Genomic DNA, 98,190 nt, shown 5'->3' on the forward strand with positions numbered 1-98,190 from the left:
GGGTAGGGTGGGCGATCTGGATCTCCAGGATCCATAGGCCGACTTGCGGGCAGTCGGCAAAGTCTCCCAGGTCCCCGGCACGGTAGATTGCATGGGGGAAATCGCTGACCCGATGTCCCTTGATCTCCAGGTTGAGCACCCAGCCCATGGTGCGGGCCTGTTCTGCGGCGTAGCGATACAGCTCGGGGCCGGCCACCTGATGGGTTTTCCAATGATCGTGGACCTGGTCGAACAGGCTTTTGGCGGCGGCAGCGCAGGCATGCATTTCGACATCCTCGCCGATGACGAAGGTCGCGCCGCAATCGCCTTCATGGCGGTCCCAGACAATTCCCAGGTCGATGAAGAACAGATCGTGTTCCGCCAGTTGCGGGTCGCCGTCGGAGCGTTGCTTGAAGGTTTTCAAGGTGTTGGCACCAAAACGAATCAGCAGTGGGTGCCAGATTCGCTCCATGCCCAGGTCTTGCAATACCTCAAGTGCCATTTCCCGGGCGGCTGATTCGTGCATGCCCGGTCTGATCCGCTTGGCCATTTGCGCGATGGCTTCCCAGGTCATGCGTTTGGCGTGAAGCATGCCTTCCAGGCTGTAGGACAGGCCCACGGCTTCTTTGTTGGTGGCGAACATTGATGGGCTCTCGATCAGGTGTCTCGTTATTTATCGTTATATAAAATCCTATATAGCGTTGCTGCGGGTGCTGATGCAATCTCTCCATCGATTCGCTCTCTGGGGAGTGATCTTCAACTAATCCCGGGTAGCGCATGGCGTCTGCTCTCGACGGCCTTATAATGAGCGCCTTTGCGCATATCAGCAGGCTGTAAGTTCTTGGCAAATATAGATAACGCGGCCGCCGAAATGGCGGCCGCAGGCTTTTCCCGAATCGCTCTGGGTGTCGAATACAAGGGTTCCCGCTATCGCGGCTGGCAGCGTCAGTCGTCCGGCGTACCCAGTGTCCAGGAAACCCTGGAAAAGGCCCTGTCCAAGGTGGCGGACTCCCCGGTGATCGTTTCCTGCGCGGGGCGCACTGATGCTGGCGTGCATGCCTGCGGACAGGTGGTGCATTTCGATAGCCAGGCTGTGCGCTCGATGAAGGCCTGGGTCATGGGGGCCAATATCAACTTGCCCCACGACATCAGTGTCAGTTGGGCTCAGGAGATGCCGGCGCACTTTCATGCACGGTTCAAGGCGATCGCCCGGCGCTACCGCTATGTGATCTACAACGATCAGATCCGTCCGGCTCATCTCAATGAAGAGGTCACCTGGAACCATCGGCCGCTGGATATCGAGCGGATGGCTCAAGCCGCCGCGTTCCTGCTGGGTACCCATGATTTCAGTGCGTTCCGGGCAGGGCAGTGCCAGGCCAAGTCGCCAATCAAGGAAATTCACCACCTGCGTGTTACCCGGCACGGCAAGATGATCGTCCTGGATATTCGCGCCAGCGCTTTCCTCCATCACATGGTGCGCAATATCGCCGGGGTGCTGATGACCATCGGTGCCGGTGAGCGCCCTGTGGAGTGGGCGCGGGAAGTGCTGGAAAGCCGCACTCGTCGCACCGGCGGGGTTACGGCTCACCCGTTTGGCCTGTATCTGGTGCAAGTCGAGTACCAGGATGAGTTCCAGTTGCCCGAGCGATACATCGGGCCACATTTCCTCAGCGGATTCTCGGAACTTGGCGGCTGACGCCCGGAAAAGCATTTGCTACCATCCGGGACTTTCCGGATTTGCCCCTGAGGTTCAAACGACATGCCAGCCGTTCGCAGCAAGATTTGTGGGATTACCCGCATAGAGGATGCGTTGGCGGCGGTGGCGGCGGGGGCTGACGCCATAGGGCTGGTGTTCTATGCGAAAAGTCCGCGGGCAGTGAGTGTGCAGCAGGCGCGGGCGATCATTGCCGCTTTGCCGCCGTTCGTGACCACTGTCGGGTTGTTCGTCAATGCCAGTCGTTGCGAGTTGGGCGAGATCCTCGATGCCGTGCCGCTGGATCTCCTGCAGTTTCATGGCGATGAGTCGGCGGCCGACTGCGAGGGGTATCACCGTCCCTATATCAAGGCGCTGCGGGTCAAGGCCGGGGATGACATTGCCGCAGCTTGCCTGGCGTATCCGCTGGCCAGCGGGATTCTGCTGGATACTTATGTCGAAGGCGTGCCGGGGGGAACCGGCGAGGCCTTCGATTGGTCATTGGTTCCTCGGGAATTGAGCAAGCCGATTATCCTGGCTGGTGGCCTGTCAGCAGAGAATGTCGCTCAAGCCATCGCTCAGGTTCGCCCTTATGCGGTGGACGTCAGTGGCGGCGTGGAGCAGAGCAAGGGCATCAAGGATCAAGCAAAGATTCGTGCATTCATGCAAGCGGTGCATCGCAGCAGTGAGTCGATGTGACGGCTGGCAGTCTGCCGCCGTCCATAACACCACTGTACAAAACAGGCAGGCACCGCCTTGAGGCGGGGTCGGAAACGAGTGGCAACCGCTCTATCGCGGGCTGCCGGGATGGCTGAGGAAAGGTTCGTTGCAGGCAGGTCGAGCCAGGTGCTGACCGCGGTAGCGAATTGATCATCGCCGCACACATGAATTTAGCTCAAGGGCATACGCGGGGTTGCGAACCAGAGCGTTCGGGCCGCCGGTACTGGAGAAAGAAAGCATGAGCAACTGGTTAGTAGACAAACTGATCCCTTCGATCATGCGTTCCGAGGTGAAGAAAAGCTCGGTGCCTGAAGGCCTTTGGCACAAGTGCCCGTCCTGCGAGGCGGTGCTCTATCGGCCAGAGCTGGAAAAGACCCTGGATGTTTGTCCAAAGTGCAATCACCACATGCGCATCGGTGCGCGTGCCCGTATTGACATCTTCCTCGACGCCGAAGGCCGTGCCGAACTGGGTGCTGAGCTGGAGCCGGTGGACCGTCTGAAATTCCGCGACGGCAAGAAGTACAAGGATCGCCTGGTCGCAGCGCAGAAACAGACCGGTGAGAAAGATGCACTGATCTCCATGAGCGGTAGCCTGCTGGGCATGCCAGTAGTGGTATCGGCCTTCGAGTTCTCCTTCATGGGCGGCTCGATGGGCGCCATCGTCGGTGAGCGTTTCGTGCGTGCGGCCAATTATGCCCTGGAAAATCGCTGCCCGATGATCTGCTTCTCCGCCTCCGGTGGTGCGCGGATGCAGGAAGCGCTGATTTCCCTGATGCAGATGGCCAAGACCTCGGCGGTACTGGCGCGCTTGCGCGAAGAAGGTATTCCTTTCATCTCTGTGCTGACCGATCCGGTCTACGGTGGTGTTTCCGCCAGTCTGGCGATGCTGGGTGACGTGATTGTTGCCGAGCCGAAGGCTTTGGTGGGGTTCGCCGGTCCGCGGGTGATCGAGCAGACCGTACGGGAAAAGCTGCCTGAAGGTTTCCAGCGCAGCGAATTCCTCCTGGAGCACGGTGCGATCGACATGATCATTTCCCGCCAGGAACTGCGTCCGCGCCTGGGTAGCCTGCTGGCCCAGATGATGGGGCTGCCGACGCCTGAGTTCGTGGATGCGCCCATCGAGCCAATCGTGGTTCCGCCGGCTCCAGCCAACCTATGAGCCAACGTACCTTGGGTGATTGGCTCGCCTACCTTGAGCAGTTGCACCCTGCAGCCATTGATATGGGGTTGGAGCGCTCGCAACAGGTAGCGTCCCAAATGGGGCTGGGCAAGCTGGCACCTCGGGTGATCACGGTCACCGGCACCAACGGCAAGGGCTCGACTTGTGCCTTTGTCGCTTCCTTGCTGCGAGCCCAGGGGCTGCAGGTTGGTGTCTACAGCTCGCCGCACCTGTTGCGTTACAACGAGCGGGTGCAGCTCAACGGCGTTGAAGCTACGGATCAGCAGCTGTGCGAAGCCTTCACTGCGGTGGAGGCGGGGCGTGGTGATGTTTCCCTGACCTATTTCGAGATGGGCACTCTGGCGGCGTTCTGGTTGTTCCAGCGCGCAGCCCTCGATGCGGTGGTCCTGGAAGTCGGTTTAGGCGGGCGTTTGGATGCGGTCAATCTGGTGGATGCCGACTTGGCGTTGGTCACCAGTATTGGCGTCGATCATGTTGAATATCTTGGTGATTCCCGTGAGTCCGTGGCCTTTGAGAAGGCTGGGATATTCCGTTCGGGTGCGCCAGCGCTGTGTGGTGATTTGAACCCGCCGCAACCGCTGCTGGACAAGGCGCGAGAGCTGGGTTGCGGGCTTTTCCTGCGCGGCAGGGATTTCGATCTGGGGTTCACTGAAGAGCACTGGCAGTGGCGTGGTCTGGATGCTCAGGGCAATCAGGTCGAACTGCGGGACCTGCCGTTGCTCGATCTGCCCATGGAGAATGCGGCGCTGGCCTTGCAGGCTTACCTGTTGATGGGGTTGCCTTGGCAGCCAGGACAGCTCGGTGCGGCCTTGCAGCAGACTCGGGTCACCGGGCGTCTGGATCGGCGTCAACTCGATTGGCAGGGCAAGCGTCTCAATCTGTTGTTGGATGTTGGGCACAACCCTCATGCGGCGCAGTATCTGGCTGAGCGCCTGGCGCGTCGGCCGATTGCCGGTAGGCGCCTGGCGGTGTTTGGGTTGTTGGCGGACAAGGATCTGCCGGGGGTGGTTGCCAGCTTGCGGGCTTCCGTCCAGCAGTGGGCGGTGGCGCCTTTGGATTCGCCGCGGGCGCGTCCTGTGGAAGATCTGCAGGCTGCGCTGGAGAGTCTTGGAGCCCCGGTAGCGTCCTACTCCAGTGTGGCTGCAGCCTTGGAAGCGCAGTGCGTGCAAGCGACTGCAGATGACGAAATTCTGCTGTTCGGATCTTTTTATTGTGTTGCCGAGGCGCTCGAGTGGCTCGCCCGGCGCTCCACGGAGGAAGCTGCACATGGCAATGCTGGATAACGTCTACAAGCAGCGAATGGTTGGAGCACTGGTGTTGATCGCGTTGGCAGTGATCTTTCTGCCGATGCTGTTCTCGCGAGAGGACGAGCAACGTCATGTGGCAGTTGAAGTGCCGGCTGCGCCGCAGGCGTCCGCCATGCCTCAGGTTCAGGTTGAGCCGGTGGTGGTGCCTGAGCCGCAGGCCTTGCCTGAGGGGTCGGTGCCCGCTGATGAACCGGTGGTTCAGCAGGCTGCACCTTCGATGCCGATTGCCCCGAGCGTGCCGGTGGTTGCGCCGGCTCCGGTGGTGGCGAGCAAGCCTGTGCCTGCGCCGAAACCTGCTCCTGCGCCGGTGCCCGCGCAACAGGTGGCCACGGCCAAGCCCGACACCAGCCAAAGCCGGGTCGATGCCAATGGCTTGTCCATCAGTTGGTCGGTGCAGTTGGCCAGCCTGTCGAGTCGTGAAGGCGCGGAAAAACTGCAGAAAACCCTGCGCAGCCAGGGCTACAACGCTTATATCCGCTCGGCCGAAGGCAAGAATCGGGTATTTGTCGGGCCGCTGATCGAGCGCGCCGAAGCGGATCGCCTGCGTGACTTGTTGGGGCGTCAGCAGAACCTCAAGGGTTTCGTGGTGCGCTTCCAGCCAGAGCGTGGCTGAGACTATCTGCCTGATTTTAAAAGCACAGTGAATCGCAGCTTACCGACAGCCAAGCGCTCTGTTAAAATGCGCCGCCTTATCCGTCTGTAGGCTGCACTGTGCCATTTACCTGGGTTGACTGGGCGATCGTTGCAATAATCGCCATCTCCGCTTTGATCAGTTTGAGCCGCGGTTTCGTCAAAGAAGCCTTGTCGTTGCTTACCTGGATCATCGCAGGGGTCGTTGCCTGGATGTTTGGTGGCTCACTGTCCGAGTACCTCGGCGGTTATATCGAAACTCCCTCGGCTCGCGTGATTGCGGGCTGCGCAATCATGTTTGTCGCCACCTTGCTGGTGGGGGCAATGGTCAACTATCTCATCGGCGAATTGATTCGCGTCACCGGCCTCTCCGGTACCGATCGATTCCTCGGCATGGCCTTCGGCGCGGCGCGTGGCGCGTTGCTGGTGGTCGTGGCGGTCGGGCTCTTGAGCCTGGGGCCGGTACAGCAGGATTCCTGGTGGCAACAGTCGCGACTGGTGCCACAATTTCTATTGGTTGCAGACTGGTCCAAGAACCTCATTCTGGGGTGGAGCAGTCAGTGGCTGGCCAGCGGTATCAGCGTACCCGCTGATTTACCGTTCAAGGAGCACCTCTTACCGGCCAAAACGCCTCAGTAAGACGGGTTCAGTTCAGTTTCATTAAGTAGGGGTTGCGTCGCATGTGTGGCATCGTCGGTATCGTCGGTAAGTCGAACGTCAATCAGGCGCTGTATGACGCGCTAACCGTCCTCCAGCACCGCGGCCAGGACGCTGCCGGTATCGTGACCAGCCATGACGGCCGGTTATTCCTGCGCAAGGACAACGGCCTGGTCCGTGACGTGTTCCAGCAACGGCACATGCAGCGCCTGGTTGGGCACATGGGTATTGGCCATGTGCGTTATCCGACCGCAGGCAGCTCGACTTCGGCCGAGGCCCAGCCGTTCTACGTCAATTCGCCGTACGGCATCACACTGGCGCATAACGGCAACCTGACCAATGTTGAGCAGTTGGCCAAGGAGATCTACGAGTCCGACCTGCGTCATGTCAACACCAATTCCGATTCTGAAGTGCTGCTCAACGTGTTCGCTCACGAGCTGGCCCAGCGCGGCAAGCTGCAGCCTACCGAGGAAGACGTGTTTGCTGCGGTGACCGACGTGCATAACCGCTGTGTTGGTGGTTATGCAGTAGTGGCCATGATCACCGGTTACGGCATCGTCGGTTTCCGTGATCCTCACGGTATTCGTCCGATCGTTTTCGGTCAGCGTCATACCGACGAAGGCGTGGAGTACATGATCGCTTCGGAAAGTGTTTCCCTGGATGTACTGGGCTTCACTCTGATTCGCGACCTGGCACCGGGCGAGGCGGTCTACATCACTGAAGAGGGCAAGCTCTACACCCGTCAGTGCGCGACCAATCCACAGCTCACTCCGTGCATCTTCGAGCATGTCTATCTGGCGCGTCCTGATTCGATCATCGACGGTGTTTCGGTGTACAAGGCGCGCCTGCGCATGGGCGAAAAGCTGGCGGAGAAGATCCTTCGCGAGCGGCCAGAGCATGATATCGACGTGGTGATCCCGATCCCGGATACCAGTCGCACTGCGGCCCTCGAGCTGGCCAACCATCTGGGTGTGAAGTTCCGCGAAGGTTTCGTGAAGAACCGCTACATCGGTCGCACCTTCATCATGCCGGGCCAGGCTGCGCGGAAAAAATCCGTACGTCAGAAACTCAATGCCATCGAGCTGGAGTTTCGCGGCAAGAACGTGATGCTGGTGGATGACTCCATCGTGCGTGGCACCACCTGTAAGCAGATCATCCAGATGGCCCGCGAAGCTGGCGCTAAAAACGTCTATTTCTGCTCGGCGGCTCCGGCAGTGCGCTACCCGAACGTGTACGGCATCGACATGCCAAGCGCCCACGAGTTGATCGCCCATAATCGTTCGACCCAGGACGTGGCCGACCTGATCGGTGCTGATTGGCTGATCTACCAGGACCTGCCGGACCTGATCGAAGCAGTCGGTGGTGGCAAGATCAAGATCGAGAACTTCGATTGCGCCGTGTTCGACGGCAAGTACGTCACCGGTGACGTCGACGAGGCTTATCTGACCAAGATCGAGAACGCTCGTAACGATGCCTCGAAGGTCAAGACTCAGGCGGTCAGCGCCATCATCGATCTGTACAACAACTGATCCAGAGCATTCAAGAAGACATTAGGAGTAGGCGGCATGAGTCAGGATTGGGATGCCGGTCGGCTGGACAGCGACCTTGAAGGCGTAGCGTTCGATACCCTGGCGGTGCGCGCCGGCCAACACCGCTCGCCGGAAGGCGAGCATGGTGATCCGATGTTCTTCACCTCCAGCTATGTATTCCGTACGGCCGCCGACGCGGCCGCACGCTTTGCCGGTGAAGTGCCAGGCAATGTCTATTCCCGCTACACCAACCCTACGGTGCGCTCTTTCGAAGAGCGGATTGCGGCGCTTGAGGGCGCGGAGCAGGCTGTGGCCACGGCTACGGGCATGGCAGCGATTCTCTCGGTGGTCATGAGCCTGTGCAGTGCTGGTGATCATGTGCTGGTGTCGCGCAGCGTGTTCGGTTCGACCATCAGTTTGTTCGAGAAGTACTTCAAGCGTTTTGGTGTGGCAGTCGATTACGTGCCCCTGGCGGACTTGTCCGGTTGGGATGCGGCGATCAAGAGCAACACCAAGCTGCTGTTCGTTGAGTCGCCATCCAATCCTCTGGCTGAGCTGGTGGATATCGCCGCATTGGCCGAAGTGGCTCATGCCAAGGGTGCGATGCTGGTGGTAGACAACTGTTTCTGTACCCCGGCGTTGCAGCAGCCGCTGAAGCTGGGTGCGGACGTGGTGGTGCATTCGGCAACCAAGTTCATCGACGGCCAGGGTCGCTGCATGGGCGGAGTGGTAGCCGGACGCAGTGAGCAGATGAAAGAAGTGGTGGGATTCCTGCGTACCGCGGGGCCGACCCTGAGTCCGTTCAATGCCTGGATTTTCCTCAAGGGCTTGGAAACCCTGAGCCTGCGGATGCGTGCGCATTGTTCCAATGCCTTGGCCCTGGCCGAATGGCTGGAGCGGCAGGATGGCGTCGAGAAGGTGCATTACGCAGGTCTTGCCAGCCATCCTCAGCATGAGCTGGCCAAGCGTCAGCAGCGTGGTTTCGGTGCGGTGGTGAGCTTTGAGGTCAAGGGTGGCAAAGAGGGTGCGTGGCGCTTTATCGATGCGACTCGCCTGATTTCAATTACCGCCAACCTGGGTGACAGCAAGACCACCATCACTCATCCGAGCACCACCTCCCACGGACGTTTGGCGCCGCAGGAGCGTGAGGCCGCCGGCATTCGTGACAGCCTGATCCGTGTTGCGGTCGGCCTGGAAGATGTGGCTGACCTGCAGGTCGATCTGGCTCGTGGGTTGGCGGCCTTGTGATTGAGTTGTCCACGCCCCTGGACGGCAGCAATGGTCGTGTCGCGCTGGTCACCGGTGCGGCACGAGGCATTGGCCTGGGTATTGCTGCCTGGTTGATCAGCGAAGGCTGGCAAGTGGTGCTGACCGACCTGGACCGGGAGCGCGGCTCCAAGGTGGCCAAGGTGTTGGGGGAGAGTGCCTGGTTCATTACCATGGATGTGGCGGACGAAGGTCAGGTGGCCCAGGGTGTCGCCGAGGTGCTGGGGCAGTTCGGGCGACTGGATGCTCTGGTCTGCAACGCTGCGGTGGCTGACCCCCACAACATCACCCTCGAAAGCCTGGACCTGTCTTATTGGAATCGCGTGCTGGCGGTGAATCTCGGTGGGCCAATGCTCTTGGCCAAACACTGTGCGCCTTATCTGCGTGCCCATGGTGGCGCTATTGTCAACCTGGCTTCTACTCGGGCCCGCCAGTCCGAGCCTGATAGTGAGGCTTATGCGGCGAGCAAGGGTGGTCTGTTGGCCTTGACCCACGCGTTGGCGATCAGCCTGGGGCCGGAGGTTCGGGTCAATGCGGTGAGCCCTGGCTGGATCGATGCGCGTGATCCGGCATTGAGGCGTGCTGAACCGTTGTCCGATGCCGATCATGCCCAGCATCCGGCGGGCAGGGTCGGGACGGTGGAGGATGTGGCATCGATGGTGGCTTGGCTGTTGTCGCGCAATTCAGGTTTCGTCACCGGCCAGGAGTTCGTGGTGGACGGCGGCATGAGCAAGAAAATGATTTATCAGGGGTAGGGCACTGACGAGCCTCAAGCTTCAGGCGGCGAGATGAGTGTCTCCGGGGCTGTTGTTTTTAAGTGTTGTCTGAAGCATGCCATTTGCCGCTGTTTTGAAAAAAACTTCAATACTGCTATTGACTTAGCTTCGATACCTGCGTAAATTTCGCGGCCTCAACGAAGTAAAGGGTGATTAGCTCAGCTGGGAGAGCGTCTGCCTTACAAGCAGAATGTCGGCGGTTCGATCCCGTCATCACCCACCACTTCTTGAGTGTCTTTCGCAAGAAAGATGGAAGCTTCCACGGAAGCATCCAACCGACGCGCAGCGGTAGTTCAGTCGGTTAGAATACCGGCCTGTCACGCCGGGGGTCGCGGGTTCGAGTCCCGTCCGCTGCGCCATATTTTCCAGGTCAGGCTTGCCTGATTTGAGATTGAAAAGCCTCGAAGCTTGTCAGTCAGACGATTTAAACGGTTCACATGGACGCAAGTCCAAGCGATACGCAGCGGTAGTTCAGTCGGTTAGAATACCGGCCTGTCACGCCGGGGGTCGCGGGTTCGAGTCCCGTCCGCTGCGCCATATCAGCTTCAAGGCCCACTGAACGCCTTGAAGCAACGAAGCAAGTCGAAGGCTTGATTCGGATCGATAGCAAAGACCCTGGTCGTAAGACCGGGGTTTTTTGTTTCTGCGATTTGTACTGGTTGTCGCGGTTCTTGGCGGTAACGATGGATCACAAAAAAACCGCCTGTAAGGCGGTTTTTTTGTGGGTGCGGAACAGCTTCTTATCAGAAGCCGAATTTGTCCCGCAGGCTGTAGTACCAGGCCCCCAGCGCGGTGAATGGCGTGCGCAACAACTGGCCGCCAGGGAATGGGTAGTGGGGCAGGTCGGCGAAGGCGTCAAAGCGCTCTGCTTGGCCGCGCAGGGCCTCTGCCAGGACTTTGCCTGCCAGGTGGGTGTAAGTCACCCCGTGGCCGCTGCAGCCCTGGGAGTAATAGATGTTGTCGCCCAGGCGACCAACTTGCGGCAGGCGCGACAGGGTCAGCAGGAAGTTGCCGGTCCAGGCGTAGTCGATCTTCACATCTTTCAGTTGGGGGAAGGCCTTGAGCATCTTCGGTCGGATGATTGCTTCGATATTGGCCGGGTCGCGAGCGCCATACACCACGCCGCCGCCGAAGATCAGGCGCTTGTCGCTGGTGAGGCGGTAATAGTCCAGCAGGTAGTTGCAGTCCTCGACACAGTAGTCCTGTGGCAGGAGGCTGGCGGCCAGCTCATCGCCCAAGGGTTCGGTGGTGATCACCTGGGTGCCGCAGGGCATGGATTTGGCTGCTAGCTCGGGGATCAGATTGCCCAGGTAGGCGTTGCCCGCGACGATGATGAACTTGGCGCGGACCTTGCCCTGTGGGGTGTGCACTACGGGATTGGCGCCGCGCTCAATGCGTATTGCCGGGGATTGTTCGTAGAGCGTGCCGCCCAGTGATTCCACGGCCGCTGCTTCGCCCAGCGCCAGGTTGAGTGGATGGATATGACCGCCGCTCATGTCGAGCATGCCGCCCTTGTATTGATCGCAGGCTACGACTTCGCGAATCCGTCGCTCATCCAGCAGCTCCAGCTGAGTATGGCCATAACGCTCCCAGAGGCGCTTCTGCGACTCCAGGTGGCCCATCTGCTTGCTGGTCAGCGCGGCGAAGACTCCGCCGTCTTTCAGGTCGCATTGAATCTGATGCTTGGCCACGCGTTCGCGAATGATCCTGCCGCCCTCGAACGCCATCTGTCCCAGCAATTGCGCTTGCTTGGGGCCGACGCTGCGTTCGATTACGTCGATGTCTCGGCTGTAGCTGTTGACGATCTGCCCGCCATTGCGCCCGGATGCGCCGAAGCCGACCTTGGCGGCCTCCAGGACGGTGACACGAAAGCCGTTTTCCAGGAGGAACAGTGCGCTGGACAGGCCGGTATAGCCTGCACCGATCACGCAAACATCGGTTTCAACTTCGCCTAGCAGTGGCGGGCGTTCTGGGGCCGCATTGGCGGAAGCGGCGTAATAGGACTGTGGGTAGGGAATGTTCGCCATCCTGCGACCTCATGTGTTTAATATATTTTACGAGTGCGCCGATGCTACCTGAGTTGCAAATGGGCTGCCAGACGGGCTGGGAAACTTCTTCGCAGTCAAAAAATTAAAAAATTCGCATATTCATAGGCTTAGCTGCAAAAAAGATGTTGACACCCCTTCGGAATTCCGTAAAATGCCGCCTCACAGCAGGCACGTAGCTCAGTTGGTTAGAGCACCACCTTGACATGGTGGGGGTCGTTGGTTCGAGTCCAATCGCGCCTACCAAACAAAATCCGCTCTGCTGGGCGGTCTAGAAGGGCGATCCGAAAGGGTCGCCCTTTTTTGTGCTTGTTTTTTAAGGGCTAGCTGTTTCTCTCCTTTTCTTTTGGCATCACGGCTCACTGGCTGTTTTATTTCTCTTCTCTATAGATGTCTTGATGTTGATGCGTCGAGGGTGGATGACGCTCCCCGAAAGTCCCGGACTCGACAGGCACTACTGCTAGATTTCTTGGTTATTGGCTGTACCGGCTTCGCTTGCTGGAGTGTAGGGGCAGGCATCTTGTGCCGTGTCTGGCTGTTGAAGAATCTTTACCTCTGTGGGAGTTGCGCTGACGGCCAACTCCCAGTCGAGTTAGGGAAGGGCTCAGCCTTTGGGGGTAAAGGCGTTGCCGCTGAAGGTGCGCACAGGGTTGCCGCGTTCAACTTGATGATGGGCATCGCGGCGTTGCAGGCGCAGTTCCTGAGCAGATTGCTCTTGCTGTGCAGCAAGTCGTTGCTGGATCAGCAGGCGTGCCAGGCGTTTGTTGTCATGCTGGCTACGTTCGGACTGCACTTTCACACTGATGCCTGTTGCCACGTGTGTAGCGCGTATTGCTGAGTCGGTTTTGTTCACGTGCTGTCCGCCCGGGCCTGATGCGCGCATGGCTTCGAAACGAATCTCGTCCTCCATGTTCTCCACCGGGGGGCTGAACAGTTGGCCGGCGAAGAACCAGTTCTTGCGCTTGTGTTCGGGTCGATAGGGGCTCTTACAGGTCCAGAGCAAGGTGCCTGCCCATTGTGTTGCCAGTTCCGGGGCATGTTCGCCGTCGAGGCTGACTAGCACTGATTTGTGAGTGTCCCGGATATCGCCGGCAACCTGTTCGACGATGCCGAGGCGCACGCCCTGCGCCTCGGCTTCGCTGTGCAACCGACGCAAGGCTTGTGTCACTGCCAGTTCACATTCGGCAGGTCCTTGGGCGGAGGATAGTTGTAACAGCAGCATCAGCAGCACCCCCGGCGTTTGTAGGTCAGTACCGGCTTGAGCCGGGCGATGATCTTCACCAGGCCGGCATCCCGTAGGCTGCCAACCACGCTATCGATGCTCTTGTAGGCTTCGGGGGCCTCTTCGTACATCAATCCGCGATCCTCGCAGATCACCCGGCTGCCCAGTTGGGTGCGTTTGAGCTGATCGAAGCTGAAGCGATTTGCCAGTCGATCCTTGCAGTCGCTGCGCAGCCATTTGCGGCCGGCACCGTGGGCCAGTGAGTAGAGGCTGATGGCCGCTGGAATGGGTTGTACCAGGTAGCTGTAGTCGCCGCGAGAGCCAGGGATGACCACTGGGCCCTGGTCCGAAGGCGTGGCGCCCTTGCGATGCAGCCAGCCGGGAATGCCGTCAATATTCGCTGCGGATACCAGGTTGTGATTGATATCCAGCACTGAACTTCCCTTGGCTCGCAGGTTGTGCAACAGGCGTTCGGCAATCAGGCGTCGGTTGGCTTCGGCGAAGCGCAAGGCGTCGTCGTGCTGCTGCAGGTACTGCGCGCCGGCGGCACTGCTCATCAGCAGGCCGTTGTGGCCATGTTGCTCCACGTGGTGTCGCAGAATGGCTTCTCCCAGGCCCCGGGAGCCACTGTGTACTAGCAACAGCAAGGCTTTTGGGTCCAAGGCGAGGGCTTGCAAGGCCACGGTGTCGTGCACTTGATCGAGCTGTTGCAGTTCCGCGAAGTGATTACCGCCACCGATGGTACCCAGCGAGTGTTCGTGACCGCTGAGGGGCAGCTCCAGCTTTGCTCGTTCTTCGTCCCACTGTTCATCCAGGGGAAGGTCGATATTGCCGATTTTCTTTTCCAGCTTGTCGAGGTTCAGGCGGCTGCAGGAAAGGTTGGTTTGCCACAGCGTCATGCCGCAGCCGATGTCGTTGCCTACCAGTGCCGGATAAATCACCTCGGTGGAGAAAAAGGCCGCACCCACTGGGTAGCCGCGACCTGGGTGCAGGTCCGGCATGCCGACGACCTGGCGCATGCCGGGCAGTTGGGCGGTGGTGTTTAGTTGCTGGAGCGCTTTGTCTTCGATCCAGGTGGTGTCGGAGGCGATCAGAGAGACGCCGTTCGACAAATGACGGATGCAATTGTCCATGTCCAATTCCTGATTGGGAAAAATAAAGTCAGGTAATGGCAGGACGAAGCAGGATTTAAGCGAAGGCGCTAGCGGGTAGCGGGTACAGCGTTTAAACCAGGCACGTCCTGCAAAGGGTGATCAGCTGTTGCATGGTGGATCTCCTTGGCAAAAGTGTGGGAAGGGGCGCGAAGACTAATCCTTTGCCTGGAGGATGACAATGGGGGCGTAAATAAAGAGTGCGTTTTTAGGCCGTAATGCTCATGAACCATCGCTTTGTTGAATGGGGATGGTTGTGCAGGCCTTTGATAGGTTCTCCAGGTTGCCCAGGTGCGGACTGCTTGCCGATGAGCGCGCGATGATCGATAACTACCAACATTTGGTTGCTGGCGATCAGCAGGCCATCGCGCAGTTGGCATCTTCCTTGGCGGAGCGCTGAGGCCGAACAGGGATGGCTTTTTCTTTGGCCTGAACGCCTTTTTTCTGCTGCCTGAGCGATACTCTCGCGTTTTAAGGACGAGGTGGTGGCATGCGGTTTTTGATGGCAGGAATGATTGCGGTTTTGCTGGCCGGTTGTGCGAGCTCCACCATGGATGACGCTCGGGCAAGAACACCGAACAAGACTCTGACCTCGGCCAAGGCCGAGCAGCTGGTGGCACAGTGCGTGCAATTTGCCTGGCAGGATGAAGCGGTCTTCGGTGTGGATGCTGCTGCGTACCTGCAATCAGGCAAGGCCGGCGGCTATACGGTGTATACCCGCTCCGCTGAGTCCTTTGTGGATATCAAGGCTGAGGCATCGGCGACCACTGTCCGCTTCTACGCCATCGAAGACAGCTCTGTCTCGAAGCGCCGCCTGGCGGCGCTGGCGACCTGTCTATAGCGCACTGGACTTGTACAAGCACAAACCCGGCATTGGCCGGGTTTTGTTGTTTCTGAAAGGCGCTTTTTGCAGCTAGTTGTGCTTTTTACTGTTTGCCGCTGGAAGAAGAGTGAGTCTGGGCGTAGCAAGGCGTGTAATACATTGACGATTGAAACTGTCAGTTTAAATAAGGAAGTCCGCGGATTGTTTGGTCTTGCGCTGGATTCTGTAAATTGTCCCGAATGGTTAGTTTGTTGGGCGGTGAAAAAAGTCGGTAGAAGTGCGCTAGGTTTAGGGGGCTCAACAAGGAGCGAAATTAATTAATCAATGGAGTGAAAGATATGAATAAGCCACAAGCTCAACTTAAACATGGTCGCGTTGTATCGCCTTCCAGCCGTGGTGCGGTGGCGGTGGAGCTGGGACTGCTGGGTACCTGGCAGGTGAACGAAATGGAAGGAGGTAAAAACTTCCCTGCACTCACTGGCGGCCCCTTTCCGAAACCCTATGACGGCGACGTAGCAAGCGTTGCACCACCTGCAGACGGCCATATTCTTAGCGGTGGCAAGGTTGATGAGCGTGACTGCATCAACTTCACCAACGAAGAAATGTCGAAAAAAATCAATCGTCCCTTTAGTTGGCCGCTGCTGAATGTTGACCCGGGCCAAGTGTTTCAGGTGCAGTGGGAGTACACCGCGCCGCACGTCACCCGAGGTTACAGCTGGTTCATCACTAAAGACGGTTGGGATCCGAAGCAGCGGATCAGTCGCGCACAATTGGAACCTCAGGCCTTTTACCAGGACTTTTATACCGAAGTTCCATACGACAAGTTTGGCTCGGTGCTGAAGGCCAAGACTCATCATGAAGTTGTGCTGCCTAAAAACAAGAAAGGCCACCATGTTGTAGTCCTGGTGTGGATTGTTGCCAATACTGGCAACGGGTTCTATCAGGCGTTCGATCTGGACTTCAAGTAAGTTTCTGCCGAATAAAATTCTTTAACGGTTCTGAAGGATTAGAGCGTGAATAAAATCGACTTTGCATTGATCAAGAGTCAAGCCGCGGATGCCGCTTCCCTGATGCCGAGTATTGCCGGCAAGAAGATCCTCATGGGCTTCTGGCATAACTGGGCTGCTGGTCCCAGTGATGGATATCAGCAGGGGCAGTTCGCCAACCTGAGCCTGTTGGATGTACCCAAGGAGTACAACGTGGTGGCGGTGGCCTTCATGAAGGGCAATGGTATCCCCACCTTCAAGCCCTACAACCTCTCGGATGCCGAGTTTCGGCGTCAGGTCGGCGTGCTTAACAGTCAGGGGCGGGCGGTGCTGATTTCCCTGGGTGGCGCCGATGCGCATATCGAGCTGCACAAGGGCAACGAGCAGCCTTTGGCCAACGAAATCATCCGCCTGGTGGAAACCTACGGATTCGATGGCCTGGATATCGACCTGGAGCAGAGTGCCATCGACTTTGCCGACAACAAGAGCGTGCTGCCTGCAGCGTTGAAGCTGGTGAAGGACCACTACGCAGGCCAGGGCAAGCATTTCATCATCAGCATGGCGCCGGAGTTTCCGTACCTGACTAGCAATGGCAAGTACGTGCCTTACTTACAGGCGCTGGAGGGTTATTACGACTTTGTCGCGCCACAATATTACAACCAGGGTGGCGATGGGCTCTGGGTGCAGGAGGCCAACGGCGGGCAGGGGGCCTGGATCGCCCAGAACAATGACCAGATGAAGGAGGATTTCCTGTTCTACCTGACCGATAGCCTGGCCTCGGGTACTCGTGGCTACAGCCGGATTGCAGCAGACAAGCTAGTGATTGGTTTGCCGAGCAATGTCGATGCCGCGGCCACTGGCTATGTCATCGATCCGGCAGCGCTGAGTGGTGCGTTCAAGCGTTTGCAGGGCGCCGGACATACCATCAAGGGATTGATGACCTGGTCGGTGAATTGGGATGCCGGTGTCAATCGGCAAGGGGTGCACTACAACTGGGAGTTTCGTAACCGCTATGCGCCGCTGATCCATGGTGATGGTGGTGAGCCGGAGCGTCCCGGGGCTCCTGGCAACCTGCAGGTGTTGGGGGTTGGCCGCAACAGTGTCAAGCTGAGCTGGAGCGTTTCCAGCGGCGTACGCCCGGTCGAGTTCTACACCCTGTATCGCGACGGCAGTGCAGTGGGTAAGGCTGCGTCCCCAGGTTTCGAGGACCAGGGACTGAGTGCCGACACTCAGTACAGCTATTTCGTCACGGCCACTGATACTCAAGGGCGCGAGTCGTTGCCCAGTCGCAGTGTGAGTGCCAGGACCGCCGGAGGTGTTGTCGATCCGAGTTTCCCTGAATGGCGCACCGACCAGCACTATCTCAGGGAGGATGGGGTGAGCTATGAAGGTCATCGTTACCTCTGTCTTCAGGAGCACACCTCGAACCCGGCCTGGACGCCTTCGGCGGCCTTTACGCTCTGGAGCAAGGTGTTGCTGGAGCGTCATGGCTGAAGCGTACAGGTCATTCTTGAGTGAATGACCCGGCGGCCCTCGCGGATTCTTGATCCGGGTACGGGCCGCCATTTTTGTTTGGGTGCCACCGGTTTTTATCCGTCACGGGTTCGCAGCGGATTGTTCGGTTGTGAGCTATTGCTGAGCTGCCCGGGTGTTTCGATCAGTCGCTCAGTTGTAAACATTGGTAAGCGGCACTGCACGGGATAGGGGCTTGAGCGTAGTCTCACCGCTCGATCAATGTGCAATGGAAGCCTTCGATGTTTCAAATGAATAGCCTGGTTCCGGAAATGCTGGTCACGGATCTGGAGCGCAGTCTGTCTTTCTATCGCGATACTTTGGGTTTCAAGGTGGAGTATCAGCGTCCGGAACAGCTCTTTGCCTTTCTCTCCTTCAATGGCAGCCAACTGATGTTGGAGCAGGATGACCAGCAGGAGTCTGCCTGGCGTGTCGGGCCCTTGCAGGCGCCTTTCGGGCGTGGAATGAACTTGTCGATCGAGTGTTTGGATATTCGCCAGTTGGCTGTCGATTTGGCGCAAGCCGGCGTCACTTTGCGCAGAGAGATCGAAGAGTGCTGGTATCGGCAGGAGGGGATGTTGTGCGGTCAGTTGAACCTGTTGGTGCTCGATCCTGACGGCTACCTACTGCGGTTCATTGAAAATATCGGCTTCAAGGCTGTGGAGGCTGCGGCAGGTGCCTGACCGCTGCCCCCGGGTGCGACGCCGGCATTGCTGTGGCGCCGCGCGCCGGGATTCGGCAGTCGGGGCTGTCGCCGGGAAGGGGCGATAGTCAGTGGTTGACGATAATCCGGTGTGCGGGAATATGCGCTGAGGAGAAGCTCAAGGCAAACAAGAAACGCGCTGCGCCAGCCATTGTGCATAGGCAAAGGGCTGGTGCTCAGGGTGCTCAAGGAGTTTCGCGTTTGTCCGGGGCCGTAAGTCCCGCCTGTATACGTTGATAGATCTCTTCGCGGTGTACCGCGACATCTTTGGGTGCATTGATGCCGATGCGGACTTGTTGGCCGCTGACGCCGAGGATGGTGATCGTAATGTCGTCACCGATGTTTATGCTTTCACCGACTTTGCGGGTGAGTATCAGCATGATCTTCTCCTTGATAGCTTTGTAGGGCACCAGATTCAAACAGTGCAGAGGTCGGTCTTAGGTATAGATTAGTGCGAAGTTCCACTGAGTGGGTGCCTCTTTCTGACGCGCAGACGATCTATTAATTCCCAAGGCGCAACTATACAGAGGCAATAAATATCATTCTTCCTGTTTCGTCCTGATTTTGTTGCGCGGTCTCTCGGATCTAGAGTGTTAAAATCGCCGCCTCAGACTTTCGAGGGGTAGGTTGTGCGCACAGTAGCGATGATGATGGCGGTGTTGGCATTGGCCGGTTGTGGCGAAGGCAAGCGTGTCGAAGCGAGCAAGAACGCTTCAGCGGCAGCACAGGTTCAACCGGCCGAGGTCTCGACAGCGCCGCAGTGGGACGTGCTGGTGGGCAGCGAACTACCCTTGGCAGTGAGTGACCTGACTGGGTGGCTGATCGAGCACGGGATCATTTCCAGTGTCGACACGGTGGATGGCAAGCGGCGGGTCCTGGTTGGCCCATTCTCCTCCCAGGCCGAAGCTGAGGCGAAGAGGGCCGAGGTGGCCGAGAAACTCGTCAAGGCTAAAAAACGCGATATCAACGCGACGGTCATCGAGCATCGAGTCGCGCAGTAAGGCTGTTTTAGCAATGCCGAGTCTTGCCCGTGCCCGGCGGGCGATTCCGGGTCAGCCGCAGGCCTTGAGGTTGACCGTGCCGACGAATGGATTACCGCGGCCCATTACACAGGCCACGCTCTGATTGCGCTGGCGTTCCCAATCCTGCACCGGGTAGGTCTTGTTCCAGGCTTCGAATAGTTGTCGATCCTGCTTCGACAGGTTCAGGCCGTATTGCTTGCTCATGTAGAAGTAGGTGCGCGCGATCATCCCGCGAATCGAAGGGCGGGGCATGACCTTCTTGGCCTTGAAGTCCACCTGAGTCAGGCATGAGCCATATTGGCCCGATTGCTCCGGTAGCCAGCCGAAACTGAAATTGCTGCGATCGCCATTCACTTCGCCGATGCTCGGCACCAGGTTGTGCAGATCGGCCTCGGCGCGCTGATAGACCGAATCGGTGCGTGTGCAATTCTTGCGGCCGCCTTGTTGCCAGCACTGGCGCTGATGGCCGATCTGCCAGGCCGGCACTATGTGTTCCCACTCGATGCGCTCTGCGCGCTTGGCGTTCTTGCGTGGAACATAGCCGCAGGCTGCGAGGTTCACCCGGTTGCCGTTGTACTTGCAGCCGCAATAGAACTCGGTGGATTGAGGGGCATAGAGCTTCCAGGCGACCTTTTTGGCTTCACTGAAGGTGCGGGGGGCGTCGGCTTGGGCGGTGCAGGCAAGCAAAAGCAATAAGATGGCAAAACAACGAACACTCATCAGTTCAATCTTCCTTCGGCACAACCCAGAAAATCTGCACGCCGCCGTCATCGCGATAGGCGAGGGTGACGTTGTCGTTTTCGGCGATCTCCTCCAGCAGGCGCTCCCACTCATCCTGCGGCTCGTCGGCGAGGCGGAAGATCAAGGCCGCCTTGGCTTTCTGGGCGGTGGGGGAGTTGATGATTTTCTGGATGCGTACACCCAGGCGTTCGTAGGAGCTGAGGGGCGTTTGGGGGGTGGCCACGGAACAATCCTTAATAAGCTGTACGTGCATACAGTATTTAACTGTAGGGCATTTCGCAACTGCTTAAAATTCAAGAAGTTCCTCTGACAACGCTTTATGCATTTTTCTCGAGGGGGAAGTAATTTTTTATCGCGGGAGGGTGCAGCGAAACCATCGGCGGTGACGCTGGAACCACCCGCCCGAGGGGCGAGTGGTTTGAAGCGTGCTCGACCGGGGCCGGTCGAGCAGGAGCAATCAATATTCCCAGAACATGCGCTGCAGTTCTTTGCTGTCCTGTGTCTTGGTCAGGGCGACCATGGCCAGGATGCGGGCTTTCTGCGGGTTCAGGTCGTGAGCCACGACCCAGTCGTACTTGTCGTCAGGCTGTTCGGCGTTGCGCAGGACAAAACCGCCGGCATTGACGTGGGAGGAGCGAATGATCTGCACGCCGTTCTTGCGCAGTTCCTGCAGGGCCGGCACTACGCGGGAAGACACCGAACCGTTGCCGGTACCGGCGTGGATGATGGCTTTGGCACCGGCTTGAGCCAGGGCTTTGTAAGCAGTGTCATTGACGTTGCCATAACCGTAGGCAATTTCTACGTCGGGCAGGCTCTTGATGTTCTTGATGTCGAATTCCGAGTCCATGGTGTGACGCTTGGCAGGCAGGCGGAACCAGTAGGATTTGCCTTCTACCACCATGCCCAGCGGGCCCCATGGGCTCTTGAACGCTTCTGTCTTGATGTTGATCATCTTGCTGACATCGCGACCGGACTGGATTTCGTCGTTCATGGTTACCAGCACACCCTTGCCGCGTGCGCTCTTGCTGCCGGCCACGGCGACGGCGTTGTACAGGTTGAGCATGCCGTCAGCCGACATCGCAGTGCCTGGACGCATGGAGCCGACAACCACGATTGGCTTGTCAGTTTTTTCCACCAGGTTGAGGAAGTAGGCGGTTTCTTCCAGGGTGTCGGTGCCGTGGGTGATGACAATGCCATCGACGTCTTTGCTGTCGGCCAGTTCGGCGACACGACGGCCCAGTTGCAGCAGGTTTTCGTTGGTGATGCTTTCCGAAGCGATCTGCATGACCTGCTCGCCACGCACGTTGGCCAGTTGGCTCAACTCGGGGATGCCAGCGATCAGTTGTTCGATGCCGACCTTGGCGGCTTGATAAGTGGCGCTGTTGGCAGCGCTGGCACCGGCACCGGCGATGGTGCCGCCAGTCGCGAGAACCACGACGTTGGCGAGTTTCTGTTGGGTTTCAGCTTCTTTGGCTTGCAGCGCTGCTGGCAGAAGCAGGAGGAGGGCCAAAGCGCCCGGAGCGAAGGTTTTGAAGGCAGATTTCATTATTTTCTCTCTAGTAGTGAGACAGTGCTGATGCAGGTTCATCTAGAAACACCCTGGCTGCAGATCTGTATGCGGCGGGGCGGTGAGGGTTGAGCAGGATTTGTACCAGCGCTACCTTGGTCTGATAAGTATTTTAAGTTACTGATTTATATCAATTTTATTTCTGTTTTTGGCTTTAAATAACAAATGTTCGTCCGGATTTCCGAACGTTTTCATCTGTAGGCGTTCGGCAATCCGAAAATGCTTGTCGGCGGTGCAACGGAAGGCTTCACGGTCATCGATTAAAGAATGTCTTGAAGCGGTCGATGACACGACAGGATCTTTTTTTCGGGAGTTCACATGTCTCTGTCAGTCGGATTTCCTGGCGCAGGAGCGATTCTGATCAATGGCAAGTCGCCGGCGATCATTGATGCATTGAGTAACGCCGCTGCTGAGGAGGCGTCCACGGCGCTGGGCACCGATGAGTCGGGCGCCCTCCGGGCTGGTTCCGGCAAGCAGGCCGAAACGTCCGAAGCCGCAGGCTCGGGTGGAGATAATCAGAGTATCGTCGTCAAGATGCTGCTCAAGCGCATGCAAGAGTTGCAGGAGCTGCTCAAGCAGCAGCAAGAGCAACTGGCTGCCGCCCAGGCCGCCGACTATCCGACCCCTGAAGCCAAGCAGACCGTGGTCATGGGGCTTCAAGGGCAGATCTCAGGAACCACCGGGGCCCTGGCAGAGGTATCGGGCAATCTGGTTCGTGAGCTGGCCAAGGAATCCTCCTCCTCGGGTGGCCTGGTAAACACCACCGCATGACCCTCAGAGCCTGTTCGACGCTACGGTGCGGACAGGTTCCTTCTCTCCTGCGGCGGGGTTTTTCCCCCTGTCTGTCTTCTTTTTCCAGACTCTGATCGGCGTTGACAAACTCTGGCGAGGTTCGCATAGTTCGTTTTACGCAAACGTTTGCGCGGCCTTCGGATAACGACAATCGTCTATCTTCCCAAGGTGCGGCACCGGCCTCTCATCCATGCTGATGACGACCTGCTCACCCTGCCGTGTGAACGCTGCTCACAATAATCATAAGATCGGAGTGAATTCATGAAGCTGCCCTTCGCTGGACGTTTACTCGCTGTCGCCGTTCTGGCCGCAGCATCCGCTGCGCTTCCTCTCTCTTCGGCATTGGCCGACACCCCGCAGAAACCCAAGGTTGCTCTGGTCATGAAATCCCTGGCCAACGAGTTCTTCCTGACCATGGAAGATGGCGCCAAGGCTTATCAGAAAGACCATTCCGCTGATTTCGACCTGGTGTCCAATGGCATCAAGGATGAAACCGATACTGCCAACCAGATCCGTATTGTCGAGCAGATGATCGTTTCCAAGGTCAATGCCCTGGTGATTGCGCCTGCCGACTCCAAGGCCATGGTGCCAGTGATCAAGAAGGCGGTGGATGCCGGGATCACGGTGATCAATATCGATAACCAACTCGATCCCGGTGTGCTGAAAAGCAAGAACATCAGCGTGCCTTTCGTGGGGCCGGACAACCGCAAGGGCGCGCGCCTGGTGGGTGAGTACCTGGCCAAGCAACTGAAGGCCGGCGACGAAGTGGGGATCATCGAAGGGGTCTCCACCACCACTAACGCACAGCAGCGCACCGCGGGCTTCAAGGACGCAATGGACGCCGCGCAGATCAAGGTGGTTTCGCTGCAATCCGGTGACTGGGAAATCGACGCTGGCAACCGGGTGGCCTCGGCCATGCTCAGCGAGTACCCGAACCTCAAGGCGCTGCTGGCGGGTAACGACAGCATGGCGGTAGGCGCGGTCTCTGCAGTACGTGCGGCCGGCAAGGCCGGCAAGGTCCAGGTAGTGGGCTACGACAACATCAATGCCATCAAGCCGATGCTCAAGGATGGCCGGGTCCTGGCCACCGCCGATCAGTTTGCCGCCAAGCAGGCGGTATTCGGTATCGAGACTGCGCTGAAGATCCTCAAGGGCGAGAAGGTCGACAGTGGCGTCAATGGCGTGATCGAAACTCCGGTTGAGCTGGTCACCCAGTAGTCATTCCGGCAGCACAACGGCGCTCGCCCGGCCGGGCGAGCGTATGGAGAGTTTCTTATGTCAGTTTCCGCTGCGAACGCTGTCCTCTCGGTCAGCGGTATCGGCAAGACCTATGTGCAGCCGGTATTGACCGGCATCGACCTGACGCTGATGCGCGGTGAGGTGCTGGCGTTGACCGGGGAGAACGGCGCAGGCAAGAGCACCTTGTCGAAGATCATCGGCGGCCTGGTCAGTCCCACTACTGGCCACATGCAGTTCAACGGCCAGGATTATCGCCCCGGTAGTCGGACCCAGGCCGAGGAGACGGGCATTCGCATGGTCATGCAGGAGTTGAACCTGCTGCCAACCCTGTCGGTGGCCGAGAACCTGTTCCTCGATAACCTGCCCAGCAACGGTGGCTGGATCAGTCGCAAGCAGCTGCGCAAAGCGGCAATCGAGGCCATGGCCCAGGTCGGTCTGGAAGCCATCGACCCCGACACCCTGGTAGGCGAGCTGGGCATTGGTCACCAGCAGATGGTGGAGATCGCCCGCAACCTGATTGGTGATTGTCATGTGCTGATTCTTGATGAGCCGACCGCCATGCTCACGTCCCGTGAGGTGGAGATGCTCTTCGAACAGATCACTCGCCTGCAGGCCCGAGGCGTGTCGATCATCTATATCTCCCATCGCCTGGAAGAGCTGGCCCGGGTGGCTCAGCGTATTGCCGTGTTGCGTGATGGTTGCCTGGTCTGTGTCGAGCCAATGGCCAACTACAACAGTGAACAACTGGTGAACCTGATGGTCGGCCGCGAGCTGGGCGAACACATCGACCTGGGCGAACGCAAGATTGGTGTGCCGGCGTTGACGGTGAGCAATCTCAGTCGTTCGGACAAGGTCCGCGATGTGTCCTTCCAGGTGCGCAGTGGCGAGATCTTCGGTATTTCCGGTTTGATCGGGGCAGGGCGCACCGAGCTGTTGCGCCTGATCTTTGGTGCCGATGCCGCCGACAGCGGCAGCATTGCCCTGGGCACACCGCCCCGTCCGGTGAGCATTCGCTCTCCCGTCGACGCGGTGGCCAATGGCATTGCCTTGATCACCGAAGATCGCAAGGGCGAGGGGCTACTGTTGACCCAGTCCATCAGCGCCAATATCGCCCTGGGCAACATGCCGGCGATCTCCAGCAGTGGCTTGGTCAAGCCTCAGGAGGAGGTACAGCTGGCCCAGCGACAGATCGATGCCATGCGCATCCGCAGTTCCAGCCCGGCGCAACTGGTGTCGGAGTTGTCTGGCGGCAACCAGCAGAAAGTAGTGATTGGTCGCTGGCTGGAGCGCGAGTGTTCGGTACTGCTGTTCGACGAACCTACTCGTGGTATCGATGTCGGCGCCAAGTTCGATATCTATGGCCTGTTGGGCGAGTTGACCCGTCAGGGCAAGGCTCTGGTGGTGGTGTCCAGCGACCTGCGGGAGTTGATGCTGATCTGTGATCGCATCGGTGTGCTTTCGGCCGGGCGCTTGATCGATACTTTCGAGCGCGACAGCTGGAGCCAGGACGAATTGCTTGCCGCCGCGTTTGCCGGCTATCAAAAACCAGATGCGTTGCTCAATGAAGCGGCGCCTAGGAATGCATCATGAAAACTGCATCTGCACAGGGTAAGCGCGGCGGCCAGTACTACGGCCTTGGCACCTATCTGGGGCTGGCCGGAGCGCTGTTGGGGATGATCATTCTGTTCTCCCTGCTCAGCAGCCACTTTCTGTCATATGACACCTTCAGCACCCTGGCCAACCAGATTCCCGACCTGATGGTGCTGGCGGTGGGCATGACCTTCGTCTTGATTATCGGCGGCATCGATCTGTCCGTGGGTTCGGTGCTGGCCCTGGCCGCCTCGACCGTCAGCGTGGCGATCCTTGGCTGGGGCTGGAGCGTGGTGCCTGCGGCGTTGTTGGGCATGGCCTGTGCGGCGCTGGCCGGAACCGTGACCGGCTCGATCACCGTGGCCTGGCGCATTCCGTCATTCATTGTGTCCCTGGGTGTGCTGGAGATGGCCAGGGGCGTCGCCTACCAGATGACTGGCTCGCGCACGGCTTATATCGGCGATGCTTTCGCTTGGTTGTCGAATCCAATTGCCTTTGGCATTTCGCCGTCGTTTATCATTGCCCTGCTGATTATCTTTCTGGCCCAGGCGGTGCTGACTCGCACTGTGTTCGGCCGCTATCTGATCGGCATTGGTACCAACGAAGAGGCGGTGCGTCTGGCGGGGATCAACCCCAGGCCCTACAAGATCCTGGTGTTCAGTCTGATGGGATTGTTGGCGGGCATTGCTGCACTGTTTCAAATTTCTCGCCTGGAAGCGGCAGACCCGAATGCGGGCTCCGGTCTGGAGTTGCAGGTCATCGCCGCGGTGGTGATTGGCGGCACCAGCCTGATGGGCGGACGTGGCTCGGTGATCAGTACCTTCTTCGGCGTCTTGATTATTTCCGTGCTGGCTGCAGGTCTGGCGCAAATCGGTGCATCAGAGCCGACCAAGCGCATCATCACCGGTGCAGTCATCGTGATTGCCGTGGTGCTGGACACCTATCGCAGCCAGCGCGCCAATCGGCGGGTTTGATTCATGGCAACAATCAAGGATGTGGCGGCGCTGGCAGGGATTTCCTATACCACCGTGTCCCATGTGCTGAATAAGACGCGCCCCGTCAGCGAAGAGGTTCGGGTCAAGGTTGAGGCCGCGATCAAGCACCTGGACTATGTGCCCAGTGCGGTGGCGCGTTCGCTGAAGGCCAAGACCACGGCGACCATCGGCCTGCTGGTGCCAAACAGCCTCAACCCTTACTTTGCCGAGTTGGCTCGGGGAATCGAGGATTACTGCGAACGCAACGGTTACTGCGTGATTCTCTGCAACTCCGATGACAACCCGCAGAAGCAGCGCAACTATCTGCGAGTGCTGCTGGAGAAGCGTATCGATGGGTTGATCGTCACCTCGGCCGGTGGCGACAGTAGCTTGGCCCAGGGTCTGGCCGGCGTGCGCACGCCGATGGTGATTGTCGACCGCGGGCTGGAAGGGGTGGATGCCGATCTGGTGCGTATCGATCACCAGTACGGCGCTTATCTGGCGACTCGGCACTTGCTGGAACTGGGGCATCGGGACATCGCCTGCATCGGTGGGCCGGCCAATACCAGCGTGGCGCAGATGCGTCTGGCAGGGTTTCGCCAGGCCTTGCAAGAGGCCGGTGTTGAAGTGTCTGGAGGGCGCATCCTGGAAAGTGATTTCAGCAGCACGGGTGGTTATCGCGCGGCGGCGCAGTTGCTCGACAGCCATCCGCCGAGTGCGATTTTTGCGGCTAACGACATGATGGGCATCGGCGTGTTGCGAGCGGCTGCGGAGCGCAATATCCGCGTGCCCAGCGAGCTTTCAGTGATCGGTTTCGACGACATCCTCATGAGCCGTTATGTCTACCCGGCGCTGACCACGGTCGGCCAGTCGATCCTGCAGTTGGGGGAGACCGCGGCAGAGTTGTTGTTGCGGCGCATTGCCAGCCGGGATCTGCCGATCGATCAGCGCATCGTTACGCCGAATATTGTCTTGCGTGAATCAACTGCGCCGTTCAGTGGCGCATTTGCCGAATACCGTTGAACCCAATTGATCGAGTGTCGATGTATGCCAGCAAAAGTAGCGGTAGTGGGCAGTCTCAACATGGACCTGGTGACCCGGGCCGAGCGCCTGCCCCGAGAGGGTGAGACGCTGATTGGCAAGTCCTTTGCCACGGTGTCCGGTGGCAAGGGTGCCAACCAGGCGGTGGCTGCGGCCCGACTGGGGGCACAGGTGTCGATGGTTGGTTGTGTCGGTGATGACGCCTATGGCGAGCAATTGCGCCATGCGTTGCTCGCCGAGCGAATCGATTGCCAGGCTGTGAGTAGGGTCGAGGGTTCCAGTGGTGTGGCCCTGATTGTGGTGGACGACAGCAGTCAGAATGCGATTGTCATCGTCGCCGGCGGCAATGGTCTGCTCAGTCCTGAGAAAGTCGCTGGTTTCGATACGGTGTTGCAGGAGGCCAAGGTGATCATCTGTCAGCTCGAAGTGCCTCTGGCGACGGTGGGCTACACCCTCAAGCGCGGGCGTGAGCTGGGCAAGACGGTGATTCTCAACCCCGCTCCGGCCAGCGGTCCACTGCCGAGCGAGTGGTATGGAGCGATCGATTACCTGATTCCCAATGAGAGCGAGGCATCTGCCCTTAGTGGTGTGACGGTGGACTCCCTGGAAACTGCCGAGGCCGCGGCCACTCGCTTGATCGCCGCCGGTGCTGGCAAGGTCATTGTTACCTTGGGCGCCCAGGGTTCACTGTTTGCCAATGGTCACAGTTTCGAGCATTTTCCGGCGCCCAAGGTCAAGGCGATCGACACCACGGCGGCGGGGGACACCTTCGTTGGTGGTTTTGCTGCGGCCCTGGCTGTCGGCAAGAGCGAGGCCGAGGCAATCCGTTTTGGACAGATTGCCGCAGCGCTGTCGGTGACTCGCGCCGGAGCCCAGCCTTCCATTCCCACGCTGTCCGACGTTCAGGCGTTTGTCCCCTCATGAAAAAAACACCGTTGCTCAATATTGCCTTGTCCCGCTTGGTTGCATCCCTGGGTCATGGCGACATCGTGGTGATCGGCGATGCCGGCCTGCCGGTGCCGCCAGGTGTCGAGTTGATCGACCTGGCGCTGACTCATGGTGTTCCTGATTTTCTCGGTACGCTCAAGGTGCTGCTCAGCGAAATGCAGGTGGAGCGTCATGTGCTGGCCGAGGAAATTCTGCTCAAGCGACCAACGCCGCTGCCGGCGCTCGAGGCATTGACCGTCGGCGGTCAGCTGGGGCAGCGGCAGCTCTTGAAGCATGAGGATTTCAAGGTGCTCAGTCGACAGGCTCGTGCAGTGATTCGCACGGGGGAGTGCCAACCGTATTGCAATATCGCCCTGATTGCCGGGGTGACCTTCTAGGCCGCTATCCGGCTTTTTCCTACTTTGCACAAGGAGTGCGCCATGCGCCGCTATGCTCAGCTATTTCAACACTGGACCCGGAGTCTGCTGCTCTTGTCTCTTCTCACTGCTACTGGCGCTCATGGGGCGGAAAAAATTGATCTGATCATCGATACCGATCCAGGGGCTGATGATGTCGTGGCCCTGCTGTTTGCCTTGGCGTCTCCCGAGGAGTTGCACGTTCGGGCGCTGACCACTGTGGCGGGTAATGTGCGTCTGGACAAAACTTCGCGCAACGCTCGTCTGGCGCGTGAATGGGCTGGACGCGAGGAGGTGCCGGTCTACGCTGGGGCGCCCAAACCGTTGCTGCGTACGCCGATTTACGCGGAGAATATCCACGGTAAGGAGGGTATCTCCGGTGTCACCGTGCATGAACCCAAGGCGCCCCTGGCCAAGGGCAATGCAGTCAATTACCTGATCGATACGCTGCGTGCGGCCAAGCCCCACAGCATTACCATCGCCATGCTCGGTCCGCAGACCAACCTCGCGTTGGCGCTGGTCCAGGCGCCGGACATCACTCAAGGCATCAAGGAAGTGGTGGTCATGGGCGGGGCGCATTTCAATGGCGGCAACATTACGCCGGTGGCGGAATTCAACTTGTTCGCCGACCCTCAGGCCGCGGAAGTGGTGCTCAATAGTGGTGTCAAGCTGACTTACCTGCCGTTGGACGTCACTCATAAAGTACTGACCAGTGATGCGCGCCTGCAGAAAATTGCCGCGTTGAACAACAACGCCAGTAAGGTTGTAGGCGATATTCTCAATGAGTACGTAAAAGGCGACATGGAGCACTACGGCATTCCCGGTGGCCCGGTGCATGACGCTACCGTTATTGCTTACCTGCTCAAGCCTGAGCTGTTCAGCGGGCGTCAGGCCAACATGGTCATCGATAGTCGTGAAGGTCCGACCTTTGGTCAGACTATCGTGGATTGGTATGACGGCCTGAAACAGAAGAAGAATGTGTTTTGGGTCGAGAGCGGTGACGCTCAGGGCTTCTTCGATTTGCTCACCGAGCGCCTGGCTCGCCTCAAGTAAGCATCGCCCCCGCAGGTACCGGCCTGCGGGGTTCTACTCCCGTTCCAGATCCTGTACACCCTGGTGGTCGACAGGATACTTCTCGAATACCTGTTCAATGAATGCTCGGGCGGACTGGGTTCCCAGCTCCTTGACCAGCAGGTCTATGCCAATGATCGCCAACTCCTCCGGGCTCCCCGGACTATAGGAGCATTGGCCCTGGGGCCATTTGGCTTTGATGTCGGCGTCGATACTCACGGTGGCCATGAAAGTCTCACGAATTCGGATGGGGCGGTCGCCGGGACGGGCCCGGGCGGATACTTGTAGCGTCGCAGAGTTAACCATGTTGCTGGGCATTTGGCACTCCGACTTAGGCATCAGGCAGGGGGCTATGCGACACTGCTGTTTTTCCTGTGCTCAAGGAAGCTCGTGTGCAAATCGATTTGAACCAGCCTGACGCCCTGACCTTGGACGCGGTGCGCCAGCTTCTGGCATCAGCCAGCGACAATGTGCACACCCAGTTGCGTGTGACCAGAACCGGGATTGCCTATATCTCTTCGGGAGTAGTCGGCGGTGTCGAGATTGAAGGGTTGTTGTTTCGCCTGGAGACCTGGGCTGCGGGATCCGGTTATGTTGGACTGGTGGCGGCCAGCGATGAGGTCTGGGTCATGCAGATTTTCAATGCGCTTAAGCAGAACTGGCCAAAGCCGGCGTTCGACTACATCGATATCTATTGAGTGCTGTTCATATTCAGTGACGATTGTCCTGTGAAAGTGTTGCGATGGCTGAGGCAGACTTGTCCGCTGCCCGATCAATAGGGCAAATGGCCATTTTGTTTTGAAACCAAAAACCAAATCAGCTGTCGCACGATCTCTGCTTATTTTTGAAAAGGAGGCTTCATGCCTTGGAAGCTCGCTTCATTCGGAACGTTGTTGGCCGCCATTGTACTCAGTGGATGCAGCACTGCCGGGTCGACAAAGGAGCCTGTGGCTGCTGAGCCCTTGCACACTCGCTGTGAAGCAACAGGCGCTGAATTTGCCGTCGGCAAGAAGGCCTCTCCCGAGTTGCTTGAACAGGCCCGTACTCGTGCTGGAGCGCAGTATGCAAGGTTCCTCAAGCCTAATGACATGATCACCCTGGAATACCGCTCCGATCGCCTGAACCTCAATACTGACGCCGGCCTGGTGGTGACTCGGGTCAACTGTGGCTGAGGGTTGAAGCTTTTTGTTGCCCACAAAAAACCCCGTCACATGGACGGGGTTTTTTAAGCTCGCTGAGATTTACTCAGGGCGAACTTGTGCAGCTTGCATACCCTTTTGGCCTTTCTCAGCCACGAAGGAAACGGTTTGGCCTTCTTTCAGGCTTTTGAAACCGTCGCTTTCAATAGCTTTGAAGTGTACGAACAGGTCGTCACCGCCACCTTGAGGAGTGATGAAGCCGAAGCCTTTTTCATCGTTGAACCATTTTACGGTGCCGGTTTGGCGATTAGACATGGTGTATCTCCAAGAAACATATATTTTCAGTAGTGCTGTGCTGCTCAGGCCAACTGGGCACACCGAGCTATCATAGTCGAAATGTTCGGCTTGGGAGCCCCCTGTGGGCACTGTTTGCCCGATGTATCCATGTTTTTTACTGCCTTGAACGGCTGAAGGCCCCGGTTTAAAGGGCTTTCACGGAAAATATACGGTGATAAAAAAACCCGTAAAAGCTGCGTAAATTGTGAAAAAAACCGCATTTTAAGCTCGCTTATCACGCGTTGGCGCAGTCTGTTTCGAGTATGGGTGGGTTATTTGACCACTCGGCAAGCAGCGATGGCGTCCAGCGCTCTGGTTCTCAGGTCGGCGCTAGGCTGCTTGGTTTTGCTCATCAGCTCCTTGATTTCCTCAGTGGTGAATTTTTCATTCAGCTTGTCGGCACCACAGGCGCAATGTTTTTCGGCGCTTTTAACGTCGACGCTCTGGCTCGCCGCTGCGGTGCAGTCTTTCATGTAGTCGGCGCGTGCACCGGCGGGCCAGGCAGCTTGTGCGCTCAAGGGCAGCAACAAGGCAAGCGGAGCGCTAAGGGCAAGCAATTTGATAAGGCGCATGAGTCGAATTCTCCTGAGGTCGATAACAAGGGCGACGATTCTCGGGGTATTTGAGGCCAGACGTACATCCCAAGTTCATTTTCTTAAATAAAAGACCAGAAAGCGCATATGGGGAAACGCGTCGCGCGGTGATTACGATTTTTCTGTGCTAGCATGCCCGGCTTGGGTGTTTTCAAGCTTTGGGTCTTTTTATTTCCCTTGCCGTTTATGCCTCATTAATTTTTTTGATTTGAACCCCAGTCACTCTGGTTCGGTTTCCTGGTTGGCCGCAAGGCTCTTGCCACTGTGAGGCAGGCGTTCGATGTTGAACGGCTGGACTGAATCGCGTACTGGCTCATCCCAACCCACGTGACCTTTGGTAGGGGTCACCACTAGGAGAGGAGGCGCCATGCCAACTATTACTCTTCCCGACGGCAGTCAACGTTCATTTGATCATCCGGTTTCCGTAGCCGAGGTCGCCGCGTCCATTGGCGCAGGTCTGGCCAAGGCCACTCTGGCCGGTAAGGTCAACGGCAAGCTGGTCGACGCTTGCGATGTGATCGACAGCGACGCGACCCTGCAAATCATCACGCCAAAGGACGAAGAGGGGCTGGAGATCATTCGCCACTCTTGTGCTCACTTGGTGGGGCATGCAGTCAAGCAGTTGTATCCAACCGCCAAGATGGTCATTGGTCCGGTTATCGATGACGGCTTCTATTACGACATCGCCTACGAGCGTCCTTTCACTCCCGAGGACATGGCGGCTATCGAGCAGCGCATGCAGCAGCTGATCGAGAAAGATTACGACGTGGTCAAGAAAGTCACTCCGCGTGCAGACGTGATCGAAGTGTTCAAGGCGCGTGGCGAAGACTACAAATTGCGCCTGGTTGAGGACATGCCGAACGAGCAGGCAATGGGTCTCTACTATCACGAAGAATATGTCGACATGTGTCGCGGTCCGCACGTGCCGAACACGCGTTTCCTGAAATCGTTCAAGTTGACCAAGCTGTCTGGTGCCTACTGGCGCGGTGACGCAAAGAACGAGCAGTTGCAGCGGGTTTACGGTACTGCCTGGGCGGATAAGAAGCAGTTGGCGGCTTATATCCAGCGTATCGAAGAAGCTGAAAAGCGCGACCATCGCAAGATCGGCAAGCGTCTGGGCCTGTTTCATACCCAGGAAGAAGCGCCTGGCATGGTCTTCTGGCACCCGAATGGCTGGACTCTGTACCAGGTTCTTGAGCAGTACATGCGCAAGGTGCAGCGTGACAACGGTTATCTGGAGATCAAGACTCCGCAAGTGGTCGATCGCAGTCTCTGGGAGAAATCCGGGCACTGGGCCAACTACTCCGAGAATATGTTCACCACTGAGTCCGAAAGCCGCGACTACGCGATCAAACCGATGAACTGCCCTTGCCATGTGCAGGTGTTCAATCAGGGCTTGAAAAGCTACCGCGAGCTGCCGATGCGCCTGGCCGAATTCGGTGCTTGCCACCGTAACGAGCCTTCTGGCGCGCTGCACGGCATCATGCGTGTGCGTGGTTTTACTCAAGATGACGCCCATATCTTCTGTACTGAAGATCAAATGCAGGCCGAATCTGCCGCTTTCATCAAGCTGACCATGGATGTCTATGCCGATTTTGGCTTTAAAGACATCGAGATGAAGCTTTCCACTCGTCCTGAAAAGCGCGTGGGCTCAGATGAGTTGTGGGACCGAGCGGAAAATGCTCTGGCGGCTGCGCTGGACAGTGCAGGTCTGCCCTATGATCTGCAGCCAGGTGAAGGCGCGTTCTACGGTCCGAAGATCGAGTTCTCGCTCAAAGACTGTCTGGGTCGTGTGTGGCAGTGCGGTACTTTGCAGCTGGACTTCAACCTGCCAATCCGTTTGGGGGCTGAGTACGTTTCCGAAGACAACAGCCGAAAGCATCCGGTCATGTTGCACCGTGCAATTCTTGGATCCTTCGAGCGTTTTGTCGGAATTCTGATTGAGCATTATGAAGGGGCTTTCCCTGCATGGTTGGCTCCGACTCAGGCTGTGGTGATGAATATCACTGATAAACAGGCTGATTTTGCCCTTGAAGTGGAAAAAACACTCAATCAAAGCGGATTTCGTGCCAAGTCCGACTTGAGAAATGAAAAGATCGGCTTTAAAATCCGCGAGCATACTTTGCTCAAGGTTCCCTATCTCTTGGTTATCGGAGATCGGGAGGTCGAGATGCAGACTGTCGCTGTGCGTACCCGTGAAGGTGAAGACCTGGGCTCGATGCCTATCGCCCAATTCTCGGAGTTCCTCGCACAAGCGGTTTCCCGGCGTGGTCGCCAAGATTCGGAGTAATTATTATTAAGCGTGATATGAGACAAGATAAACGAGCTGCACCGAAAGCCCCGATCAACGAGAATATCTCGGCACGCGAGGTTCGGTTAATTGGCGCTGAAGGTGAACAGCTTGGGATTGTGTCAATTGAAGACGCGCTTCTTAAGGCTGAAGAGGCCAAGCTAGATCTGGTGGAGATTTCCGCCGATGCAGTGCCCCCTGTTTGCAAGCTGATGGACTACGGCAAATCGATCTTCGAAAAGAAGAAGCAGGTTGCCGCGGCGAAGAAAAACCAGAAGCAGATTCAGGTTAAAGAAATCAAGTTTCGTCCAGGGACGGAGGAAGGGGATTACCAGGTAAAACTGCGCAACCTGGTACGTTTCCTGAGTGATGGGGACAGGGCCAAGGTATCCTTGCGATTCCGCGGCCGTGAGATGGCCCACCAGGAGCTGGGGATGGAACTCCTCAAGCGGGTTGAAGCTGACCTGCAAGAGTACGGTTCGGTCGAACAGCATCCTAAGATGGAAGGACGCCAGCTGATCATGGTCATCGCCCCGAAAAAGAAGAAGTAATCAACAGGGCACGGCAGGCCTTCTGATTATGTTTATCAACTGAATGCGGAGTATCCGAACATGCCAAAGATGAAAACCAAAAGTGGTGCTGCTAAGCGGTTTCTGAAAACTGCTAACGGTATCAAGCACAAGCACGCTTTCAAGAGCCACATCCTGACCAAAATGTCGACCAAGCGTAAGCGTCAACTGCGCGGTAGCAGCTTGCTGCATCCGTCTGACGTGGCAAAAGTCGAGCGCATGCTGCGCCTTCGTTAATTTTTGGATCAAGAAAGAGGAAGTAACTCATGGCTCGTGTAAAGCGTGGCGTCATTGCCCGTAAGCGTCACAAAAAAATTCTGAAACTTGCTAAAGGCTACTACGGCGCTCGCTCGCGCGTATTCCGTGTTGCCAAGCAAGCGGTAATCAAGGCAGGCCAATACGCCTACCGTGACCGTCGTCAGAAAAAACGTCAGTTCCGCGCTCTGTGGATCGCTCGTATCAACGCTGGTGCTCGTATTAACGGTCTGTCCTACAGCCGTTTCATCGCCGGCCTGAAAAAAGCGTCCATCGAGATCGACCGTAAGGTTCTGGCTGATCTGGCAGTGAACGAAAAAGCGGCGTTTGCTGCGATTGTCGAGAAAGCTAAAGCCACCTTGGCTTAAGTACCCCCGACAGTCACTTGGCGTCACCTCTGTGGCTCCAGGTGTTAAACGTCATAAATAGGGGAAGAGCCTTCAAGCTCTTCCCCTATTTTGTATCTGGAGTCTGTACATGGAAAACCTGGATGCGCTGGTTTCTCAAGCACTTGAGGCCGTGCAACACGCTGAAGACATCAATGCCCTGGAGCAGATCCGGGTTCACTTCCTTGGCAAGAAGGGCGAGCTGACTCAGGTGATGAAGACCCTGGGCAACCTGCCAGCCGAAGAACGTCCGCAAGTCGGTGCGTTGATCAACGTTGCCAAGGAGCGCGTGACAGAGGTTCTCAATGCACGCAAAGCGGCTTTCGAGGAGGCGGAACTTAGCGCCAAACTCGCAGCCGAGTGCATTGACGTGACCCTGCCGGGCCGTGGCCAGACCTCCGGTGGTCTGCACCCGATTACGCGGACCCTGGAACGTATCGAGCAGTTCTTCACCCATATTGGCTACGGTATCGCCGAAGGCCCAGAGGTCGAAGACGATTATCACAACTTTGAAGCGCTCAACATCCCAGGCCATCACCCGGCCCGTTCGATGCATGACACCTTCTATTTCAATGCGAACATGCTGTTGCGCACCCATACCTCTCCGGTACAGGTCCGCACCATGGAATCGCAGCAGCCGCCGATTCGCATTGTCTGCCCAGGCCGTGTGTACCGTAGCGACTCGGATATCACCCATTCGCCAATGTTCCATCAGGTGGAAGGCTTGTTGGTCGATCGCGATATCAATTTCGCCGACCTGAAAGGCACTATCGAAGAGTTTCTACGGGTGTTCTTTGAAAAAGAGCTGGCCGTACGTTTCCGTCCTTCGTACTTCCCGTTCACCGAACCCTCCGCCGAAGTCGATATGGAGTGCGTGATGTGTAGCGGTAAAGGCTGCCGTGTCTGCAAACAAACCGGCTGGCTGGAAGTCATGGGTTGCGGCATGGTTCATCCGAATGTGCTGCGTATGTCCGGGATTGATCCGGAAGAGTTCCAGGGCTTTGCCTTCGGCATGGGCGTCGAGCGTCTGGCCATGCTGCGTTACGGTGTCAATGACTTGCGCCTGTTCTTCGACAACGACTTGCGGTTTCTTGCGCAATTTCGCTAGTCGCGCGTCCGTAACGAATCTATTAGGAGAGCAGGATGAAATTCAGTGAACAATGGCTGCGTGGCTGGGTTAGCCCGCAGGTGAGTCGCGACGAGCTGGTAGCTCGTCTATCGATGGCCGGTCTTGAGGTCGACAGCGTAACGCCGGCCGCCGGTGTTTTCAGCGGTGTAGTGGTGGGTGAAGTGCTAAGCACCGAGCAGCATCCTGATGCCGACAAGCTGCGGGTGTGCCAGGTCAGCAATGGTGCGGAAACCTTCCAGGTTGTGTGCGGTGCGCCAAACGTGCGCCAAGGCTTGAAGATTCCATTTGCGATGATCGGTGCAGAGTTGCCTGGCGACTTCAAGATCAAGAAGGCCAAGCTGCGTGGCGTTGAGTCCAACGGCATGTTGTGCTCCCAGGCGGAGCTGCAGATCGGCGAAGGCAATGACGGTCTGATGGAGTTGCCGGCTGACGCTCCTGTGGGTATGGATATTCGTGCCTACCTGAACCTGGATGACGCCAGCATCGAGGTTGATTTGACCCCGAACCGCGGTGACTGTCTGTCGCTGGCCGGTCTGGCTCGCGAGGTTGGTGCCCTGTATGCGGCTAAAGTAGAGCGTCCGGAAGTTAAAGTTGTCCCTCCGGTGCACGATGAAGTGCGTCCAGTCGAGGTGCTGGCTCCAGCGGCCTGCCCGCGTTACCTGGGGCGGGTTATCCGCAATGTCGACCTGTCCAAGCCGACTCCGCTGTGGATGGTTGAGCGGTTGCGTCGTGGCGATGTGCGCAGTATCGACGCGGCCGTGGATATCACCAACTACGTGATGCTCGAACTGGGCCACCCTCTGCACGCTTTCGATCTCGCTGAAATCAATGGCGGTATCCGCGTGCGTATGGCGGAAGAGGGCGAAAAACTGGTGCTGCTCGACGGTCAGGAAGTGACGCTGCGCAGCGATACTCTGGTGATTGCCGACCATACCCGGGCTTTGGCAATTGCAGGGGTAATGGGGGGCGAGCACAGCGGCGTCACCGCGAACACCCGTGACGTGTTTCTAGAAAGCGCATTCTTCGATCAGATTTCGGTTGCCGGCAAGGCGCGCTCCTATGGTCTGCATACCGATGCCTCTCATCGCTATGAGCGTGGCGTTGACTGGCAACTGGCCCGTGAAGCCATGGAGCGTGCTACAGGGTTGCTGCTTGAGATTACTGGCGGCGAAGCGGGTCCGATTATCGAGACTGTCAGCGAGCAATACTTGCCATCTGTTGCACCTGTCACGTTGCGTGCTGAACGCGTTACTCAGATGCTGGGCATGGAGATCGACGGCGTTGAGGTTGAGCGTCTGCTCACTGCGCTGGGGCTGACTGTGACCGCCGATGGGGCCGGGCAGTGGCGTGTTGAAGTACCGAGTCATCGCTTTGACATCAGCCTTGAGGTCGACTTGATCGAAGAGTTGGCACGCCTTTATGGCTACAACCGCTTGCCGGTTCGTTATCCGCAGGCCCGTCTGGCCCCTCAAGCCAAAGCAGAAGCACAAGGTGACCTACCAGCACTGCGCCGTTTGCTGGTCGCTCGTGGCTATCAGGAAGCGGTTACTTATAGCTTCATCGATCCGAAGCTGTTTGAACTGTTCAATCCAGGCGTCGAACCGCTACTGCTGGCTAATCCGATTTCGGCAGATATGGCCGCCATGCGCTCCTCGTTGTGGCCGGGCCTGGTCAAAGTGCTTCAGCACAACTTGAACCGTCAGCAGGATCGCGTCCGTATGTTTGAGAGCGGGCTGCGTTTTGTTGGTCAATTGGAAGGTTTGAAACAGCAACCCATGTTGGCGGGTGTTGTTTGCGGTAGTCGGCTGCCTGAGGGTTGGGCACAAGGCCGCGATGGCGTGGATTTCTTTGACGTCAAGGCAGATGTCGAAGCGGTATTGGGTTTCGCGGGTGCTCTGGACGCCTTTGCCTTTGTCCCAGGCCAGCATCCTGCACTGCATCCAGGCCAGACGGCACGCATCGAGCGCGATGGTCGTGAAGTCGGTTATCTGGGCGCCATTCACCCGGAGCTGGCGAAGCACCTCGGCCTGGATCGTCCGGTTTACGTGTTTGAACTGGTTTTGGGCGAAGTGGCCCAGGGGCGTTTACCGAAGTTCCACGAACTCTCGCGGTTCCCTGAAGTGCGTCGTGACCTGGCATTGCTGGCGGATCGTGACGTGGCGGCCAGTGCGGTATTGGACGTAATTCGTGAGAATGCAGGTGAATGGCTGACGGACCTCAGGCTATTTGACGTGTATCAGGGTAAAGGCATTGATCCACATAGAAAAAGCCTTGCCGTTGGCTTGACCTGGCAGCATCCATCGCGCACTCTTAATGACGATGAGGTGAACTCCACGACGCAAAACATCCTCACCTCGCTCGAACAAAGGTTGAACGCCACGTTAAGGAAGTGACGTATGGGGGCTCTGACGAAAGCTGAAATGGCCGAACGTCTCTACGAAGAGCTAGGCCTGAATAAACGCGAGGCCAAGGAATTGGTCGAGCTATTCTTTGAAGAAATCAGGCACGCTCTCGAAGATAACGAACAGGTTAAATTGTCCGGTTTCGGTAACTTCGACCTTCGGGATAAACGCCAGCGTCCTGGCCGCAATCCTAAAACGGGTGAAGAAATTCCGATCACGGCTCGCCGTGTGGTCACCTTTCGTCCAGGGCAGAAGTTGAAGGCCCGAGTTGAGGCTTATGCTGGAACCAAGTCATAACGACGAGCTGCCGGTCATTCCGGGTAAACGCTACTTCACCATTGGTGAGGTCAGTGAGCTTTGTGCGGTAAAACCGCATGTTCTGCGTTATTGGGAGCAGGAATTTCCTCAACTCAACCCCGTCAAACGCCGCGGAAATCGCCGGTATTATCAGCGCCAGGATGTGCTGATGATCCGGCAGATCCGTGCGTTGCTTTACGATCAGGGGTTCACCATCGGCGGTGCGCGTTTGCGCCTTTCCGGTGATGAGGCCAAAGACGACACGACCCAATACAAGCAACTCATTCGTCAGATGATCTCTGAGCTGGAAGATGTGCTTGTGGTGCTCAAGAAGTAATTCAGCGTATTTAAATACTTCCACTTTTCAAAAGCTTGCGGTATATTTCTCAACGTTTCCTGAGAAGTGAAACAGGTTTCACGCCTAGTCGGGGCGTAGCGCAGTCCGGTAGCGCACTAGCATGGGGTGCTAGGGGTCGAGTGTTCGAATCACTCCGTCCCGACCATATTTTTCAATGACTTAGGCCAATGTTCACAGCATTGGCCTTTTTCATTTGCGTGACTTTTGCGTGACTTCTCGTTTTTTCATGCCTGTCTCCTCTTCAAAATTGTCAGCGCTGGACCTCGCGAGTCTGTTGCTGAAACCATGTTTGCGGCTTTTATAAGCTGATCCAGCTCCGCGGCTGAGTAATGGCTTGTGATGCTGCCATTCTTGTGGCCGAGCAAGGCCTTTCAGCCACAGATCTATGCAGGTGGTATGGCCGCCATTGTTGCCGTATTTCGAGTGATCTATGGCGGTGGCAGCAGACGCAAGATGGTGCTGGAAGCCGTCATCTGCGGCCTGATCGGTTCCAGCCTTATCCCTTTGCTTGAGTACTTCACCCTCCCGGCCGACCTGGCCACCTTCGCTGGCTGCATGGTCGGCTTTGTTGGAGTAGAGAAACTTCGGGATTACTCCGATCGGTTCATGAGCCGCAAAGCCGAGAGCTGATCCGCGCCACATTTTCGAATGCTCCAGATCGTGGCGCGATAATCGATAATTCCAGCGATTGGGTTACCCTTTGATAGGTTCAGTCACGTTCTCTAGGTAGCACTCATGTCGCGATTCGAGGTTTCCAGCAATGGGCAGCATATCGGTTGGTCCGATCTGGAGCTCGGCGACCCGCCCATGGGGGTAGCTTTCGGTGTATTTGTTCCAGGCCCCGGCTACTCCCGCATCCAAGGTCAAGTTCGAGCCTCTACTCAGCGTGATCAGAGGCGCTTCAATTTTACGGTGCGTATTGTTGGAGGAGAGGAGATTCGCGCTTCTGGCGCGTCCATAGCTGACTACTCGGCCGATTGTGGGGCTGATGCAATAGAGCTAGTCGTTCTGGGTATCGAGTACCCTGACTATGGTGAAGTCTTTCCTGAGCATGTAGAGGCGTATCGACGTCAATTTGAGATCTGAGCGTGCATCAGGAAATAAGTGCGCTGGAAGAGTGGGGGTGCCGCTGGTGAGTGCGGCACGGAGCACATTAGGAGCGCGGATAGTTCAGCTTGAGGCAGGCATTCTCGGCTTCAGCCTGTCCAGGATATGACTCTCCGATTTTCTGCCCTGTGGACTTCTCCTATACCTCCCAGTGAAAGCTAGATTGGGATCCAGTACTTTGTCCGCTCTTATTTCCTTGTACGTTTGCGGTCACTACTTTTTTTGTCGCGTAACGCTCGCTCATGAAGTGTTCCTTGTCCATGAATGGGGTGCTACCAGTACTGGCAACCAGCCACTATTTCAAGCTTCAGGTGATCCGTGGACAGACCTAGCCCTCCAGCATCCCTGCTTGAGCTGTCCGATCTCTTCGGCTTCGGTATTCGCCTGACTCCAGCCCCTGAAGTGTGGGAATGGCTCCAGGCCGAGATCCTTGCCGATACTTGCAGCATCCACAACAAAGACCATGCCCACCTACTGGATGCAGACATTCAGGTCATGTGGGCATCTTCGAGCTTCGAGAAACAGGGCCGGACAGTCCTTGGCCAAGCCGAGCAGCTGGCTTTCTGCAGCTGCTGGTCTCCGACGGCCATGCAGTTCTCGATCCAGACCGCATTGATTTCTGACGGCAGCTTGGCGGGCTTCTTTTTCAATGTGCCGCAGACAATGGCGCTGTACAGGGTGCCGGCCTTGTTGGCCGCCATCAGCAGGCGGAACAGCTGACCGCGGGCTGGCAGGGGCGGTGGGGCCAGCACGTCGAAGCGGTCGAGGACCAGGAAGCGCAGGCCTGAATGCTCTGCGATGGCCAGGGCCAGCAGGGCGTCGACACGCCTGCGCTCCGACTTCGACAGCAGCGTGTAGGTGCGCCCGCCGGCGGTGATCTGTACCAGTGGCCAGCCGGCAACCTGTGACCCCTTGGCCAAGCTGTCATTGAAGGGCTTCAAAGCGCCGGCCAGGATCTCGCCCGGGATGCCATCGGGTGCCAGCAGGTCAGCAATCAGGGTCCAGGCCTTGAGGTCGGATTGCATCTTCCAGACGCTTGAGCATTGCGTCGGTCAACGGCTCGCCAGCGGACTTGTCCTGGGCGCTCAGGTCACGGCCGGCCTGTTCGGCTTCTGTGAACGTCTTCTGGTCGTTGACCTGGGTACGGGCCGGCAGGCTGTAGGCCTCGTTCGCTTTCTTGAGCTCCATTTGGGCGGTGGCCAGCTTGGCCGTGTCGGCGGAGCGAATTCGCTGCACCCTTTAGATGGACCGCAGCTACAGTCACCCTCGCAGCCGCAGCTGCACCCGGAGTAATCCAGGGTGCACCAGCCTTCTTGCTCAACTTCCCCCTCTTGGGTGATCGAGTAGCCATCGAGCCAAAGCACTGGGATAGGGACTGGAAGGATGTTTGGGGCTTCCTGCGAGCAGCCATGAAAGAAGTGGATAATCAGGATCAACAGTCGCTATGGCAGGTTATTTACGCGGAAAAATAAGAAAGTGCAGCGTAATATATTGACATGGCGGGGGGACGGTACTTATTCCCATAATGCACAAGTAACGCGAAACGCACAGCTAACTCAAAACCCGGCCATCGAGCCGGGTTTTTTGTCTGCTTTTAATCGACAGTCTCTGCGTCTTTATATCTTTGCTACGCTCAAGCTGCATTTATCTTTTGTACCAACAGTATTGAGGGGAAAAAATATGGAGATTTTCAACCTTGTAAAGGTTGTTTCCTTAAGTGCGCTGATGCTGACAGCAGTATCAACATACGCGGATACACCTAAAAAAAGCGCTGGTTGTGGTTGGGGTAATATGCTGTTTGAAGGACAGAAAGGCCTTGGTCCATATGTTTTTGCCTCTACTACCAACGGCACTCTAGGCAATGCTACCTTCGGCATGACCTCCGGCACGAACGGCTGCGATACGAGCAAGCCTATGGGATATGGTGGTCACTCGCTGCTCGCCATGAATGGAATGCTGGATGGTATTGCCGAGGACATGGCGAGAGGCAAGGGTGAATATCTGGATAGTTATTCAGCTTTGTTGGGTGTTGATCAGAAAGACCAAGCCTATTTTGCGAAAGTGACGCATGCGCATTACGGAGAGATATTCAGTGCTCATAATCTCTCTAGCGAGCAAGTTCTAAGCCGGACGCTGGCGGTCATGAGTAAAGATGCGGTATTGATGCGTTATTCCAAGCAGCCAGCGTGACCGTATCGCTGTGCAAATGAAGTCCTGTTCTAGCGACAGGCCATCCGGGCTAATTTTCGGGTGACGTACAACCCCTGTGCCTCTAATGCATACCGACCCCGCCTAGTGCGGGGCTTTTTATTGCCTCAGTTTCACCTGTAGCCAGGACAGCCCCTTGGGATAGCTTGGGCGTCGATAGCCGGATTGTGCGACGCACGGAATCAACACCGGCAGCCCGCGCACTCTGCTCCATCAATGCTTACCGGGTGGCGCGAGACTGGATCAGCGAGATTGATGCATAGGGGGCGTTGACGCTGTGAGGGGCTCTGGCGGACAGATCGGAAAGACGATCGCACCTATTCAGGGCCTCGATATTGATCGGGGCTTTTTCGTCTTGGGCTATGCCCAGGCCAGTGCATGGAACGTTATTGGCAGAGTGAGATTTTCAGGGATGGGACGTAGCTCATAAAAATACTGGTTGCATATACAGTGTTTTGTTGAGATAGTCATTCCACTCCTCGAGCGCATCAGAAGCGAAAACCAGCATGTCGTTGGTGCTTACCTTCCTCGACTCGTGTGAAGGCCTTGAGCTTTGAGTAATCGCCTTTGAGCGACATGAATGCGGACTGCTCCGCAAAAAATCATTCGACTCTTAGGTATGAACATGAAAGTAATCAAAAAAACTTTTTCTCCAGTTGCTCTGGCTGCTGTCTTGCTGGTTTCGGGTAATGCCGCTTTCGGCGCTGAAATGGTAGTAAACGGAAGTTTTGAGGCACCTGGTTGTGGCAATAACTGCATCCTGAACACTCCAGCTCAGGCCGACTTCGTAAATGGCTGGACGACCTTTCTGTCTGGTGTGGAGTACATGAACGTCAGGGCTTCGATCGGCAGTTCCGTGGCTGCCGATGGTGTGATGAGCGTTGACCTCGCCAACTACACCTATCTGAACGGCGGCGGCATTCAGCAGAACATCAATACCGTTGTTGGAGCCCGCTACCGCTTGACCTTCAGTGCCGGCAACTCCAAGTACGTGAATCGCACTGGCAACGGCATCATCAATCTCAAAGTGGCAGGGCAAACGACGAGCTTCGACACTCCTGTTGCAACCGGTGATGCAACTGTCTGGGAAACCAAAACCTACGACTTTACCGCGACCACTCCTCAAACGACTCTGAGCTTCTGGAACGATCAAGATCCAAATGCTCACTTCGCTTTCCTCGACAAGGTAAGCGTCACTCCTTTGTAAGGGCGTCGTGACCAGTCCCAGAGCAAAAAGACCGCCCGAAAGTGGGAGGTTTTTTTCTTAAATGGTCGACTGGTATTTCAGGCCAGTCGATTAGCTAGAAAGCCTTGAGCTTCAGCACATCGCCTTTGAGCGGCATGAATGCGGACTGCGCCGCAAAAAATCATTCGACTCAATAGGTCAATCCAAATGAAAAAAGCTATCAGTGTTTCCCTGCTCGGTTTGTTGGCGCTTTTTGGTGCCAGCATGAGTGCCTTTGCTGACACAGCAATGTCCTGGAATTTGGCAAGGGATGTAATTCTGGCAAAGGAGAGTGCCCCACAAGGTTCTCCTTGGGCGTTTATGCAGAACTCGTCTGGTGTAAACAAGGCCGAAAACTACGTCCCATTGCCGTACTTCAAAGCCGACTCGTGCAGCAACCTCCCGGCTACATGCTGGATGGATCAAGTGTCTGGGGCACATGTGTCGGTTCACCTGAAACCTTACACCTACACGGCAAACGGCAGCTTTACCATTGCAGCTGGTGACGTGGCATTTCACCCAGGCCAGAACAGCCAGACGGTCATTCGTTGGGCCAGTCCTGTGGTGGGCGAGATCAATATTCTCGGGCGAGTAAGCAGCATTCACAACAGTTGCGGTGATGGCGTTGCTTGGTCTTTGAATCAAGGTGACACGGTTCTTCAGTCGGGTAGCTTGGTCAGAGGCAGCGGAGCGGTCTTTTCGGTCAGCAAAGTGCCTGTCACCAAATCGTCCGCCATTTACTTGGTTCTCGACAAGAAGGCCAACTACACCTGCGATACCAGCACTATCGACATTCTCATCACCAAGTAATAACGGTGATGTAGCAGTACGTATGTCGACAACGCCAAGAGCGTCGAACTCATCGCCTTTGAGCGACATGAAAGCGGAATCTCTCGCGAACAATCATTCGACTCTATAGGTGAAAAAAGATGGCACCAAGCGGACCACCACGCGTTCAATTTACCAACAATGGCAGCGCAATATTGCCTCCTCGGAACTCGATGAGCCCAGGCCAGTACTTGGAATCGCCGAGCAAGCGATTCAAGCTAATTCTTCAACCTGATATGAATTTGGCTCTGTACGACAATGGTGCCACGGTATGGGTTGCCGATTACAACAACCCTTACACGTACACCATCCGAAATCCGGTTGCGGCTGTTCCAAACTCGTTTTACATATTTGAGTCTGGGATTCTTGTCGACCATACCCGTAGTCGGAGCTGGAGTACTGTAAACAGCACCCCGCCGGACAGCGTTGATGCCGCTGCATATCGCAACTTTCTCCAGGTTCAGAATGACGGGAACATTGTGATCGTTGATTCTCGGGCTATCTGGAACGGCACACCAGGCATCCCACTTGACCCGGGTGGCAGCGCATTTCTATTCGGCGGCACGACTGAACTGCAGCTGGGAGTGCCTTACTTTGCAGGCGATGGTGCACTGATTTTCCAAGGGGACGGAAACGTCGTGAACTATGGCCCGAACTGGAGCGTTCGATGGGCGAGCTACACCCAAAACAAAGGCGCCGTTCGAGCGGTGTTCCAAAATGACGGCAATTTCGTCGTGTACGCGGCGAATAACGTTCCGATCTGGCAGTCGGGGACCGGTGGCAACCCGGGCGCCACTCTGCGATTGCAGCCAAATGGCAGTCTGGCTATTGTCCAGGAAGTACCAGTCTGGGCTCGCTTTGGGTACACCCCAACGATCCGTCGACGGAAGGTCTACTACCCAGACAACACCAGCGCCGAGCATAACGGTACCGACCCATACCCAACCTACGGCCATATCGGCTGGGAGTTCTGATCGCTCTCCACACGAGCTTGCGGTGTAATGCCCAATCTCACCCCGCGCAGATGAGGCGGGAGTAGCAAAAGGGTCGTGCCTGTCAGGGCGACCCTCTCACAAGCGAGAAGTCTCGCACCAATTTCAAGGCCTCGATATTGATCGGGGCTTTTTCATTTTCGGCCCCCCCACGCCCATCGCTAAGACTGGGAGTGCTGCTGGGGCGGACCTATTTCAAACATGCCCCACGGAGTCGAGCGCATGGAGTTTCTGTACCGCCTGCTCGACAGGCTGGATACCTGGTTTACCGCGGGGTTGGTTGGCGCGTTCGCCGCGAGCTGGTGGCACCGTGACGACTTGGTCGACCGAAAGGCCTGGGCCGTCTTTATTTTCTCGGGTGCTGTATGCGCCCATTACCTGACCGGACTGGTAAGCGCTTACCTGGGAGTGGTCGAGCCCCGCAGCGTTGCCGGTATCGGTTTCTTGCTCGGCACCTTCGGCGGCTCGTTAATCGCCGCCATCACCCGGGCAATCAAAGCTGCTGACCTTTGGGCGTTCATTCGTTCGAAGTTCGGGGGAGGTGGCGCATGATCCTGGAACACGTTGCAACGTGGTCGGCTGGCCTGATCGCGCTATGGGCGACCTGGTGCTGTCTGAGCGGAAAGGTCCGCGACGGGGTGCTGGGTAAGTTGATCTACGCGACTATCGCGCTGAGCGGCTACGCGCTCCTGGTGCGCAACGACAGGCTGATCATGTCCCAGTCGGTGGCAGAGGCGACGTTGTACGCCTCCCTGGCCCTGGCCGGCCTCCGGCACGTCTTCATGGTCACGTACTGGCAGAGGGTGAAGGTCTGGCTATGCAGGGCGCTGAACTGTGAGCACTGTCGGCGCTGTGACAAGACGTCAGGTTGTATCGATCGTCCTGCCAAGTAAGTCGTGATACTAGAGAGCATCATGGGAGATCAATCGGGCGATCATGTCCACTTCTATAACGAAGGTCTGAGTTGTCGGGCGGCTAACCTTGTTAGTAAAGTCGCATTAACGCTTTAGCGCTTTAGCTGGCCCTTCTAGACCTCTTGTGGACACAGCCTATGGCTCACTTGGACCACCTCGCCAATTACGTCAGTGCCATCCTGGGGTTGTCCTCGTCTCGCATCGGTAGTCTTGAGAAATCGAATCAAGAAACCTGGCTCGACCAGGGGTTCACAGTTACCGCGGAGGAGAAAACTTATGCCTTCGATGATGGTGCACTCATCAAGCGGCTAGCTGAGCAGGATAACTTTCCCAGCGACGCAGTCTGTGCTGAATGCTGGATTAGCTACGAAGTTGTTCGCCAGCCGCTCGACAAAATGGTCAGTCCTAGCCACATCAGCTTTAACAATGCCTGCCGGGAAGCCTATTGGCTTCGGTACTTCTCCGATTAGTAGCCGAGTCTCCACCAGTGCTCCGCAACGTCTAGTCATGCGTGACACTTGCGCTGGTGGGAAGATTTGTAAACTCAGGCGATTCAGTCCCCCTAGGGTTGTAGAGCAACGGGCAAGTTCGCGGCGGGCATGGCCACATCTGTCTTACCTTCATTGCTCTTACTTCGACTTCACTGCTCACGACGCGCACGTCCATCTGCGCTTAAGGCATCCCCGACGTTGCGATTGCGATTTCAGCCCAGTGAAGGTCAGTTTCATTACGCAGGGTGTATTGGACAGACGCTTACAGTGTTTCGAATGTCGGGGAGCACTCTTTCTCATTTTCAGTGGAGGGCTGTCTCGGATCAGAGGTGTTGGCATTCGTTGCCCGTCTGACGCACGTTTGCATGTCCCCGGAGACGCACAAAGTTGTCGAAGTTCCTCCGGCCTTGAGATCATTGCTGCAGTGATACCAACCAGCAAAGACAAGATCGACGGTCGTGTCATGCCGCCTCAGTTGTCGGCGCCGGACTCGCCGATCATCCGTTCTGAAGGGGTAGCCGGGAACGGCTCTTGACCGCGAATCGGCTTGGGGAGGAGGGCGAAGATATTCCGGACAAGGCCTGACACGAAAAGCCCGGCGCTGGGCCGGACTAGGGGATGTGGTCTATCAGGCCATCTGGTAACGCTCAAAAGGCCAGAGGGGCGCTACACAGGTGTTTCTGCGTTGCCTCAGTCATGCAGTAGCGAAGAGCCGTATTGGTTGTAGCTGTTGCTCAGCGCAGCCCCACCACCGCCTACATTCTGCTTCGAGTAACCGCCGCCAAGTTTGCAGCTATCTGAGAAACAAGAGTGCGTTGGCGCCGCAGAGCATGCATTCAGAAGCAGCGCTGTAGCCACCAAGATAACTTTGAAGTAACTCGACTTCATTTCAGTGCCTCCCCCAGAGCGAAGTAGCGGATCAATCTCGGACAATCCTACGCCCTGCTATTAGGGAGCACACGGAAATCCGTGTATCCAAAGTGAAATGTTGACTCACCGAGAGCGACCCATCACAAAAAAGCCCGGTTCTGCACCGGGCTTGGTTGTTTACAGTGGAGCCACACCTATTTCACTCGAACATGCCTCTTGCTTTCCTGCCAGCCAGTACTGGGTCGCTACCCGCTGAATTGAGTGTCGAGCCAATGATCCAGCTCGCTGAGGGCGTGGTGATGCCTATCGGGGAGGCTCTTGAGTCTTGCGCTGATTTTGTCCCTGTTGGCCTTTGAGAGTTCATACCCGCGGGTGCGTAGGAAGTGATCGATGTAATCCTCTATTTCCAGTAACTCGTTGGATGAAACGAGTACCTTGAAAGACTTACCTTGGTATTGCTTGCCATCGTTACGATTCCAGCCCAATCACATCACCTCTGTGTTGATGAAAGGGAAGTTGCTTCCCTACTTTCAGTATAGAACTGAGGCGAAAGCACAAGTTTTTGCGGCCGGGGAAAGTCAACGCTGGAACAGCCATTCACTAGGGTGCACCCGCGCTCGCGCGGACGCCTCGATAAGCCTGTGACTACAGCTGCTGCAACTCGTCAATCACCGCCATGAAGGCCTCCACCAGCAGGCTGCGTCCCTGGCGGCGGGTCAACACCAAGAGTGGCGCGGTGGCGCCGGGGTCCGCCAGCAACCGATAGCTCACGCCTTTCTTCGCTAGGGTCTGGGTGCAGTGGGGAACCAGGGCAACACCCTGGCCGGCAGCGACCAGGGCGATGATCGAGGTGATCTGCCGTCCGCTGGGGCCAGGGCGCAGGGGCAGGCCGTGGCGCCGATAGAGTTGTTCGATCGTCTCGTTGAGCCCTGAGCCATAGTCGGCCGGAAACAGGATCAGCGGATACTCACTGAGTTCGGCCAGGGTCACCCGGTCCCGGGCCGCCAGCGGGCTGTCGCTGGAGATGGCCGCCACCAGCGGTTCGTCCCCCAGGGACAGGGCCTGGATTTCGCTCTGCTCGCTGGGGGGCGGCAGCCGACTCATGCCGATGTCGATACGGCCGTCGACAATCTGTGACCACTGGCTAACCGAGGCGCCTTCCACCAGGGTCAGTTGCACGTCCGGGAAGCGCTGGGCGAAGGCCTGGATGGCCTGGCTGAACAGGTCCGACAGGGCGATCGAACTGGCATACCCCAGGGCCAGTTGTCCGGCACAGCCGGCGGCCAGCTTGCCGGCAATGGCTTGGGCCAGGTCCATCTGTTCCAGCACTGCCCGAGCGTAAGGCAGGAAGTGCCGGCCCTGGGCGGTGAGGGCGACGGTGCGGCTGGTGCGGTCGAAAAGACGGAAACCCAGTTCCGCTTCCAATGCTGAAATCTGCCGGGTCAGCGGTGGTTGGGCGAGGTGCAGGCGCAGGGCCGCACGGCCAAAATGCAGCTCTTCGGCGACAGTCAGAAAGTAACGTAACCTGCGTAGATCGAGCATCCTGTTCCCTGGGTATTGATCGGTCGGAAATCGGTATTGGTCTTGGCGCTGCGGGGTATTTTATAAAGGCTCTTGGTCAGACACGAGAGGTTTCATGAGTCCACCTGCGCATAGTGCTCGCATTGCCCTGTTCCTGTGTGGCTGCGCGGCCTTTCTCAACCTGTATGCGACCCAGGGCATTCTTCAGGAGCTCGCCCAGAGCTTTCAAGTGAGCCTCAGAGAGGCCGGCTGGAGCATTACCGTAACCACCCTGGCGGTGGCCATGACCGCGCCCTTTGTCAGTCGCTTCACCGGCCGTTTCGACCCGCGCTCGGTGATTGTGCTGGCCGCGCTGATGCTGGCGCTACCGGCGGGGTTGGCGGCCAGTGCCGGCAGCTTTGCCCAGCTACTGGCCTGGCGCTTTATCGAAGGCATGCTGATCCCGGTGGTGTTCGCCACCAGCGTCGCCTATATCGGCGACCGCTGGAGCGGAGGCACTGTCACCGAAATCACCAGCCTCTATGTGGCCGGCACTGTGCTCGGCGGTTTTGCCGGACGCTTCGTCACCGGTGTCATCACCGAGTACCTGGGCTGGCGTGAGGCTTTTGCCCTGTTGGCAGGCTTGAGCCTGCTGATCGGCCTGGCCATTCACCGTCTGCTGCCGGGCAATCCTGCGCGGGTCGGCAGAAGCACGCCGAAGCCGCTGAGCGCTCTGAGTGAGCTATGCCGCAGGCCTTTGCTGGCGGCCTACGGCGTGGGTTTTTGCGTGCTGTTCTCGCAAGTGGCCACCTTTACCTACGCCGGGCTCTACCTCAGCCAGGCGCCATTCAACCTGGGAGCTGCGGCCCTCGGCAGTGTCTACACAGTGTTCCTGTTGGCGCTGGTGGTGATTCCCGTCGCCGGGCGCCTGAGCCAGTCCCGCCCGCAAGCCGAACTGCTGATCGTCGCGGCGCTGCTGGGTGTCTGCGGTTCGTTCCTGACCCTGCTGCCCTCGCTGTGGCTGATCGTACTGGGGCTGGCCTTGAGCTCCACAGGGGTGTTCCTGGCCCAGGCCGCCGCCAACGCCTTTACCACCGCCACCGCCCGGCACAACCGAGCTGGCGCCGTGGGGCTGTACCTGACCTGTTACTACCTGGGCGGCAGTTTCGGCGCTGTGCTCCCGTCACTGTTCTGGAGCCGCTGGGGTTGGCAGGGCTGTGTGGCGTTGATCGTGGTTTTCCAGGTGCTGTCGCTGTTGATCGCCTGGAGCGGCTGGCGGCCTGGCGCGCCGCAAGGCTCGGCCAGCCACGAGCGCAGTGATTCAGGCCCCCGCGATCCAGGAAGCAGCGACCCAGTAACCCGCGGGGTGGATGCCCCCCGACCTTGATTTTCCTCAGCCGCCGGCCAATCCGATGAATGATCCGCAACATCCAGCCTTACCCGCCGCTGCAACCGTGCGTCGTCGCTCGTTGCTGGCCGCTTGCAGTGCCCATGCCGTGCATGACGGCCTCACCGATGTGATCTATGTGCTGCTGCCGATCTGGCAGGCGCAATTCGCGATGAGCTACGCGCAGATCGGCCTGCTGCGCGGTGCCTACTCGGCCATGATGGCCGGCTGCCAACTGCTGGCCGGCCGCGCAGCCAGGCGCTGGGGGCGTGAGCGTCTGCTGGTGGGCGGCACTGCCCTGGCTGGCCTGGCCTATCTGCTGGTGGGGCAGGCCACGGGCTTGAGCATGCTGCTCCTGGCGCTGCTGCTCGGCGGCCTGGGGGCAAGTACCCAGCACCCACTGGCGTCCTCGCTGATCAGCGACACCCACGAAGCCGCTGGCGGGGTCAAGCAAGCCCTGGCGCAATACAACTTTGCCGGTGATATCGGCAAGACTCTGATCCCCGGGCTGGTAGGGCTGTTGCTGACGCTGATCAGCTGGCGCGCCAGTGTCACCCTGATCGGACTCCTGGGCCTGGCCGCCGCGTTGTTGCTGTGGTGGCTGATTCCGCCCCGGAGCAGTACCTCGGCGTTGCGGGAAAAAAACCTCAAGGCGTCCAGGGGCCAGGGTTCCGCCAGCGGACTGCGGGCACTGATCCTCACTGGCACCCTGGACAGTGCCGTGCGCATGGGCTTTCTGACCTTCCTGCCGTTTCTGCTCAAGGCCAAGGGCGCCGGCACCGCGGGTATCGGCCTGGCCCTGACCTTGCTGTTTATCGGTGGTGCGTTCGGCAAGTTGCTCTGCGGTTACCTGGGGGTGCGCATCGGCATGATGAAGACCGTGTGGCTCACCGAGTTCAGCACCGCGAGCCTGATCGTGCTGGCGCTGTTCCTGCCCTATGGCGGCCTGATGCTGATGTTGCCGCTGCTGGGGCTGGCCCTGAATGGCACCTCATCGGTGCTGTATGGCGCGGTACCGGACCTGGCGGGCGCCGACAAGCGCGAGCAGGCGTTCTCGTTGTTCTACACCGGCACCATCGGCGGCGGGGCGCTGGCCCCGATACTGTTCGGCAGCCTCGGGGACTTCACCGGCATTCCCCTGGCGGTCATGGCGCTAGCCGTGACCCTGTTGCTGACGCTGCCCCTGTCCTGGTACGTACAACGGGGGCTGGATGCGGATGCCCGCTCGCTGCGCCACGCAGGCTGACAGTTTCTCGTCCGTTAGGCTGGCGATGAGGTGGGGGTGGTTCATCCTGTTTCTTGGGGACGCCGTTTAATCTGCGGTTATCCCGAGACATGGGATGTCCTGCATTCAGAATTTTCTTACAGACGCTGATGGGGCAGCTGCCTAAGATTGTCCCGTTCGCCCGGCCAGGTACCACAGGCAACACGCTGAATGGCGGTCACTGGTCAGGGCGGGCTGCAACATCGCGGCACCTGCCCGCCCGGCCTCAATTCTGCCTACTGCCCTTGGCTGGCCGGGTCGGCTTTTCAGCGTTCAACACCCCTCAGGACGATCCGTCCGCTTGCTGTTACTCCTCCTTCTTGCTTCGCCTTCCCGGTTTCAGGGTCGCTGCTGTGACAGTGCCAGCCCCGGCACTTCGCCCCACGCGCCGCCCAGGGCCTGGTACAGATTGACCTCGGCCAGCAACTGCGCCAGCCGGTCGTTGATCAGGCCCTGCTGGGCACTGAACAGTGAGCGCTGGGCGTCAAGAAACACCAGGTTGCTGTCGACGCCGATCCGATAGCGATGTTCGGCCAGGTCGTAATAGTCCTGGCTGGCCTGCACCAGGTTGTGCTGGGCGCTCAGTTGCTGCTGGTAGGTCTGGCGCGCGGCGAGGCCGTCGGCGACTTCCTGGAAGGCGGTCTGAATGGCTTTCTCATACTGGGCCACGCTGATGTCTTTCTGCAGACGCGAATAGTCCAGGCTGGCCCGCAGGTTGCCGGCATTGAAAATCGGCAGGTTGATCTGTGGCTGAAAGATCCAGCCACCGGAGCCGCTCTTGAACAGCCCCGAAAGCTCCTTGCTGGAACTGCCGGCGCTGGCGGTCAGGCTGACGCTGGGAAAGAACGCCGCTCGCGCCGCACCGATATTGGCGTTGGCGGCTTGCAGCTGGTACTCGGCCTGGAGGATGTCCGGGCGCCGTTGCAACAGGTTCGAAGGCAGCCCGGCGGGTACTTGGGCGAGCATGCCCTCAGCTAGCCCGCGTTCTGGCAGGCTTGAGGGCAGCGGTGCGCCCACCAGCAAGGTCAGGTTGTTCAGGTCCAGGGCCACTTGGCGCTGGTAGCGGGCCAGGCTGGCACGGGTGCTGTCGACGCTGGTGCGGGCCTGGGCCACGTCCAGTGCCGAGACCTTGCCGGCACTGCCGTTGCGCGCGGTCAGGCGCAGGCTCTGTTCGTCTGCTGCCAGGGTCTTGCGGGTCAGCTCCAGCAACTCATGATCGGCGCACCAGGTCATGTAGGCCGTGGCGACATTGGCCACCAGGCTCAACTGCGCGCTACGCCGGGCTTGCTCACTGGACAGGTAGGTCATCAGCGCCTGCTGGCTGAGGCTGCGGATGCGCCCGAAAAAATCCAGCTCGTAGGCGCTGATGCCCAGGTTGGCGGAATAGCTGGAGCTGATCATCGCCTTGCTACCGGTCACCGATTGCGGCAGGCGCTGGCGCTTGCCGGACGCGTTGGCCGATACCGCCGGCAGCAGGTCGGCGCGCTGGATGCGGTACTGGGCCTGGTAGGCCGCGACGTTCAGCGCCGCGACCCGCAGGTCGCGGTTGTTCTCCAGGGCACTGTGGATCAGCTGTTGCAACAGTGGGTCCTGAAACAGGCCCTGCCAGTCGGCCCCGACCGTGCCACTGGCCGGGGCGTAGGCCGCGCCTTGCGGGTACTGCGGGGCCACCGGTGATGCGGGACGCTGGTAGTCCGGGATCAGCGAGCAGCCGCCGAGGGCCAGGGCCAGGGCCGCCAGGTGCAGTGGGGAGTTACGCATTGATCAGCCTCGTGACAAGGACAGCCTGATGGCGGGCGACAAGCGATGCGGAGCCGCGCCTCAGGCGCCGACCATCCACTTGGCCAGTCCGTGGCGGCCGCTGACCCCGAGCTTGGTGGCCGCGCGCTTGAGGTAGGTTTCGACGGAGCTGTTCTTGACGCTCAGGCGCTCGGCCATTTCCGGCACGGTGCCTCCGGTCAACAGTCCCAGGCACACCTCTTTTTCCCGCGCTGAAAGGCTGATGTCGCCCAGGGACAGGCGTTCGTCGAACTCCCGTTGCAAGGGGGTCTGCTGACGCGTGTCCAGCGGCCGGGGGTTCCAGCTGCGCAGGTTTTTCAGGGCTTGTTGCCGATGCAACTGGGCGTGGCGCTCCAGCAGCGGCAGCAGGGTTTCCGACAGGCTCTTGAGAAACGACAGTTCTGCCAGAGAGAAACCGCCCTGGGTGGGCTCGCGGTAGAGGGTGATGACACAGCGGCGATTGGCTTTGCGCGAGACCAGGTGGCATTGGTGCGGGGAGTTGCGCGGATGCCCGCTGTGGGCCTGGGCATTCATCTGGATCAGTAGCGATTCGTCCATTTCCAGTATCTTGTGCAGCAGCGGATCATGGCGCCGCGGGGGCTCCGGCAGTGGCACATCCTCGTGCAATCCGGCGCGTCCCAGCAGGGTGATTTCCAGTGGGCTGGCCTGGCGTTCGTCGAGGGTCCATTCGCTGAGCCGCAATGGATTCACCGGTACCAGTTTGTCCACCAGTTGCAGCATGTTGCTGGCGAATTGAGCGTGGCCGGTGCTGGAGATCAACTGCCCCAGTTCGAAGTAGAAGTTCGGGGTTCCCATGTTGGCGATACTGCTGGTCAGACTCATATCCTTATCATCCTTGATCAAGACAAATCGCTGATCGAAGCGCGGTTGCCACGGCGGCCTGGGGCAGGTTCCTGATGAACCTAGCCTGTAGGAAAAGTCTGATTTAATCCCAAGCATTTACTTCACGTCTGTAGGGGGAAACCGGGACACAAGGGCCATGCCAGAGCCTTGGGCGGGGCTTGGGCAATGGCCCTCCAACAGGCCTGTCGGGCCCGCAGGTGTTCGTCCTCGCGGTGCTGCAAGGCACTGAATCAGCGATAGGTCCGGGTCCCCGAAGAGGGGCCGGGCAGGTCAGGAGCGTCGTGTACGGATAGCCAATCTCCTACAGCTGATTCAGCAGATCAGCAGGTGCTACGGGAACTTGGGTGCAGGCCCCTGGCCCGCGTTTCATCGGGGGCTTGCCAGGCTCCGGGCACCCCGTGGACTGTCCGGGTTTCGGGTGACATACAGGCCCCGGGGCCGATGCTTAAATCCGCGAACGCCGGTGCCCGGACCATCACCTGAGAAGGACCTTATGACGCATTTTTCTGCCACTGTCGTGGGCGCCTTCGCCGCGCAAGCCACCCTTGCCATCCACTGCCCGCAATCCGCCGCATGCCCGGTCCGGGGGTGCTCATGAACGTCGCAGCGTTGTCGAACCAAGGCCTGCCACTGACTGCCGGGCAGCGCGATATCTGGCTGGACCAACTGAGCCGTGGCGACTCGCCGCTGTACAACATTGGCGGTTATGCGGACCTTCAGGGACCCTTCACGCCAGAACTGATGCAGCGCACGGTGGAGTTGCTGGTGCATAAGCACGATGTGCTACGCACTGTGCTGTCCCTTGAGGGCAGTGATGATGGCCTGCCTTTGCAGTACTTTGACCGACAGTGGCCGGTGCAGCTGGAATTCCATGACCTGTCGCAGGAGAGCGATCCACTGGCCGCCGCCCAGGCGCGGATTCGCTGGCAGATGCAGCAGCCATTCAAGCTCAGCGGCGAGCGCCTGTGCCGTTTTTCGTTGTTCCGCCTGAGCCCCAGCCATCACCTGATGGAAGTCGAGGCCCACCACTTGATCCTCGACGGTTGGGGCTTCGCCCAGCTGTCCCAGTCTCTGGGGGGGCTCTACAGCGCCCTGGTGCAGAACGAGGAACCGCTGGCCTCGGCGCCGTCCTTTATCGACTTCATCGAGGATGACGCCCGCTACCACCAGTCCAATCGCTACGCCCGGGACCGGGACTACTGGCTGGACAAATACCGCACCTTGCCGGAGCCGCTGCTGCGCCCGCGCTATCGCCCGTCCCAGGACGCCACGACCCCCGGTGCGACCTTGGTGCAGGCCTTCCCCGCAGCCCTGCATGAACGGATGAAGGCCCTGGGCAAAAGCGCCGGGGCCTCGGCCTTCCATGTGCTGCTGGCGGCGTTGCATGTGTATTTCACCCGGGCCGGGCAGCGCGACGAATGGGTCCTGGGCATGCCGGTGCTCAACCGGCCGAATGCTGCGTTCAAGGTGACCCTGGGCTCCTTTACCCAGGTCAGTGCGGTGCGCATGGATTTTGGCCGCGAGCTGACCTTCGAAGCCCTGGTGGTGGCGGTACGGGATGTGTTGAAGCAGGATTTCCGCCACCAGCGTTTTCCCCTGAGTGAACTCAATCGCACCCTCGGATTGCTGCGAGAGGACCGAGGGCAGCTGTTCGAATTGTCGCTGTCCTATGAACTGGAGGACCTGGATTACCGCTACGGCGAGGCGCAGGCCTCGTCGGTGAAGGTCTCCAACCGCCACGAGCCGACGCCCCTGGCGATTCACCTGCGCAGCAACAGTTTCGATGACAGCGCCTGGATGCATTACGTCTACGACTCGGCGTTTTTCCAGCCCCACGAAATCGAGGCCCTGGCGGCCTGCCTGATCCATGTGCTGGAACAGGGGCTGGAGAACACTGCCTTGGCGGTACAGCGGTTCTCGTTGCTGACCAGCGCTGCCGATGCCTGTCTACAAGCATGGAATGCCACCGACCAGCCGCTGGCTGACGAGCCGCGCATTCACACCCGGGTCGAGGCCTGGGCCCAGCGCACCCCGCAGGCCATTGCCCTGATGGCCCAGGGGCAATCACTGAGTTATGCGCAGCTCAATCAGCGGGCCAATACCCTGGCACTGCACCTGCAGGCGCTCGGCGTGCGCCCTGACGATCGGGTGGCGATCATTGCCCGGCGCAGCCTGGAAACCCTGGTGGGACTGTTGGCGATCCTCAAATCCGGGGCCGCTTATGTTCCTCTGGATCCGGCCCATCCCCCAGAGCGCCTGGCTTATCTGCTGGAAGACAGTGCCCCGGTGGCGGTGCTGAGCCAGGTGAAGCTGCGCGAACGCCTGCCGGCCCTGGCGGTGCCACTGATCGAGCTGGACAGCCCGCTGTGGGCCCAGGGCTCGGCAGGCAATCCCCAGGTGGCGGGGCTGACGGCGCAGCACCTGGCCTATGTGATCTACACCTCGGGTTCCACCGGCTTGCCCAAGGGCGTGATGGTGGAACACCAGAGCCTGTCGAACCTGGTGGACTGGCATTGCCAGGCCTTCGACCTGCATTCGGGCAGCCACACTTCGAGCCTTGCCGGGTTTGGCTTCGATGCCATGGCCTGGGAAGTCTGGCCGGCCCTGTGCGTCGGCGCGACCCTGCACCTGGCGCCGGTCAGCGACGGCCCCGAAGACCTCGACAGCCTGCTCGCCTGGTGGCGGGCCCAGCCCCTGCAGGTGAGCTTTTTGCCGACGCCGGTGGCCGAGTACGCCTTCAGCCAGCAGCTTGGCCATCCAACCCTGCGTACCCTGCTGATCGGTGGCGAGCGCCTGCGCCAGTTGCCCGGCCAGCAGCGCTTCAAGGTGATCAACAACTACGGCCCTACCGAAGCCACGGTGGTGGCCACCTCCGGGGCCATCGAGCCGGGGCAGGTCCTGCATATCGGCCGGCCCATCGCCAATACCCGGGTGTACCTGCTGGATGACCAGCAACGCCTGGTGCCGATTGGGGTCGCCGGCGAGCTCTATGTCGGTGGCAGCGGGGTGGCCCGGGGTTACCTCAACCGCGCTGAACTGACCGCCGAACGTTTTCTCCGCGACCCTTTCAGTGCTCAGCCTGGGGCGCGCCTGTACCGCACCGGCGACCTGGCCCGCTGGCTGGCGGACGGCTCCCTGGAATACCTGGGGCGCAATGACGATCAAGTGAAGATCCGCGGCCAGCGCATCGAGCTGGGAGAAATCGAAACCCGCCTGGGTGCCCATCCGGCCCTCCAGGAAGCGGTGGTCCAGGTCCGCGACGGTCAGTTGGTGGCCTGGTTCAGCGCCCGCCAGGAGCTGCCGATCACCCAGCTACGGGACTACCTGCGCCAGCAGTTGCCGGACTACATGGTGCCGATGGCCTACGTGAAACTCGACGCCTTGCCCCTGACCGCCAACGCCAAGCTGGACCGCAAGGCCCTGCCGGCGCCCGGGCCCCAGGCCTTGATCAGTCGCGAATACCAGGCGCCCCAGGGTCCGTTGGAAACCACCCTGGCTGCGCTGTGGGCCGAGGTGCTGCAGGTCGAGCGGGTCGGGCGCAACGATCACTTCTTCGAGCTGGGCGGGCATTCGCTGCTGGCCCTGCAACTGATCCAGAAAATGGGCCAGGCGGGCCTAGCGGCCGATGTGCGGGTGCTGTTCGGCCAGCCGACCCTGGCCAGCCTGGCCGCTGCGGTAGACGCTCATCAGCCACTGGCGATCCCGGCCAACCGGGTGCCCGCCGCGTGCCCGCGAATTACCCCACAGATGCTGGCCCTGGTGGACCTTGACCAAGAGGCCATCGACCGGGTGGTGGCCACGGTTCCTGGCGGCGCCGCCAATGTGCAGGAAATCTACCCCCTGGCACCGCTGCAGGAAGGCCTGCTCTACCACCACATGACTTTTGCCGAACGTGACCCTTACCAGCAGCACGCGCTGTTCGCCTGCGCCCGTCGCGAGGACCTGGACGCCTTCGCCCAAGCCCTGCAGGCGGTGATCGAGCGCCACGACATCCTGCGTACCAGCCTGGTCTGGGAAGTGCTGGAGCAGCCGGTGCAGGTGGTCTGGCGCGAGGCCCGGCTGCCGGTGGAAGAGTGGCTGCCGCCAGCCGCGGGCGGCGAGGTGCTCGAGCAGTTGCGCGCGCATTACGATCCACGCCAGCGCCCGCTGGACATCCGCCAGGCACCGATGCTGGCCCTGGCCTGGGCCGAGGACCGGGTCAACCAGCGCTGGATCGCCATGCTGCGCTTTCATCATCTGGTCAACGACGCCACTTCAACCGCCGTGCTGATGGCGCAAATCGCTGCCCATATGGGCGGTCAGCCACCGCTGCTGGCGCCGGCCTTTGCCTACCGCGACTACGTGGCCCGCACACGGCTGGGGCAGGCGTCGCATGCCGCGTTCTTCAGTGAGTACCTGGCCCAGGTGGACGAGCCGACCCTGGCCTTCGAGTTGCAGGAGCGGCCGGGGCAGGTGTTGGATCATCAAGTGGCCGGCGCGCTGCTGGACGCCAGCCTGAGCCAGCGCCTGCGGACCCAGGTGCGCCAGCTCGGGGTCAGTGCCGCCAGCCTGTTTCACCTGGCCTGGGCCCTAGTTCTGGGCCGCGCCAGTGGCCGCGAGGACGTGCTGTTCGGCACCGTGCTGCTGGGCCGCTTGCAGGCCGGGCCGGGCGCCGATCAGGCGCTGGGCATGTTCATCAACACCTTGCCGCTGCGGCTGGAGCTGGCGGGGCAGACGGTGGCCGCCGGCTTGCGCCAGACCCAGGAGAGCCTCAGTGCACTGCTGGCCCACGAACACGCGCCGTTGTCCCTGGCTCAGCGTTGCAGTGGGGTGGCCGCGCCGACCCCGTTGTTCAATGCCTTGCTCAACTACCGGCACAACGTGGCTGGCGACGCACACGCGCTGCTGCAAGGGGTGCCGGGAGTGGCGCTGCTGAGCAGCGAAGAAGTGCTCAGCTATCCGCTGATGCTTGCGGTGGACGACCTGGAACCGGGCTTTCGCCTGGGCACCCGGGCGCCTCGGCGGGTCGGCGCGCAGCGTCTGCTGGGTTACCTGACCGTTGCCCTTGAGGGGTTGGTCGAGGCCCTCGAACAGGCGCCGCAAACTGCGCTCGACAGCCTGTCGATCCTGTCGACGGCGGAGTATCGGCAGCAGTTGCTGGAGTTCAACGCCAGTGACTCCGATTACCCTCGCGAGCTGACCCTGCATGGGCTGTTCGAAGCCCAGGTACGGCGCACGCCCCAGGCCATTGCGCTGCAGGCCGGTGAGCAGCGGCTGAGCTATGAGCAGCTCAACCGGCGAGCCAACCAACTGGCTCATCACCTGCGTGGGCAAGGCGTGGGGCCGGATGTGCGGGTGGGGCTGTGTGTCCAGCGCAGCCTGGAGCTGGTGATCGGCCTGCTGGGCATCCTCAAGGCCGGCGGCGCCTACGTGCCCCTGGACCCGGAATACCCGGCGGAACGCCTGCACTACTTGTTGCAGGACAGCCAGCCGCTGGCGGTGCTGGTGCATCAGCCGACCCGCGCATTGCTGGAGACGTCGGCAGTGCCTTTGATCGATTTCGACCGCAGCGCCTGGCACCAGGGGCCGCAGCACGATCCGCTGGTGCCGGGGTTGAACGTCTCGAGCCTGGCCTATGTGATCTACACCTCGGGCTCCACCGGCCAGCCCAAGGGGGTGATGGTCGAGCACCGCGGCCTGGGCAACCTGATGCACTGGAGCTCGCAGCTGTGTCCGGGCGCGGAGCAGGGCACCTTGTTGCAAAAGGCCCCCTGCAGTTTCGACGGCTCGGTCTGGGAGCTGTTCTGGCCCCTGGTCAACGGCATGCGCCTGCTCCTGGCGCGCCCCGACGGCCATCGCGATCCGGCCTACCTGGCGCAGCTGGTGCGCGAGCAGCAGGTGACGATGATCAAGTTCGTGCCGGCGATGCTCTTGCAGTTCCTGCAACTGCCGGAGGTCAGCCTCTGCCATAGCCTCACCGATGTGTTCTGCGGTGGCGGTGAACTCACCGAAGCCATCGCTCGGCTGTTCCAGCAACGCCTGCCCAAGGTGCGCCTGCACAACGTCTACGGCCCCACCGAGGCCACGGTGGACAGCAGCGCCTGGACCCTGGAACCCGGGGCGCCGGTGCCGCCGATCCAGCTGCCGATTGGCCGGGCCATTACCAATACCCGTCTGTATGTCCTGGATGCCCATGCCCAGCCGGTGCCACTGGGCGTCAGCGGTGAGCTGTACATCGGCGGCATCGGGGTCGCCCGAGGCTACCTGGGCTTGCCGCAGTTGCAGGCCGAGCGCTTTATCGACAGCCCCTTCGTCGCCGGTGACCGGCTGTACCGCAGCGGCGACTTGGTGCGTTACGGCGCCGACGGCAACCTCGAGTTTCTCGGCCGCAACGACTTCCAGGTCAAGCTGCGGGGCCTGCGCCTGGAGCTTGGGGAAATCGAGGCGCGGCTGGCGACCCATCCGGCCCTGCGGGAGGTGGCGGTGCTGATGCGCGAGGAGCGCCTGGTGGCTTATTTCAGCCTGCACGATGGCGTCGTGGTTCCTGGCATCGAGGCCTTGCGTGCCCATGTCCTCGAGCGCCTGCCGGAGTACATGGTGCCGGCGGCCTTTGTGCGGCTCGCAGCCTTGCCCCTGAGTGCCAACGGCAAACTGGATCGCAAGGCCTTGCCGGAGCCCGGGGCAGACGCGGTGTTGAGCCGGGCGTTCGAAGCCCCCGAAGGCCCGCTGGAAACCATCCTGGCGCGACTCTGGGCCGAGGTGCTGCAGGTTGAGCGAGTGGGGCGCCACGACCACTTCTTCGAGCTGGGCGGGCATTCCTTGCTGGCGGTCAGCCTGGTGGCGCGGATGCGCCAGGAAGGCCTGCACGCGGATGCCCGGCTGCTGTTCAGCCAGCCGACCCTGGCGGCCTTGGCGGCCAACACCCGACCCTCGTCGCCGCGCCTGGAAATACCCGCCACCACCATTCCCCAGCTCAAGCGCCAACGGCGTCTCTGACCCCGCCTGACGGCCCTGTATCTGCGCCGGCCCCTGGGCCGGCGCGCTGCGTGGCACCACTCCGGGACAGGGCCCGGGCCTTGTCCCGGCTTCCCATGTCAGCCCCTTGGGGGCGGATGTTTTAGCGTTTCCAGGCTGCCGGGAGCCCTGGCGGGTTCACTGTCCCTGGCGTTCCTGTCGGCGGGCGGCAGTTCGACGCTCGGGCACCACGCCGCACCTGAAAGGTTGCATCTGAAACAAGGACGTTCTCTTCAACCGTTTCCGAATTCTCAGGCAGGTTATCCAATGCAGTTCAGCGAATTGATGGCAGTTCTTTCGACCCTCGCGATCCGTCTCCAACGGGATGCCGAGGATCTGCTGGTGCAGGGCGATGACGAGGCGTTGGATGATGCGCTTTGGGACAGCCTGGTCGAGCACAAGGCGCAGCTTCTGGAGCTGGTGGCCGGGCAGGGCGGTCATTGGTTGAGCCCGGCGTTCAGGATCACCCCGGACATGCTGCCCCTGGTACAGCTGGACCCGGCGGCCATCGAGCGTATCGTCGCCGCGGTGCCCGGTGGCGCCGCCAATGTGCAGGACATCTACCCCCTGGCGCCGCTGCAGGAAGGCATGCTCTATCACCACCTGTCCGCGCCCCAGGGCGATCCCTATGTGCTGCAGGCGCGCTTCGCCTTTGCCAGCGAGGCACTCCTGCAAGCCTTTGCCGACGCCCTGCAATGGGTCATCGACCGGCATGACATTCTGCGCACCGCGATTGCCTGGGAAAGCCTCGATGAGCCGCTGCAGGTGGTCCTGCGCCAGGCGCCGCTGGTATGTGAGGCGGTGTCGCTGACCCCCGCCGCCGGTGATGTCCTGAGCCAACTGCAGGCACGCTACGATGCCAGTCGTTTCCGCCTGGACCTGCGCCAGGCGCCGCTGCTGCGCCTGGTGCACGCCCAGGACCCGGGCAACCAGCGGTATGTCGCCCTGCTGCTGTTCCATCACATGGCCCTGGACCACGCCGCGCTGGACGTGGTGCGCCAGGAGATCCAGGCCCGCTTGCTCGGGCACAGTGCCCGACTGTCGGCGCCAGTGCCGTTCCGTGATCACCTGGCCCAGGCCCGGCTGGGCCAGCGTGAGGAGCAGCACGAAGGCTTTTTCCGCGAGATGCTCGGCGACATTGACGAGCCGACCTTGCCGTTCGGCCTGGGGGACGTGCAGGGCACGGCAAGGCACATCGAAGAGCACCGGCTGACCCTGGACCGCGAACTCAGCCAGCGCCTGCGTACCCAGGCCCGGCAACTGGGGGTGAGCACGGCCAGCCTGATGCACCTGGCCCTGGCACGCGTGCTGGGCCAGGTCTGCGGCCGCGAGGCCGTGGTCTTCGGCACGGTGCTGCTGGGCCGCATGGAGGTCGGCGAGGGTGGCGAACGGGCCCTGGGGATGTTCATCAATACCCTGCCGTTGCGGGTGGATGTCGGCGCCCAGGGCGTGCGCGCCGGAGTGCTGGCCACCCACCAGCGGCTGACCGCCTTGCTCGCCCATGAACACGCGTCCCTGGCCCTGGCCCAGCGGTGTAGCGGGGTCAGTGCACCGACCCCACTGTTCAGCGCCATGCTCAACTACCGCCACAGCCACGCCAGTGATGGTGCCGACGTCCAGGAACTGGTGCCGGGGATCCAGGTGCTGGGGGCCGAGGAGCGCACCAACTACCCGCTGACCGTCAATGTCGACGACCTGGGGCAAGACTTCCGCATCACGGCACTGGTGGACGCGACGATTGGCGCCGAGCGCATCGGCGGCTACCTGTTGACCACCCTGGAAAGCCTGGCCCTGGCCCTGCAAGCAACCCCGGAGGCCGCGCTGCACAGCCTGCAAATGCTCCCGGCCAGCGAGCGGCGCTATTTGCTGCAAGGCTTGAACACGCCCCTGGCGCATTACCCGGACAGCCCGCTGCTGCATCAGCAGGTCGAGGCCCAGGCCCGGGTCCAGCCCGAGGCCCCGGCGCTGATCTACCAACAGCAGCGCCTGAGCTATGGCGAACTCAACCAGCGCGCCAATCAGGTGGCCCATCGGTTGCTGGCCCTCGGGGTTCGGCCGGATCAGCGGGTGGCGATCTGTGTCGAACGTGGCCTGGAAATGATCATCGGCCTGCTGGGCATCCTCAAGGCCGGTGGTGCCTACGTGCCCATCGACCCGGCCTACCCGCGCGAGCGCATCGCCTACACCCTGCAGGACAGCGCCCCGGTGGCGCTGTTGGTGCAGGCTGATACCCAAGGCCTGGTGAGCGGCCTGCGGGTGCCGCTGATCGACCTCGACAGCCGCACCCTGGCCTATGAAGCGCTGGATAACCCCGACGTGCCGGGGCTGACCTCGGCCAACCTGGCTTACGTGATCTACACCTCCGGTTCCACCGGCTTGCCCAAGGGCGTGATGGTCGAGCACCGCAACGTTGCCCGGTTGTTTGCCGCCACCCGTGACTGGTTCGATTTCAACTGGCGGGATATCTGGGCGCTGTTCCATTCCTTTGCCTTCGACTTCTCGGTCTGGGAAATCTGGGGCGCGCTGGTGCATGGCGGACAATTGCTGGTGGTGCCGCAAGCCATCAGTCGCTCGCCGGACGCCTGCTACACGCTGCTCTGCGAAACCTCGGTGAGCATCCTCAACCAGATCCCCAGCGCCTTCCGCTCGCTGATCGCGGCCCAGGGCCAGAGCTCGCTCAAGCATTCCCTGCGCCAGGTGATCTTCGGCGGCGAAGCCCTGGAACCGGCCATGCTCAAGCCCTGGTACGCGCGGGTCGACAACGTCGGCACCCAGCTGGTGAATATGTATGGCATCACCGAAACCACGGTGCATGTGACCTATCGACCGTTGCAGGCGGCGGATGCCTTGCTGGTGGGCAGCAGCCCCATTGGCCGGCGCATCCCCGATTTGCAGCTGTACGTACTCGATGCCCGGCGCGAACCCTTGCCCACCGGCGTGGTGGGGGAGTTGTACGTGGGCGGTGCCGGGGTGGCGCGGGGTTATCTCAATCGCGATGAGCTCACGGCCGAGCGCTTCATTGTCGATGCCTTCAGCGCGCAACCGGGCGCACGGCTGTACAAGACCGGCGACCTGGCGCGCTGGCGCAACGATGGCAGCCTGGAATACCTGGGGCGCAACGATGACCAGGTGAAGATTCGCGGTTTCCGCATCGAGTTGGGCGAGATCCAAGCACGCCTGGCAGATTGCGCCGGGGTCCGCGAGGCGGTGGTCATCGCCCGCGAAGACAGCCCGGGGGACAAGCGCCTGGTGGCTTATGTGATTGCCCGGCCAGGAGCAACGCCCAGTGCCACCCAGCTGCGTGAGCAACTGCGCCACAGCCTGGCCGACTACATGCTGCCCAGCGCCTTTGTGCTGCTCGATGCCTGGCCCCTGACCACCAACGGCAAGCTCGACCGCAAGGCTTTGCCGGTACCGCACAGCGAGGCCGTGGCCCGGCAAGACTATGTTGCGCCACAGGGCGAAGTGGAGCAGGCGATTGCGCGGATCTGGCAGGAATTGCTCAACCTGCCGCAGGTCGGGCGCCAGGACAATTTCTTCGAACTGGGCGGGCATTCGTTGCTGGCGGTCAAGCTGATGGAGCGCATGCGCCAGGTGGGCCTGTGCGCCGATGTCCGCGTGCTGTTCGGCCAGCCGACCCTGGCCGCGCTGGCCGCCGCCGTAGGGGGGCAGCGCGAAGTATCGGTGCCGGCCAACCGCATCGGTGCCGGTTGCCAACGTATCACCCCGGAGCTGCTGCCCCTGGCGGACCTCGATCAGGCGGCCATCGAGCGAGTGCTGGCGGCGGTCCCCGGCGGCGTCGCCAATGTCCAGGACATCTATGCCTTGGCGCCGTTGCAGGCGGGCATTCTCTATCACCACCTGAGCAGCGCCGCGGGCGACCCCTACGTGCTGCAGGTGCAGTTCGAATTTCGCGACGAAGACGCCGTGCAAACCTTCGCCCTGGCCATGCAGCAGGTGATTCAGCGCCACGACATCCTGCGTACCAGCGTGCACTGGCAAGGCCTCGATGAGCCGGTGCAGGTGGTGTGCCGGAATGCGCCCCTGGCCTTGCAAGTGCTGGAACTGGACCCGGCCAAGGGCGCGACCCTGGCGCAACTGCAGGCGCGTTTCGACCCTCGGCACTATCGCCTCGACCTGACCTGCGCACCGCTGTTGCGCCTGGCCTGTGCCCAGGACCCGGGACAGCAGCGCTGGCTGGGCATCCTGCTGTTCCATCACCTGGCCCTGGACCACACCTCACTGGACGTGCTGGTGGAGGAAATCGGCGCTGTGCTGCAAGGGCGCTGTGGGCAATTGGCGCCCGCCGCGCCGTATCGCAACTATGTGGCCCAGGCGCGCCTGGGGCTCAGCGAGGCAGAGCATCAAGCGTTCTTCCGCGAGATGCTGGCGGACATCGACGAGCCGACCCTGGCGTTCGGCCTGCAGGACGTCAATCGCGACGGCAGTGGCATCCACGAGCACTCGTTGCTGCTGGACCCGGCGCTGTGCCAGCGCTTGCGTGAGCAGGCGCGGCGGCTCGGGGTCGGCGTCGCCAGCCTGATGCACCTGGCCTGGGGCCTGGTGCTGGGGCAAGTGTCCGGCCGCGACGAGGTGGTGTTCGGCACCGTGCTGCTGGGCCGGATGCACGGCGGCGCGGGGGCCGACCGGGCCCTGGGCATGTTCATCAACACCTTGCCGCTGCGGGTCAGCCTCGGCTCCCAGGGGGTGGCGGATGCGCTGCGCGGCACCCACGCCCGGCTCGCACAGTTGCTCGGCCATGAGCACGCGCCCCTGGCCCTGGCCCAGCGTTGCAGTGGCGTGCCCGCCTCCTTGCCGCTGTTCAGCAGCCTGCTCAATTACCGGCATGGCACCTTGGACAGCGGCCGCGAGCAGGGGCCGGCGACCTGGGACGGGATTCGCGTGCTCGATTCCGAGGAGCGCAGCAACTACCCGCTGGCGCTGAACATCGACGATGACACCGAGGGTTTGCGCCTGACCGTGCAAGCCGTGGCGCAGCTGGACGGCGCCCGGGTCTGTGGTTACCTCAACTGTGCCCTGCAACACCTCGCCGAGGCCCTGGAGCAGACCCCGGCCAAGGCCCTGCAAGAAGTCCCGGTGCTGCCGGAGGCCGAACGCCGGCAACAGCTGCTGGAATTCAACGCCACCGATCGCGCCTACCCACGCCAGCAGACCTTGCACCAGCAGTTCGAAGCCCAGGTCCTGGCCCATCCCCAGCGGGTGGCGGCGGTGGAGGGTAGCGCGCAGCTCAGCTACACCGAGCTCAATACCCGGGCCAATCAATTGGCCCACCATCTGCTGGAACTGGGTGTGCAGCCCGGAGACGCTGTGGCGCTGCTGCTACCGCGGTCCCTGGACCTGTTGGTGAGCCAGCTGGCCATCAGCAAATGCGCCGCGGCCTATGTGCCCCTGGACATCAATGCGCCGGCCCAGCGCCAGGGCTACATGGTGCAGGACAGCCAGAGCGTGGCCTGGCTGACCCACAGTGGCCAGGAGCTGGAATTCCCGGCGCGCCGGGTCGACCTGGACCGCTTGCAACTGGCAGCGCTGCCCGAGCATAACCTCGGCCTGCTGCAGTCTTCCGAGAGCTTGGCCTACATCATGTACACCTCCGGCTCCACCGGCCTGCCCAAGGGCGTGCTGGTGCCGCACCGGGCCGTGAGCCGCCTGGTGATCAACAATGGCTACGCCGATTTCAATGCCGACGACCGCGTGGTCTTTGCCTCCAACCCAGCCTTCGACGCCAGCACCATGGACGTCTGGGGCGCCTGGCTGAATGGCGGGCGAGTGCTGGTGATTGATCACCACACGTTGCTTGAACCTGAGCGCTTTGGCCGTGCCCTGAGTGCCTCGGGGGCCACGGTGCTGTTCGTCACCACGGCGTTGTTCAACCAGTATGTGCAACTGATCCCCGAGGCCCTCAAGGGCCTGCGGATTCTCCTTTGCGGTGGCGAGCGCGCTGACCCGGCGGTCTTCCGCCGGTTGCTGGCGCTGGCGCCGCAACTGCGCCTGGTGCATTGCTACGGCCCCACGGAATCCACCACCTACGCCACCACCCATGAGCTCCAGCACTTGGCCGATGACGCCGAGCACGTGCCCATCGGCCGGCCGATTTCCAACACCCGGGTGTATGTCCTGGATGCCCGGCAGCAGCTGCTGCCGATCGGCGCCCAGGGTGAAATCGTGATCGGCGGCGACGGCGTGGCCAAGGGCTATCTCAACCGCCCCGAGCTGACGGCCGAGAAGTTTATCCGCGACCCTTTCAGCGACCGGCCCGAGGCGCTCCTGTATCGCACCGGGGACATTGGCCGCTGGCTGGAAAACGGCCTGCTGGAGTGCCTGGGGCGCAACGACGACCAGGTGAAAATCCGCGGCCTGCGCATCGAGTTGGGCGAGATCGAGACGCGGCTGGTGGCGTGCCCGGGGGTCAAGGACGGGGTGGTCCTGGCCCGCGAGGACGAACCCGGGGACAAGCGCCTGGTGGCCTATTACACCCAGCCGGCGCAGGCTCCGCTGCTGTCCGCGCAAGCCCTGCGCGCCGCCCTGCAACAGCAGTTGCCGGACTACATGGTGCCCCTGGCCTATGTGCGTCTCGACGCGCTGCCCCTGACCAACAACGGCAAGCTCGACCGCAAGGCCCTGCCGGCGCCGGATGCGTCGGCACTGCTCAGCGGTGAATTCGTGGCCCCCGAGGGCGAGGTGGAGACAGCCTTGGCGCGGATCTGGAGCGAGTTGCTCAAGGTCGAGCGAGTGGGGCGCCACGATCACTTCTTCGAGTTGGGTGGGCACTCGCTGCTGGCGGTGAGCCTGATCGAACGCATGCGCCAGATTGGCCTCAGTGCCGATGTGCGGGCGCTGTTCAGCCAGCCGACCCTGGCGGCCCTGGCCGCTGCCGTGGGCAGTGGTCGCGAGGTGCAGGTGCCGGCCAACCGCATCGCGCTGGATTGCCCGCGTATCACTCCGGAGCTGTTGCCATTGATCGAGCTGGACCAGGCAGCCATCGACCGGGTGGTGGCCAGTGTCCCCGGAGGCATCGCCAATGTGCAGGACATCTACCCCCTGGCACCCTTGCAGGAAGGCATTCTCTATCACCATTTGAGTGCCGAGCAGGGTGATCCCTACCTGCTGCAATCGCGCCTGGCGTTCGACAGTCTGGAGCGCCTGCAGCGTTTCGCCGGGGCCTTGCAGCAGGTGATCCTGCGCCACGACATCCTGCGCACTGCGGTGCTCTGGGAGGGCTTGCCGCAGCCGCTGCAAGTGGTCTTGCGCGACGCGGCGCTGCAGGTCCAGGAGCAACTGCTGGACCCGGCGGACGGTGATCTGCTTGAGCAATTGCACCAGCGCTTCGACGCCCGCCACTGGCGCCTGGACCTGGCCCAGGCACCGCTGATTCGCCTGGTCTATGCCCGGCACCCGACGCAGCAACGGGTGGTGGCGATCCTGCTGTTCCACCACCTGGCCCTGGATCACACCGCGATGGAGGTGATCGGTGAGGAAATGCGCGATCTGCTGTTCAACCGCAGCGAGCACCTGGGTACACCGGTGCCGTACCGCAACTATGTGGCCCAGGCTCGGCTGGGAGCCGGCCAGGCCGAGCATGAAGCGTTCTTCCGCGAGATGCTTGGCGATATCGACGCGTCAACCCTGGCCTTCGGTGTGGAGGATGTGCAGGGCGACGGCCGTGATATCGAAGAGGCTCAGTTGCCCTTGCCCGATGCCTTGAGCCAGCGCCTGCGCGAGCACGCCCGGCAGTTGGGGGTGAGTGCCGCGGCGCTGATGCACCTGGCCTGGGGCCTGGTGCTGGGGCAGGTGTCGAACCGCCGGCAGGTGGTGTTCGGCACCGTGCTGATGGGGCGCATGCAGGGCGGCGAGGGCGCCGACCGTGCCCTGGGAGTGTTCATCAACACCCTGCCAGTGCGGGTGGATGTGGACCACGGCGGAGTACGCGCGGCGGTCAAGGCCACTCATGCCCGGCTCAGCGCCTTGCTCGGCCACGAGCACGCGTCCCTGGCCCTGGCCCAACGCTGCAGCGGCGTGGCGGCCAGCTCGCCGCTGTTCAGCGCCTTGCTCAACTACCGCCATAGCGCGCCGCCAGGGGCCGTGCAGGACGCTATGGATATCTGGCAGGGGGTCGAACGGCTGGGCGGCGAAGAACGCAGCAACTACCCGCTGAGCCTCAGCGTCGATGACCTGGGCGAAGGCTTCGGCCTGTCGCTGCTGGCCCAGGCCAGCATCGGTGCCCAGCGCTTGGGCGGCTATATGCTCAGTGCCCTGGAACAACTGGCGGACGCTCTGGAATGGAGCCCGGAGCTGGCGCTCGGGCAACTTTCGGTGTTGCCGTCGGCAGAACGTGAACAGGTGCTGGAAGGCTTCAATGCCAGCGTCGCCGACTATCCCCGTGGGCAGACCCTGCACGGCCTGTTCGAGGCCCGGGTGCAGCAGGCCCCCGAGGCCGTGGCGCTGGTGCAAGGGACGCTGCGCTTGAGCTATCGGCAGCTCAACCAGCGGGCCAACCAACTGGCCAGGCAACTGCTGGAGCTGGGCGTGCGCCCGGATGATCGCGTAGCGCTGTGCCTGCAGCGCGGCCCGCACCTGTTGACCGGCATGCTGGCGATTCTCAAGGCCGGGGCCAGCTATGTGCCCATCGACCCGAGCCATCCGCCGGAGCGCATCGCCTACCTGTTGCAGGACAGCGCGCCTTTGGCGGTGCTGGTGCAAAGCCTGACCTGCGAGCTGCCGGGCAGCCTCGACCTGCCGCAGATCGATCTCGACGGCTACGTCTGGCAGGACGCTGCCCTGGGCAATCCCCAGGTGCCACGCCTGACCCCGGCGCACCTGGCCTATGTGATCTACACCTCCGGTTCCACCGGCCAGCCCAAGGGCGTGATGGTCGAGCACCAGAGCCTGGAGAACCTGGTGCACTGGCATTGCAGCGCCTTCGACCTGGGCCCGGGACGTCACGCCTCGAGCCTGGCCGGCCTGGGTTTCGACGCCATGGCCTGGGAGGTCTGGCCGACCCTGTGCAGTGGCGCCACCCTGCACCTGCCGCCGGCCGAGGTCGGCAGCCAGGACCTCGATGCGCTGCTCGACTGGTGGCGGGCGCAACCCCTGGACGTGAGCTTCCTGCCGACCCCGGTGGCCGAATACGCCTTCAGCCAGGACCTCGGGCATCCGACCCTGGGCACCTTGTTGATCGGCGGTGACCGGCTGCGTCAATTCCCCCGTGATCCGGGGTTTGCGGTGATCAACAACTACGGCCCCACCGAAGCCACGGTGGTGGCCACTTCCGGTTTGCTCGCGGCCGGTGGCGCCCTGCATATCGGCCGGCCCATGGCCAATGCGCGGATCTACCTGTTGGACGAACTGCAGCGCCCGGTGCCCCTGGGGGTCACGGGCGAGCTGTACGTGGCGGGTGCCGGGGTGGCCCGGGGTTACCTCAACCGTGCCGGGCTGACGGCCGAGCGCTTCCTCAACGATCCGTTCAGTGCCGAGCCCGAGGCGCGCATGTACCGCAGCGGCGACCTGGCGCGCTGGCGCGCCGACGGCAGCCTCGACTACCTGGGGCGCAACGATGACCAGGTGAAGGTCCGCGGCATGCGCATCGAACCGGGGGAGATCGAGGCAGTTCTGCTCGGCCATGCGGCCCTCAAGGAGGCGCTGGTGCTGGTCAGCGATGGACGCCTGCTGGCCTATTTCACGCTGCACACCAGCGCTGCCGGCCAAGGCCCGGCCCCCGAAGACCTGCGCGACCACCTGCAAGGCCGCTTGCCGGATTACATGGTGCCGGTGGCCTACGTGCAGCTCGATGCCCTGCCGCTGACCGCCAACGGCAAGCTCGACCGCAAGGCCCTGCCGCAACCGGAGCAGGGCGCCTGGCTGAGCCGCGGCTTCGAGGCGCCTGAAGGCGAGGTGGAGCTTGCCCTGGCGCGGATCTGGAGTGAACTGCTGCAGGTCGAACAGGTCGGGCGCCACGATCACTTCTTCGAACTGGGCGGGCATTCGCTGCTGGCGGTGAGCCTGATCGAGCGCATGCGCCAGGTCGGTCTCGGCGCTGATGTGCGGGTGCTGTTCAACCAGCCGACCCTGGCGGCCCTGGCTGCTGCGGTGGGCAGCGGCCGCGAGGTGCAAGTGCCGGCCAGCCTGATCGCGGCCGATTGCCCGTGCATCACCCCGGACCTGTTGCCGCTGATCGAATTGGATCAAGCGGCCATCGAGCGCATCGTCGCCACGGTTCCGGGCGGGGTGGGCAATGTGCAGGACATCTATCCCCTGGCGCCGTTGCAGGAAGGCATTCTGTATCACCACCTCAGTGCGCGGCAGGGCGACCCTTACCTGCTGCAGTCGCACCTGGGGTTCGCCAACCGGCAACGCCTGGAGGATTTCGCCACGGCCCTGCAGCGGGTTGCCGAGCGCCACGACATCCTGCGCACCGCGGTGCTCTGGGAAGGCCTGAAACAACCGGTGCAAGTGGTCTGGCGGCGGGCCGCGGTGGTGCTGGAACAGATCGAGTTGGAGCCGACGCACGGCGACATCCTGGAGCAACTGCACGCACGTTTCGATGCCCGGCATTGGCGCCTGGACCTGACCCAGGCGCCGCTGATGCGCCTGGTGTATGCCCAGGACCCGGTGCGGCAGCGCATCGTGGCGATTCTGCTGTTCCATCACATCGCCCTGGATCACACCGCCCTGGAGGTGGTCCGTGAGGAAATCCAGGCCTGCCTGCTGGGGCAGGAGCCGGTGGGTGCGGTGATTCCCTACCGCAACTACGTGGCCCAGGCTCGCCTGGGAATCAGCCGCGAGGAGCACGAAGGGTTTTTCCGCGAGATGCTGGCGGACATCGAGGCCCCGACCCTGCCGTTCGGCTTGCAGGACGTGCAAGGCGACGGCGACGCCATCGAGGAACTGCAGCAGCCGCTGGTGGCCGAGCTGAGTGCGCGCCTGCGGGGCCAGGCGCGCTTGCTCGGGGTCAGCGCCGCGAGCCTGTTCCACCTGGCCTGGGCCCGGGTCCTGAGTGTCACCTCGGGCCAGGACAGCGTGGTCTTCGGCACCGTGCTGCTGGGGCGCCTGCAAGCCGGGCAGGGGGCTGATCGGGCCCTGGGCATGTTCATCAACACCTTGCCGTTGCGGGTCGACCTGGATGACCGCGGCACCCGTGCGGCGGTCAAGACCACTCACGCCCGGCTCAGCGCCCTGTTGGGCCATGAGCATGCGTCCCTGGCCCTGGCCCAGCGTTGCAGTGGCGTGGCCGCGCCGCTGCCGCTGTTCAGCGCCATGCTCAACTACCGCCATGGCAGCGACGCGGCCCCAAGCGGCGCGGTGCAACAGGCCTGGCAAGGCATCGACACCCTGCACAGTGAGGAGCGCACCAACTATCCCTTGAGCCTCAACGTCGATGACCTGGGGCGGGGCTTTCGCCTCACTGCGATGACCCTCGCGCGAATTGGCGCCGGGCGCATCTGCGGCTACATGGAACAGGCCCTGCGGGCCCTGGTGGACAACCTCGAACAGGCGCCGCAGACGCCGTTGCGCCAGGTGCCGATCCTGCCGCTGGAGGAGCGTCGCCAGCTGTTGCACGGTTTCAATGCCACGGCCGTGGACTACCCCCTGGAACAGACCCTGCACGGGCTGTTCGAGGCCCAGGTGCTGCGCAGCCCCGAGGCCCTGGCACTGCAAGCGGGGGAGCTGCAACTGAGCTATCGCCAGCTCAACCAGCGGGCCAACCAGTTGGCCGGGCACTTGCGGCAGCTGGGTGTCGGCCCGGATACCCGGGTGGCGATCTGTGTCGAGCGCGGGCTACCGATGGTCGTCGGCCTGCTGGCGATCCTCAAGGCCGGTGGCGCCTACGTGCCCATCGATCCGGCGTACCCCGCAGAACGCATCGGCTACATGCTGCAGGACAGCGCGCCGCTGGCGGTGCTGGCCGAGGGCGCGACCCGCGCACTGTTGGGGCCGGTATCGGCGCCACTGGTGGACCTCGACCAACTGGCCTGGAGCGAACGCCCGGTGGCCAACCTGCAATGCCCCGAGCTGAGCCCAAGCCACCTGGCCTACGTGATCTACACCTCCGGTTCCACCGGCCAGCCCAAGGGGGTGATGAACGAGCACCGAGCGGTGGTCAACCGCCTGCTGTGGATGCAGGAGCAGTACCGCCTGACGGCCGAGGACGCGGTGTTGCAGAAAACCCCCTTCAGCTTCGACGTGTCGGTCTGGGAGTTCTTCTGGCCGCTGTTCACCGGCGCACGCTTGGTGATGGCGCGTCCGGAGGGCCACAGGGACCCGGCGTACCTGCGCCAGGTGATCCGCGACGAAGGCATCAGCACCTTGCACTTCGTGCCGTCGATGCTCGATGTGTTCCTGGCCCACGGCGACGCCACGGACTGCGTCGCCCTGCGCCAGGTGATGTGCAGCGGCGAGGCCCTGCCGGGCAGCCTGGTGCGGCGCTTCAAGGCGCAGTTGCCAGGGGTTGGCTTGCACAACCTCTATGGCCCCACCGAAGCGGCGGTGGACGTCACCGCCTGGGACTGCGCCGGGCCGCTGCAGCAGACCCCGGACCACACCCCTATCGGCAAGCCCATTGCCAATACCCGGATGTACCTGCTGGACGGGCAGATGCAACCGGTGCCGCTGGGGGTCGAAGGTGAGTTGTACATCGGCGGGGTGCAGGTGGCCCGGGGGTATCTCAACCGCGAGCAACTGAGTGCCGAGCGCTTCCTCAAGGACCCCTTCAGCGACCAGCCACGAGCGCGGATGTACCGCACCGGCGACCTGGGCCGCTACCGGGCCGACGGCACGCTGGAGTACCTGGGGCGCAACGACGATCAGGTGAAAATCCGTGGCCTGCGCATCGAGCTGGGGGAGATCCAGGCCCGCCTGACCCAGCTCGCTGCGGTCAAGGAAGCGCTGGTCCTGGCCCGCGAGGACGTGCCCGGCGACAAACGCCTGGTGGCCTACTACACCACCCATGGCCAGGCCGTACGGCTGCCCGCCGAGCAGTTGCGCGGGGAGTTGTTGCAGCATCTGCCGGACTTCATGGTGCCAGCGCTGTTCGTGCACCTGGAGGCCTTGCCCCTGGGGCCCAACGGCAAGCTGGCGCGCAAGGAACTGCCAGCGCCGGGGCTGGACGCGGCCCTGGTGCGCGAGTACGAGGCGCCGCAGGGGGAAGTGGAAATCACCCTGGCGCGGCTCTGGGCCGAGTTGCTCAACGTCGAGCGGGTCGGTCGCCATGATCATTTCTTCGAACTGGGCGGGCACTCCCTGCTGGCAGTCAGCCTGATCAGCCGAATGCGTGACGAAGGCATGGAAGCCGATGTCCGGGCGTTGTTCGAACAACCGACCCTGGCGGGTTATGCGGCAATTACCGAGCGAATGGAGATCGTCCTGTGAGCGTGATCGAACTGTTGGCGACACTGAAGGAAAAGGACGTTCAACTGGTGCTCAAGGACGACCAACTGGTGGTCCAGGGCAACAAGCAGGCCTTGAGTGAAGCGGCCTTGCTGGCCCGGCTGCGGGCCTACAAACCGCAGCTGATCGAGTTGATCAGATCCGGGCAGTATTCGCCGACCAAGGCCGGGCAGGTGCAGGTGCCGGCCAACGGCATCACCCCGCACACCCGGCGCATCACCCCGGAGCTGCTGCCCCTGGCCGACCTCGACCAGCCGGCCATCGAACGGATTGTCGCCACGGTGCCGGGCGGGGTGGCCAACGTTCAGGACATCTACCCCCTGGCGCCGCTGCAGGAGGGCATTCTCTATCACCACGTCAGTGCCGTGCAGGGCGACCCCTATGTCATGCAGGCGCAGTTCGCCTTCGACAGCCTGGCGCGTTTGCAAGCCTTCGCCGAGGCCTTGCGCGGGGTCATCGCGCGCCACGATATCCTGCGCACCGCAGTGCTCTGGGACGGCCTGGAACAGCCGATGCAGGTGGTCTGGCGCGAGGCCGAGCTGATCCTTCAGGAAGTCGAGACTGACCCGGCCGCCGGCGAGGTGCTGGCCCAATTGCATGCACGTTTCGATGCCCGCCACTATCGCCTGGACATCAGCCAGGCACCGATGCTGCGCCTGGTGCATGCCTGGGATGCTGCCGGGCAGCGCATCGTCGCCATGCTGCTGTTCCACCACATGGCCCTGGATCACAGCGCCCTGGATGTGGTGCGCCACGAGATGCAGGCGTTCCTCATGGGCCAGGCCGGGCGCCTGGGACCGGCGCTGCCATTTCGCAACTACGTGGCCCAGGCCCGGTTGGGCGTCAGTGAACAGGAGCACGAAACCTTCTTCCGCCAGATGCTTGGCGATATCGACGAGCCGACCTTGCCGTTCGGCCTGCAGGACGTGCAGGGCGATGGCCGGGCCATCGACGAAGCCAGCCTGGCGCTGCCGCCGTTGTTGAACCAGCGCCTGCGGGCCCAGGCACGCAAGGCCGGGGTCAGCGCCGCGAGCCTGTTCCACCTGGCCTGGGGACGGGTGCTGGGGACCTTGGCCGGCAAGCACAAAGTGGTGTTTGGCACCGTATTGATGGGCCGCATGCAGGGCGCCGAGGCCACCGACCGGGCCCTGGGAATCTTCATCAACACCTTGCCGTTTCGCCTGGATGTGGACGGGCAGGGCCTGGGCGATGCGCTCAAGGCCACCCACGGGCGCCTGACCACCTTGCTCCGGCATGAACACGCGGCCCTGGCCCTGGCCCAGCGCTGCAGCGGGGTCAGTGCGCCGACCCCGCTGTTCAGCGCCTTGCTCAATTACCGCCACAGCGCCGCCGGGGCCAGTGCCGAGGCCCAGGCGGCCTGGGCCGGCATCAGCACCCTGAGCTCTGAGGAGCGCACCAATTACCCCCTGACCCTGAGCGTCGACGACCTCGGCGACGCTTTCAGCCTGACCCTGCTGGCCAGCACCCAGGTCGACCCGCAGCGCATCCTCGGCTACCTGCTGTGCACCCTGGAGAACCTGGCCCAGGCCCTGGAGCAGACCCCGCAATTGGCCCTGGAACAACTGTCGATCCTGCCCCCGGCCGAGCGCGAGCAACTGCTCGACGGCTTCAACCGCAGCCTGGCGGACTACCCGCGGGGCCAGACCGTGCACGGGCGCATCCAGGCCCAGGCGGCACGCACCCCCAATGCGGTTGCGGCCTGGTATCAGGGCCGCGACCTGAGCTATGGCGAACTCGATCGGCAGGCCAATGTGCTCGCCCGCCAGTTGCGCGGGCTTGGGGTGCAGCCTGACGACCGAGTGGCGATCGTCGCCCGGCGCAGCCTGGAAACCCTGGTGGGGCTGTTGGCGATCCTCAAGTCCGGGGCCTGCTATGTGCCTATCGACCCGGCCCATCCGGCCGAACGCCTGCGCTACTTGCTCGACGACAGTGGACCCCAGGCAGTGCTGATCCAGGCCGATCTGCTGAGCCGCCTGCCTGCCCTGGCGGTGCCGGTGATCGAGCTCAATCAGCGCCTCTGGCAAGGGCTGTCCGTAGACGCCAGTGAGGTGCCGGAGCTGACCCCGGGCAACCTGGCCTATGTGATCTACACCTCCGGTTCCACTGGCCTGCCCAAGGGCGTGATGGTCGAGCACCAGAGCCTGTGCAACCTGGTGGACTGGCATTGCCAGGCCTTTGGCCTGCAGGCCGGCAGCCAGACCTCGAGCCTCGCCGGTTTCGGTTTCGACGCTATGGCCTGGGAGGTCTGGCCGGCCCTGTGCGTCGGCGCCACCTTGCACCTGGCGCCGGCCCATGACGGCACGGAAGACGTGGATGGCTTGCTCGCCTGGTGGCGCGCCCAGCCCCTGGACGTGAGCTTCCTGCCGACCCCGGTGGCCGAGTACGCGTTCAGCCAGGACTGCGGCCATCCGACCCTGAGCACCCTGCTGATCGGCGGCGATCGCCTGCGCCAGTTCAGCCAGGGGCAAAGCTTTGCCCTGATCAACAACTACGGCCCCACCGAAGCCACGGTGGTCGCCAGCTCCGGCCTGATCGAGGCGGGGCAGGGGCTGGACATCGGCCGGCCGGTGGCCAATGCGCGGATCTACCTGTTGGATGAACAGCAGCGCCCGGTGCCCATTGGCGTCGCTGGCGAGTTGTATGTGGGCGGCGTCGGGGTGGCCCGGGGTTACCTCAATCGCCCGGAACTGACCGCTGAACGCTTTCTCAAGGACCCCTTCAGCGCTGCGCCCAGCGCGCGCATGTACCGCAGCGGCGACCTGGCCCGCTGGCTGGCGGACGGACGCATCGAGTACCTGGGGCGCAATGACGACCAGGTGAAGATCCGTGGCGTGCGCATCGAACTGGGGGAAATCGAGACCCGGCTCAACCAGTTTCCCGGGATCAAGGAAGCGGTGCTACTGGCCCGCGAAGACCAGCCAGGCAACCCACGGTTGGTGGCCTATTTCACCGAGCACGAAGCACACCCCGCGCTGGTGCTGAGCGAGTTGCGCGGGCATTTGCTGGCGCAGTTGCCGGACTACATGGTGCCGGTGGCCTACGTGAAGCTCGACGCCTTGCCGCTGACCGCCAACGGCAAGCTCGATCGCAAGGCGCTGCCGGCCCCGGACCAGGCGGCGCTGTTCACCCGCGAGTACGAGGCCGCCCAAGGCCCGACCGAAACCACCCTGGCGGCGATCTGGTGCGAGGTGCTGCACCTGCCGCGGGTTGGGCGCCATGACCACTTCTTCGAGCTGGGCGGCCACTCATTGCTGGCCATGCGCATGGTGTCCCAGGTGCGTCAGCGCCTGGGGGTGGAACTGGCACTGGGGGAGCTGTTCGCCAATGCCGAGTTGAGCGCCGTGGCCGCGGTGCTCGACCGGGCCGGGCGCAGCCAGTTGCCGGAGATCTTCCCGGCGCTGCAGGACCAGGACCTGCCGCTGTCCTTTGCCCAGCAGCGCCTGTGGTTCCTGGCGCAGATCGACGGCGCCGGCAGCGCCTACAACATTCCCATCGGCCTGGCCCTGCGCGGGCAACTGGATCGCCCGGCGCTGCAACAGGCGCTGCACGGCATCGTCAGCCGGCACGCCACCTTGCGCAGCCGCTTTGTCTCTGTTGACGATCAACCCCAGGTGTTGATCGGGCCGATCGACGGCGCCCTGCAACTGGCGTTCGACGACCTCGCCGAGGCGCCACTGACCTTGGCCGAACGGGTGCGGGCCGAGGCTGCCCAGGCCTTCGACCTGGAGCAGGGGCCGGTGATTCGCGGGCGTTTGCTGCGTTTGGCGGATGACCACCACGTGTTGCTGCTGACCCTGCACCACATCGTCGCCGATGGTTGGTCCATGGGCGTGCTGACCCGCGAGCTGGTGGCCCTGTACGAGGCCTTCAGCCAGGGCCGTGCCGACCCGTTGCCGCCGCTGGCCGTGCAGTACAGCGACTTTGCCTTGTGGCAACGGCGCTGGCTCAGCGGCGAGGTGCTGCAACAGCAAGGCGACTACTGGCGCCAGGCCCTGGCCGGTGCCCCGACCTTGCTGGTGTTGCCCAGCGACCGGCCCCGGCCGCAGCAGCAGGATTTTACCGGTGGCAGTGTGGCGATCCTCCTGGACTCGCCATTGACCGCCCAGCTCAAGACCTTGAGCCAGCGCCATGGCTGCACGCTGTACATGACTTTGCTCGCGGGCTGGGCCCTGCTGCTGGGGCGGCTGTCGGCGCAGAGTGACCTGGTGATCGGCAGCCCGGTGGCCAACCGCATGCGCGCCGAGGTCGAAGGCCTGATCGGCCTGTTCGTCAACACCCTGGCCCTGCGCCTGGATGTCAGCGGCGAGCAGAGCGTCGCAGGGCTGCTGGCCCAGGTTCGCGCCCGCAGCCTGGAGGCCCAGGCCCACCAGGACCTGCCGTTCGAGCAGGTGGTGGAAATCGTCCGGCCCCAGCGCAGCTTGTCCCACAGCCCGCTGTTCCAGGCGGTGCTGGCCTGGGTCGACAACTTCGCCCAGGACCTGGTGCTGGGTGACCTCAAGCTGGAAGGCGTGACCGGCGCCAGCCAGGTGGCCAAGTTCGATTTGACCCTGAGCCTGGGCGAGAGCCAGGGGCAGATCCGTGGTTCCCTGGACTACGCCAGCGCACTGTTCGACGCCGGCACCGTGCAGCGTTTTGCCGGTTACCTGGTCCAGGTGCTGCGGGCCATGGTCGCGGACGATCAGCAGGCCCTGGCCCGAGTGCAATTGCTGGAGCCGGCCGAGCGCCGGCAGTTGCTGGAAGACTTCAACGCCAGTGCGGTGGATTACCCGCGGGGCCAGACCCTGAACCAGCGTTTCGCCGCCCGGGTCGCCGCGCAGCCCGAGGCTATTGCAGTGCTGTCCGGGACACAGCGCCTGAGCTATGGCGAGCTGGATGCCCAGGCCAATCAACTGGCCCATTACCTGCGCGAGCTCGGTGTCGGCCCGGACAGCCGGGTGGCGATCTGCGTCGAGCGCGGCCCACAGATGGTCGTCGGCCTGTTGGCGATTCTCAAGGCCGGTGGCGCCTATGTGCCCATCGACCCGAGCCACCCCGAGGAGCGCATCGCCTACCTGCTGCAGGACAGTGCACCGTTGGCGCTGCTGGTACAGGGCGCGACCCGCCGTGCCGTCGGCACCCCGGGATTGCCCTTGATCGATCTCGACCGGCCCGGCTGGCAACAGCAACCGCTGGACCATCCGCAGGTGCCTGGATTGACCAGCGGCAACCTTGCCTATGTGATCTATACCTCCGGTTCCACCGGCCTGCCCAAGGGCGTGATGGTCGAGCACGGCAGCCTGGCAAACCTGGTGGACTGGCACTGCCAGGCCTTCGACCTGGGGCCGGGCCGGCACACCTCCAGCGTCGCCGGGTTCGGCTTCGATGCCATGGCCTGGGAGGTCTGGCCGGCGCTGTGCGGCGGTGCGACCCTGCACCTGCCGCCGGCCAATGTCAGCCATCAGGACATCGACCAGCTGCTGCGCTGGTGGCAGGCCCAGCCGCTGGATCTGAGCTTCCTGCCGACCCCGGTGGCCGAGTACGCCTTCAGCCAGGGCCTCGGTCATCCGCGCCTGCGCACCCTGTTGATCGGCGGCGACCGCCTGCGCCAGTTCAGCCAGGCGCAAAGCTTTGTCCTGATCAACAACTACGGCCCCACCGAAGCCACGGTGGTCGCCACTTCCGGGGTGATCGAGGCCGCAGGCCCGTTGGACATCGGCCGGCCCATCGCCAATGCGCGCATCTACCTGCTGGATGAACAGCAGAAGCCGGTGCCCCTGGGGGTTGCCGGCGAGCTGTATGTGGGCGGCGCCGGGGTGGCCCGGGGTTACCTCAATCGCCCGGAACTGACCGCCGAACGCTTCCTCAAGGACCCCTTCGGCGATCATCCGGACGCACGCATGTACCGCAGCGGCGACCTGGCCCGCTGGCTGGCGGACGGGCGCATCGAGTACCTGGGGCGCAACGACGATCAGGTGAAGATCCGTGGCGTGCGCATCGAGCTGGGCGAGATCGAGACTTGCCTCAACCGGTTGCCGGGGATCAAGGAAGCAGTGCTGCTGGTGCGCGAAGACTCGCCGGGACAGAGCCGCCTGGTGGCCTATTTCACCGCGTCCGGCACCGCCATCCCGACCCCGGCCGAACTGCGGACGCAGTTGCTGGGGCAATTGCCCGAGTACATGGTGCCGGCGGCCTACGTGCACCTGCAGGCGCTGCCGCTGACCGCCAACGGCAAGCTGGATCGCCGGGCACTGCCGCAGCCGCAGCTCGATGCCGTGCTGTCCCGGGACTATGAGGCGCCCCAGGGCGCCAGCGAAGTGGCCCTGGCGCAGATCTGGAGCGAGTTGCTGCACCTGCCGCGGGTCGGGCGTCAGGATCACTTCTTCGAGCTCGGCGGCCACTCGCTGCTGGCCATGCGCATGCTGTCCCAGGTGCGCCAGCGCCTGGGGGTGGAGCTGGCCCTGGGGGACGTGTTCGCCAATGCCCAATTGAGCGCCGTGGCCGAGGCCCTGGCGCGCTCCGCGCGCAGCGACCTGCCGGACCTGCTGCCGGTCCCTGCGGGCCAGCCATTGCCGCTGTCCTTCGCCCAGCAGCGCTTGTGGTTCCTGGCGCAGATGGAAGGGGCCAACACGGCCTACAACATTCCCATCGGCCTGCGCTTGCGCGGGCAGCTGGACGGCGACGCCCTGCTGCAGGCCCTGGAGCGCATCGTCGCGCGCCATGAAACCCTGCGCAGCCGCTTCGCCCAGTACGCTGACGAAGCCGAGGTGGTGATCGCCCCGGTGGAAGCCGGGCTCGATTTGCGGGTGGAAAACCTGCGCGGCCATCCCCAGGCCAAGCAAGCCTTGCAGGCCCTGGTCCAGGGCGAAGCCTCGGCGCCGTTCGACCTGCAACGCGGGCCGCTGATCCGCGGACGGCTGATCCGCCTTGCCGACGATCACCATGTGTTGCTGCTGACCTTGCACCACATCGTCAGCGATGGCTGGTCCATGGGCGTGCTGACCCGGGAACTGGTGGCGCTGTACCACGCCTTCAGCCGTGGTCTGCCCGACCCATTGCCGCCGCTGGCGGTGCAGTACAGCGACTTTGCCCACTGGCAGCGACGCTGGTTGTCCGGCGCGGTACTGGAGCAGCAGGCGCAGTACTGGCGCCAGGCCCTGGACGGCGCGCCGCCGTTGCTGATGTTGCCCACCGACCGGCCACGGCCGGCCCAGCAGGATTACGCCGGCAGCAGCGTCGAGGTGCGCCTGGACAGCCAACTGACCGCCGGCCTGCGGGCCTTGAGCCAGCGCCACGGCACCACCTTGTACATGACCCTGCTGGGGGCCTGGGGGCTGTTGCTCGGGCGTCTTTCGGGGCAGGCCGAAGTAGTGATCGGCACCCCGGTGGCCAACCGCATGCGCGCCGAGGTCGAAGGGCTGATCGGCCTGTTCGTCAACACCTTGGCCTTGCGCCTGGACCTCGGCGCGGCGCCCCGTGTGGAAACGCTGCTGGCCCAGGTCAAGGCCCGGACCCTGGAGGCCCAGGCCCATCAGCACCTGCCATTCGAGCAGGTGGTGGAAATCCTGCGGCCGCTGCGCAGCCTGTCCCACAGCCCGTTGTTCCAGACCCTGCTGACCTGGCAGAGCGGAGACGGCCCGGAGTTGGTGCTGGGCGACCTGCGCCTGGAAGGCATCCACGAGGCCAGCCACTTCGCCAAGTTCGACCTGTCCCTGAGCCTGGGCGAGGTGCAGGACCGCATCGAAGGCAGCCTGGAATTCGCCACGGCGCTGTTCGATGAAGCCACCGTCCAGCGTTATGCCGGTTACCTGCAGCGGTTGTTGCAGGCCATGGTGGCGGACGATCAGGCGCTGCTGGAGCAACTGCCGCTGCTCGATAGCGCAGAGCGCGAGCAACTGCTGGAAGGCTTCAATGCCACGACCCGGGACTATGCCCTGGAGCAGACCCTGCACGGGCTGTTCGAGGCCCAGGTGTTGCGCAGCCCCGAAGCCCTGGCGCTGCAAGCGGGTGAGCAACAACTGAGTTACCGCGAACTCAATCAACAGGCCAACCAACTGGCCGGGCACCTGCGGCAATTGGGGGTGGGCCCGGACAACCGGGTGGCGATCTGCGTCGAGCGCGGGTTGCCGATGGTGCTCGGCCTGCTGGCGATCCTCAAGGCCGGCGGCGCCTACGTGCCCATCGACCCGGCCTATCCGCGGGAACGCATCGCCTACATGTTGCAGGACAGCGCACCCCTGGCAGTGCTGGTCCAGGGCGCTAGCCGCGAGCTGCTGGGTTCGCTGACGCTGCCTTTGGTGGACCTCGAGCAACCGCTCTGGAATCACCAGCCACGGGTCAATCCGCAGCTCGCCGAGCTGAGCCCGAGTCACCTGGCCTACGTGATCTACACCTCCGGTTCCACCGGCCAGCCCAAAGGCGTGATGAACGAACACCGGGCGGTGGTCAACCGCTTGCTGTGGATGCAGGAGCAGTACCGGCTGACGGCCGCCGACGCAGTGTTGCAGAAGACCCCGTTCAGCTTCGACGTGTCGGTGTGGGAGTTCTTCTGGCCGCTGTTCACCGGCGCGCGGCTGGTGATGGCGCGCCCGGACGGGCACAAGGACCCGGCCTATCTGCGTGAGCTGATCCGGCGCGAAGGCATCACGACCTTGCACTTCGTGCCGTCGATGCTCGACGTGTTCCTGGCCTATGGCGATACCCGTGACTGCGCCGGCCTGCGCCAGGTGATGTGCAGCGGCGAGGCGCTGCCGGGTAGCCTGGTGCGACGCTTCAAGCAGCAACTGCCGAGCACCGCGCTGCACAACCTCTACGGCCCCACCGAAGCCGCGGTGGACGTCACCGCCTGGGATTGCGCCGGCCCGCTGGCGCAGACCGCGGACAACACGCCGATCGGCAAGCCGATCGCCAACACCCGGATGTACCTGCTGGACGGCCAGATGCAGCCGGTGCCCCGGGGCGTGGTGGGCGAGCTGTACATCGGCGGGGTGCAAGTGGCCCGGGGTTACCTGAACCGCGAGCAACTGACCGCCGAACGCTTCCTCAAGGACCCGTTCAGCCCTGTGTCCGGGGCGCGGATGTACCGCACCGGCGACCTCGGGCGCTACCTCGTCGACGGCACCATCGAGTACCTGGGGCGCAATGACGATCAGGTGAAGATCCGTGGCCTGCGCATCGAACTGGGGGAAATCCAGGCCCGCCTGACCCAGTTGGCCGGGGTCAAGGAGGCGGTGGTGCTGGCCCGCGAAGACGTGCCCGGCGATCAGCGCCTGGTGGCCTACTACACCACTGGCGACGGGCACCCGACTCTGGCGGTGGAGCAACTGCGGCTGGCGCTGCTGGAGCACCTGCCGGACTACATGGTGCCGGCGCTGTTCGTGCACCTGGAGGCCTTGCCCCTGAGCCCCAACGGCAAGCTGGAGCGCAAGGCGCTGCCGGCCCCGGGGCTGGCCGCGGCCACGGTGCGCGAGTACCAGGCGCCGGTCGGCGAGGTGGAAATCCTCCTGGCGCAGCTCTGGGCCGAGCTGCTCAAGGTCGAGCGAGTCGGGCGCCACGATCACTTCTTCGAACTCGGCGGGCATTCGCTGCTGGCGGTGAGCCTGATTGGTCGCATGCGCCGGGCCGGGCTGTCGGCGGATGTGCGGGTGCTGTTCGGCCAGCCGACCCTGGCAGCCCTGGCCGCGGCCGTGGGTCGGGGCCGGGAAGTGGCGGTGCCGGCCAACCTGATCTTCCGCGATTGCCCACGCATCACCCCGCCGATGCTGCCGTTGCTGGCGCTGGACCAGGCGGCCATCGACCGGGTGGTGGCCACGGTTCCCGGCGGCACCGCGAATGTCCAGGACATCTACCCGCTGGCGCCTCTGCAGGCCGGGATCCTCTATCACCATTTGGCGGCAAGCCAGGGTGATCCCTATGTGCTGCAGGCGCAGTTCGCCTTTGACAGCAGCGAGCGCCTGCAAGCGTTTGCCCGAGCCTTGCAGGGGGTGATCGAACGCAACGACATCCTGCGCAGTGCGGTGCTCTGGGAAGGCCTCGAAGAGCCGCTGCAAGTGGTCTGGCGCAAGGCGCCGCTGGCGGCCGAGGAGATCGCCCTGAACGCTGACCAAGGTGACATCCTGGGCCAGTTGCAGGCGCGCTTCGACAGCCGCCGCTACCGCCTGGACATCGCCCAGGCGCCCCTGCTGCGGCTGGTGTACGCTCGGGACCCGGTCAACCAGCGGCTGGTGGCGCTGTTGCTGTTCCATCACCTGGTGATGGACCACGTGGCCCTGGAGGTGCTGCAGCACGAACTGCAGGCCTTCCTTCTTGGCCAGCACCAGCGCCTGGGGGACGCGGTGCCGTACCGCAACTACGTGGCCCAGGCGCGCCTGGGGATCGGCGAGGCGGAGCACGAAGCCTTCTTCCGCCAGATGCTCGGCGACATTGATCAGCCGACCCTGCCCCTGGGCCTGCAGGAAGTGCCGGGGGGCAGCGCCGAACTCAGCGAAGCGCGCCAGCCCCTGGACCGCCTGCTGAGCCGGCGCCTGCGCTTGCAGGCGCGGCAACTGGGGGTCAGCGCCGCGAGCCTGATGCACCTGGCCTGGGGCCGGGTCCTGGGCAGCCTGGCGGCGCAGCAGCAGGTGGTGTTCGGCACCGTGCTGCTGGGAAGGATGCAGGGCGGCGAGGGCGCCGAGCGGGCCCTGGGGGTGTTCATCAACACCTTGCCGCTACGGGTCGACCTGGGCCCGCTATCGGTACGCGAGGCCCTGCTGGCCACCCATGAACGCCTGGCGCAGTTGCTCGGTCATGAACAGGCGCCCCTGGCCCTGGTGCAACGTTGCAGCGCAGTGGAACCGGGCACGCCGCTGTTCAGCAGCCTGCTCAACTACCGCCACAGCGCGCCGTCGGCAGCCCATTCCGCGGCGGCAGGCGAGGCCTGGGCGGGCATGCAATTGCTCAACGCCGAGGAGCGCAGCAACTACCCGCTGACCCTGAGCATCGACGACCTGGGGGACGGCTTCATGCTCACCGCCGTGGCCGCCGGGATCGATGCCCGACGCATTTGCGATTACCTGCACTGCACCCTGGAGAACCTGTTGCTGGCGCTGGAGCAGGATCCGCAGCGGGCCATTGGGCAAGTCCCGGTGCTGCCGGCGGCCGAGCGCCAACAGCTGCTGGTGACCTTCAACGCCACCGCGCGCGACTACCCACGCCAGCAGACCCTGCAGCAGCGCTTCGAGGAGCAGGTGCTGGCGCATCCGCAGCAAGTGGCCGCGGTGCATGGCGAGCAGGCGCTGAGCTACGCCCAGCTCAATACCCGGGCCAACCAGCTGGCCCATCACCTGCTGGGGCTCGGCGTGCAGCCTGGGGACACTGTGGCGCTGTTGTTGCCACGCTCCCTGGACCTGCTGCTGGGCCAGTTGGCCATCTGCAAGTGTGCCGCGGCCTATGTGCCGCTGGACATCAACGCGCCGGCCGAGCGCCTGAGCTTCATGGTCGAGGACTGTCAGGCGGTGGTCGTGCTCAGCCACCGTGGACAGCCGCTGGACGTCGCGGCCACGCGGGTCGATCTGGACCGGCTGCGGCTCGACCGGTTGCCGGGCCACAACCCGGGCCTTGCACAGTCGTCCGAGGCGGTGGCCTACATCATGTACACCTCGGGTTCCACCGGTATGCCCAAGGGCGTGCTGGTGCCGCACCGGGCCATCACCCGGCTGGTGATCAACAACGGCTACGCCGACTTCAACCCTGCGGACCGGGTCGCCTTTGCCTCCAATCCGGCCTTCGACGCCAGCACCATGGATGTCTGGGGGCCGTTGCTCAACGGTGGCCGGGTCGTCGTGGTGGACCATGCGACCCTGCTCGACCCCGAGGCCTTCGGCCACCTGCTGACGACTTCCGGGGCCACGCTGCTGTTCCTCACCACCAGCCTGTTCAACCAGTATGTGCAACTGATTCCCCAGGCCCTCAAAGGCTTGCGGATGCTCCTTTGCGGTGGCGAGCGGGCCGACCCGAGCGCGTTCCGGCGGATGCAGGCACAGGCCCCGTATCTGCGCCTGGTGAATGGCTACGGGCCGACGGAAACCACCACCTTCGCGGTCACCCATGAACCCCGGGAACTGGCCGCGGCGGCCGACAGCGTGCCGATTGGCCGGCCGCTGTCCAATACCTGCGTGTATGTCCTGGACGCCCAGGGCCAACTGCTGCCCATCGGCGTGGTGGGGGAGCTCTACATCGGCGGCCAGGGCGTGGCCAAGGGTTACCTGAAGCGCCCCGAACTGACGGCCGAGAAGTTCCTTGCCGACCCGTTCAGCGCTGAACCCGAGGCCTTGATGTACCGCACCGGCGACCTCGGCCGTTGGTTGGAAAACGGCCTGCTGGAATGCATCGGGCGCAATGACGAGCAGGTGAAGATCCGTGGTTTCCGCATCGAGCCGGGGGAAATCGAAGCACGCCTGGCGAGCTTCCCCGGGTTGCGCGACGCGGTGGTCCTGGTGCGTGAAGACGCGCCCGGGGACAAGCACCTGGTGGCCTACTACACCGTACACCCGGACCTGGCGCCGCCGGCCATCGAGCAGTTACGCGGCCATCTGCAAGCCCAGTTGCCGGAGTACATGGTGCCCCTGGCCTATGTGCAATTGCAGGCATTGCCCCTGACCAACAACGGCAAGCTGGACCGCAAGGCCCTGCCGTTGCCGACCCAGGAGGCGCAGATCACTGCGGCCTTCGAAGCCCCGGAGAATGCCCTGGAGCAGACCCTGGCGCAGCACTGGGCCGAAGTCCTGAAGCTTGCGCAGGTGGGGCGCCACGAGCATTTCTTCGAGCGCGGCGGGCACTCGCTGCTGGCGATCCAACTGGTCAACCGGCTGCAGCAGGCCGGGTTCGTCGTGAGCCTGGCGGAGTTGTTCCAGCACGCCAGCGTGGCCGCCATGGCGCGCTTGCTGAGTGAGCGCACAGCGGCACCGGAGCGGGCGCTGGAGCTGATTCCGGTGCGCAGCGGCGGCACCCAGCCGCCGCTGTTCCTGGTGCATGAATTCACCGGGCTGGATGTGTACTTCCCGGCGCTGGGGCAACACCTGGAGGGGGACTTCCCGATCTACGGCCTGCCGGGCGTGGCCATCGGGCAGCCGCAGTTGCGCACCCTGGAGTGCCTGGCCACGCGCTTGCTGGAAGTGCTGCGCGGGGTACAGCCGCAAGGGCCATATCGCCTGGCCGGCTGGTCCTTCGGTGGGGTGCTGGCCTATGAGATCGCCCAGCAGTTGCTGGGGCTGGACCAGGAGGTGGAATTCCTCGGTTTGATCGACAGCTATGTGCCGCGCCTGACCGACCAGGGCAAGGCGCGCTGGTCCGGGGCCCATGCCCAGAAGCAGCACCTGCTGTTGCAATGCCATGCCTTCTGGAGCGCCCAGGGCGCCGCTGGAGTGCAGCCGCTGAAGGCCCTGGAACAACTGCGCCAGGACCTCGACAGCGTCGACTTTGCCGGCCTGCTGCAACACTGCCGGGAGCAGGGCCTGCTGTTTGAACAACTGGCGGCGGCCGCGCCCGAGGCGCTGTGGCACTACCTGGATCGCGAGGTGGCCCACGGTCACGCGCTGGCCCACTACTGCCTGCATCCACTGGCCATGCCGGTGCATCTGTTCTGCGCCGCCGAGCGGCCCACCGAGCTGTCCCGGCGCAGTCCGACCCTGGGCTGGGGCGAGGTGCTGGGCGCGGAACGCCTGCACTGTGTCAGCGTGCCCGGGGATCACCTGAGCATGATGAAGGCGCCGCACATCCGTGACCTCGGCCAGGCCATGAGCCGCGCCATCGCCCAGGCTCAGGCTGCCCGCAGCAGGGTGCTGGCCAGCCAGGCAGCGCATCAGCCGTTGCTGCGGATCCAGAGCGGCAACGCCGGGCAGACGCCGATCTTCTGTGTGCCGGGGGCCGGCGACAGCGTCACCGGTTTTATCGGCCTGACCGAGGCCCTGGGGGCGGATTGGCCGATTCTCGGGCTGCAGGCCCGGGGCCTGGACGGCCACGGCGTGCCCCACGGCCAGGTGGAGGTGGCGGCCGAGCATTACCTGCAGGCTATCGAGGCGGAGTATCCGGCAGGGCCGTTGCATCTGATCGGCCATTCCTTCGGTGGCTGGGTGGCGTTCGAGATGGCCGGGATGCTGCAGGCCGCCGGCCGCGAGGTGGCCTCCCTGACCCTGATCGATAGCGAAGCCCCGGGGGGCAATGGCGTGGTGGGACGGCCCTACACCACCTCGGCGGCCTTGTGGCGGCTGATCGAGTCCATGCAGCTGGCGTCGGGCCAGAGCATGGGCATCGACCCCGAGCTGTTTGCCGCCGAGGACCACAGCATGCAGATGCAGCTGCTGCACGCCGGCATGGTGCGGGTCGGCCTGCTGTCTCGGCGCGCCGACCCTCGGGCACTGCACGGCCCGGCGCGGACCTTCGCCACCGCGCTGCGCACCCGTTACCAGCCGCAGCGAAGCTACCAGGGCCCGGTGCGGCTGGTGCTGGCGGACGACCCGAGCCTGGACGCTGCCGGCAATCGCCGCGAGCAGCAGGCAATGATCCACGGTTGGCGTCGGCAAGGGACGGACCTGCAAGTCTGGTACGGCCCGGGCAACCACTTCAGCCTGCTCAAGGCGCCCAACGTCTACCACTTGGCAGCCTGGTGGCACGACGGTCTGTCGCTGGCCCGGGGGGAGGTCGTGTCATGAGTTGCGGCGCAGCCGGCACGGCGGCGGGCAGGGTGCCCGCCGTTGGCTGAACAACAGATTTCACTCATCTGGAACACCGCTCACTACGGCAGCACGGTGTTCTGCAAGGGGGCTCGCCGCTGGCCGGTGGAGCCCGCTCTCAACGGACTTGTGGTCATCTATGGAAAAGTCGAAGTTTCGCAAAATCGGTATGGGGCTGTTGCTGGTGGTTGTGGCCGGATTGATTTTCTATACGGTGCAGGCCCCGGCAGAGCCGCCGCTGTACCTGACCGCCAAGGTCGAACGAGGGGATATCGAGAACGCGGTCCTGGCCGCAGGCCTGTTGGAGGGCATCAAGCAGGTGGACGTCGGTGCCCAGGTGTCGGGGCAATTGAAGTCGCTCAAGGTCAAGGTCGGCGACAAGGTGAAAAAGGGCCAGTGGCTGGCGGAAATCGATCCCCTGGTGTTGCAGAACACCCTGCGCCAGGCCCAGGTGGATGAGGAGAACCTGCAAGCCAAGCGCCAGGCCACCGCCGCCCAGCTCAAGGAAACCAAGGCGATCTACGAGCGCTACCGCGACCTGCAGTCGGACGCGTCGATTTCCCAGCAGGACTTTGAAACCGCCGAGTCCAACTATGGGGTGCAGCGGGCCAACCTGTTGTCCCTGGATGCGCAGATCAAGAGCGCGCACATCCAGATCGACACCGCCAAGGTCAACCTGGCCTACACCCGCATCATCGCGCCGATCGACGGCGACGTGGTGGGGGTGGTGACCCAGGAAGGCCAGACAGTGATCGCCAATCAGCTGGCGCCGATCCTGCTGAAGCTGGCGGACCTGGACACCATGACCGTCAAGGCCCAGGTCTCGGAAGCCGACGTGATCCACATCGCCCCCGGCCAGCAGGTGTATTTCACCATCCTCGGCGAGGCCGAGAAGCGCTACTACGCCCAGCTGCGCGGCACCGAGCCGGCGCCGCAGAACTTTCTCGAAACCCAGACCGCCGGCACCCCCAAGCAGAACACTGCGGTGTTCTACAACGCGCTGTTCGATGTGCCCAATCCGGACCATCGGCTGCGCATTGCCATGACCGCCCAGGTGCGAATCGTCCTCGATACTGCCAAGGACGTGCTGATGGTGCCGGTGGCCGCCCTCGGCCCGCGCAATGCCGACGGCAGCTTCGCGGTGCGGGTGCTGGACGCCAAGGGCCATGCCCAGGCGCGCAACGTCAGCACCGGGATCAACAACAACGTCAAGGTGCAGATCAAGGACGGCCTGGTGGAGGGCGACAAGGTGGTGATCGGTGATCCGGCGCCCGGCACGGCAGGGGCCTGAGCATGAGCCAGCCCCTGTTGCAGCTCACTGGCATCAGCCGCAGCTTCACCGCCGGGGACCGCGAGTTCCTGGCCCTGAAAAACATCAATCTGAGCATCCAGGCCGGGGAAATGGTGGCGATCACCGGGGCCTCGGGTTCAGGCAAGTCGACCCTGATGAACATCCTCGGCTGCCTCGACTACGCCACCGCCGGCAGCTACCAGGTCAACGGCCGGGAAACCCGTGACCTCGACGATCAGGCCCTGGCGGAACTGCGCCGGGATTATTTCGGCTTCATCTTCCAGCGCTATCACTTGCTGCCGCACCTGAACGCCATGCACAACGTCGAGATGCCGGCGATCTATGCCGGCACCCCGGAGAGCAAGCGTCACCAGCGGGCCCGGGAGCTGCTGGCGCGCCTGGGCCTGTCCGGGCACCTGGACCATCGGCCCAACCAGCTGTCCGGCGGCCAGCAGCAGCGGGTGAGCATCGCCCGGGCGCTGATGAACGGTGGCGAGGTGATCCTCGCCGACGAACCCACCGGGGCCCTGGACACCAGCAGCGGCAAGGAGGTGATGCGCATCCTCCAGGAACTGCACGCCGCCGGGCACACGGTGATCATCGTCACCCACGACCCCAAGGTGGCGGCCAACGCCGAGCGCATCATCGAAGTGCGCGACGGCGAGATCGTCAGTGACCGGGCCAACCAGCGCCCCGCCGACGAGGCTCCGAGCGAGCCACCAGTGACCCCGAGGCCTGCTGGTGCACGACGCCTGGTGGCCAGCCTGGGGTTGTTCAAGGAAGCCTTCGTGATGGCCTGGGTGGCGCTGATTTCCCACCGCATGCGCACCTTGCTGACCATGCTCGGGATTGTCATCGGCATCACCTCGGTGGTGTCCATCGTGGCCATCGGCGAGGGCGCCAAGCGCTACGTGCTCAAGGACATCCAGGCCATTGGCAGCAACACCATCGACATCTTTCCCGGGGCCAGTTTCGGCGACAGCCGGGCCGCGGTGATCCAGACCCTGATGCCCGCCGACGTGGTAGCCCTGAACCAGCTGTACTACGTCGACAGCGCCACGCCGATGGTCGGCCGCAACCTGTTGCTGCGCTACGGCAACATCGACCTCAATGCCACGGTCAACGGCGTCAGCCACCTGTACTTCCAGGTGCGCGACATCAAGCTGGCGGCCGGTATTGCCTTCAGCGAGAACGATGCCCGGCGCCAGGCCCAGGTGGTGGTGATCGACCACAACACCCGCAACCGCCTGTTCGGCCCGGACGTCGACCCCCTGGGGCAGGTGATTCTGGTGGGCAACCTGCCGTGCACGGTGATCGGCGTGACCCGGGAGAACAAGAACATGTTCGCCGCCAGCAACCTGCTGAACGTCTGGCTGCCCTATGAAACCGCCGCCGGGCGGGTGCTCGGCCAGCGTCACCTGGACAGCATCAGCGTGCGGATCAAGGACGGCCAGCCGAGCAAGGTGGTGGAAGAGCACGTGCAGAAACTGATGACGCAGCGCCACGGCACCAAGGACTTCTTCACCAACAACCTCGACAGCATCATGCAGACGGTGCAGCGCACCAGCCGTTCGCTGGCCCTGCTGCTGTCGCTGATCGCGGTGATTTCCCTGGTGGTGGGCGGCATCGGGGTGATGAACATCATGCTGGTGTCGGTCACCGAACGCACCCGGGAGATCGGCATCCGCATGGCGGTGGGGGCGCGGCAGTCGGACATCCGCCAGCAGTTCCTGGTCGAGGCGGTGATGGTCTGCCTGATCGGCGGGGCCATCGGCATCGCCCTGTCCTTCAGCATCGGCTACCTGTTCACCTTGTTTATCAAGGAGTGGGAAATGGTGTTTTCCATGGGCTCGATCATCACTGCGTTCGCCTGTTCGACCCTGATCGGCATCGTCTTCGGTTTTGTGCCGGCGCGCAATGCCGCGCGACTGGACCCGATCGAAGCCCTGGCCCGGGATTGAGCCCGGACAGAAAGCCATGAGCAGAAGCAGACCGCCGGCACTGAGGGCCGGCGGGGTAGGGGTTAGTGCTTGAGCGCCGCGCAGGGCATCAGGTCGGCAAGTTGCCGGCCGGGGTGTCCGAGGCCTCTTGCGGGGAATACATCCAGCGCAGCAGCGAATGCCGGCCACTGATGCCGAGCTTGATCGCGGCGCGTTTCAGGTAGCTCTCCACGGTGTTGACCTTGAGCTCGAACTGCTCGGCCAGCTGCGGCGCAGTGCGTCCGGCCAGCAGCCCGACACACACTTCCATCTCGCGGTTGGACAGGCGCAACCCGGACTGCGCCAAGCGGTCGGCAAAGCGCAGGCGCAGGGTTTCCAGGCCCTCGATGGCGGCGCATTCCTGTTCCGGCGAGTCGCCGCGCGGTTGCAGGGCGCTGATGTGTTTCTCCACCATCGGCAGCAGCAGTGGCGAGATGTCTTCGAGCAGCAGGCGTTCCTGGGGGGAAAAGCTTTGCGCCTGGCTGCTGCGGTACACCGAGAGCACGTAGTGGTAGGAGTCCTTGCGGCCGGTCAGGTGCAATTGCGCGGGGTCCTCGCTGTCTCGACGAGAGCGGGGTAGCGGCGCGGCGCAGGGCTCGGGAAAGGCCGCACGCAGCAGCGGATCGTCACCGTTGTGGACATCGCTGTACAGCGGATGCCGGGTCTGCATCTGTGTCTGGCCAGTGCTGCTCACTGGGTGTTCCGGGTTCACCCGCAGTTGGGTGATATGGGTGGCATCCACCGCCACTTGGGTGAGTATCAGGTCGTGCAGCATGCGCGGAAAGCTGCGGCTGCCGGTGCTGGCGATGACCTTGCCAATGTGTGGAAACAGTACTTGTGAGTTCATCATTTCATCCATGAATGTGAAGGTGTGGAAGGACTGTCTTTATAGCAACGAGTTTGGGTGGGTGTTGATTTACCTCCAATTTACGCAGATCGACAAAGGGTCGCCTCGTATCCTAGTACAGGGTTCTGGTGGCGGTTTGATGAAGTGCCGAAAAATCTGCTGTTCGCAATGGAATCAGCGCGGTGCTCCGTTGCGGAGCACCCGGCAGTGAAGCCCCGGTGGGTTGCCCGAGGCGCGGTTGATTATTGGGTTTTTTCGCAGTTGACCATCCACGGCACGCCGAAACGATCCACCAGCATGCCGAAACGCTCGGCCCAGAAGGTCGCTTCCAGGGGCATCTGAATGCTGCCCTGGTCCGCCAGGGCGGCGAACACCCGTTCGGCCTCGCTGGCGCTGCTGACGTTCAGCGACACCGAGCAACCGTGAAAGCCTTGAGTAGGACGGTCCGGGGTGGTGTCCGAGCCCATGATTACCTGGTCGCCGACGCTCAGCCGGGTGTGCATCACCCGGTCATGGCAGTGGGCGGGAATCTGCTCCCGGGCCGGGCTTTCGCCGAAGCTCATGAGCATTTCGATCTGGCCCTGCAGGCACTGGGCATAGAAGGTGAAGGCAGCTTTGCAGTCGCCGTTGAAGATCAGGTAGGGGTTGATTTTCATGCTGTACTCCCGCGTGCAGGCATCAGGTCGGGCATTGCCCAGGAACAACCGGCGGGCGCCAGGGCCCGCCGGAAGACTGTCCATAGCAAAGCCCCAATCAGCCTTGAGCGGGAGGGGTTTCTTAGACGCTTTTTCCATGACCTGAACAACGCTTAGACCCAGCCGCACCGAACCTGTGGCGCGGCTGGGGTAGGGCGCGACTACAGGTGCGGCTGGTCCTGGGGCAAGCCGAGCAGGTGGTGCAGGGTGTTGATCAGCGATTGCTGGCGCAGCCGGTCCTCCTGGTGCCGGGCTTCGGCTGCGGCGACGTCGGCGCTGCAGTGCGGGCAGGTGCTCTCATGGGCATGGATGTACTCCAGGCAACTGCGGCACAGGGCCAGGCGCGGCGGGATACGGCCTTCGGCGGGGGAGGCGTGGCCCTGGTTGACCCAGGCCAGCTTGATCACCTGGCCGCTGTCACTGACGCTGGACACCGCTTCACCGGTGTCGATGCGTTCGGTGATCAGGTCGAAGCGGCCCACGGAGAAGGACGCCGGGCCGGCCTCTTCAAGCTTGACGATGCGTTCGCGCAGGCCCTTTTTCTGCAGGTCCAGGGTCCGGTAATGGCAGTAGGGATTGTTCCCCGGCTTGCCCAGCAACGAGTGCGAGGTCCAGGTGCAGCCGCCGCGGCAGACGTCGTTGTAATAGCAGGTACGGCAGTAGCCCCAGAGGTCATCCACCGAGCGCAGGCGGCCGAAATGGATGCCTTCGCTGTAGTGCCAGATGTCGTGCAGGCTCATGTTGCGCACGTTGCCGCCGGAGAAACCCACGGTGGCCAGGGACGGGCAGCCCTTGACCGTGCCGTCGGCCTCCAGGGCCAGCACCGTTTGCCCGGCGGCGCAGCCGCTCCAGTGCACGCGGTCGTCGCCAAAGCCGCGCCACATGTGCTCGTAGGGGCCGTAGTAGCCGATGTTGTTGCCGATGTTCATCAGCAGCCCGCGCTCGTTGCCTTCGCGGTACAGGCGCGCCAGCAGCGGCATCACTTCCAGCAGTTGATAGGGCTGCATCAGCAGTTCGGGGTGATCCACGGCGTTGCCCATGGCCACCGTCAACTGGATCTGCCAGTGGCGGGCGCCGGCGTCGATGATCAAGTCCATCAGGGCCGGCAGGTCGGGCAGGGTGGCGGCGCCGATCTGCGTGTTGACGCTGACCTTGAGCCCCGCCTGGTTGGCCCGGCGCAGGGTGTCCAGGGCTTTGTCGAAGGAGCCGGGGACGTTGCGCACCGCGTCATGCAGCGGCGCCAGGCCGTCCAGGGACACGCCGACACCGTCGAGCCCGGCGTCCACCGCGGCTTGCATCTTGGCCGGGGTCAGGTTGCGCCCGCCGGTCTGGATCGCTACGTACATGCCGTGGTCGTGGATGGCCTGGATCAGTCGGGTCCAGTCCTTGCGCAAATAGGCTTCGCCACCGATCAGGGTGACTTCCCGGGTGCCCAGGGCGGCGATGGAATCGATCACCGAGAGGCATTCCTGGGTGCTCAGTTCACCGGGACGTCGATGCCCGGCGCGGGAGCCGCAATGCAGGCACTTGAGGTCGCAGGCGAGGGTGATTTCCCAGACCACGTGCACCGGCACATAGCGCTTGAGGTCGGTTTCGCTGAGGTAGCGGGCGGGGAGACGGTCTGACATGAAAGATCCTTGCGTACCCAGCGGTACGCGGCACCAACCCATCGAAATAGGCGCGCCTTCCTTGAGCGGCAATGGCGCGATAGGTACAGCGGGACCCGGGGCCGGCGATGATCGACCGGCCCCGAGTGCCTGGACTCAGCGCCGTTCCAGGCGGCTGATTTCTGCCTGCAACTGCTGCACCGCCTGGCTCAGGTTTTCACTGTTGGCCAGTTGTTTTTCGCCTTGGGCCACCAAGGCCTTGAGCCGCGCCAGATCGCCGCTGCTCTGGGCTTCCTGCAACGCCACGGCATACAGCGGATGGGGATGCAGGTTCGGCTGGTTGGCCTGAGGGGCTCGCTCGGCGGACTGCTGGTCCACCGGTGCCTGGCTCACGGCGGCGTGTTGCACCACATGCCAGTGGCCCAGGTACTGATACCGATAGCTGGCAAAGCCGCTGGCCCAGTCGAGGCCGAGGATGCCCTGCAGATGAAAGGTCTCGACGATGTGGCTGGTGGGGCCAACGGGGTTGCCCGCGAGGTTGAGGATGATGTGTCCCTCGCTGGAAGGGTCCAGTTTGACCTGGGAATAGTCGCCCCAGACATCCGCGTGGAAGTGCACCGGTGGCGAGGTGCTCTGGGTGATCCGGGCGACGCCGCTGACGCGTTTCTTCGGTGTGTCGACCAGCAAGTCGAGGGTCAGTACGGGGGCCCCGATGACCGGGTTGGCGACGATGATACGGGTGTGGAACAGTCCAATTGTCATGCTGCAACTCCTTATCTATGGAAGACATCAGGTTCGCTGGACCACCGGTATCAGCGTCGTTCCTGCCGGCTGATCTCGGCCTTGGCCGAATCCAGTGCCGTGCGGATCAGCGGCAGTTGTTCCAGCTGCTGGGTGGCTACCCGATGCAGGCTTTTCATCTGCGCCAGGTCGCCGCTGGCGATGGCCCCGTGAATCGGCCCGCCATACAGCGCGGCGCTGGTGGTCTGTACGGCGCTGTTCCTGCCTTGCAGGTCTGGCGTCGACAGCGTGCTGGACTGCACGGTTTCCTGCAGATGAGCCGGCACCTGGTTCACTGAAACCCAGCTGTGGCCGTTGAAGTACTGGTAGTTGGCGATGCCTTCCTTCCAGTTGTCGCCGACCACCAGGTGCAGCTTGAAGTTGATGATGGAGTTGGAACCAGGTCCGCCCTGATTGCCCTGGGCGGTGATGAGGATCTTGCTGGACGTGGGGGACATGACTGTCATGTAGGTGTACTGGCCCCAGACATCACTGTGCAGGTCCAGGGGTGGGTTGACTGCCTGGGTGATCGATGAGGTGCCGCGTACGCTGTGCTCCGGGGAGTACACCAGCAGGTTGAGGATCAGGGCTGGGGCCCCGGGCTGGGACGTACCGATGCGGTAGCTCAGGGGGAACAGGCCTTCGGCGTGCGAGTTGGAACCGGACATTTGCTTTGCCTCCATTCGTGACAGGGGAACAGCGATTAGTGGTGTTCCAGGCGGGCGACTTCCTTGGCCAGCTGTTCGTAGGCGCTGCGCAGATCCTTGGCTTCGGATTTTTTCGGATCGCGCGTGGCCAGCAGGGCTTTCATCTGTGGCAGTTTGCCTTCGGAGATCGCCGACTGAATGGCCACCCCGTAGGGTGGAATCGTGTGTTGAGATGCGTTGCTCATGGCGTGTGCCTTCCATGGGTGTTGAGGGGGCTGCTGTGTTCAGCAGCCTTTGCAGTTAAGCAGCGCGGTTGGAAATGGAAGGCTAATGGCACATTGATTTAAGGGGTTTCCGACAGGTGGATTCACGCTTGGGAAAGGGTTGTTGCAGAGCCTTTGAGTGGTCATTCCAAAGGGCGATATGCAGCCGCTGGGTTGATCGCTGGCGGCGATAGATCAGGCGGGATTGGCGGGTTTTTCAGTTGGGGGTGGGGGATTTGC

At 62.0% G+C, this 98,190-nt stretch carries 71 protein-coding genes, 5 tRNA genes and 2 pseudogenes; 54 read left to right on the forward strand and 24 right to left on the reverse strand.

All coding sequences use genetic code 11. The features are described 5' to 3' along the window. The coding region (locus tag GV818_RS24600) for a M24 family metallopeptidase (RefSeq protein ID WP_161777789.1) at positions 1-622 on the reverse strand (622 nt) is incomplete at its 3' end. 228 nt (positions 623-850) lie between these two features. On the opposite strand from GV818_RS24600, the gene truA reads away from it, so the two are divergent. From truA to GV818_RS24660, 12 genes are all read left to right on the forward strand, one after another. Then, positions 851-1,675, forward strand: coding sequence for a tRNA pseudouridine(38-40) synthase TruA (gene truA / locus GV818_RS24605; protein ID WP_178125100.1), 825 nt, complete (start codon positions 851-853; stop codon positions 1,673-1,675). Between the two features lie 63 nt (positions 1,676-1,738). After that, positions 1,739-2,371: a phosphoribosylanthranilate isomerase gene (locus tag GV818_RS24610; protein ID WP_161777790.1), complete on the forward strand. Its 633-nt coding sequence runs from the start codon at positions 1,739-1,741 to the stop codon at positions 2,369-2,371. A gap of 259 nt (positions 2,372-2,630) precedes the next feature. Next, positions 2,631-3,551: an acetyl-CoA carboxylase, carboxyltransferase subunit beta gene (gene accD, locus GV818_RS24615; protein ID WP_161759181.1), complete on the forward strand. Its 921-nt coding sequence runs from the start codon at positions 2,631-2,633 to the stop codon at positions 3,549-3,551. Then, the gene (folC, locus tag GV818_RS24620) at positions 3,548-4,855 is read left to right on the forward strand and encodes a bifunctional tetrahydrofolate synthase/dihydrofolate synthase (protein WP_161777791.1); all 1,308 of its coding nucleotides are present in this window, start codon (positions 3,548-3,550) and stop codon (positions 4,853-4,855) included. The genes accD and folC overlap by 4 nt, the downstream gene beginning before the upstream one ends. Further along, on the forward strand, positions 4,839-5,492 hold the full coding sequence (locus GV818_RS24625; protein WP_161777792.1) for an SPOR domain-containing protein: 654 nt from the start codon (positions 4,839-4,841) through the stop codon (positions 5,490-5,492). Before folC ends, GV818_RS24625 begins: the two co-directional genes overlap by 17 nt. A gap of 98 nt (positions 5,493-5,590) precedes the next feature. Next, on the forward strand, positions 5,591-6,148 hold the full coding sequence (locus tag GV818_RS24630) for a CvpA family protein (RefSeq protein WP_161777793.1): 558 nt from the start codon (positions 5,591-5,593) through the stop codon (positions 6,146-6,148). Between the two features lie 41 nt (positions 6,149-6,189). Further along, positions 6,190-7,695: an amidophosphoribosyltransferase gene (purF, locus tag GV818_RS24635; RefSeq protein ID WP_161759184.1), complete on the forward strand. Its 1,506-nt coding sequence runs from the start codon at positions 6,190-6,192 to the stop codon at positions 7,693-7,695. 36 nt (positions 7,696-7,731) lie between these two features. Continuing rightward, positions 7,732-8,943: an O-succinylhomoserine sulfhydrylase gene (locus GV818_RS24640; RefSeq protein WP_161777794.1), complete on the forward strand. Its 1,212-nt coding sequence runs from the start codon at positions 7,732-7,734 to the stop codon at positions 8,941-8,943. Next, a complete protein-coding gene (locus tag GV818_RS24645; RefSeq protein WP_161777795.1) occupies positions 8,940-9,716 on the forward strand; it encodes an SDR family oxidoreductase in 777 nt (258 codons plus the stop codon). Before GV818_RS24640 ends, GV818_RS24645 begins: the two co-directional genes overlap by 4 nt. Before the next feature lie 168 nt (positions 9,717-9,884). After that, positions 9,885-9,960, forward strand: a tRNA-Val gene (locus GV818_RS24650). A gap of 59 nt (positions 9,961-10,019) precedes the next feature. Further along, a tRNA-Asp gene (locus GV818_RS24655) sits at positions 10,020-10,096 on the forward strand. Positions 10,097-10,197: 101 nt separating this feature from the next. Further along, positions 10,198-10,274: transfer RNA gene (locus tag GV818_RS24660), tRNA-Asp, on the forward strand. 206 nt (positions 10,275-10,480) lie between these two features. Here the strand turns inward: GV818_RS24660 and GV818_RS24665 are convergent. After that, complete coding sequence (locus tag GV818_RS24665; protein ID WP_161759187.1) at positions 10,481-11,764, reverse strand: NAD(P)/FAD-dependent oxidoreductase; 1,284 nt, start codon at positions 11,762-11,764, stop codon at positions 10,481-10,483. 187 nt (positions 11,765-11,951) lie between these two features. Between GV818_RS24665 and GV818_RS24670 the strand changes: the two genes are divergently transcribed. Continuing rightward, positions 11,952-12,028, forward strand: a tRNA-Val gene (locus tag GV818_RS24670). Positions 12,029-12,386: 358 nt separating this feature from the next. Here GV818_RS24670 and prfH read toward each other — a convergent pair. Both prfH and GV818_RS24680 read right to left on the reverse strand, forming a co-directional pair. Continuing rightward, complete coding sequence (gene prfH / locus GV818_RS24675; RefSeq protein ID WP_161777796.1) at positions 12,387-13,004, reverse strand: peptide chain release factor H; 618 nt, start codon at positions 13,002-13,004, stop codon at positions 12,387-12,389. Then, entirely contained in the window at positions 13,004-14,137 is a 1,134-nt protein-coding gene (locus GV818_RS24680; RefSeq protein WP_161777797.1) for an RNA ligase RtcB family protein, read from the reverse strand. The genes prfH and GV818_RS24680 overlap by 1 nt, the downstream gene beginning before the upstream one ends. A 508-nt stretch (positions 14,138-14,645) precedes the next feature. Between GV818_RS24680 and GV818_RS24685 the strand changes: the two genes are divergently transcribed. The 4 genes from GV818_RS24685 to GV818_RS24700 all read left to right on the forward strand — a co-directional run bounded on the left by GV818_RS24685 (position 14,646) and on the right by GV818_RS24700 (position 18,159). Continuing rightward, positions 14,646-14,996 carry a hypothetical protein gene (locus GV818_RS24685; protein WP_161759190.1) on the forward strand — a complete coding sequence of 117 codons (351 nt, stop codon included), beginning with the start codon at positions 14,646-14,648 and terminating at the stop codon, positions 14,994-14,996. Positions 14,997-15,316: 320 nt separating this feature from the next. Further along, entirely contained in the window at positions 15,317-15,946 is a 630-nt protein-coding gene (locus GV818_RS24690; RefSeq protein WP_161759191.1) for a lytic polysaccharide monooxygenase auxiliary activity family 9 protein, read from the forward strand. 45 nt (positions 15,947-15,991) lie between these two features. Then, a complete protein-coding gene (locus GV818_RS24695; RefSeq protein WP_161759192.1) occupies positions 15,992-17,458 on the forward strand; it encodes a carbohydrate-binding protein in 1,467 nt (488 codons plus the stop codon). Positions 17,459-17,718: 260 nt separating this feature from the next. Continuing rightward, the gene (locus GV818_RS24700; protein ID WP_161759241.1) at positions 17,719-18,159 is read left to right on the forward strand and encodes a VOC family protein; all 441 of its coding nucleotides are present in this window, start codon (positions 17,719-17,721) and stop codon (positions 18,157-18,159) included. A gap of 205 nt (positions 18,160-18,364) precedes the next feature. On the opposite strand, the gene csrA is transcribed toward GV818_RS24700, so the two are convergent. Beyond that, the gene (csrA, locus tag GV818_RS24705; protein ID WP_007920550.1) at positions 18,365-18,559 is read right to left on the reverse strand and encodes a carbon storage regulator CsrA; all 195 of its coding nucleotides are present in this window, start codon (positions 18,557-18,559) and stop codon (positions 18,365-18,367) included. A gap of 264 nt (positions 18,560-18,823) precedes the next feature. Here csrA and GV818_RS24710 point away from each other — a divergent pair, with 264 nt between their 5' ends. Next, a complete protein-coding gene (locus GV818_RS24710) occupies positions 18,824-19,180 on the forward strand; it encodes an SPOR domain-containing protein (RefSeq protein WP_161759242.1) in 357 nt (118 codons plus the stop codon). Positions 19,181-19,231: 51 nt separating this feature from the next. On the opposite strand, the gene GV818_RS24715 is transcribed toward GV818_RS24710, so the two are convergent. From GV818_RS24715 to GV818_RS24725, 3 genes are all read right to left on the reverse strand, one after another. Further along, entirely contained in the window at positions 19,232-19,921 is a 690-nt protein-coding gene (locus GV818_RS24715; protein ID WP_161759193.1) for an endonuclease, read from the reverse strand. Between the two features lie 4 nt (positions 19,922-19,925). Next, the gene (locus tag GV818_RS24720) at positions 19,926-20,195 is read right to left on the reverse strand and encodes a DUF1654 domain-containing protein (RefSeq protein WP_161759194.1); all 270 of its coding nucleotides are present in this window, start codon (positions 20,193-20,195) and stop codon (positions 19,926-19,928) included. 204 nt (positions 20,196-20,399) lie between these two features. Continuing rightward, a complete protein-coding gene (locus GV818_RS24725) occupies positions 20,400-21,488 on the reverse strand; it encodes an asparaginase (protein ID WP_161759195.1) in 1,089 nt (362 codons plus the stop codon). Positions 21,489-21,827: 339 nt separating this feature from the next. Here GV818_RS24725 and GV818_RS24730 point away from each other — a divergent pair, with 339 nt between their 5' ends. The 8 genes from GV818_RS24730 to GV818_RS24765 all read left to right on the forward strand — a co-directional run bounded on the left by GV818_RS24730 (position 21,828) and on the right by GV818_RS24765 (position 29,541). Further along, positions 21,828-22,280, forward strand: coding sequence for a hypothetical protein (locus GV818_RS24730; RefSeq protein ID WP_161759196.1), 453 nt, complete (start codon positions 21,828-21,830; stop codon positions 22,278-22,280). Between the two features lie 282 nt (positions 22,281-22,562). Then, positions 22,563-23,519, forward strand: coding sequence for a sugar ABC transporter substrate-binding protein (locus tag GV818_RS24735; protein WP_161759197.1), 957 nt, complete (start codon positions 22,563-22,565; stop codon positions 23,517-23,519). A gap of 57 nt (positions 23,520-23,576) precedes the next feature. Further along, positions 23,577-25,130 (forward strand): sugar ABC transporter ATP-binding protein, encoded by a 1,554-nt coding sequence (locus tag GV818_RS24740; protein ID WP_161777798.1) that lies wholly within the window; start codon positions 23,577-23,579, stop codon positions 25,128-25,130. Beyond that, the gene (locus GV818_RS24745) at positions 25,127-26,104 is read left to right on the forward strand and encodes an ABC transporter permease (protein WP_161759199.1); all 978 of its coding nucleotides are present in this window, start codon (positions 25,127-25,129) and stop codon (positions 26,102-26,104) included. Before GV818_RS24740 ends, GV818_RS24745 begins: the two co-directional genes overlap by 4 nt. Before the next feature lie 3 nt (positions 26,105-26,107). Beyond that, positions 26,108-27,127 (forward strand): LacI family DNA-binding transcriptional regulator, encoded by a 1,020-nt coding sequence (locus tag GV818_RS24750; RefSeq protein WP_161777799.1) that lies wholly within the window; start codon positions 26,108-26,110, stop codon positions 27,125-27,127. A gap of 24 nt (positions 27,128-27,151) precedes the next feature. Next, positions 27,152-28,069 (forward strand): ribokinase, encoded by a 918-nt coding sequence (gene rbsK, locus GV818_RS24755; RefSeq protein ID WP_161777800.1) that lies wholly within the window; start codon positions 27,152-27,154, stop codon positions 28,067-28,069. Then, positions 28,066-28,470 carry a D-ribose pyranase gene (gene rbsD / locus GV818_RS24760; RefSeq protein WP_161777801.1) on the forward strand — a complete coding sequence of 135 codons (405 nt, stop codon included), beginning with the start codon at positions 28,066-28,068 and terminating at the stop codon, positions 28,468-28,470. Before rbsK ends, rbsD begins: the two co-directional genes overlap by 4 nt. Positions 28,471-28,512: 42 nt before the next feature. Next, on the forward strand, positions 28,513-29,541 hold the full coding sequence (locus GV818_RS24765) for a nucleoside hydrolase (RefSeq protein WP_161759203.1): 1,029 nt from the start codon (positions 28,513-28,515) through the stop codon (positions 29,539-29,541). Positions 29,542-29,574: 33 nt separating this feature from the next. On the opposite strand, the gene GV818_RS24770 is transcribed toward GV818_RS24765, so the two are convergent. After that, positions 29,575-29,787, reverse strand: coding sequence for a hypothetical protein (locus GV818_RS24770; protein WP_161759204.1), 213 nt, complete (start codon positions 29,785-29,787; stop codon positions 29,575-29,577). 164 nt (positions 29,788-29,951) lie between these two features. Here GV818_RS24770 and GV818_RS24775 point away from each other — a divergent pair, with 164 nt between their 5' ends. Both GV818_RS24775 and GV818_RS24780 read left to right on the forward strand, forming a co-directional pair. Beyond that, positions 29,952-30,257: a hypothetical protein gene (locus tag GV818_RS24775; protein WP_161759205.1), complete on the forward strand. Its 306-nt coding sequence runs from the start codon at positions 29,952-29,954 to the stop codon at positions 30,255-30,257. A gap of 162 nt (positions 30,258-30,419) precedes the next feature. Next, positions 30,420-30,731, forward strand: a complete 312-nt coding sequence (locus GV818_RS24780) for an I78 family peptidase inhibitor (RefSeq protein ID WP_161759206.1) — start codon at positions 30,420-30,422, stop codon at positions 30,729-30,731. Between the two features lie 69 nt (positions 30,732-30,800). Here the strand turns inward: GV818_RS24780 and GV818_RS24785 are convergent, their stop codons facing one another. The 3 genes from GV818_RS24785 to GV818_RS24795 all read right to left on the reverse strand — a co-directional run bounded on the left by GV818_RS24785 (position 30,801) and on the right by GV818_RS24795 (position 31,996). Then, positions 30,801-31,013 carry a cold-shock protein gene (locus GV818_RS24785; protein ID WP_003179963.1) on the reverse strand — a complete coding sequence of 71 codons (213 nt, stop codon included), beginning with the start codon at positions 31,011-31,013 and terminating at the stop codon, positions 30,801-30,803. Positions 31,014-31,306: 293 nt separating this feature from the next. Next, positions 31,307-31,606, reverse strand: coding sequence for a hypothetical protein (locus GV818_RS24790; RefSeq protein ID WP_161759207.1), 300 nt, complete (start codon positions 31,604-31,606; stop codon positions 31,307-31,309). A 240-nt stretch (positions 31,607-31,846) separates the two neighbouring features. Continuing rightward, positions 31,847-31,996: a hypothetical protein gene (locus tag GV818_RS24795; RefSeq protein ID WP_161759208.1), complete on the reverse strand. Its 150-nt coding sequence runs from the start codon at positions 31,994-31,996 to the stop codon at positions 31,847-31,849. On the opposite strand from GV818_RS24795, the gene thrS reads away from it, so the two are divergent. From thrS to GV818_RS24840, 9 genes are all read left to right on the forward strand, one after another. Continuing rightward, a complete protein-coding gene (gene thrS, locus GV818_RS24800) occupies positions 31,995-33,917 on the forward strand; it encodes a threonine--tRNA ligase (RefSeq protein WP_161759209.1) in 1,923 nt (640 codons plus the stop codon). The genes GV818_RS24795 and thrS overlap by 2 nt on opposite strands. Then, on the forward strand, positions 33,917-34,468 hold the full coding sequence (gene infC / locus GV818_RS24805) for a translation initiation factor IF-3 (protein WP_368668950.1): 552 nt from the start codon (positions 33,917-33,919) through the stop codon (positions 34,466-34,468). Before thrS ends, infC begins: the two co-directional genes overlap by 1 nt. Before the next feature lie 60 nt (positions 34,469-34,528). Continuing rightward, positions 34,529-34,723: a 50S ribosomal protein L35 gene (rpmI, locus tag GV818_RS24810; protein ID WP_002553160.1), complete on the forward strand. Its 195-nt coding sequence runs from the start codon at positions 34,529-34,531 to the stop codon at positions 34,721-34,723. A gap of 29 nt (positions 34,724-34,752) precedes the next feature. Beyond that, on the forward strand, positions 34,753-35,109 hold the full coding sequence (gene rplT, locus GV818_RS24815; RefSeq protein ID WP_007905879.1) for a 50S ribosomal protein L20: 357 nt from the start codon (positions 34,753-34,755) through the stop codon (positions 35,107-35,109). 109 nt (positions 35,110-35,218) lie between these two features. After that, positions 35,219-36,235 carry a phenylalanine--tRNA ligase subunit alpha gene (gene pheS / locus GV818_RS24820; RefSeq protein WP_161759211.1) on the forward strand — a complete coding sequence of 339 codons (1,017 nt, stop codon included), beginning with the start codon at positions 35,219-35,221 and terminating at the stop codon, positions 36,233-36,235. 35 nt (positions 36,236-36,270) lie between these two features. Beyond that, positions 36,271-38,649 (forward strand): phenylalanine--tRNA ligase subunit beta, encoded by a 2,379-nt coding sequence (gene pheT, locus GV818_RS24825; protein ID WP_161777802.1) that lies wholly within the window; start codon positions 36,271-36,273, stop codon positions 38,647-38,649. Between the two features lie 3 nt (positions 38,650-38,652). Beyond that, on the forward strand, positions 38,653-38,955 hold the full coding sequence (ihfA, locus tag GV818_RS24830) for an integration host factor subunit alpha (protein WP_002553164.1): 303 nt from the start codon (positions 38,653-38,655) through the stop codon (positions 38,953-38,955). After that, a complete protein-coding gene (locus tag GV818_RS24835) occupies positions 38,936-39,292 on the forward strand; it encodes a MerR family transcriptional regulator (protein WP_007920509.1) in 357 nt (118 codons plus the stop codon). Before ihfA ends, GV818_RS24835 begins: the two co-directional genes overlap by 20 nt. Before the next feature lie 89 nt (positions 39,293-39,381). Then, positions 39,382-39,458: transfer RNA gene (locus GV818_RS24840), tRNA-Pro, on the forward strand. 79 nt (positions 39,459-39,537) lie between these two features. Here the strand turns inward: GV818_RS24840 and GV818_RS34560 are convergent. Next, positions 39,538-39,684 (reverse strand): annotated as a pseudogene (locus GV818_RS34560) (tyrosine-type recombinase/integrase); the annotation flags it as partial. A 25-nt stretch (positions 39,685-39,709) separates the two neighbouring features. Between GV818_RS34560 and GV818_RS24850 the strand changes: the two are divergent. The 3 genes and pseudogenes from GV818_RS24850 to GV818_RS34565 all read left to right on the forward strand — a co-directional run. Then, positions 39,710-39,943: a phage holin, lambda family gene (locus GV818_RS24850; RefSeq protein WP_256679530.1), complete on the forward strand. Its 234-nt coding sequence runs from the start codon at positions 39,710-39,712 to the stop codon at positions 39,941-39,943. A 105-nt stretch (positions 39,944-40,048) separates the two neighbouring features. Further along, entirely contained in the window at positions 40,049-40,399 is a 351-nt protein-coding gene (locus GV818_RS24855) for a hypothetical protein (RefSeq protein WP_161777804.1), read from the forward strand. A gap of 339 nt (positions 40,400-40,738) precedes the next feature. Beyond that, positions 40,739-41,014 (forward strand): annotated as a pseudogene (locus tag GV818_RS34565) (putative metallopeptidase); the annotation flags it as partial. Here the strand turns inward: GV818_RS34565 and GV818_RS24860 are convergent. Both GV818_RS24860 and GV818_RS24865 read right to left on the reverse strand, forming a co-directional pair. Beyond that, on the reverse strand, positions 40,909-41,445 hold the full coding sequence (locus tag GV818_RS24860; RefSeq protein ID WP_161777805.1) for a hypothetical protein: 537 nt from the start codon (positions 41,443-41,445) through the stop codon (positions 40,909-40,911). The pseudogene GV818_RS34565 and the gene GV818_RS24860 overlap by 106 nt on opposite strands. After that, positions 41,408-41,656 (reverse strand): hypothetical protein, encoded by a 249-nt coding sequence (locus tag GV818_RS24865; RefSeq protein WP_161777806.1) that lies wholly within the window; start codon positions 41,654-41,656, stop codon positions 41,408-41,410. Before GV818_RS24865 ends, GV818_RS24860 begins: the two co-directional genes overlap by 38 nt. Positions 41,657-42,145: 489 nt before the next feature. Here GV818_RS24865 and GV818_RS24870 point away from each other — a divergent pair, with 489 nt between their 5' ends. The 7 genes from GV818_RS24870 (at position 42,146) to GV818_RS24900 (ending at position 47,057) form a co-directional block, all read left to right on the forward strand. Then, positions 42,146-42,610 carry a DUF3015 domain-containing protein gene (locus GV818_RS24870; RefSeq protein WP_256667627.1) on the forward strand — a complete coding sequence of 155 codons (465 nt, stop codon included), beginning with the start codon at positions 42,146-42,148 and terminating at the stop codon, positions 42,608-42,610. Between the two features lie 643 nt (positions 42,611-43,253). After that, positions 43,254-43,835, forward strand: coding sequence for a DUF642 domain-containing protein (locus GV818_RS24875; protein ID WP_161759217.1), 582 nt, complete (start codon positions 43,254-43,256; stop codon positions 43,833-43,835). Between the two features lie 186 nt (positions 43,836-44,021). Next, positions 44,022-44,663 carry a hypothetical protein gene (locus tag GV818_RS24880; protein ID WP_161759218.1) on the forward strand — a complete coding sequence of 214 codons (642 nt, stop codon included), beginning with the start codon at positions 44,022-44,024 and terminating at the stop codon, positions 44,661-44,663. Between the two features lie 119 nt (positions 44,664-44,782). Next, positions 44,783-45,655, forward strand: coding sequence for a putidacin L1 family lectin-like bacteriocin (locus GV818_RS24885; protein ID WP_161759219.1), 873 nt, complete (start codon positions 44,783-44,785; stop codon positions 45,653-45,655). Between the two features lie 240 nt (positions 45,656-45,895). Beyond that, positions 45,896-46,225 carry an MFS transporter gene (locus GV818_RS24890; protein WP_085599429.1) on the forward strand — a complete coding sequence of 110 codons (330 nt, stop codon included), beginning with the start codon at positions 45,896-45,898 and terminating at the stop codon, positions 46,223-46,225. Next, positions 46,222-46,566, forward strand: a complete 345-nt coding sequence (locus tag GV818_RS24895; protein WP_161777807.1) for a hypothetical protein — start codon at positions 46,222-46,224, stop codon at positions 46,564-46,566. Before GV818_RS24890 ends, GV818_RS24895 begins: the two co-directional genes overlap by 4 nt. A gap of 158 nt (positions 46,567-46,724) precedes the next feature. Further along, complete coding sequence (locus GV818_RS24900) at positions 46,725-47,057, forward strand: hypothetical protein (protein WP_161777808.1); 333 nt, start codon at positions 46,725-46,727, stop codon at positions 47,055-47,057. A 1,536-nt stretch (positions 47,058-48,593) separates the two neighbouring features. Here the strand turns inward: GV818_RS24900 and GV818_RS24905 are convergent. Then, entirely contained in the window at positions 48,594-49,490 is an 897-nt protein-coding gene (locus tag GV818_RS24905) for a LysR family transcriptional regulator (protein ID WP_161777809.1), read from the reverse strand. A 94-nt stretch (positions 49,491-49,584) separates the two neighbouring features. On the opposite strand from GV818_RS24905, the gene GV818_RS24910 reads away from it, so the two are divergent. Continuing rightward, entirely contained in the window at positions 49,585-50,835 is a 1,251-nt protein-coding gene (locus GV818_RS24910) for an MFS transporter (protein ID WP_161777810.1), read from the forward strand. A 25-nt stretch (positions 50,836-50,860) separates the two neighbouring features. Continuing rightward, on the forward strand, positions 50,861-52,081 hold the full coding sequence (locus GV818_RS24915; protein WP_161759227.1) for an MFS transporter: 1,221 nt from the start codon (positions 50,861-50,863) through the stop codon (positions 52,079-52,081). A gap of 357 nt (positions 52,082-52,438) precedes the next feature. Here the strand turns inward: GV818_RS24915 and GV818_RS24920 are convergent, their stop codons facing one another. Both GV818_RS24920 and GV818_RS24925 read right to left on the reverse strand, forming a co-directional pair. Continuing rightward, complete coding sequence (locus tag GV818_RS24920; protein ID WP_161777811.1) at positions 52,439-53,860, reverse strand: efflux transporter outer membrane subunit; 1,422 nt, start codon at positions 53,858-53,860, stop codon at positions 52,439-52,441. A gap of 60 nt (positions 53,861-53,920) precedes the next feature. Then, complete coding sequence (locus GV818_RS24925; RefSeq protein ID WP_161777812.1) at positions 53,921-54,721, reverse strand: helix-turn-helix transcriptional regulator; 801 nt, start codon at positions 54,719-54,721, stop codon at positions 53,921-53,923. Positions 54,722-55,336: 615 nt separating this feature from the next. Here GV818_RS24925 and GV818_RS24930 point away from each other — a divergent pair. The 5 genes from GV818_RS24930 (at position 55,337) to GV818_RS24950 (ending at position 93,093) form a co-directional block, all read left to right on the forward strand. After that, positions 55,337-61,717, forward strand: a complete 6,381-nt coding sequence (locus GV818_RS24930; protein ID WP_161777813.1) for a non-ribosomal peptide synthetase — start codon at positions 55,337-55,339, stop codon at positions 61,715-61,717. 285 nt (positions 61,718-62,002) lie between these two features. Then, positions 62,003-75,118 (forward strand): non-ribosomal peptide synthetase, encoded by a 13,116-nt coding sequence (locus tag GV818_RS24935; RefSeq protein ID WP_161777814.1) that lies wholly within the window; start codon positions 62,003-62,005, stop codon positions 75,116-75,118. Further along, entirely contained in the window at positions 75,115-89,820 is a 14,706-nt protein-coding gene (locus tag GV818_RS24940; protein ID WP_161777815.1) for a non-ribosomal peptide synthetase, read from the forward strand. The genes GV818_RS24935 and GV818_RS24940 overlap by 4 nt, the downstream gene beginning before the upstream one ends. Before the next feature lie 160 nt (positions 89,821-89,980). After that, positions 89,981-91,132: a macrolide transporter subunit MacA gene (gene macA / locus GV818_RS24945; protein WP_161759233.1), complete on the forward strand. Its 1,152-nt coding sequence runs from the start codon at positions 89,981-89,983 to the stop codon at positions 91,130-91,132. A 2-nt stretch (positions 91,133-91,134) separates the two neighbouring features. Continuing rightward, positions 91,135-93,093 (forward strand): MacB family efflux pump subunit, encoded by a 1,959-nt coding sequence (locus GV818_RS24950; protein ID WP_161777816.1) that lies wholly within the window; start codon positions 91,135-91,137, stop codon positions 93,091-93,093. 88 nt (positions 93,094-93,181) lie between these two features. On the opposite strand, the gene GV818_RS24955 is transcribed toward GV818_RS24950, so the two are convergent. From GV818_RS24955 to GV818_RS24980, 6 genes are all read right to left on the reverse strand, one after another. Next, the gene (locus GV818_RS24955) at positions 93,182-93,958 is read right to left on the reverse strand and encodes a helix-turn-helix transcriptional regulator (protein WP_161759235.1); all 777 of its coding nucleotides are present in this window, start codon (positions 93,956-93,958) and stop codon (positions 93,182-93,184) included. A gap of 242 nt (positions 93,959-94,200) precedes the next feature. Beyond that, positions 94,201-94,614 carry a VOC family protein gene (locus tag GV818_RS24960; protein ID WP_161759236.1) on the reverse strand — a complete coding sequence of 138 codons (414 nt, stop codon included), beginning with the start codon at positions 94,612-94,614 and terminating at the stop codon, positions 94,201-94,203. Positions 94,615-94,814: 200 nt separating this feature from the next. After that, entirely contained in the window at positions 94,815-96,281 is a 1,467-nt protein-coding gene (locus GV818_RS24965; RefSeq protein WP_161759237.1) for a GDL motif peptide-associated radical SAM/SPASM maturase, read from the reverse strand. 135 nt (positions 96,282-96,416) lie between these two features. Further along, complete coding sequence (locus GV818_RS24970) at positions 96,417-97,022, reverse strand: DUF1842 domain-containing protein (RefSeq protein ID WP_161759238.1); 606 nt, start codon at positions 97,020-97,022, stop codon at positions 96,417-96,419. 50 nt (positions 97,023-97,072) lie between these two features. Beyond that, positions 97,073-97,708: a DUF1842 domain-containing protein gene (locus tag GV818_RS24975; protein WP_161759239.1), complete on the reverse strand. Its 636-nt coding sequence runs from the start codon at positions 97,706-97,708 to the stop codon at positions 97,073-97,075. Positions 97,709-97,743: 35 nt separating this feature from the next. Continuing rightward, positions 97,744-97,932, reverse strand: a complete 189-nt coding sequence (locus GV818_RS24980; protein WP_161759240.1) for a DUF1843 domain-containing protein — start codon at positions 97,930-97,932, stop codon at positions 97,744-97,746. Between the last annotated feature and the right edge of the window lie 258 nt (positions 97,933-98,190).

It is taken from the genome of Pseudomonas sp. Fl4BN1 (genome assembly GCF_009908285.1).
GTDB lineage: Bacteria > Pseudomonadota > Gammaproteobacteria > Pseudomonadales > Pseudomonadaceae > Aquipseudomonas.

Excerpts from the sequence above, each read along its gene's own strand:
- truA (WP_178125100.1), top strand. The coding sequence starts at position 851 with ATGGCGGCCGCAGGCTTTTCCCGAATCGCTCTGGGTGTCGAATACAAG.
- GV818_RS24610 (WP_161777790.1), top strand. The coding sequence starts at position 1,739 with ATGCCAGCCGTTCGCAGCAAGATTTGTGGGATTACCCGCATAGAGGAT.
- accD (WP_161759181.1), top strand. The coding sequence starts at position 2,631 with ATGAGCAACTGGTTAGTAGACAAACTGATCCCTTCGATCATGCGTTCC.
- folC (WP_161777791.1), top strand. The coding sequence starts at position 3,548 with ATGAGCCAACGTACCTTGGGTGATTGGCTCGCCTACCTTGAGCAGTTG.
- GV818_RS24625 (WP_161777792.1), top strand. The coding sequence starts at position 4,839 with ATGGCAATGCTGGATAACGTCTACAAGCAGCGAATGGTTGGAGCACTG.
- purF (WP_161759184.1), top strand. The coding sequence starts at position 6,190 with ATGTGTGGCATCGTCGGTATCGTCGGTAAGTCGAACGTCAATCAGGCG.
- GV818_RS24640 (WP_161777794.1), top strand. The coding sequence starts at position 7,732 with ATGAGTCAGGATTGGGATGCCGGTCGGCTGGACAGCGACCTTGAAGGC.
- GV818_RS24665 (WP_161759187.1), bottom strand. The coding sequence starts at position 11,764 with ATGGCGAACATTCCCTACCCACAGTCCTATTACGCCGCTTCCGCCAAT.
- prfH (WP_161777796.1), bottom strand. The coding sequence starts at position 13,004 with ATGCTGCTGTTACAACTATCCTCCGCCCAAGGACCTGCCGAATGTGAA.
- GV818_RS24680 (WP_161777797.1), bottom strand. The coding sequence starts at position 14,137 with ATGGACAATTGCATCCGTCATTTGTCGAACGGCGTCTCTCTGATCGCC.
- GV818_RS24685 (WP_161759190.1), top strand. The coding sequence starts at position 14,646 with ATGCGGTTTTTGATGGCAGGAATGATTGCGGTTTTGCTGGCCGGTTGT.
- GV818_RS24690 (WP_161759191.1), top strand. The coding sequence starts at position 15,317 with ATGAATAAGCCACAAGCTCAACTTAAACATGGTCGCGTTGTATCGCCT.
- GV818_RS24700 (WP_161759241.1), top strand. The coding sequence starts at position 17,719 with ATGTTTCAAATGAATAGCCTGGTTCCGGAAATGCTGGTCACGGATCTG.
- csrA (WP_007920550.1), bottom strand. The coding sequence starts at position 18,559 with ATGCTGATACTCACCCGCAAAGTCGGTGAAAGCATAAACATCGGTGAC.
- GV818_RS24710 (WP_161759242.1), top strand. The coding sequence starts at position 18,824 with ATGATGATGGCGGTGTTGGCATTGGCCGGTTGTGGCGAAGGCAAGCGT.
- GV818_RS24715 (WP_161759193.1), bottom strand. The coding sequence starts at position 19,921 with ATGAGTGTTCGTTGTTTTGCCATCTTATTGCTTTTGCTTGCCTGCACC.
- GV818_RS24720 (WP_161759194.1), bottom strand. The coding sequence starts at position 20,195 with ATGCACGTACAGCTTATTAAGGATTGTTCCGTGGCCACCCCCCAAACG.
- GV818_RS24725 (WP_161759195.1), bottom strand. The coding sequence starts at position 21,488 with ATGAAATCTGCCTTCAAAACCTTCGCTCCGGGCGCTTTGGCCCTCCTC.
- GV818_RS24730 (WP_161759196.1), top strand. The coding sequence starts at position 21,828 with ATGTCTCTGTCAGTCGGATTTCCTGGCGCAGGAGCGATTCTGATCAAT.
- GV818_RS24735 (WP_161759197.1), top strand. The coding sequence starts at position 22,563 with ATGAAGCTGCCCTTCGCTGGACGTTTACTCGCTGTCGCCGTTCTGGCC.
- GV818_RS24740 (WP_161777798.1), top strand. The coding sequence starts at position 23,577 with ATGTCAGTTTCCGCTGCGAACGCTGTCCTCTCGGTCAGCGGTATCGGC.
- GV818_RS24745 (WP_161759199.1), top strand. The coding sequence starts at position 25,127 with ATGAAAACTGCATCTGCACAGGGTAAGCGCGGCGGCCAGTACTACGGC.
- GV818_RS24750 (WP_161777799.1), top strand. The coding sequence starts at position 26,108 with ATGGCAACAATCAAGGATGTGGCGGCGCTGGCAGGGATTTCCTATACC.
- rbsK (WP_161777800.1), top strand. The coding sequence starts at position 27,152 with ATGCCAGCAAAAGTAGCGGTAGTGGGCAGTCTCAACATGGACCTGGTG.
- rbsD (WP_161777801.1), top strand. The coding sequence starts at position 28,066 with ATGAAAAAAACACCGTTGCTCAATATTGCCTTGTCCCGCTTGGTTGCA.
- GV818_RS24765 (WP_161759203.1), top strand. The coding sequence starts at position 28,513 with ATGCGCCGCTATGCTCAGCTATTTCAACACTGGACCCGGAGTCTGCTG.
- GV818_RS24770 (WP_161759204.1), bottom strand. The coding sequence starts at position 29,787 with ATGGCCACCGTGAGTATCGACGCCGACATCAAAGCCAAATGGCCCCAG.
- GV818_RS24780 (WP_161759206.1), top strand. The coding sequence starts at position 30,420 with ATGCCTTGGAAGCTCGCTTCATTCGGAACGTTGTTGGCCGCCATTGTA.
- GV818_RS24785 (WP_003179963.1), bottom strand. The coding sequence starts at position 31,013 with ATGTCTAATCGCCAAACCGGCACCGTAAAATGGTTCAACGATGAAAAA.
- GV818_RS24790 (WP_161759207.1), bottom strand. The coding sequence starts at position 31,606 with ATGCGCCTTATCAAATTGCTTGCCCTTAGCGCTCCGCTTGCCTTGTTG.
- thrS (WP_161759209.1), top strand. The coding sequence starts at position 31,995 with ATGCCAACTATTACTCTTCCCGACGGCAGTCAACGTTCATTTGATCAT.
- GV818_RS24795 (WP_161759208.1), bottom strand. The coding sequence starts at position 31,996 with ATGGCGCCTCCTCTCCTAGTGGTGACCCCTACCAAAGGTCACGTGGGT.
- rpmI (WP_002553160.1), top strand. The coding sequence starts at position 34,529 with ATGCCAAAGATGAAAACCAAAAGTGGTGCTGCTAAGCGGTTTCTGAAA.
- rplT (WP_007905879.1), top strand. The coding sequence starts at position 34,753 with ATGGCTCGTGTAAAGCGTGGCGTCATTGCCCGTAAGCGTCACAAAAAA.
- pheS (WP_161759211.1), top strand. The coding sequence starts at position 35,219 with ATGGAAAACCTGGATGCGCTGGTTTCTCAAGCACTTGAGGCCGTGCAA.
- pheT (WP_161777802.1), top strand. The coding sequence starts at position 36,271 with ATGAAATTCAGTGAACAATGGCTGCGTGGCTGGGTTAGCCCGCAGGTG.
- ihfA (WP_002553164.1), top strand. The coding sequence starts at position 38,653 with ATGGGGGCTCTGACGAAAGCTGAAATGGCCGAACGTCTCTACGAAGAG.
- GV818_RS24835 (WP_007920509.1), top strand. The coding sequence starts at position 38,936 with ATGCTGGAACCAAGTCATAACGACGAGCTGCCGGTCATTCCGGGTAAA.
- GV818_RS24850 (WP_256679530.1), top strand. The coding sequence starts at position 39,710 with ATGGCCGCCATTGTTGCCGTATTTCGAGTGATCTATGGCGGTGGCAGC.
- GV818_RS24855 (WP_161777804.1), top strand. The coding sequence starts at position 40,049 with ATGTCGCGATTCGAGGTTTCCAGCAATGGGCAGCATATCGGTTGGTCC.
- GV818_RS24860 (WP_161777805.1), bottom strand. The coding sequence starts at position 41,445 with ATGCAATCCGACCTCAAGGCCTGGACCCTGATTGCTGACCTGCTGGCA.
- GV818_RS24870 (WP_256667627.1), top strand. The coding sequence starts at position 42,146 with ATGCTGACAGCAGTATCAACATACGCGGATACACCTAAAAAAAGCGCT.
- GV818_RS24875 (WP_161759217.1), top strand. The coding sequence starts at position 43,254 with ATGAAAGTAATCAAAAAAACTTTTTCTCCAGTTGCTCTGGCTGCTGTC.
- GV818_RS24880 (WP_161759218.1), top strand. The coding sequence starts at position 44,022 with ATGAAAAAAGCTATCAGTGTTTCCCTGCTCGGTTTGTTGGCGCTTTTT.
- GV818_RS24885 (WP_161759219.1), top strand. The coding sequence starts at position 44,783 with ATGGCACCAAGCGGACCACCACGCGTTCAATTTACCAACAATGGCAGC.
- GV818_RS24890 (WP_085599429.1), top strand. The coding sequence starts at position 45,896 with ATGGAGTTTCTGTACCGCCTGCTCGACAGGCTGGATACCTGGTTTACC.
- GV818_RS24895 (WP_161777807.1), top strand. The coding sequence starts at position 46,222 with ATGATCCTGGAACACGTTGCAACGTGGTCGGCTGGCCTGATCGCGCTA.
- GV818_RS24900 (WP_161777808.1), top strand. The coding sequence starts at position 46,725 with ATGGCTCACTTGGACCACCTCGCCAATTACGTCAGTGCCATCCTGGGG.
- GV818_RS24905 (WP_161777809.1), bottom strand. The coding sequence starts at position 49,490 with ATGCTCGATCTACGCAGGTTACGTTACTTTCTGACTGTCGCCGAAGAG.
- GV818_RS24910 (WP_161777810.1), top strand. The coding sequence starts at position 49,585 with ATGAGTCCACCTGCGCATAGTGCTCGCATTGCCCTGTTCCTGTGTGGC.
- GV818_RS24915 (WP_161759227.1), top strand. The coding sequence starts at position 50,861 with ATGAATGATCCGCAACATCCAGCCTTACCCGCCGCTGCAACCGTGCGT.
- GV818_RS24920 (WP_161777811.1), bottom strand. The coding sequence starts at position 53,860 with ATGCGTAACTCCCCACTGCACCTGGCGGCCCTGGCCCTGGCCCTCGGC.
- GV818_RS24925 (WP_161777812.1), bottom strand. The coding sequence starts at position 54,721 with ATGAGTCTGACCAGCAGTATCGCCAACATGGGAACCCCGAACTTCTAC.
- GV818_RS24930 (WP_161777813.1), top strand. The coding sequence starts at position 55,337 with ATGAACGTCGCAGCGTTGTCGAACCAAGGCCTGCCACTGACTGCCGGG.
- GV818_RS24935 (WP_161777814.1), top strand. The coding sequence starts at position 62,003 with ATGCAGTTCAGCGAATTGATGGCAGTTCTTTCGACCCTCGCGATCCGT.
- macA (WP_161759233.1), top strand. The coding sequence starts at position 89,981 with ATGGAAAAGTCGAAGTTTCGCAAAATCGGTATGGGGCTGTTGCTGGTG.
- GV818_RS24950 (WP_161777816.1), top strand. The coding sequence starts at position 91,135 with ATGAGCCAGCCCCTGTTGCAGCTCACTGGCATCAGCCGCAGCTTCACC.
- GV818_RS24955 (WP_161759235.1), bottom strand. The coding sequence starts at position 93,958 with ATGAACTCACAAGTACTGTTTCCACACATTGGCAAGGTCATCGCCAGC.
- GV818_RS24960 (WP_161759236.1), bottom strand. The coding sequence starts at position 94,614 with ATGAAAATCAACCCCTACCTGATCTTCAACGGCGACTGCAAAGCTGCC.
- GV818_RS24965 (WP_161759237.1), bottom strand. The coding sequence starts at position 96,281 with ATGTCAGACCGTCTCCCCGCCCGCTACCTCAGCGAAACCGACCTCAAG.
- GV818_RS24970 (WP_161759238.1), bottom strand. The coding sequence starts at position 97,022 with ATGACAATTGGACTGTTCCACACCCGTATCATCGTCGCCAACCCGGTC.
- GV818_RS24975 (WP_161759239.1), bottom strand. The coding sequence starts at position 97,708 with ATGTCCGGTTCCAACTCGCACGCCGAAGGCCTGTTCCCCCTGAGCTAC.
- GV818_RS24980 (WP_161759240.1), bottom strand. The coding sequence starts at position 97,932 with ATGAGCAACGCATCTCAACACACGATTCCACCCTACGGGGTGGCCATT.